Annotated in this window: 94 protein-coding genes, 2 tRNA genes and 1 pseudogene (2 of these 97 cut by a window edge); 55 read left to right on the plus strand and 42 right to left on the minus strand. The window is 67.8% G+C overall.

The features are described from left to right. The 5 genes in view from DN412_RS10360 to DN412_RS10380 are tightly spaced (at most 21 nt apart) and all read right to left on the minus strand, a layout consistent with a single transcriptional unit that may run on beyond the window. A protein-coding gene (locus DN412_RS10360; protein WP_115014642.1) for an N-carbamoylsarcosine amidohydrolase crosses the window boundary here: on the minus strand, window positions 1–120 show its start. The gene continues 507 nt to the left of window position 1, outside the view; 120 of the gene's 627 nt are visible here — the first part of the coding sequence; the start codon lies at window positions 118–120; its stop codon lies off the left edge, out of view. Window positions 121–122: 2 nt separating this feature from the next. Continuing rightward, entirely contained in the window at window positions 123–1,178 is a 1,056-nt protein-coding gene (locus DN412_RS10365) for a 2,5-dihydroxypyridine 5,6-dioxygenase NicX family protein (protein WP_115014645.1), read from the minus strand. 16 nt (window positions 1,179–1,194) lie between these two features. Next, on the minus strand, window positions 1,195–2,022 hold the full coding sequence (locus DN412_RS10370) for an alpha/beta fold hydrolase (protein WP_115014648.1): 828 nt from the start codon (window positions 2,020–2,022) through the stop codon (window positions 1,195–1,197). 9 nt (window positions 2,023–2,031) lie between these two features. Continuing rightward, on the minus strand, window positions 2,032–2,784 hold the full coding sequence (locus DN412_RS10375) for a maleate cis-trans isomerase family protein (RefSeq protein ID WP_115014651.1): 753 nt from the start codon (window positions 2,782–2,784) through the stop codon (window positions 2,032–2,034). Between the two features lie 21 nt (window positions 2,785–2,805). After that, on the minus strand, window positions 2,806–3,768 hold the full coding sequence (locus DN412_RS10380) for an amidohydrolase family protein (RefSeq protein WP_115014654.1): 963 nt from the start codon (window positions 3,766–3,768) through the stop codon (window positions 2,806–2,808). 428 nt (window positions 3,769–4,196) lie between these two features. Between DN412_RS10380 and DN412_RS10385 the strand changes: the two genes are divergently transcribed. The 10 genes from DN412_RS10385 (at window position 4,197) to DN412_RS10430 (ending at window position 14,219) form a co-directional block, all read left to right on the plus strand. Continuing rightward, complete coding sequence (locus DN412_RS10385) at window positions 4,197–5,801, plus strand: MFS transporter (protein WP_115014656.1); 1,605 nt, start codon at window positions 4,197–4,199, stop codon at window positions 5,799–5,801. Window positions 5,802–5,968: 167 nt separating this feature from the next. After that, window positions 5,969–7,186, plus strand: a complete 1,218-nt coding sequence (locus DN412_RS10390) for an ABC transporter substrate-binding protein (RefSeq protein ID WP_115014659.1) — start codon at window positions 5,969–5,971, stop codon at window positions 7,184–7,186. A gap of 7 nt (window positions 7,187–7,193) precedes the next feature. Then, the gene (locus tag DN412_RS10395) at window positions 7,194–7,991 is read left to right on the plus strand and encodes an ABC transporter ATP-binding protein (RefSeq protein ID WP_115014662.1); all 798 of its coding nucleotides are present in this window, start codon (window positions 7,194–7,196) and stop codon (window positions 7,989–7,991) included. Further along, on the plus strand, window positions 7,988–8,725 hold the full coding sequence (locus DN412_RS10400) for an ABC transporter ATP-binding protein (protein WP_115014665.1): 738 nt from the start codon (window positions 7,988–7,990) through the stop codon (window positions 8,723–8,725). The genes DN412_RS10395 and DN412_RS10400 overlap by 4 nt, the downstream gene beginning before the upstream one ends. 12 nt (window positions 8,726–8,737) lie before the next feature. Further along, a complete protein-coding gene (locus DN412_RS10405; protein WP_078200312.1) occupies window positions 8,738–9,622 on the plus strand; it encodes a branched-chain amino acid ABC transporter permease in 885 nt (294 codons plus the stop codon). Next, window positions 9,622–10,671, plus strand: coding sequence for a branched-chain amino acid ABC transporter permease (locus DN412_RS10410; protein WP_115014668.1), 1,050 nt, complete (start codon window positions 9,622–9,624; stop codon window positions 10,669–10,671). Before DN412_RS10405 ends, DN412_RS10410 begins: the two co-directional genes overlap by 1 nt. Window positions 10,672–10,753: 82 nt before the next feature. Beyond that, window positions 10,754–11,059, plus strand: a complete 306-nt coding sequence (locus tag DN412_RS10415; protein ID WP_115014670.1) for a non-heme iron oxygenase ferredoxin subunit — start codon at window positions 10,754–10,756, stop codon at window positions 11,057–11,059. Window positions 11,060–11,070: 11 nt separating this feature from the next. After that, window positions 11,071–12,351, plus strand: coding sequence for an NAD(P)/FAD-dependent oxidoreductase (locus DN412_RS10420; RefSeq protein WP_115014672.1), 1,281 nt, complete (start codon window positions 11,071–11,073; stop codon window positions 12,349–12,351). A gap of 12 nt (window positions 12,352–12,363) precedes the next feature. Next, a complete protein-coding gene (locus DN412_RS10425) occupies window positions 12,364–13,653 on the plus strand; it encodes an aromatic ring-hydroxylating dioxygenase subunit alpha (protein WP_115014674.1) in 1,290 nt (429 codons plus the stop codon). A 50-nt stretch (window positions 13,654–13,703) separates the two neighbouring features. After that, on the plus strand, window positions 13,704–14,219 hold the full coding sequence (locus DN412_RS10430) for an aromatic-ring-hydroxylating dioxygenase subunit beta (protein ID WP_208647591.1): 516 nt from the start codon (window positions 13,704–13,706) through the stop codon (window positions 14,217–14,219). Between the two features lie 46 nt (window positions 14,220–14,265). Here DN412_RS10430 and DN412_RS10435 read toward each other — a convergent pair whose 3' ends face one another. Next, entirely contained in the window at window positions 14,266–14,796 is a 531-nt protein-coding gene (locus tag DN412_RS10435) for a MarR family winged helix-turn-helix transcriptional regulator (protein WP_078201454.1), read from the minus strand. 197 nt (window positions 14,797–14,993) lie between these two features. Between DN412_RS10435 and DN412_RS10440 the strand changes: the two genes are divergently transcribed. Beyond that, on the plus strand, window positions 14,994–18,452 hold the full coding sequence (locus DN412_RS10440) for an adenylate/guanylate cyclase domain-containing protein (RefSeq protein ID WP_115014679.1): 3,459 nt from the start codon (window positions 14,994–14,996) through the stop codon (window positions 18,450–18,452). Further along, window positions 18,449–19,096, plus strand: a complete 648-nt coding sequence (locus DN412_RS10445; RefSeq protein WP_115014683.1) for an HD domain-containing protein — start codon at window positions 18,449–18,451, stop codon at window positions 19,094–19,096. Before DN412_RS10440 ends, DN412_RS10445 begins: the two co-directional genes overlap by 4 nt. Here the strand turns inward: DN412_RS10445 and DN412_RS10450 are convergent. After that, window positions 19,077–20,108 (minus strand): patatin-like phospholipase family protein, encoded by a 1,032-nt coding sequence (locus DN412_RS10450; protein WP_115014686.1) that lies wholly within the window; start codon window positions 20,106–20,108, stop codon window positions 19,077–19,079. The two genes, DN412_RS10445 and DN412_RS10450, sit on opposite strands and share 20 nt — an antisense overlap. Before the next feature lie 227 nt (window positions 20,109–20,335). Between DN412_RS10450 and DN412_RS10455 the strand changes: the two genes are divergently transcribed. Next, the gene (locus DN412_RS10455) at window positions 20,336–21,784 is read left to right on the plus strand and encodes a sensor domain-containing diguanylate cyclase (protein ID WP_244222617.1); all 1,449 of its coding nucleotides are present in this window, start codon (window positions 20,336–20,338) and stop codon (window positions 21,782–21,784) included. An 86-nt stretch (window positions 21,785–21,870) separates the two neighbouring features. On the opposite strand, the gene DN412_RS10460 is transcribed toward DN412_RS10455, so the two are convergent. Continuing rightward, entirely contained in the window at window positions 21,871–22,581 is a 711-nt protein-coding gene (locus tag DN412_RS10460) for a GntR family transcriptional regulator (RefSeq protein ID WP_115014691.1), read from the minus strand. Window positions 22,582–22,756: 175 nt separating this feature from the next. On the opposite strand from DN412_RS10460, the pseudogene DN412_RS10465 reads away from it, so the two are divergent. From DN412_RS10465 to gabD, 6 genes and pseudogenes are all read left to right on the plus strand, one after another. Further along, window positions 22,757–24,428 (plus strand): annotated as a pseudogene (locus DN412_RS10465) (GMC family oxidoreductase). A 49-nt stretch (window positions 24,429–24,477) separates the two neighbouring features. Beyond that, a complete protein-coding gene (locus DN412_RS10470; RefSeq protein ID WP_115014694.1) occupies window positions 24,478–25,389 on the plus strand; it encodes a TauD/TfdA dioxygenase family protein in 912 nt (303 codons plus the stop codon). A gap of 34 nt (window positions 25,390–25,423) precedes the next feature. Further along, on the plus strand, window positions 25,424–26,845 hold the full coding sequence (locus DN412_RS10475; RefSeq protein ID WP_115014698.1) for an aldehyde dehydrogenase family protein: 1,422 nt from the start codon (window positions 25,424–25,426) through the stop codon (window positions 26,843–26,845). A gap of 222 nt (window positions 26,846–27,067) precedes the next feature. Beyond that, on the plus strand, window positions 27,068–28,270 hold the full coding sequence (locus tag DN412_RS10480; RefSeq protein ID WP_115014701.1) for an AI-2E family transporter: 1,203 nt from the start codon (window positions 27,068–27,070) through the stop codon (window positions 28,268–28,270). Window positions 28,271–28,378: 108 nt separating this feature from the next. After that, window positions 28,379–28,594 carry a hypothetical protein gene (locus DN412_RS10485; RefSeq protein ID WP_115014867.1) on the plus strand — a complete coding sequence of 72 codons (216 nt, stop codon included), beginning with the start codon at window positions 28,379–28,381 and terminating at the stop codon, window positions 28,592–28,594. A gap of 91 nt (window positions 28,595–28,685) precedes the next feature. Further along, on the plus strand, window positions 28,686–30,134 hold the full coding sequence (gene gabD, locus DN412_RS10490; protein WP_115014869.1) for an NADP-dependent succinate-semialdehyde dehydrogenase: 1,449 nt from the start codon (window positions 28,686–28,688) through the stop codon (window positions 30,132–30,134). A 12-nt stretch (window positions 30,135–30,146) separates the two neighbouring features. On the opposite strand, the gene DN412_RS10495 is transcribed toward gabD, so the two are convergent. From DN412_RS10495 to DN412_RS10505, 3 genes are read right to left on the minus strand one after another with little or no spacing between them, the layout of a single operon-like run. Next, window positions 30,147–30,989: a hypothetical protein gene (locus DN412_RS10495; protein ID WP_115014703.1), complete on the minus strand. Its 843-nt coding sequence runs from the start codon at window positions 30,987–30,989 to the stop codon at window positions 30,147–30,149. Window positions 30,990–31,016: 27 nt separating this feature from the next. Next, on the minus strand, window positions 31,017–31,370 hold the full coding sequence (flhD, locus tag DN412_RS10500; RefSeq protein WP_115014706.1) for a flagellar transcriptional regulator FlhD: 354 nt from the start codon (window positions 31,368–31,370) through the stop codon (window positions 31,017–31,019). A 1-nt stretch (window position 31,371) separates the two neighbouring features. Further along, complete coding sequence (locus tag DN412_RS10505) at window positions 31,372–32,175, minus strand: helix-turn-helix domain-containing protein (RefSeq protein WP_244222618.1); 804 nt, start codon at window positions 32,173–32,175, stop codon at window positions 31,372–31,374. 250 nt (window positions 32,176–32,425) lie between these two features. Between DN412_RS10505 and DN412_RS10510 the strand changes: the two genes are divergently transcribed. Together DN412_RS10510 and DN412_RS10515 are read left to right on the plus strand one after the other, a co-directional pair. Further along, entirely contained in the window at window positions 32,426–34,399 is a 1,974-nt protein-coding gene (locus DN412_RS10510; RefSeq protein ID WP_115014709.1) for a PAS domain-containing hybrid sensor histidine kinase/response regulator, read from the plus strand. 109 nt (window positions 34,400–34,508) lie between these two features. Next, a complete protein-coding gene (locus DN412_RS10515; RefSeq protein WP_115014711.1) occupies window positions 34,509–35,489 on the plus strand; it encodes a Bug family tripartite tricarboxylate transporter substrate binding protein in 981 nt (326 codons plus the stop codon). Window positions 35,490–35,510: 21 nt separating this feature from the next. Here DN412_RS10515 and DN412_RS10520 read toward each other — a convergent pair whose 3' ends face one another. Next, on the minus strand, window positions 35,511–36,341 hold the full coding sequence (locus tag DN412_RS10520; protein ID WP_115014714.1) for an IclR family transcriptional regulator: 831 nt from the start codon (window positions 36,339–36,341) through the stop codon (window positions 35,511–35,513). Next, the gene (locus DN412_RS10525; protein ID WP_078200332.1) at window positions 36,338–37,165 is read right to left on the minus strand and encodes an IclR family transcriptional regulator; all 828 of its coding nucleotides are present in this window, start codon (window positions 37,163–37,165) and stop codon (window positions 36,338–36,340) included. The genes DN412_RS10520 and DN412_RS10525 overlap by 4 nt, the downstream gene beginning before the upstream one ends. Window positions 37,166–37,488: 323 nt before the next feature. Between DN412_RS10525 and DN412_RS10530 the strand changes: the two genes are divergently transcribed. The 4 genes from DN412_RS10530 to DN412_RS10545 all read left to right on the plus strand — a co-directional run bounded on the left by DN412_RS10530 (window position 37,489) and on the right by DN412_RS10545 (window position 42,009). Next, entirely contained in the window at window positions 37,489–38,448 is a 960-nt protein-coding gene (locus tag DN412_RS10530) for an MBL fold metallo-hydrolase (RefSeq protein WP_078200333.1), read from the plus strand. Between the two features lie 55 nt (window positions 38,449–38,503). Beyond that, on the plus strand, window positions 38,504–40,243 hold the full coding sequence (locus DN412_RS10535; RefSeq protein WP_115014716.1) for an FAD-dependent oxidoreductase: 1,740 nt from the start codon (window positions 38,504–38,506) through the stop codon (window positions 40,241–40,243). Window positions 40,244–40,284: 41 nt separating this feature from the next. Further along, window positions 40,285–40,509, plus strand: coding sequence for a DUF2783 domain-containing protein (locus DN412_RS10540; protein ID WP_115014719.1), 225 nt, complete (start codon window positions 40,285–40,287; stop codon window positions 40,507–40,509). Window positions 40,510–40,650: 141 nt separating this feature from the next. Continuing rightward, entirely contained in the window at window positions 40,651–42,009 is a 1,359-nt protein-coding gene (locus DN412_RS10545) for an MFS transporter (protein ID WP_115014722.1), read from the plus strand. Between the two features lie 55 nt (window positions 42,010–42,064). On the opposite strand, the gene DN412_RS10550 is transcribed toward DN412_RS10545, so the two are convergent. Further along, window positions 42,065–42,373 (minus strand): hypothetical protein, encoded by a 309-nt coding sequence (locus tag DN412_RS10550; RefSeq protein ID WP_018310912.1) that lies wholly within the window; start codon window positions 42,371–42,373, stop codon window positions 42,065–42,067. Window positions 42,374–42,548: 175 nt separating this feature from the next. Between DN412_RS10550 and DN412_RS10555 the strand changes: the two genes are divergently transcribed. From DN412_RS10555 to treY, 9 genes are all read left to right on the plus strand, one after another. After that, complete coding sequence (locus tag DN412_RS10555; protein WP_078200336.1) at window positions 42,549–42,770, plus strand: DUF2188 domain-containing protein; 222 nt, start codon at window positions 42,549–42,551, stop codon at window positions 42,768–42,770. Between the two features lie 344 nt (window positions 42,771–43,114). Then, window positions 43,115–46,516 (plus strand): alpha-1,4-glucan--maltose-1-phosphate maltosyltransferase, encoded by a 3,402-nt coding sequence (locus tag DN412_RS10560; protein WP_115014724.1) that lies wholly within the window; start codon window positions 43,115–43,117, stop codon window positions 46,514–46,516. Between the two features lie 21 nt (window positions 46,517–46,537). Continuing rightward, window positions 46,538–49,897: a maltose alpha-D-glucosyltransferase gene (gene treS, locus DN412_RS10565; protein WP_115014727.1), complete on the plus strand. Its 3,360-nt coding sequence runs from the start codon at window positions 46,538–46,540 to the stop codon at window positions 49,895–49,897. Beyond that, entirely contained in the window at window positions 49,894–52,176 is a 2,283-nt protein-coding gene (gene glgB / locus DN412_RS10570; protein ID WP_115014730.1) for a 1,4-alpha-glucan branching protein GlgB, read from the plus strand. Before treS ends, glgB begins: the two co-directional genes overlap by 4 nt. Next, window positions 52,173–54,434, plus strand: a complete 2,262-nt coding sequence (glgX, locus tag DN412_RS10575; RefSeq protein WP_115014732.1) for a glycogen debranching protein GlgX — start codon at window positions 52,173–52,175, stop codon at window positions 54,432–54,434. The genes glgB and glgX overlap by 4 nt, the downstream gene beginning before the upstream one ends. Further along, the gene (gene malQ / locus DN412_RS10580) at window positions 54,431–56,719 is read left to right on the plus strand and encodes a 4-alpha-glucanotransferase (protein ID WP_115014735.1); all 2,289 of its coding nucleotides are present in this window, start codon (window positions 54,431–54,433) and stop codon (window positions 56,717–56,719) included. Before glgX ends, malQ begins: the two co-directional genes overlap by 4 nt. A gap of 32 nt (window positions 56,720–56,751) precedes the next feature. Then, entirely contained in the window at window positions 56,752–59,295 is a 2,544-nt protein-coding gene (locus DN412_RS10585; RefSeq protein WP_115014738.1) for a glycogen/starch/alpha-glucan phosphorylase, read from the plus strand. A gap of 236 nt (window positions 59,296–59,531) precedes the next feature. Next, entirely contained in the window at window positions 59,532–61,511 is a 1,980-nt protein-coding gene (treZ, locus tag DN412_RS10590; protein WP_115014741.1) for a malto-oligosyltrehalose trehalohydrolase, read from the plus strand. Further along, complete coding sequence (gene treY, locus DN412_RS10595; RefSeq protein WP_115014873.1) at window positions 61,508–64,165, plus strand: malto-oligosyltrehalose synthase; 2,658 nt, start codon at window positions 61,508–61,510, stop codon at window positions 64,163–64,165. The genes treZ and treY overlap by 4 nt, the downstream gene beginning before the upstream one ends. Before the next feature lie 4 nt (window positions 64,166–64,169). Here treY and DN412_RS10600 read toward each other — a convergent pair whose 3' ends face one another. Continuing rightward, window positions 64,170–64,832, minus strand: coding sequence for a malto-oligosyltrehalose synthase (locus DN412_RS10600; RefSeq protein ID WP_115014744.1), 663 nt, complete (start codon window positions 64,830–64,832; stop codon window positions 64,170–64,172). Window positions 64,833–65,238: 406 nt separating this feature from the next. Here DN412_RS10600 and DN412_RS45840 point away from each other — a divergent pair, with 406 nt between their 5' ends. Genes DN412_RS45840 through DN412_RS10615 form a run of 3 tightly spaced genes read left to right on the plus strand, consistent with a single transcriptional unit; the run spans window position 65,239 to window position 66,075 of the window. Next, window positions 65,239–65,400, plus strand: a complete 162-nt coding sequence (locus DN412_RS45840) for a BON domain-containing protein (protein ID WP_244222619.1) — start codon at window positions 65,239–65,241, stop codon at window positions 65,398–65,400. 33 nt (window positions 65,401–65,433) lie between these two features. After that, on the plus strand, window positions 65,434–65,661 hold the full coding sequence (locus DN412_RS10610; RefSeq protein ID WP_115014747.1) for a hypothetical protein: 228 nt from the start codon (window positions 65,434–65,436) through the stop codon (window positions 65,659–65,661). Window positions 65,662–65,691: 30 nt separating this feature from the next. Continuing rightward, window positions 65,692–66,075, plus strand: coding sequence for a hypothetical protein (locus tag DN412_RS10615; protein ID WP_115014749.1), 384 nt, complete (start codon window positions 65,692–65,694; stop codon window positions 66,073–66,075). Here the strand turns inward: DN412_RS10615 and DN412_RS10620 are convergent. Next, complete coding sequence (locus DN412_RS10620; protein WP_115014751.1) at window positions 66,072–66,920, minus strand: endonuclease/exonuclease/phosphatase family protein; 849 nt, start codon at window positions 66,918–66,920, stop codon at window positions 66,072–66,074. The genes DN412_RS10615 and DN412_RS10620 overlap by 4 nt on opposite strands. A gap of 169 nt (window positions 66,921–67,089) precedes the next feature. After that, complete coding sequence (uvrA, locus tag DN412_RS10625; RefSeq protein WP_115014754.1) at window positions 67,090–72,951, minus strand: excinuclease ABC subunit UvrA; 5,862 nt, start codon at window positions 72,949–72,951, stop codon at window positions 67,090–67,092. 224 nt (window positions 72,952–73,175) lie between these two features. Between uvrA and DN412_RS10630 the strand changes: the two genes are divergently transcribed. Together DN412_RS10630 and DN412_RS10635 are read left to right on the plus strand one after the other, a co-directional pair. Beyond that, on the plus strand, window positions 73,176–73,454 hold the full coding sequence (locus DN412_RS10630) for a type II toxin-antitoxin system RelE/ParE family toxin (protein ID WP_115014756.1): 279 nt from the start codon (window positions 73,176–73,178) through the stop codon (window positions 73,452–73,454). An 11-nt stretch (window positions 73,455–73,465) separates the two neighbouring features. Beyond that, entirely contained in the window at window positions 73,466–73,807 is a 342-nt protein-coding gene (locus DN412_RS10635) for a HigA family addiction module antitoxin (RefSeq protein ID WP_115014759.1), read from the plus strand. Window positions 73,808–73,856: 49 nt separating this feature from the next. On the opposite strand, the gene DN412_RS10640 is transcribed toward DN412_RS10635, so the two are convergent. The 4 genes from DN412_RS10640 to DN412_RS10655 all read right to left on the minus strand — a co-directional run bounded on the left by DN412_RS10640 (window position 73,857) and on the right by DN412_RS10655 (window position 77,101). Next, the gene (locus DN412_RS10640; RefSeq protein ID WP_115014762.1) at window positions 73,857–75,227 is read right to left on the minus strand and encodes a serine hydrolase domain-containing protein; all 1,371 of its coding nucleotides are present in this window, start codon (window positions 75,225–75,227) and stop codon (window positions 73,857–73,859) included. Window positions 75,228–75,272: 45 nt separating this feature from the next. Continuing rightward, window positions 75,273–75,737, minus strand: coding sequence for a MarR family winged helix-turn-helix transcriptional regulator (locus tag DN412_RS10645; protein WP_115014765.1), 465 nt, complete (start codon window positions 75,735–75,737; stop codon window positions 75,273–75,275). A gap of 117 nt (window positions 75,738–75,854) precedes the next feature. Then, window positions 75,855–76,451, minus strand: a complete 597-nt coding sequence (ribA, locus tag DN412_RS10650) for a GTP cyclohydrolase II (RefSeq protein ID WP_115014767.1) — start codon at window positions 76,449–76,451, stop codon at window positions 75,855–75,857. Between the two features lie 179 nt (window positions 76,452–76,630). Next, a complete protein-coding gene (locus DN412_RS10655; RefSeq protein WP_115014770.1) occupies window positions 76,631–77,101 on the minus strand; it encodes an Lrp/AsnC family transcriptional regulator in 471 nt (156 codons plus the stop codon). 151 nt (window positions 77,102–77,252) lie between these two features. On the opposite strand from DN412_RS10655, the gene DN412_RS10660 reads away from it, so the two are divergent. Further along, on the plus strand, window positions 77,253–77,588 hold the full coding sequence (locus DN412_RS10660; RefSeq protein ID WP_115014772.1) for an AsnC family transcriptional regulator: 336 nt from the start codon (window positions 77,253–77,255) through the stop codon (window positions 77,586–77,588). Window positions 77,589–77,606: 18 nt separating this feature from the next. Here DN412_RS10660 and DN412_RS10665 read toward each other — a convergent pair whose 3' ends face one another. Beyond that, the gene (locus DN412_RS10665; RefSeq protein WP_115014775.1) at window positions 77,607–78,530 is read right to left on the minus strand and encodes a LysR family transcriptional regulator; all 924 of its coding nucleotides are present in this window, start codon (window positions 78,528–78,530) and stop codon (window positions 77,607–77,609) included. Window positions 78,531–78,672: 142 nt separating this feature from the next. Here DN412_RS10665 and metE point away from each other — a divergent pair, with 142 nt between their 5' ends. Continuing rightward, window positions 78,673–81,051, plus strand: coding sequence for a 5-methyltetrahydropteroyltriglutamate--homocysteine S-methyltransferase (metE, locus tag DN412_RS10670; RefSeq protein WP_115014777.1), 2,379 nt, complete (start codon window positions 78,673–78,675; stop codon window positions 81,049–81,051). Window positions 81,052–81,172: 121 nt separating this feature from the next. On the opposite strand, the gene DN412_RS10675 is transcribed toward metE, so the two are convergent. The 6 genes from DN412_RS10675 to DN412_RS10700 all read right to left on the minus strand — a co-directional run bounded on the left by DN412_RS10675 (window position 81,173) and on the right by DN412_RS10700 (window position 86,236). Further along, the gene (locus DN412_RS10675) at window positions 81,173–82,588 is read right to left on the minus strand and encodes a DUF1254 domain-containing protein (RefSeq protein WP_115014780.1); all 1,416 of its coding nucleotides are present in this window, start codon (window positions 82,586–82,588) and stop codon (window positions 81,173–81,175) included. A gap of 231 nt (window positions 82,589–82,819) precedes the next feature. Beyond that, on the minus strand, window positions 82,820–83,599 hold the full coding sequence (gene pcaD / locus DN412_RS10680) for a 3-oxoadipate enol-lactonase (protein WP_115014783.1): 780 nt from the start codon (window positions 83,597–83,599) through the stop codon (window positions 82,820–82,822). A 49-nt stretch (window positions 83,600–83,648) separates the two neighbouring features. Next, a complete protein-coding gene (gene catC, locus DN412_RS10685) occupies window positions 83,649–83,933 on the minus strand; it encodes a muconolactone Delta-isomerase (protein ID WP_078200360.1) in 285 nt (94 codons plus the stop codon). 52 nt (window positions 83,934–83,985) lie between these two features. Further along, window positions 83,986–84,282: a YciI family protein gene (locus DN412_RS10690; RefSeq protein WP_115014787.1), complete on the minus strand. Its 297-nt coding sequence runs from the start codon at window positions 84,280–84,282 to the stop codon at window positions 83,986–83,988. 38 nt (window positions 84,283–84,320) lie between these two features. Next, complete coding sequence (locus tag DN412_RS10695) at window positions 84,321–85,661, minus strand: short-chain fatty acid transporter (RefSeq protein ID WP_115014789.1); 1,341 nt, start codon at window positions 85,659–85,661, stop codon at window positions 84,321–84,323. 197 nt (window positions 85,662–85,858) lie between these two features. Continuing rightward, window positions 85,859–86,236, minus strand: coding sequence for a short-chain fatty acid transporter (locus DN412_RS10700; RefSeq protein WP_115014875.1), 378 nt, complete (start codon window positions 86,234–86,236; stop codon window positions 85,859–85,861). A gap of 231 nt (window positions 86,237–86,467) precedes the next feature. Between DN412_RS10700 and DN412_RS10705 the strand changes: the two genes are divergently transcribed. After that, entirely contained in the window at window positions 86,468–88,165 is a 1,698-nt protein-coding gene (locus tag DN412_RS10705) for an MBL fold metallo-hydrolase (RefSeq protein WP_115014877.1), read from the plus strand. Window positions 88,166–88,256: 91 nt separating this feature from the next. Beyond that, a tRNA-Arg gene (locus DN412_RS10710) sits at window positions 88,257–88,333 on the plus strand. A gap of 68 nt (window positions 88,334–88,401) precedes the next feature. Here DN412_RS10710 and DN412_RS10715 read toward each other — a convergent pair. Next, window positions 88,402–89,307, minus strand: a complete 906-nt coding sequence (locus DN412_RS10715; protein ID WP_115014793.1) for a hydrolase — start codon at window positions 89,305–89,307, stop codon at window positions 88,402–88,404. Window positions 89,308–89,557: 250 nt separating this feature from the next. Here DN412_RS10715 and DN412_RS10720 point away from each other — a divergent pair, with 250 nt between their 5' ends. Beyond that, window positions 89,558–91,387 (plus strand): GGDEF domain-containing protein, encoded by a 1,830-nt coding sequence (locus DN412_RS10720; protein ID WP_115014796.1) that lies wholly within the window; start codon window positions 89,558–89,560, stop codon window positions 91,385–91,387. A gap of 277 nt (window positions 91,388–91,664) precedes the next feature. Here DN412_RS10720 and DN412_RS10725 read toward each other — a convergent pair. The 7 genes from DN412_RS10725 to DN412_RS10755 all read right to left on the minus strand — a co-directional run bounded on the left by DN412_RS10725 (window position 91,665) and on the right by DN412_RS10755 (window position 98,526). Then, a tRNA-Leu gene (locus DN412_RS10725) sits at window positions 91,665–91,751 on the minus strand. 102 nt (window positions 91,752–91,853) lie between these two features. Next, window positions 91,854–93,143, minus strand: coding sequence for an amidohydrolase family protein (locus tag DN412_RS10730; RefSeq protein WP_115014799.1), 1,290 nt, complete (start codon window positions 93,141–93,143; stop codon window positions 91,854–91,856). Between the two features lie 34 nt (window positions 93,144–93,177). Beyond that, window positions 93,178–93,855 (minus strand): TetR/AcrR family transcriptional regulator, encoded by a 678-nt coding sequence (locus DN412_RS10735; RefSeq protein WP_115014801.1) that lies wholly within the window; start codon window positions 93,853–93,855, stop codon window positions 93,178–93,180. Next, complete coding sequence (gene upp / locus DN412_RS10740) at window positions 93,855–94,541, minus strand: uracil phosphoribosyltransferase (RefSeq protein ID WP_425267406.1); 687 nt, start codon at window positions 94,539–94,541, stop codon at window positions 93,855–93,857. The genes DN412_RS10735 and upp overlap by 1 nt, the downstream gene beginning before the upstream one ends. A 105-nt stretch (window positions 94,542–94,646) precedes the next feature. After that, window positions 94,647–95,945, minus strand: a complete 1,299-nt coding sequence (locus tag DN412_RS10745) for a URC4/urg3 family protein (protein ID WP_115014806.1) — start codon at window positions 95,943–95,945, stop codon at window positions 94,647–94,649. After that, window positions 95,942–97,180, minus strand: coding sequence for a GTP cyclohydrolase II (locus DN412_RS10750; protein ID WP_115014809.1), 1,239 nt, complete (start codon window positions 97,178–97,180; stop codon window positions 95,942–95,944). The genes DN412_RS10745 and DN412_RS10750 overlap by 4 nt, the downstream gene beginning before the upstream one ends. A gap of 221 nt (window positions 97,181–97,401) precedes the next feature. Continuing rightward, the gene (locus DN412_RS10755) at window positions 97,402–98,526 is read right to left on the minus strand and encodes an acyltransferase family protein (protein WP_115014812.1); all 1,125 of its coding nucleotides are present in this window, start codon (window positions 98,524–98,526) and stop codon (window positions 97,402–97,404) included. 248 nt (window positions 98,527–98,774) lie between these two features. Here DN412_RS10755 and DN412_RS10760 point away from each other — a divergent pair, with 248 nt between their 5' ends. Together DN412_RS10760 and DN412_RS10765 are read left to right on the plus strand one after the other, a co-directional pair. After that, on the plus strand, window positions 98,775–99,713 hold the full coding sequence (locus DN412_RS10760) for an amino acid ABC transporter substrate-binding protein (RefSeq protein WP_115014814.1): 939 nt from the start codon (window positions 98,775–98,777) through the stop codon (window positions 99,711–99,713). A 194-nt stretch (window positions 99,714–99,907) separates the two neighbouring features. Continuing rightward, on the plus strand, window positions 99,908–100,219 hold the full coding sequence (locus tag DN412_RS10765) for an amino acid ABC transporter permease (protein WP_115014817.1): 312 nt from the start codon (window positions 99,908–99,910) through the stop codon (window positions 100,217–100,219). A 79-nt stretch (window positions 100,220–100,298) separates the two neighbouring features. On the opposite strand, the gene DN412_RS10770 is transcribed toward DN412_RS10765, so the two are convergent. Then, a complete protein-coding gene (locus DN412_RS10770; protein WP_115014819.1) occupies window positions 100,299–101,189 on the minus strand; it encodes a hypothetical protein in 891 nt (296 codons plus the stop codon). A gap of 234 nt (window positions 101,190–101,423) precedes the next feature. Between DN412_RS10770 and DN412_RS10775 the strand changes: the two genes are divergently transcribed. From DN412_RS10775 to DN412_RS10810, 8 genes are all read left to right on the plus strand, one after another. After that, complete coding sequence (locus DN412_RS10775; RefSeq protein WP_244222620.1) at window positions 101,424–101,666, plus strand: DUF308 domain-containing protein; 243 nt, start codon at window positions 101,424–101,426, stop codon at window positions 101,664–101,666. Window positions 101,667–101,939: 273 nt separating this feature from the next. Beyond that, entirely contained in the window at window positions 101,940–103,676 is a 1,737-nt protein-coding gene (locus DN412_RS10780; RefSeq protein WP_115014822.1) for a glycosyltransferase family 39 protein, read from the plus strand. An 18-nt stretch (window positions 103,677–103,694) separates the two neighbouring features. Next, window positions 103,695–104,066 (plus strand): EamA family transporter, encoded by a 372-nt coding sequence (locus tag DN412_RS10785; RefSeq protein ID WP_115014825.1) that lies wholly within the window; start codon window positions 103,695–103,697, stop codon window positions 104,064–104,066. Between the two features lie 27 nt (window positions 104,067–104,093). Further along, on the plus strand, window positions 104,094–105,266 hold the full coding sequence (locus DN412_RS10790) for a DegT/DnrJ/EryC1/StrS family aminotransferase (RefSeq protein WP_115014827.1): 1,173 nt from the start codon (window positions 104,094–104,096) through the stop codon (window positions 105,264–105,266). Next, complete coding sequence (locus DN412_RS10795; RefSeq protein ID WP_115014830.1) at window positions 105,245–106,237, plus strand: glycosyltransferase; 993 nt, start codon at window positions 105,245–105,247, stop codon at window positions 106,235–106,237. The genes DN412_RS10790 and DN412_RS10795 overlap by 22 nt, the downstream gene beginning before the upstream one ends. Beyond that, window positions 106,237–107,178 (plus strand): formyltransferase, encoded by a 942-nt coding sequence (locus tag DN412_RS10800; RefSeq protein WP_115014879.1) that lies wholly within the window; start codon window positions 106,237–106,239, stop codon window positions 107,176–107,178. Before DN412_RS10795 ends, DN412_RS10800 begins: the two co-directional genes overlap by 1 nt. Continuing rightward, entirely contained in the window at window positions 107,175–108,227 is a 1,053-nt protein-coding gene (locus tag DN412_RS10805) for a bifunctional UDP-4-keto-pentose/UDP-xylose synthase (protein WP_115014833.1), read from the plus strand. The genes DN412_RS10800 and DN412_RS10805 overlap by 4 nt, the downstream gene beginning before the upstream one ends. An 11-nt stretch (window positions 108,228–108,238) precedes the next feature. After that, complete coding sequence (locus DN412_RS10810; RefSeq protein ID WP_115014836.1) at window positions 108,239–109,135, plus strand: polysaccharide deacetylase family protein; 897 nt, start codon at window positions 108,239–108,241, stop codon at window positions 109,133–109,135. Window positions 109,136–109,332: 197 nt separating this feature from the next. Here the strand turns inward: DN412_RS10810 and DN412_RS10815 are convergent, their stop codons facing one another. The 4 genes from DN412_RS10815 to DN412_RS10830 form a co-directional block, all read right to left on the minus strand. Continuing rightward, window positions 109,333–111,717, minus strand: coding sequence for a heavy metal translocating P-type ATPase (locus DN412_RS10815; RefSeq protein WP_115014839.1), 2,385 nt, complete (start codon window positions 111,715–111,717; stop codon window positions 109,333–109,335). Window positions 111,718–111,834: 117 nt separating this feature from the next. Then, on the minus strand, window positions 111,835–112,245 hold the full coding sequence (locus DN412_RS10820) for a VOC family protein (RefSeq protein WP_115014842.1): 411 nt from the start codon (window positions 112,243–112,245) through the stop codon (window positions 111,835–111,837). A gap of 130 nt (window positions 112,246–112,375) precedes the next feature. Then, window positions 112,376–113,827 carry a heavy metal sensor histidine kinase gene (locus tag DN412_RS10825; protein WP_115014845.1) on the minus strand — a complete coding sequence of 484 codons (1,452 nt, stop codon included), beginning with the start codon at window positions 113,825–113,827 and terminating at the stop codon, window positions 112,376–112,378. Continuing rightward, on the minus strand, window positions 113,824–114,513 hold the full coding sequence (locus DN412_RS10830; protein ID WP_115014847.1) for a heavy metal response regulator transcription factor: 690 nt from the start codon (window positions 114,511–114,513) through the stop codon (window positions 113,824–113,826). The genes DN412_RS10825 and DN412_RS10830 overlap by 4 nt, the downstream gene beginning before the upstream one ends. A gap of 199 nt (window positions 114,514–114,712) precedes the next feature. Here DN412_RS10830 and DN412_RS10835 point away from each other — a divergent pair, with 199 nt between their 5' ends. After that, window positions 114,713–115,153: a hypothetical protein gene (locus DN412_RS10835; RefSeq protein WP_115014850.1), complete on the plus strand. Its 441-nt coding sequence runs from the start codon at window positions 114,713–114,715 to the stop codon at window positions 115,151–115,153. Window positions 115,154–115,211: 58 nt separating this feature from the next. On the opposite strand, the gene DN412_RS10840 is transcribed toward DN412_RS10835, so the two are convergent. Continuing rightward, on the minus strand, window positions 115,212–115,343 hold the final stretch of the coding sequence (locus DN412_RS10840; protein WP_115014852.1) for an H-NS family nucleoid-associated regulatory protein. It continues 195 nt past the right edge of the window; 132 of the gene's 327 nt are visible here — the last part of the coding sequence; its start codon lies beyond the right edge, outside the window; the stop codon is at window positions 115,212–115,214.

Raw genomic sequence — 115,343 nt, forward strand, 5'->3', positions numbered from 1 at the left:
GAACACCTGCGGATCGGCAAAGCCGTTGACGAAATCCACGATCAGCAGCCCGAACGGCCCCGCCGGTTCCAGCGCGCCACCGAAGCCCTGGCGCTGGTACGCGCCGATTTCCTTGTGCATGTCTATTTTTCCTCCGGGTAGCGGAACCCGTCCGTGACCTTGCCGCCGGTGACCACGTCGACGCCATCCAGGCGTACGGTGCATCGGCGCACAGGGATGTCGATATGGCAGGCCGTGGTGCGCTGGCCACCGGCCTCGTTGTTGGGGCCCAGCGAGAACAGGAAGTTGCCTTCGAACGCGCGCGCATCCATGCCGATGGTGGCCTCGCGGTCATACAGCCCCAGCGTGGACCAGTGGGCGCGCGGTTGCAGGCCCCAGCCGATATGCGAGATGGCGTAGGCCTCGGGATCGTTGAACGACGCCATGTACTCGCTCAGCAGCTCGGCGTGCAGGCCGCCTTCGATGCGCGTGGCAAAGCCGGCTTCCACCGTCAGGCGGATTGGCTCGGTGACGTAGGTCTTCTGCGGCAGCAGGATGTCGCCGCGGTCCAGCACGATGGTGCCGCTGGCACCACCTTCGTTCGGCCAGGTCAGGGCGAAGCCGCTGGGCCAGTGGTCCCAGCGACCGGGCTCGTCAACAAAGCCGTACTCGCTGATCGCCGGGAATTCTCCCAGCGGGCAGCGCAGGTCGGTGCCCGCCGGCGACACCACATGCATTTCCCTGGCGCATGCCAGCCGCTCGGAGGCGGCCTTGACGCGCTCACGGTCCGCTTCGCACGGCACCATGCGCGCCAGCACTTCCGGCGGCTCCACGGCCAGCAGGATCTTGGTGCCGCCCTTCAGGATGTCGTGCTGCTCGGGCGAGAACAGCAGCGTCATCAGGTCCAGCACCAGGTCGCTCGCGCGCAGCGCCGCGATCGCGGCGCGGTTGCCCGTGAGCGGGGTGGTGCCCAGGTAGGCCAGCGCGTCGCGGCTCAGCGCCTTCTCGCCGTTGACGGGCGGCAGGTCGAGCCGGTTGACGATGGCGCCCAGCGACTGGGTCGCGACCAGCGCGGTGGACAGGGTCTGCGGGTGGGTGGCGGCGCTGGTCAGGATGGTGACGGTCTGTCCCGGCTCCAGCCGGGACAGACGCAGCACCTTGCGCCAGGCCTCGATCATCTGGTGGTCACTTACCGGCATGTCGGCTCCTTGCTCGTCATTGCGCCAGCGGCGCGCCGAGGAAATCCCCCAGCGCCGCGTAAAAGCCCGCCTCGTCGTCCCACGGGATCATGTGGCCGGCGTTGGCCACGTGGCTGACCAGCACGCCGGGCAGCAGCGTGCGGATCTCGGCGATGTCCTCGGGACGCACCACATCGCCGCGCCCCGCTGTCATCAGCAGCGTTGGCACCTTGACCCGGGGCATGTCCGCATGGATGTCGTCGCGATGGAAGTCCTCGAAGCTGCGCACGATAGCGTCTTCATTGCAGGTGTGCAGCCATTCCGCGCGCAAGCACAGTTGCTCGTCGGTCCAGGTCGGGCAGAAGCGGCGCATGCCCTCTGCGTCGGTGCCGTCCCGGGACAGCCGGATCGAATCCACATACCAGGGCAGCTGTGCGGGATACGAGCGGCGCCCAGGGCCAGAAACCGGAGGATCGACCATCACCAGCCGCGCGAGGCCATCCGGCTGCGCCGCGGCGGCGCGCACGCCGATGCGTCCGCCCATGGAATGGCCGACCACGCTGTAGCGGCGCAGGCCCAACGCTTGCGCAAAAGCCACCACGTCGCGGGCCTGCGCGTCGAGGCCATAGTCCAGCTCCGGCTCCGCCGACGACAGCCCGCGGCCGCGCACATCGAGAATGTAGGTATCGAAACGCGTGCCCAGGCGCTCGCCGACAAAGCCCCAGGTGATCGCCGGGCTGGTGATGCCCGGCACGATCACCACGGCATCGCGCGCGGCGCGCTCGCCCTCGTTGCCGCCGTAGCGCAGGTAGTGCTGGCGGATGCCGTTGGCGCGGACATGGCCCCCGTACAGGAAAGTACTCATGCGTGCTCCTCAGTAGGCGCCGGACAGCAGCGCGCCCGCGCCCGGCACGACTGGCTCAAGGTCCAGCGCCTTGAGCATGGCGTAGGTGGTGGCAATCGCGGCGGTGAGGACCGGCTTGCCGGTCATCGCCTCGACTTTCGCAACGGCGGGGAGCGACGGCATCTGCACGCAGGCGGACAGCACGATGACATCGACGTCCTTGGTGTCCATCTGCGCGACGATGCCGGGCAGGCGCGCCGGATCGTGGCGCCCGACCTCCAGGTTGTCCGGGATCTCCAGCGCACGGTAGTCCACCACCTCGTAGCCTTCGTTGCGGATGTAGTCCACCACCAGTTCCGTCAGCGGCTTCATGTAGGGCGCGACCACGGCAATGCGCCTGGCACCCATCACCTTGAGCGCATCCACCAACGCACCGGCACTGGTGATGACCGGGGCATCGCCGCCGTTCTCGGTGGTATGCGCCTTCAGGCGCTGCTCAGACTGACGGTGGTAGCCATGGCCCATTGCCATGATCGCGACCAGGCAGGCATAGCCGAGCACGTCGACGCGGGCATCGCTGAGTTCCACCGCGCAGCGGTCGGATTCTGCGTCCATCGCGGCCAGTTCTTCCTTGACCACCTTCTTCATTCGCATGCGGCTGGAGTGAAAGGTGAAGCGTTCCGGGCGAATCTGCTGGCGCGCCATCAGCATGGCGGGGATTTCGGTTTCCATCGTCGTGTTCGAGCTCGGGACGATCTGGCCGATGCGAAAGACTTTTTGCATGAGGATCCTTGGGTTATGCGGTTATAGCTTGAGCAGGCGTTGCGCATTGCCGTGGCAGACCAGCGCGCGCGTGGTGTCGTCGAGCGGGGCGTCTTCGATGAACTTTGCCGCGACCTCGGTGGATTCATAGGGGTAGTCCACCGAGAACATCACCGCCTCGGGACCCAGTTCGGCTATGGCGCCAGCCAGCGCGCCGTGCGAGCACACGCCCGACGTGGTGATGACGATATTGGTGCCGATGTATTCGGAGGGCGCGCGCTCCAGCCGGATCCCGTGCGAGTAAACCGCAAAGCGGCTGTCGAAGCGCCAGCGCTGGTACGGCAGGCCCTCGCCCATATGGCCGAGGATGATCTTCAGGCGCGGGAAGCGGTCGAACACGCCGCCGAACAGCAGCCGCAGTGCGTGCGATGCGGTTTCCACGCCCCACCCCCATGCCGCGCCGGTCAGTTCGGGATGGCCGGCCAACGCTTGCGGCTGCACATAGGCGTCGGTCGGATGCAGGTACATGGGCACGTCCAGCGCCTGCATGCGGTCCCAGAAGGCGTCGTACGCGGGATCGTCGTAGTAGCGGCCATGCGTATGGCCGTTCACCAGCGAACCCTTGAAGCCAAGCTCCAGCACGGCCCGCTCCAGCTCGCGCGCCGCCTGCTCCGGGTCGTGCATCGGCAGCGCGGCAAAGCCGGCGAAGCGCGTCGGGTGACGTGCGACCTGCGCCGCCAGGAAGTCATTGCTCTCGCGCGCCCGCGCCACCGCCAGGCCGGTATCGGCCTCGCCCTGCACGCCCGGCCCGGTTTGCGACAGCACCGTGATGTCGATGCCGAACCGGTCCATCTCCGCCAGCCGATCCTTGTCGAAGTCGGCAAGGCGACGGCCCAGCTCGGCGAACTCCGCCGGGTCGATATGCTGCGTAAACCCTTTGGAATAGGCCTGGAATCCGGGCGTCATGAAATGCTCTTCCAGGGCGATCTTCTTCACTGTGGTCATGCTGGTGGGGGCTCCTGATAAGGGGAATCGGCTCGCGCCATGGCGGTCATGCATGGCGTCGCCGCGGGGCACTGCGCAATTGCTCAGTACACTGATTAGTTTCGGATTCTAGTCATCGGATTTTCAAAAGTCCAGACGTCGCGCGAAGGGTTAACACCTATAACGATGGCCCTAGGCGCTCAGTACACTGATCGCAGATGCTCAGTATGCTGACAATATGAAATAACCACTTAAATCGCGCATTGCGGCCGCTATCGGGTGGCCCGCATTTTGCTCAGCATACTGCGTTTCTCATCAGCATACTGACTGATGCACCGGCAAGATGCAGCGCCGCACAGCACGGGGTCATCGCAGTCCCCCGGCAAGCGGCGCAGGCACCGCCGCAAAGCACACGACAAAGACAACTGCCTCACCAAAGGACCCCCGCCATGACGATCAGCCTGACCCGCGACGAGACGCGCGCCCCAGCCTCCGGCATGACTGCCGAAGAGCGCAAGGTCATCCTTGCCTCATCCTTCGGCGCGTTGATGGAGTGGTATGACTTTTACATCTATGCCGCGCTGGCCGTGTACTTCGGCGCACTGTTCTTCCCCCCCGGCAATGAGAGTGCCGCCTTCCTCGCCAGCCTAGCCACCTTCGGCGCCGGCTTCCTGATCCGCCCGGTGGGCGCGCTGCTGTTCGGCCGCCTGGGCGACCTGATCGGCCGCAAGTACACCTTCCTGGTCACCATCCTGCTGATGGGCGTGGCCACCGTGGGCGTGGGCGTGCTGCCGACGTACCAGCAGATCGGCATCACCGCCACGGTGCTGCTGGTGCTGCTGCGCCTGCTGCAGGGACTGGCCCTGGGCGGGGAGGTTGGCGGCGCGGTCACGTACGTGGCCGAGCATTCGCCGGTACACAAGCGCGGCCTGTACACCAGCTCGCTGCAGACCACCGCAACGCTGGGGCTGCTCTCCTCGCTGTTCGTGGTGTACCTGCTGAAGACCTTCCTGACCGAGACGGAATTCCGCGCCTGGGGATGGCGCATCCCGTTCATCGTGTCGCTGGTCATGCTGGTGATCTCGGTCTACATCCGCGGCAAGCTGCATGAGTCGCCGGTGTTCGCGCGCATGAAGGCCAGCAATGCCACCTCCAAGGCCCCGATCCGCGACAGCTTCACCAAATGGGAGAACCTGAAGTCGGTGCTGCTGCTGTTCGTGGTGGCGGCGGGGCTGGGAGCGATCTTCGGCACCGGGCACTTCTATTCGATGTTCTTCGTCAACAAGACGCTGCACGTGCCGATCGAAACCGTCCATATGCTGATCGCGATCGCGCTGGTGGTGGCCACGCCGTGCTATTTGTTCTTCGGCTGGCTGTCGGACCGCATCGGCCGCAAGTACATCATGATGGCCGCCTGCCTGCTGGCAGCGGTGTGCATCCAGCCGGTATTCAAGGGCCTGACCCACTACGCCAACCCGGCGCTGGAGCAGTTCCAGCAGCAAGGGGCGGTCCAGGTTACCGCTGGTGACTGTAAGGCGCGCCTGTTCGGCGAGCCGGTGTCCGCCTGCGACAAGATCCGCGGCTACCTGACCGACCTGGGCGTGGGCTACAGCTTCGTGCCCTCCGGCAATCCGGCCCAGGCGGAGCTCCGTATCGGCGACCACACGCTGCAAGGCTTTGACCGCAATGCGATCAAGGGCGCCCTGGTGGCAGCCGGCTGGCCGGAGCGCGCCGACCCTGCAAAGATGAACACACCGATGGTGTTCGTGCTGCTGCTGGTGCCGATCCTGTTCCTGGCCATGGTGTATGGGCCGATGGCCGCGTTCATGGTGGAGCTGTTCCCGGCCAGGGTCCGCTACACCTCCTTGTCGCTGCCCTTCCACCTTGGCGCCGGCTGGGTCGGCGGCATGCTGTCCTTCGTGGTCACGGCGATGAACGTGTCCAGCGGCGACGTCTACTTTGGCCTGTGGTATCCGGTGGTGATCGCGGGCCTGGCCTTCATCATCGGCATGGTGTTCGTGCCCGAGACGCGCGGCCGCGACCTGGCCACCTGAACCCGCCGCCCGGCGCACCTGCAGGGCGGAGACATCCGCCCTTTTCTCCGACACATACTCAGCATACTGATCTTCTACCGGATGCAGGCGCAGCGATGGCGCCCGCGTCCGGCGAATGCAGCCATCGCCATTTTCCATTTTCTTCGCGCAGACAACCTGGAGTCCCCATGTCCACCTCTCGCATTCTCCGCACCCTTGCCGCCTCGTCCGCCTTGCTGGGCCTGGCCTCGGCCACGCCTGCCCTGGCTGATGCCAGCGGCGTCAAGATCGGCGTCATCACCGATATGTCCGGCTCCTATGCCGACCTCTCCGGCAAAGGCTCGGTCGTGGCCGCGCAGATGGCGGTGGAGGAGTTCGGCGGCAAGGCGCTGGGCAAGCCGGTCACGGTGCTGTCCGCCGATCACCAGAACAAGGCGGATATCGCCTCGTCGCTGGCGCGCCGCTGGTTCGATACCGATGGCGTCGACATGGTGATCGACTTCCCCAACTCGTCGACCGCGCTGGCCGTGCAGGAAGTGGCGCGGCAGAAGCAGAAGATCGACATCGTTTCCACCGGCGGCGCCATGGCGCTGACCAACCAGAACTGTTCGCCGACCGGCTTCCATTGGTCCTGGGATACCTACTCGGTGTCCTATCCGCTGGTGCGGCGCATGATCGACCAGGGCCGCAACAGCTGGTACTACATCACCGTGGACTATGCCTTCGGCCAGTCGCTGGAAGCCGACTTCCGCAAGGCGGTCGATGCCAGCGGCGGCAAGAACGTGGGCAGCACCCGGCATCCGCTCAATGCCAGCGACTTCAGCAGCCCCGTGGTCGCTGCGTCGGCCTCCAAGGCCAAGGTGGTGGTGTTGGCCAACGCCGGCAACGACATGATCAACGGCGTCAAGGCAGCCGGCGAGTTCGGCCTGATCAAGGCCGGCCAGACCGTGATCACACCGTCCACCTTCATCACCGACATCAAGAGCCTGGGCCTGAACACCGCACAGGGCCTGACCTATGTGGATCCGTTCAGGCTCGACCTCGACGCGAAGTCGAAGGACTTCGTCGAGCGCTACTACAAGCGCCAGAAGACCTACCCCACGCATGGGCAGATCGGTGTCTATTCCGGCGTGCTGCACTACCTGAAGGCCGTGGAGGCTGCCAAGACGGTCGATGGCCCCGCCGTGGCGGAGAAGATGCGCGCGCTGCCGGTCAACGACGCCTTCGTGCACAACGGGAAGGTCCGCGCCGATGGCCGCATGGTGCATGACATGTACCTGGCGCAGGCCAAGACGCCGGCTGAATCCAAGGGGCCCTGGGACCTGGTCAAGTACATCGGCACCATTCCCGGCGACGAGGCGTTCCGCCCCCTGTCCGCCAGCGAGTGCCCGCTGGTCAGGAAGTGAGCGCGCCATGCCAGACCAAGACGTGATCCTGCGCACGCAAGGGCTGACCAAGGCGTTCAAGGGCTTTACCGCCGTCAGCGATGTCAGCCTGTCGGTGCGGCGAGGCTCCATCCATGCCCTGATCGGCCCGAACGGCGCCGGCAAGACTACCTGCTTCAACCTGCTGACCAAGTTCCACGCGCCGTCGTCCGGCTCGATCCACTTCAACGGCACCGATATCACCGCGCTGCGGCCGGCCGAGATTGCCCGCATGGGCGTGATCCGTTCGTTCCAGATCTCAGCGGTGTTCCCGCAACTGACGGTGCTGGAGAACGTGCGCATCGCGCTGCAGCGCAAGCTGGGGACGGCCTGGCATTTCTGGCGCGGCAAGCGCTCGCTGTCGCGGCTGGATGCGCGCGCGATGGAGCTGCTCGATGCCGTTGGCCTGGCCAGCTTCGCGCACCTGGGCACGGCTGAGCTGGCCTATGGCCGCAAGCGCGCGCTGGAGCTTGCCACCACGCTTGCGACCGACCCGGAACTGATGCTGCTGGACGAGCCCACGCAGGGCATGGGCCATGAGGACGTCGAAACCGTGACCGCGCTGATCAAGCGCGTGTCGGCGGGCCGGACCGTGCTGATGGTGGAACACAACATGGGCGTGGTGTCCTCGATCGTGGATCGCATTACCGTGCTGCAGCGCGGCGCGATCCTGGCCGAAGGCAGCTACGACGAGATATCGCGCAACCCGCAGGTGAAGGAAGCATATATGGGTACGACAGATGACGAACAAGCGCTGCCGGTGCAGGCGGCTACGGAGGCGGCATGACGGCAACCGCCATCCCTGCCCTGGCATTGCGCGGGCTGCATGCCTGGTACGGTGAATCGCACATCCTGCATGGCGTGGACCTGACGGTCCAACCCGGCGAAGTGGTGACCCTGCTGGGCCGCAATGGCGCGGGGCGCACCACCACGCTGCGTGCCATCATGGGCCTGGTCGGCGCGCGCAAGGGCTCGGTGCGCGTGCACGGGCAGGAGACCATCGGCATGAAGACGCACCGCATTGCGCCGCTGGGCCTGGGCTACTGCCCGGAAGAGCGCGCGATCTTTGCCAGCCTGTCATGCGAGGAGAACCTGATGCTGCCGCCGTCCTTCGCATCGGCGCCGGGCGCCACCGGACTGCGCGCGCCCATGTCCGTCGCCGAGATCTACGAGATGTTCCCCAACCTGCATGAGCGGCGCAAGAGCCAGGGCACGCGCATGTCGGGCGGCGAGCAGCAGATGCTGGCGGTGGCGCGCATCCTGCGCACCGGTGCCAGTGTGCTGTTGCTCGATGAAATCTCGGAGGGCCTGGCGCCGGTGATCGTGCAGAAGCTGGCAAAGATGATCGCCACGCTGCGCCGCCGCGGCTACACCATCGTCATGGTGGAACAGAACTTCCGCTTCGCCGCGCCGCTGGCCGACCGCTTCTTTGTCATGGAGCATGGCCGCATCGTGGAAGCGTTCGCCGCCGCGGAGCTGGAACGGAAGATGCCCACGCTCAATGCCTTGCTGGGCGTGTAAGGAGATATTGGTATGGAAATGTTTGGAGTGCCCCTGCCTGCGCTGCTGAGTCAGTTGCTGCTGGGGCTGGTCAACGGATCGTTCTACGCGATCCTGAGCCTGGGGCTGGCCGTGATCTTCGGCCTGCTCAACGTGATCAACTTCGCACATGGCGCGCTGTTCATGCTGGGCGCGGTACTGGCATGGATGGGACTGAACTACCTTGGGCTGAATTACTGGCTGATGCTGCTGCTGGCACCGCTGGTGGCAGGCGCGCTTGGCGTGGTGCTCGAGCGCACCATGCTGCGCCACCTGTATCGCTTCGACCACCTGTACGGGCTGCTGCTGACGCTGGGCCTCTGCCTGCTGATTGAGGGCGCGCTGCGTTCCTTCTATGGGGTCTCGGGCCTGCCCTACCCCACCCCGGAAGCCCTGACCGGTGTCAGCAACCTGGGCTTCATGGTGCTGCCCAACTACCGGGCCTGGGTCGTGGTGGCTTCGCTGACGGTGTGCTTCGCCACCTGGTTCGTGATCGAGAAGACCCGGCTTGGCGCTTACCTGCGCGCCGGCACCGAAAATCCACGCATCGTCGAAGCCTTCGGCGTGAATGTGCCACTGCTGGTGACGCTGACCTACGCCTTCGGCGTGGGGCTGGCAGCACTCGCAGGCGTGCTGGCCGCGCCGGTCATGCAGGTCTCGCCGCTGATGGGGCAGAACCTGATCATCACGGTGTTCGCGGTGGTCGTGATCGGCGGCATGGGATCGATTCTCGGCTCGATCTTCACCGGGCTGGGGCTGGGTGTCTTCGAGGGCATCACCAAAGTCTATTACCCCGAAGCCTCGGCAACCGTCGTCTTTGTCGCCATGGTGTGCGTGCTGCTGGTGCGCCCGGCTGGCCTGTTTGGAAAGGAGAAGTGATGGCAAATCCCAACCGCGCAACGCTCGCGTACGGGCTGCTGCTGGCAGTGCTGCTGCTCGCGCCCTGGCTGGGCGCCTACCCGGTGCTAGTGATGAAGCTGCTGTGCTTCGCGCTCTTTGCCTGCGCCTTCAACCTGCTGCTCGGCTACACCGGGTTGGTGTCGTTCGGTCACGCCGCGTTCTTTGGCGGCGCTGCCTATGCCTGCGGCTATGCGATCAAGTCGCTGCAGCTGACCCCGGAGCTTGGCCTGCTGGCCGGCACGGCGTTCGGTGCCCTGCTGGGACTGGTGTTCGGCGCCCTGGCGATCCGGCGCCAGGGCATCTACTTCGCCATGATCACGCTGGCGCTGGCACAGATGTTCTACTTCTTCTGCCTGCAGGCGCCGGTGACCGGCGGCGAAGACGGCATGCAGGCGGTGCCGCGCGGCAGCCTGTTCGGCGTGTTGCCGCTGGCGTCGGACCACACCATGTACTACGTCGTGCTGGCGATCACTGCCGCGGCATTCCTGGGGATCATGCGCATCGTCAATTCGCCGTTCGGGCAGATACTGCGCGCGATCAAGGAGAACGAACCCCGCGCGGTGTCGCTGGGCTATGACGCCGACCGCTTCAAGCTGCTGGCGTTCGTGCTGTCGTCGGCGCTGGCAGGACTTGCGGGCGCGCTCAAGACCCTGGTGCTGGGCTTCGCCACGCTGACCGATGTGCACTGGATGATGTCCGGCTCCGTGATCCTGATAACGCTGGTGGGCGGCATGGGCACGCTGTCGGGCCCGCTCGTGGGCGCGCTGGTCGTCGTCGCGCTGGAAAACAAGCTGGGGGACCTCGGCAGCGCGCTGGCGTCGATGACGGGCATCGGCTGGTTCGATGCGCTGGGCGAGTCGGTCAGCATGGTGACCGGGCTGATCTTCGTGGTCTGCGTGCTGACCTTTCGCCGCGGCATCATGGGCGAGATCCTGGCACGCTGGCAGGCGCGGCCGCACACGGCCCCCGCAGCGTCCCCGGCCACGGTGCCGGCCAGCCCCGGCACCCCTAGCACCGGTCAGGGTTAACCAGAATACTTCGCACCCAAAACATCAGTACACTGATCTTATATATTCAGCATACTGACAAATTAGATTCACGGAGATTGCCATGGCATGGATTGAAATCGATGCGGCGAACACACTGCAGAACGACGAAGTAATGCCGCTGACGCTGGGCGACCGCCAGCTCGCCGTCTATCGCAGCGAGGACGAGTACTTTGTCACCGACAACGTCTGCACGCACCAGTACGCCTTGCTGTCCGACGGCTACCTCGAAGACGGCTGCATCGAGTGCCCCTTGCACCAGGCGCGCTTCGACATCCGCTCCGGCAAGGCGATGTGCGCGCCCGCCACCAGCGACATCCGCACCTACCCGGTCAAGTTCGAAGACAGCCGGGTCTGGGTCGAGCTTTGATGGAACCGGTCATGTCACAGCACACGTCCATCCTGATCGTCGGCGCGGGCCAGGCCGGCGCCATGGCCGCCGCCGCGCTGCGCAAGCTGGGCCACGGCGGGCGCATCGTCATGGCCGGCGGCGAGCGGCATGCGCCGTATGAACGCCCCCCGCTGTCCAAGTCGGTGCTGGCGGACAGTGCGCAGGACGGCAGCATCGGCGTGCATCCCGCCAGCTTTTATGCGGAGCACGAGATCGAACTGCGGCTTGGCACCCCGGTCACCGCGCTGGACCCCGCGCAGCGCGTAGCCCATTGCGCCGACGGGGACGCCATCCGCTACGACGCCTGCCTGCTCGCCACCGGCGGAAATGCGCGTGCGCTTCCCGTGCTGCCGCCGGGCACGCAGCACGTGCACTACCTGCGCACGCTCGACGACGCCGCGCGCCTGCGCAGCGCCATGCAGATTGCGGGCGAGGTGGTGGTGATCGGCGGCGGCTTCCTCGGCCTGGAGACAGCTTCCACCGCGGCCGCACTGGGCCTGCGGGTCACGCTGATCGAAAGCGCGGACCGCCTGCTCGGCCGCGCCCTGCCCCCGGAACTCAGCGACTGGCTGGCACAGCGCGCCCGCGCACAGGGCGTAGCGCTGCGGCTGGGGTGCGGCATTGCCGCCTGCGAGGCGCAGGCCGGCGGCGTGCACCTGGGCCTGGCCGATGGCACGGCGCTACACGCACCGCTGGTGGTGGTCGCGATCGGCCTGGCGCCCGAAGTCACGCTTGGCGCCGCGGCCGGGCTGGCGCTGCACCCGGTCAACGGCGGCATCCGGGTCGATGAGCAGGGCCGAACCAGCGTACCCGGCATCTACGCGGCGGGCGATTGCTGCAGCCAGTACCAGCCGCTGTTCGGCGCCGAGGTACGGCTGGAATCGTGGCAATGCGCCAACGAGCAGGCGCGCATTGCCGCGGCGGCAATGCTGGGCCTGGCGACGGAGCCCGCGGCCACGCCGTGGTTCTGGACCGACCAGTTCGGCTGCAATGTGCAGATGCTGGGGACGGCCCAGGACGGCACCCGCTACGCCTGGCGCGGCATCGCCGCCAGCGATGCGCCCGCGCCCAGGTTCATGCTCCTCGGTACCCGGCAAGGCCGCCTGAGCCACGCCATTGCCGTCAACGCCGGCGGCGACCTGCGCCAGTTGCGCGCGCTGTTCGGGCAGGCCATCGAAAGCGTGCTGCCCCGCCTGTGCGACGACGCCCTGCCGCTGCGGCAACTCGTGCGCGATATCCAGGCCCAGGCAGCCAGCCCCATCACACTCTGAAAGGAATTTCACATGTACCAGACACAAGCGGTGATCCAGCACACGCTGGGCAAGAAGAACCCGGGACTGGACGACTGCCGCTGGCCCGAAGACGCCCTGCATTACATCCCGGACTGGGTCTACACCAGCCAGGCCGTCCATGACCTGGAACTGCAGAAGATCTTTCGCGGACGCTCGTGGAACTATGTCGCGCTCGAGGCGGAGATTCCGAACGCCGGGGACTACAAGCGCTCCTTTGTCGGCGCGACGCCCGTGGTCGTGTCACGTGCCGAGGACGGCTCGGTCAACGTCTTCGAGAACCGCTGCGCCCACCGCGGTGCTGAGTTCTGCCGCCACAGCCAGGGCAACGCCAAGGAGTTCGTCTGCCCGTACCACCAGTGGTCCTATGACCTCAAGGGCAACCTGCAGGGCGTTCCGTTCAAGCGCGGCGTCAACCGTGCCGGGGGCATGCCCAAGGACTTCCGCAATGAAGACCACGGGCTGGTCAAGCTGCATGTGGCAACGCGCAACGGTGTGATCTTCGCCTCGTACGCAGCGGACATGGAAAGCCTGGAAGACTACATGACGCCGGAGATCCTCAAGGACTTCGACGTGGTCTTCAACGGCAAGCCGCTCAAGGTGCTTGGCTATTACAAGAACGAGCTGCCGTGCAACTGGAAGATGTACCACGAGAACCTGAAGGACCCCTACCACGCCACGCTGCTGCACTCCTTCCTGGTGGTGTTCGGGCTGCTGGTGGCGGGCAACGAATCCGCGATGATCGCCGACCCCGTGCACGGCCGCCACGGCACCATGGCCTCGGCCAAGAAAGAAGACAAGTACGCGGCGGTGAGCGACGAGAACAAGAAGGAGATGCGCTCCTACCATGAAGGCATGCGCCTCGAAGATGAGCGCTTCCTGGAATACATCAAGGAGTTCGACTCGCCGTGGTCGGTGACAATGCAGACGATCTGGCCGAACCTGATCGTGCAGCGCGAGATGAACACGCTAGGCGTGCGCCAGATCGTGCCGAACGGCCCCGACAGCATGCTGATGCTGTGGACCATGTTTGGCTACGAGGACGATACCGAGGAGATGACCCAGCACCGCCTGCGCCAGGGCAACCTGATGGGCCCTGCGGGCTTCCTGGGGCTGGAGGACAACGAGGCGATGAAGTTCGTGCAGGAAGGCGTGCGCCGCTCCAGCAGCGACCTGAACGTGATCAAGCTGGACCCGACGCAGGTCGGCACCTCCAGTTCACTGATCTCCGAATCCGCCATCCGCGCGATGTACCAGTACTACCGCGGCGTGATGGGATTCTGAACGGCTGCCAAAGGGATGACAAGAATGGGAATGCCAAGAACATGAAACCGATGAACTATTCTCTCTATCGCCCGAGCACGCTCGGCACCGCGCGCGCCATCGAACTGCGCCTGGAGATCGACGCCTTCCATGCGGATTACTGCGCCGTGCTCGACGCCGGGCTGGTCGAGCAATGGCCCGGCTTCTTCACCGAGGATGCGCTCTATCGCATCACCGCGCGTGAAAACGCCGAGCTCAACCTGCCGGTGGGCCTGGTGTACGCCGTAGGCATCGGCATGATGCGCGACCGCGCCGCGGCGATCGCCAATACGCAGATGTTCGCGCCACGCTACAACCTGCACCTGGTCACCAACACACGCGTCAGCGACGAAACCGCCGACGGCGATATCGTGGCGCAAGCCAACTTCATGCTGCTGCAAACACTGGTGGAAGGGCCCACCACGATCCACCTGGCCGGCACCTACCACGACCGCTTCCGCCGCCAGGGCGGCAGGCTGCTGTTGCGCGAGCGGCAGGTGGTGTACGACACCACCATTATCGCCAACGACCTGGTCTACCCGGTCTGAGCCACGCCATCCGGGGCACGGCGGGCCTAGCGCCCGCCGTCGTCTTTCACACGCTGCGCAGGATGGTGCGGCTGTATTGGTTATTGGCCTCCACCAGCGTCGCCAGCAATTCCATGAACACTTCACGCTGCGCGGGCTTCAGTGGCGCCAGCATGCGCTCTTGCGCGCGTGCCATGTCGGCGCGCAGCGCCATGACCACGCTCTTGCCTTCCCGTGTCAGGTGGACATGGCGCGTACGCCGGTCGGCGGGGTTCTCCCTGCGCTCGACCAGGCCGCGGTCTTCCAGGCGGCGCACTACATCCATGGTCGTGGTCCGATCCAGCCCGACTTCCTGCCCCAGCGATGTCTGATCCAGGCCGGGCAGCACCGACAGCACCGTCAGGATGGCGTACTGCACCGGGGTGATGTTGGGCGACTGGCACTCCTCGAAGAACATCGCGACGTGGATCTGGTGAAGCCGCCGCACGAGAAACCCCGGGCGTGCCCACAGCAGCTCCTTTGCCGGGTCCGGATCCGACATCGCCGCCGTCACACCGTCACCGTCACTTGCCGCGTTACGCCTGGTTCTCGTTGCCATCGCCATCACCATTTTGTATGTATGCTGAAAGTATATACGACGCATGGTGACGCCTGAGTTATTGGCTTGTCCGCCCCGGCAATTGAGTCGCTGGTGCCGCGCTGGCGATGGGGTTCGGGTCACCGCCTTGCCATCCCCGCCGATCCCAACTCTAATAGTCTTGAGTGCCGTCCAGGCAATGGCGGCCAGGAGACAAAATGCGCTGCACCCGTTGCGGTTTCTCAAACCTTGCGGGAGCCAACTTCTGTGAAGAATGCGGGACGCGGCTAGCCCGCGTTTGCCCGCGGTGTGGAGAAGAAGCCACCGCGGCGGCGAAGTTCTGCCGCGCCTGCGGCTTTGCGCTGGTCGACGCACCTGCCAGCGTAGCTGCTGCGCCCGCCGCCCCGGCCCCGGTCCATTACACCCCGCCCCACCTGGTCGGACGCATCCTGGCCGAGCAGGCGGCGATGGAAGCCCGGGGCGAGACCGCGGGCGAGCGCAAGACCATTACCGCGCTGTTTGCCGACATGGCGGGTTCCACCGCGCTGACCCAGGACCTGGATCCGGAGGACGCACGCCGGCTGATCGACCCCGTGGTGGCGCTGATGATGGAGGCCGTCCACCACTACGAGGGCTATGTGGCCAAGTTCCTCGGCGACGGCATCCTGGCGCTGTTCGGCGCGCCGATTGCCCATGAGGACCACGCCTTGCGCGCGCTCTACGCGGCGCTGCGCATGCAGGATGCGATGCACCGGCACAGCGACCGCGTGCGCCTGGAGCAAGGCATTCCGCTGCAGATCCGCATCGGCGTCCATACCGGCGAGGTGGTGGTGCGCTCGATCCGCAAGGACGACCTGCACACCGACTACGACCCGGTCGGGCATACCATCCATATCGCCTCGCGCATGGAGGGCATTGCCACGCCGGCGTCGATCCTGGTGAGCGAATCGACCCACAAGCTGACCGAGGGCTATTTCGAATTCACAGCGCTGGGGACCACGCACGTCAAGGGCGTGCGCGATCCGCTCGCGGTATATGAAGTGGTTGGCCTGGGCGCCTTGCGCACGCGCCTGCAGGTGGCGGCGCACCGAGGCCTGGCCAGGTTTGTCGGGCGCCAGGACGAGCTGTCGCACCTGAACGCGGCGCTGGAGCAGGCCAAGGCGGGACACGGGTGCATCGTTGCGGTAGTTGGCGAGGCCGGGGTCGGCAAGTCCCGGCTGTTCCATGAATTCAAGGTCAGGTCGCAGCAAGGCTGCCTGGCGCTGGAGACCTTCTCGGTCTCGCACGGCAAAGCTTTTGCCTACCTGCCGCTGATCGAGATGCTGAAGAACTACTTCCAGATCACGGCGCAAGACAGTGACCGCAGTTGCCGCGAGAAAGTGACCGGCAGGCTGCTGACGCTGGACCGTTCGCTGGAAGAGCACCTGCCTTACCTGCTCTACCTGCTCGGCGCGGTCGAGCCCGACTCGCCGCTGCCGACCATGGACCCGGCCATCCGGCGCCAGCGCACCTTCGACGCCATTGCGCAGTTGCTGGTCCGGGAAAGCCTCAACCAGCCGCTGGAAGTCATCTTTGAAGACCTGCAATGGCTGGACGGCGAAACCGAGGCCTTTCTCAACATGCTGGTTGACCATGTGCCGGCCGCGCGCATCCTGCTGCTGGTGAACTACCGCCCGGAGTACAGCCATCGCTGGCATGCCGGCGGGCATTACTCCCAGTTGCAGCTGCAGCCGCTGGGGCAAGCCGAGGCCCAGGAACTGCTGACCGCGCTGCTCGGCGACGACCCCAGCCTGGTGCCGCTGAAACGGCTGGTCCTCGACAAGACCGAAGGCAACCCCTTCTTCATGGAGGAAGTGGTCCAGACCCTGGCCGAGGAAGGCACGCTGCTGGGCCAGCCCGGCCGCTACCGGATCGAGAAGGCGCCGGCGCTGCTGCATATCCCCACCACCGTGCAAGGCGTGCTGGCCGCACGTATCGACCGGCTGCCGCTGGCCCAGAAGGAGCTGTTGCAGACGCTGGCCGTGATTGGCAAGGAGTTTCCGCTGAGCCTGGTCCTGCGCGTCACCGGCCTGCCGCAAGACGAGCTGCGCCCGCTGCTGGCCGACCTGCAGGCGGCCGATTTCGTCTACGAGCGCCCGGCCTTCCCGGAAGTCGAGTACGCCTTCAAGCACGGGCTGACCCAGGAGGTGGCCGGCAGCTCAATGCTGACCGAGCGCCGCAGCGCCTTGCATGAAAGCTCCGCCCAGGCCATCGAGGCGCTCTTCCACGGCCGGCTCAAGGACTATTGCAGCGAACTGGCGCACCACTACAGCCTCAGCGGCAACATCGAGAAGGCGATCGAGTACCTGCACTGCGCCGGCCAGCAGGCGCTGCAGCGCTCCGCGCAGGAGGAAGCCATCCGGCACCTGAGTGCCGCCATCGAACTGCTCAAGCGGCAGCCCGACAGCACCGAACGCGCGCGCCTGGAATTAACGTTGCTGCTGACGCTCGGGCCCGCGCTGTTTGCCGCCCGGGGCCAGGCATCGCCCGAAGTGGAGGCCAATTACCGGCGCGCGATGGCCTTGTGCGAGCAAGGCCGGCAGACGCCCTATGTATTCTCGGCGCAGCTGGGGCTGTGGGCGTTCTATCAGCTGCGCGCGCAGTACCAGGTCTCGCTGCCGCTGGCCAAGCGCCTGCTTGCGCTGGCGATGGAATCGCAGAAGCCCAAGCAGCTGGCCGAGGGCCATCGCGCGGTGGGCGCCACGTTGTTCCGCCTTGGCGAGCTTGACGCCGCGCGCGAGCATATGGAGGCGGTGCTCGCCATGCCGCACCCCGAACCTTCGGCGTACGACTTCCTGACGGGCTACGGACGCGACCCGGCCGTCCATGCCACCGGTACGCTGGGGTGGATCATGTGGTACCTGGGCTTTTCCGACCAGGCACTCGCGCGCAGCCAGGAGGCGCTGGTGCTGGCCCGCGCGCGCCCGGATGCGTACAACCTGGCGCTGTGCCTGGTGTTTGCGGCGGAACAGCATCGGTGGCGACAAGACGCCCGGATGACAAGAGAGTATGCGGAGGCCGCCATTGCCATATCACGCGAACAGGGTTTCCCGATCTACCTGGCCTGGGGAACCGTCCTCCAGGGCTGGGCGCTGTCCGAACAGGGCAATCACCAGGAAGGCATTGGGCTGATGCGCCAGGGCGTGGCCGCCTACGAGGCAACCGGTGGGGAACTGGGCATGCCGAACCTGCTGATCATGCTGGCCGAGGGCTGCGGCAAGGCTGGCCAGCCCGCCGCCGCGCTGGACGTGCTCAGCCGGGCGCAAACCATGGTGGAAGAGACCGGAGAGCGGCTCGATGAAGCGGCCGTGTATCGCCTGCGCGGCGACATGCTGCTCCGCTTGTCGGCGCAAGGCGCCAGCTCTGCCGCCGACATCGATGAAGCCGAAGCTTGCTTCCAGCGGGCCCTCGCGGTCGCCCGCGCCCAGGGCGCAAAGCCACTGGAACTGCAAGCCGCCATCAGCCTGGCCCGGCTGTGGCAACAACAAGGCAAGAGCGAGGCGGCGCATGAAGCGCTGGCGCGCGTCCACGGCAGCTTCAGCGAGGGCACCGATACCGCCGACTGGCTGCAGGCACAGGCGCTGCTTGCGGAGCTGGCCAACCACGGTGCCTATGACCCGGGACCCGCGCGCGCATGACGGCAACCCCAGGCGCCCCTCTGCAGGACCGCTTTGTCGCACTCTGGACGATTGTGGGCGGCACGCGCGCAGCAGACGTTTATGCCGACCTGGCCCGCTGCTACGGCGAGCCGACGCGGCATTACCACACCCTGGACCACGTGCGCCGCTGCCTGCATGATCTGGACTGGGCCCGCAGTGCGATACCGGATGCCGCCGACGTGGAACTGGCGCTCTGGTGCCACGATGTCGTCTACGTGGCCGGCGCCACCGACAACGAGCAATGCAGCGCCGCGTGGCTGCGGCGCTGGTCGAATGGCACGATCGCCGCCGCCGAGCGCGTTGCCGGGCTGATCCTGGAAACCACGCACGCCGACGTGCCGGCAAGCCTGGCCGGGCGCTTCACCGCCGATATCGACCTCGCCGCACTGGGGTGCAGCCGCGCGCGCTTCCAGCAAAACGGCGTCCACCTGCGCGCTGAGCGCACCGACCTCGACGACGCCGCCTATGACGCCGCCGAACGCCTCTTCCTGGGCAGGCTGCTGGCCAGCCCCCGCATCTACTTCACCGACCTGTTCCAGTCGCGCTTCGAGGCGCAGGCGCGCGCCAACCTTGCCTGGCGGCTGGCACAACCGGGTCCGGACACTAGAGGAACTCGGCGCTGATATCGATGCTGGAGCGCTGGCCGACATTGTCGTAGTTCCGCGCCAGCCACGTGGCCGCCGCTTCCCGGCCCTTGTCGCGCAGCGAGCACAGGAATTCCCAGTCGGCGTTGTACTTGGTGGAGACCCCCAGCGCGGCCATGGTCTCGTCCGAACGGATCGAGTGGATCCACATCTCCTTCATCTCGTTGCCGTCGACCTTGCCCTGCTGGATCAGCGAGGTGACGAAGGCGATGGCGCGCATCTCCCGCATCAGCGACGAGTTGAAGCTGACCTCGTTGACCCGGTTCAGGATCTCCGCGGCCGTGGTCGGCACCCCGTGGCGTACGATCGGGTTGATGTGGACGATCACGACATCGCGCGTCTGGCAGTGATAGATCAGCGGATAGATCGCCGGGTTGCCGACATAGCCGCCGTCCCAGTAATGCTGGCCGTCGATGCAGACCGCCTGGAACAGCGTCGGCACGCAGGCCGAGGCCAGCACAGCGTCTATGCTCAGTTCTTCCGGCGGGAAAATGCGTATGCGGCTCGTCTCGATATTGGTCGCGCACAGGTACAGCTGGATCGGGCAATGCTCTCGCAGCGCGGCAAAGTCCACATGGCTGCCGAGCACGTCGCGCAGCGGGTTGAGGTTACTGGGATTGAACTGGTACGGCGACAAGAGCCGCAGCGTAATGTCGGCCATCGTGTACAGCGGGGAATGGTTCAGGCCCAGCGTATGGCTGCCCTTGAACCACGGCAGCCAGCGAAACGGGTTGAAGCGCTGCGCCGAGTGCGCAATCGCCAGCCAGAAGTCATGCAGGGCCTGGCGCGCGCCGTCGCTGCCGCCCTGCATGAGGCCATAGGCCAGCACGGTGCCGTTCATGGCGCCGGCGCTGGTGGCGCTGACACCCTCGATCACCAGACGGCCGTCTTCCAGCAACCGGTCGAGCACGCCCCAGGTAAAGGCGCCATGCATGCCGCCGCCCTGCAGGGCCAGCGCCACGGGCTTGGATTGTGCAGGCTCTGGCTGCATAGATTCTTCCCTTCAGCGGCGGTGACCCGCCATGCTCAAGTGTAGGGAAGAACCATGCATACAGCGTAGGGCCACGCGATCGGTGTGACACACACCGCCAGGCACTACAATGGCCGCATAAAAGCAGACCGGCTCCTTACGTGCGCCACATACATCACTTACCGGCTCGCCAAGCCGTCTACCGTCCGGCCTCACTGATCGTGGCCGCCAGCCTTGTCCTGGTCTTCATGATTGCAGCCCTTGGCGCATTCGCCCTGGTACAGATGCGCCGGGATGCCATGAACAATGCCGGCGAGGCAGCGGCCAACCTGGCGCTGACCCTGGAACGCAGCATCTCGCGCAACCTGCAGATCCATGAACTGGCGATTGGCGGCTTGGTGGAAGCCATGCACGACCCCGCACTGCTGGCGCAGCCGCCGGCACTGCGCCAGCGCTTGCTGTTCGACCGCTCGATCAACGCCGAAGACATGGGCTCGCTGCTGGTCACCGACGCCAACGGCACGCTGGTGTTCGACTCGCACCAGTGGCCGCCGCGTCCGGTCAATGTCTCCGACCGCGACTACTTCCAGGCCCACCTCGGCGCCGATCACGGCGGCGTGTTCCTGAGCCGGCCGTTCCAGCCGCGCCTGACCCCCGAGAACCAATCCATCGGCATCAGCCGGCGGCTCTCCGCACCGGACGGCAGTTTTGCCGGCGTCGTGGTCGGCACGCTGCGCCTGCAGTACTTCCGCAAGCTGTTCGATGGCGTCAGCCTCGGCGCGGGCGGCACGCTGACGCTGCTGCGCACCGACGGCACCATCATCATGCGCCGCCCCTATGAAGCCGAATCGATCGGGCGCGACATCTCCGCCAGCCCGTCATTTGCGCCGTTGCTGGAAAGCACGCAAGGCACGTTTATCAGCTTCGCGGCCGTTGACGGCGTACAGCGGCTCTACAGCTTCCGGCGCGTGCCGGGCTTCCCGCTGCTAGTCGTGGTAGGACGTGCCACCCACGACGTGCTGGCAACCTGGTACAAGCGCGCCTGGGTGTTCGGCACGCTGATCTTCGCCCTGGACGCCGCCATCATCGCGCTCTCGGTGCTGCTGTCGCGCCAGTGGCGGCGCCGGGTCGAGATGGAAGAGCACCTGCGCTGGATGGTCAACACCGATGGCCTGACCGGGCTCGGCAGCCGGCGCGCGCTGGACGACGCCGCCGACGTTGAGTGGCGGCGCGGGCGGCGGCACGGGCAGCCGTTGTCGCTGCTGATGCTCGACGTCGACCACTTCAAGGAATTCAATGACCGCTACGGCCACCAGGCCGGTGACGATGCGCTGGCCGCGGTGGGAGCCTGCATCCAGGGGCACATACGGCGTCCCGGCGATTACGCAGGACGCTATGGCGGCGAGGAGTTCGCCATCCTGCTGCCCCACACCAACGCAGCCGGCGCGGCCGCCAGGGCGGAGACCATCCGCGCCGCCGTCCAGGCCTTGCAGATTCCGAACTCGGCGGGCGCCGACGGGCTGCTGACGGTCAGCATCGGCGTGGTAACCGATGCCAACAGCGCTGGCAACGAGAAGGATTTCGCTGAGCTGCGCGCCTTTCTCCGTGCCGGCGACGAAGCGCTCTATCTGGCCAAGCGCTCCGGGCGCAATTGCGTGGCAACCTTCGGCACCACGGCGGCGGCGATGGCGTCCTGACCTGCAGCAGCTCCCACGCCGGTTCCTTTCCTTCCGGCTGTGGCAATGCTTGCGCCTCCGTCAGACTGAACAGATCAGCGCCCGCACTATCGCGTCAGCGTCCACTTGTAGGCGTAGCGGTCAGAACGGAACAGCAGTTCGCCGCAAAACAGCGGTGTGTTCTCGATGTCATACGGCGTGCTGCGCAGGCGGAACAGCGGTTCGCCCACGGCGATACCGAGCCGGCGTGCCACGTCCGCGGGCGCGGCAACGGCAGTGGCTTCCATCGCCACCTCCTTGAACCGGTATCCGAGGCGGCTTTCGAACAACGACATTGCGTCGTTGGTTTCCAGGTCTTCCTGCACCAGCCGGCGCATCAGCGGCTCGGGGCCCATCAGGTTGAAATGGGCCACGGGGGCGTCGTCCCAGTAGCGCACCGTGGCAACGCTCAGCACCTTCTCGCCAGGCTGCAACTGCAGCGCCGCCGCCACAAAGGCCGGCGCGCGCATCATCCGTACCGAGACCAGCTTGCCGTAGGCAAGCTGGCCACGGGCGCGGCCGGTTTCATAGAAGCCGGTCAGCGCGCCAAGGCTGGGCATGTCCGACGGACGCGTCACGAAACTGCCCTTGCCGTTGACCTTCTCGATCAGTCCGGCGTTGTGCAGCCCGGACAGGGCCTGGCGCACGGTGATCCGGCTGACCGCGAACTCCGTCATCAGCTCCGACTCGGAAGGCAGCTTGGCGCCGGGCGCCAATGCGTTGCTGGCGATCCGCTGGCGAATCTCGTTTTCGATCTCTTTGAACCTGGGCAGCGCCACGTCTGTTCCGCCTTGGGCGGCTCCGAATGCTGGATGGGGCGGATTATACCTATCATGACAGGTAGTCACGCAAACCTATTGACCTGTTATAACAGGTAATGGCAGTATCCATCGTCAGCGGCTGCCCGCGCCCGCGTAAAAACACCGGCGGATCGTCATTCAGGAGACTCAGAAATTGAATACCAAGGCATCACAAGGCGCCGCCAGCGCGGCGGCTGAATTCGACTACATCGTGATCGGCGCCGGGTCGGCTGGCTGCGCCGTGGCGGGGCGCCTGGCGGAAGACCCGAACGCAACGGTGGCACTGCTGGAGGCCGGGCCGCATGACCATCACTTTTCGATCTGGGCGCCAGTCGGGCTTGCAGCGGTGGTCCCCAAGGCCGGCCCGCGCAACTACGCCTACTACACCGAACCGCAACCGGGCCTGAACGGGCGCCGCTCCTACCAGCCGCGCGGGCGCGGCCTGGGCGGCAGTTCGTCGATCAATGGCATGGTCTATATCCGCGGCCACCGGCGCGACTACGACGACTGGGCTGCGCTGGGTTGCCGCGGCTGGGGCTTCGACGACGTCCTGCCCTATTTCCGCCGCAGCGAGCGCAATCCTCGCCTGGCTGGCCAGGAACATCCGCTGCATGGCAGCGACGGCCCGCTGCACGTAAGCGACCTGCGCTCGCCAAACCCGTTCGCGCAGCGCTTTGTCCAGGCCGCGATCCAGGCCGGCCTGCCGCCGAATGACGATTTCAATGGCCACAGCCAGGAAGGCGTGGGCCTGTTCCAGGTGACCCAGTACAACGGCGAGCGGTGGAACGCGGCACGGGCCTACCTGCATGGCGGCAATGCGGCGGACACGGCACTGAACGGCGGCCGCCACGGGCTGGCGGTGCTGACCGATACGCAGGCGCTGCGGATCCTGTTCGAGGGCAAGCGCGCAATCGGCGTGGAAGTCGTGCGCGGCGGCACCATGCAGGTGCTGCGCGCCCGGCGCGAGATCGTGGTCAGCGGGGGCGCCTTCAACTCGCCGCAGCTGCTGCTGGCCTCCGGCATCGGCTGCCGCGCAACTGCGCAGCCTCGGCATCGGCGTGGTCCATGACCTCCCGGGCGTGGGCGAGAACCTGCAGGACCATCTCGACATCATCGTCAACAAGCAGTTGCAGACGCCCGAACTGTTCGGCAAGACCGCCCGCGGCATGCTGCGGCTGGCGCGCGAGGTCATGCGCTACCGGCGCACGCGCACCGGCATGGTGTCGTCCAATGTCGCCGAGGCCGGCGCCTTCCTGTGCACCCGCCCCGAGCTGGAGATCTCCGACGTGCAGCTGCATTTTGCTGTCGCGCTGCTTGGCAACCGCAACCTGGGCAATCTCGGTCATGGCTACTCATGCCACGCCTGCGTGCTGCGCCCGAAGAGCCGCGGCCATGTCCGCCTGCGCAGCGCCGACATGCGCAAAACGCCGTTGATCGACCCGCGCTTCCTGTCGGCCGAAGAGGACATGGCGGGCATGGTCGAAGGCGTGCGCGCGATTCGCCGCATCTTCGCCCAGCCGGCGCTGGCGCAGTATGGCGGGCGCGAGGTCCTGACCGATGCTTTCGGCCCCGACAGCAGCAATGAAGCCGCCATCCGCGACTTCGTGCGTGACCATGCGGACACGGTCTACCACCCGGTCGGCACCTGCAAGATGGGCGTCGACGAGATGGCGGTAGTCGATCCGGAACTGCGCGGGCGTGGCGTGGAAGGCCTGCGCGTCGCTGACGCATCGATCATGCCGACGCTGATCGGCGGCAACACCAACGCCCCCGCCATCATGATCGGCGAAAAGGCCGCTGACCTGATCAAGGCCTCGCACCACTGAGCCGGACGCTCACCCTGCATTGGCAACCACAACACCGAGGAGACACCCCATGCAAGCCACTGCCGCAGTCACCATCAGCCCGCAAGCCTACCGCGCGCTGGACAATGAAGCCTTTCCCTTCGCCGTGCGCCGCTGCACGCCGACGATCGGCGCCGACGTCGAAGGCATCGATTTCCGCGAGCCGCTGGACGATGACACCTACCTGTCGCTGCGCCGCGCGCTGCTGAAGTACAAGGTGCTGTTCTTCCGCAAGCAAGCCATCACGCCGGCCCAGCATGTGGCCGTGGCGCGCCGCTTCGGCGAGCTGGAAGTCCACCCGATGTTCACCAACCATCCGGAGCACCCGGAACTGGTGGTGTTCGGCCGCGACGGCAAGACACGCGGTCGCGAGAACCTGTACCACTCCGATGTGTCCTGGCGTGAGATCCCGTCGATGGGATCGATGCTGCGCTGCGTGGAATGCCCGGAGGTTGGCGGCGACACCATCTGGATCAACATGGCCGCCGCCCACGAGAACCTGCCTAAAGACATGAAGGCCCGAATCGCCAACCTGAAGGCCGTGCATGACGCGATGCCGACCTTCGGCTCCGCGCTGAGCGACGAGAAGTACGCGGAGATGCGCGCCGCGTATCCGCCGATGGTGCATCCGGTGGTGCGCACCCACCCGGAAACCGGCGAGAAGATCCTGTTCATCAACGAAGCCTTCACCACGCATTTAGCCAACTTCGTCAAGGAACAGCCGTATCGCTTCGGTTCCGACTACCGGCCCGCGGAGCTGGACTTGCTGCAGTACCTGTATCGCCAGGCGGCCGCGCCGGAGTACCAGGTGCGCCTGCGCTGGCAACCGGACACGATCGCGCTCTGGGACAACCGCTCCACGCAGCACTATGCGGTGCAGGATTACTTCCCGGCCGTGCGCCACATGAACCGCGCCACCATTATCGGCTGCCGTCCGGTCTGAACTGGCACCCCAACCGAACACCGGGGATAACGACATGAACATCGTCGACAAGTTCTATATCAACGGCAAGTGGGTGCCGCCCGCAGCGGGCGCGACCCAGGCCGACATCATCGACCCCGTCACCGAACGGGTCGCAGGCAAGCTCGCCATGGGCACGGTAGCGGACGTGGACCAGGCCGTGGCCGCCGCGCGCGCGGCCTTCCCGGCCTGGTCGGTGTCCACGCGTGAAACGCGTATCGCGCTGCTCGAACGCATCATCGCCGCCTACCAGGCGCGCATGGGCGACCTGGCGCAGGCGGTGCGCCAGGAGATCGGCGCACCGATCACGCTGGCCACCAACCTGCAGGCCGCCATCGGCCTGGCGCAACTGCAGGCAACCCTGCAGGCGCTGCGCGACTTCGCGTTCGAAACCGCGCGCGGCAAGAGCTACATCCTGCGCGAGGCCATCGGCGTGGCGGTGCTGATCACGCCGTGGAACTGGCCGCTGAACCAGATCGCCGCCAAGGTGGCGCCGGCGCTGGCGGCGGGCTGCTCGGTGGTGCTCAAGCCGTCGGAGATCGCGCCGCTGGACGCGCAGATCTTCGCCGAAATCATGGATGCGGCCGACACGCCGCCGGGCGTCTTCAACATGATCTATGGCGAAGGCCGCGTGGTGGGCGCCGCGCTGTCTTCGCATCGCGACGTCGAAATGGTGTCGATCACCGGCTCGACCCGCGCCGGCGTGGAAGTGGCCATCAGCGCCGCGCCCACGGTCAAGCGCGTGGCGCAGGAACTGGGCGGGAAGTCGCCGATGATCATCCTGGACGATGCCGACTTGCAGGCGGCGGTGACCAGCGGCGTGGCGCAGTGCATGGTCAATTCCGGCCAGACCTGCATCGCGCCCACGCGCATCCTGGTGCCGCGCTCGCGCTACGAGCAGGCCGTGCAGATCGCGGCGGCCGTGGCCAATGCGGTAAAGGTCGGCGACCCGTCCGATCCTGAAACCAAGATGGGCCCGATCTCCAACCGCGGTCAGTACGACAAGGTGCAGCGCCTGATCGGCGTGGGCATCGAGGAAGGCGCGCGCGTGGCTGCCGGCGGCCCGGGCCGCCCCGACGGGCTCGAACGCGGCTTCTATGCGCGCCCGACCATCTTTGCCGACGTGCGCAACGACATGGCCATCGCGCGCGAGGAGATTTTCGGGCCGGTGCTGTGCCTGCTGCCGTACGACACCGAGGATGAAGCCGTGGCCATCGCCAACGACACCGAGTTCGGCCTGGCCGCCTACATCGCCTCGTCCAACCCGGAACGCACGCGCAAGCTGGCCGCGCGGCTGCGCGCCGGCAGCGTGCGCATCAACGGGGCGATGATGGACATCACGGCGCCGTTCGGTGGCTACAAGACCTCCGGCAACGGCCGCGAATACGGCCCGGAAGGCATTGCCGAGTTCATGGAAACCAAGACCGTAACGGGCTGAGACTGCACCCGCTCTGGCGCTTCGGCGCTCCGGCACCAGACCGCCCGGGCGTGCAGCGCAACGCTGCCGCCCCGGGCGGTGTCACCTTCCAGGCGCACACGATCCCCCGCGCAATGCCTGCCGTGCTTGTCTGACAACGGCACGCGGCGGTGTCCGACAGCCACCGCCTGCCGGCCGGCTATCTTCATAGCAGCGCCAGGCCTTTTGCCAGGGCGCCAGGCCATGTCGACCCTTCCCGAATCCGCTGTCTCGCCGATCCCCCCTGCTCCGGACGTGCCGCTGCCGGACGATGCCGGCGTTGAGTCCGAAGCCACGACCAGCGCGACTGAGGTCCCCGCAAGCGATGCCGTCACCACATCGCTGCGTCGCGCCAGCACGGCGCTGGTGGTGCTGGCCACGCTCTTTTCGCTGTACGCCATGCATATCGCACGCGACTTCCTGGTCCCGGTGGTGATTGCGATCGTGCTGGCCTATCTGCTGGACCCGCTGGTCTGCGCGCTGCAGCGGCTGGGCCTGCCGCGCGCGGTGGCCAGCACGGTAGTGCTTCTTGCCCTGCTGGGCGCCCTGCTCAGCGGCGCGTACCTGCTGCAGGGGCAGATCGAGTCCATTGTCAACAGCTTGCCCGAGATGGCCAGCAAGCTGTCACGCTCCCTGGGCGCGCTCATGAGCGGCGACGACTCCATGTGGCAGAAGATACGCCGCGCCGCCACCGTCCTCAGCGGCGCCGGCCAGCCGCCGCCGGCGCGCGGCACGCATGTGGTGGTGGACCAGGCGCCCGGCCAGATCAACAACCTGCTGCTGGCTGGCTCGGTCAGCATTTTCACCATGGCCGGCCAGGCGATGGTGGTGGTATTCCTGCTGTACTTCCTGATGCTCGCCGGCGATACCTTCAAGCGCAAGTTCATCAAGATGGCGGGCACCACCATCTCGGAAAAGAAGATCAGCGTGCATATGCTCGACGAGATCAACCTTTCCATCCGCCGCTATATGGGCATGCTGGTGGTGACCAATGCCGGCCTTGGCGCCTGTACCTGGCTGCTCCTGAAGTGGCTTGGCGTCGACAACGCGGGCAGCTGGGCAATCGCTGCCGCGGCGCTGCACCTGGTGCCGTATTTCGGTGCCATGGCGATCTCGGTCTGCCTAGGGATGGTGACATTCATGCAGTTCGGCACGCTTGGCTTGGCGGCAGCGGCAGCGGGCGGCTCGCTGCTGATCGCGACGCTGATCGGGGCGGTGATCACGACCTGGATGACCGGCCGCATGGCGCGGATGAACGCCGTCGCCGTCTTTGTTGCGCTGCTTCTGCTTACCTGGCTCTGGGGCGTGTGGGGCATGCTGCTCGCCATCCCCCTGATCACCATTGCCAAGGTCGTTGCCGATCACATTGAGGGGCTGGAAGTGATGGCAGAGTTCCTTGGCGACTAACTACTGCACCCATCCCACGGCCCTACCATTCCGCCGCTATACTGGTATCGAGAATGCTGCACCACAGCATTTTTTGCGTGCCGGGGATCGAGCGGAGGAAGAATAATGATGACGCTATGCGACCTGTGCGAGTCGCAGCTGGAGCGGCCTGGCCATGTGCCGCCGCACCCCAGACTCGTGATGTCGGCAACGCTGCGCACCGCCAGCGGCCACAATGCGTTCGTGTACCGTTGCGGTGACTGCGGCCAGACCCTGCTGTTGGCCTCGCATGACGGGGACACGCCCGACCGCTGGACCCGGCTGGACGCCGACGGATGGAACTGAGCCGCAAGGCTGGCCGGGCCAGGATTACAATCGTTGTCTCAGCCCACCAAGAATGACCCGTGCCACTAGCCGGCATCCACTGATGACAACCATGCTGAATCTCCAGGACTCCTCGCTGCTGCGGCAGCAGTGCTATATCGACGGCCGCTGGATCGATGGCGAACGCCGCATCGACGTGACCAACCCCGCCACCGGCGAGCGCGTGGGCCAGGTGCCGCAACTGGGCGCCGACGAAACCCGCCAGGCTATCGAAGCCGCCAACCGCGCGCTGCCGGCGTGGCGCGCCCGCACCGCCAAGGAGCGCTCGGCGCTGCTGCGCAAATGGTTCGAGCTGATCCTGGCCAGCCAGGAAGACCTGGCGCGCATCATGACCGCGGAGCAAGGCAAGCCGATCGCCGAGGCGCGCGGCGAGATTGCCTACGCGGCCTCGTTTATCGAATGGTTTGCCGAGGAAGGCAAGCGGGTCTATGGCGATACCATTCCCGCCCCGGTGAGCAACCAGCGCATCGTCGTGACCAAGGAGCCGGTGGGTGTCTGCGCGGCCATCACGCCGTGGAACTTCCCGGCGGCCATGATCACGCGCAAGGCGGGCCCGGCGCTGGCCGTGGGCTGCACCATGGTGCTCAAGCCTGCCTCGCAAACCCCGCTGACGGCGCTGGCGCTGGTGGCCCTGGCCGAGCGCGCCGGCATTCCGGCGGGCGTGCTGTCGGTGGTGACCGGCTCGGCCGGCGCGATTGGCGGCGAGATGAGCAGCAATCCGCTGGTGCGCAAGCTGACCTTCACCGGCTCGACCGAAGTCGGCCGCGTGCTGATGGCGCAGACCGCATCGACCATCAAGAAGGTCTCGATGGAGCTGGGCGGCAACGCGCCCTTCATCGTATTCGACGACGCCGACCTGGATGCGGCCGTGGAAGGCGCGATCGTGTCGAAGTACCGCAACGCCGGCCAGACCTGCGTCTGCGCCAACCGCATCTACGTGCAGTCGGGCGTGTACGACGCGTTTGCGCAGAAGCTGGTGGCGGCAGTGGCGGCCCTCAAGGTCGGCAACGGCATGGATGACGGCGTGCGCATCGGGCCGCTGATCGACGACAAGGCCGTGGCCAAGGTGGAAGAACATATCGCCGATGCGCTCGGCAAGGGCGCCCGCCTGCTGCAGGGCGGCCAGCGCCACGCGCTGGGGCATTCCTTTTTCCAGCCGACCGTGCTGGCCGACGTCGGCCCTGGCATGCTGGTCGCGCGCGAGGAGACCTTCGGCCCGCTGGCGCCGCTGTTCCGTTTCGAGACCGAGGATGACGTGGTCGCCATGGCCAACGACACCGAGTTCGGCCTGGCCAGCTACTTCTACGCCCGCGACCTGGGCCGGGTCTGGCGCGTCTCCGAGCGGCTGGAGTACGGCATGGTCGGCGTGAACACGGGCCTGATCTCCAACGAGGTGGCGCCGTTCGGTGGCGTCAAGCAATCCGGCGTAGGCCGCGAAGGCTCACACTACGGTATCGAGGATTACCTGGTCATCAAGTACACCTGCATGGCCGGCATCTGACGATGCCTGGCCTCAGTACGGCGCGTGCGCGCAGGCGGCGTACCGGGGCTCGGACCACGGCTCGCCCAGGCGGCAGGTGTCCCGAAAGCGCGCGATCCGGTCATGGACGCGTTGCATCTGCTCAAGCTGGTAGCTGGCCCGCTCGAAGCTGTAGCGGGTGCCAAACTCATACAGCGCGCCGTCAGCGGCGCGGGACAGCCCTTCCAGCGCCTGCGCCAGCGCCCGCCCCTCCAGGCTGCGGTGCCGGCGCAGGCGCCAGGACAGAGCCTCCTGGCCCTGGTCCAGCAGGCTTTGCTCAAGATAGCCAAGCCGCTCGGCGAGGCCCTGCGCTTCATGCAGCACCGACAGATAGGCACACACCACTGCAAGCCGCTGGTGCATCTCGCCGGCGCCGGCCAGCAGTTCGCGCGCGCAGGTGCGGAAGCTTTCGGCCTGGAACGGCTGGCCCGCAGCGGCGGACTCCCGCATGTAGACCTCCAGCGGCAGCACTGAAACCGCCAGGCCGGGTGGCAGCACGCTGGTGAAACGGCTGGCGATGGCCTGCTGCACGGCGCTGTCCAGTTCGCAGCAGGTCTGCATGTCGGCGTCAATATAGAAATCCAGCGCCGGCTGCCGGCCGTGCCCTACCGACACCGCGGCGCGCGCGGGCGGGTGTCCGGCCATGGCCAGCACTTCCAGGCCGGCTTCAATGCAGCGCTGCTCCCCGGCCTCGGCACCCAGCGCCAGGACGATATCCTGCATCTGCAGCGTGCCGACGATTTCCTTGCGGGTTGCCGTGGGCAGGAAGGCGCCCCGGCGGTCGGCGGCCATCGCCATCCGCTTCAGATCGACATGTGTCATCGCATTGCCAGTCATATACCCTCCGATTGCAGAAGTCGTGTTCTATTCCCGCCGTGAAGCCATGACGATGGCGGCATGCATGCTTTGCAGGACGTGTGGCGGCTCGGTCCCGGTCAGCGCGGCCAGCAGCATGCTGTCGTCCAGCCGGAAGCGGCACAGCACCAGGTTGGAGCGCGCCAGCGCCACCATCTGCGGCGGCGTCAGGGACGCCAGCACACGGCCGACCTCACGGCCGATGCCAAGCCGGAACAGGGCCTCGGCCTCGTTCTCGCGCATCAGCCGCTGCACCAGCAGCAGGTAGGACAGGTTCAGCTCCTTGATCTGCCGCAGGCTGTCGCTGTCGGGTTCCTGGCCAGGGTCCTTGCCGGCCGGTCCGGCTTGCCTTGCATATTCCATGTCAGCCTTGCGCCGGGAGAGGTTCGTCAATTGCCATGGGTAGTCCAGGCGCGGGCGCGTGGGCCAGGATCATCGGGCGCGCGGCGATGGCGCGCAGCGCGTGCTTGTCGCGCAGCGTGATGGTGCGGTGCCGCACCCCGATCAGTCCGACCTCCGCCAGGCGCGAGAACTGCCGGCTCACCGTTTCCAGCGTCAGTCCGATATAGCTGCCGATCTCTTCCCGGCTCATGCGCAACACAAATTCCGAGGAAGAAAAGCCACGCGCCGCAAAGCCATCGGCCAGCCACAGCAGGAAGGTCACCAGCCGCTCTTCGGCAGTCATCAGCGCCAGCATGGTCTGCAGCGCCCGCGCGTGCCGCAACTGGCCGTCCAGGGCCAGGAACAACCGGTTGGCGAGCGGCGGCAGGCTGGCCGCCGCATGGCGCAGCGCGTCCACCGGGAACAGGCACAGCTTGGTGTCTTCCAGCGCCGTGGCGTAAGACGCATAGTGCGGGCCTGCCAGGCTATCCAGTCCGACCATGTCGCCGGGAAAGTGGAAGCCGACCACCTGGGTGCGGCCGTCCTCGGTCGTGACATGGGTCTTGAGCGTACCGACACGGATGGCATACAGCGCAGTCACCGGATCGCCCAACAGGTACAGGAACTGGCCCTTGCGCAGTCGGACCGTGCGCTGACCCGGTCCGGCGCCGGCTGGCTGGCAGCCCTGGTGTCGCTGTCGGGCGTCCGGGCAGACGCTGGCCATCTGGCAACCCGTGCTGCACGGCATGGCGTCGCGCTGCGGGCGGCGTTGATCGGACTGTGTCATTGGCGCTGTGGATGGAATCGCTGAAAACCCTTGTGCGCCCATTCTAGGGAGCCAGCCTTGGCAGACAATCCGTACATTCTGATTTGCGGCATGGAAGCTTCTGAGCCTGCGGACGGTACTGGCAGGCTCTGGCCCGCTCCGCTGCACTTGCGGCCGGAGCACATGGCCTGTCAGCGGGCAGCAGGGGTATCCTTACGGCATCATCAGGATCGAATGCGCTGGCACACGCCTGCACGCCGCTTGAGCCCCCATGACAAAACGTCCCGACGATCCGCAACGACGTGCCGCAAGCGCACAGCGCCCTGACGCTGGCGGGCGGCACGACCGTCATTCTGCGGATACGCCTTATCGGACGCTGGTGGAAGCCATACAGGACTACGCCATCTTTACCCTCGACGTCGACGGCCATGTCTCCAGCTGGAACAAGGGTGCGGCGCGCATCAAGGGGTATAAGCGCGAAGAGATCCTGGGCAAGCACTTCTCGCAGTTCTACACGCCCGACGCGGTCGCGCGGCATTGGCCGGAAGCCGAGCTGAAAGCCGCCGCCGAGCAGGGCCGGTTCGAGGACGAGGGCTGGCGCGTGCGCAAGGACGGCAGCCGCTTCTGGGCCAACGTCGTCATCACCGCCTTGCGGGACGCCGACGGCCGGCTGATCGGCTTTGGCAAGGTCACGCGGGACCTGACCAACCAGCGCCGCGCCGCCGAGGCACTGCGCCAGAGCGAGGAAACGCTGCGCCTGCTGGTGGAGGGCGTCAAGGATTACGCGATCTTCATGCTCGATCCGGGCGGCCATATCGTCAGTTGGAATTCCGGCGCCTCGTATATCAAGGGCTACCGCCGCGACGAGATCATCGGCCGGCATTTTTCGGTGTTCTACCCGCGGGAAGACGTTGCCGCGGGCAAGCCGGGCCGGCAACTGGAGCTGGCGCGGCGCACCGGGCGCGTCGAGGATGAAGGCTGGCGCGTGCGCAAGGACGGCTCGCTGTTCTGGGCCAATGTCACGCTGACCGCGGTCTACGACGAATCGCGCGCGCTGCGCGGCTTTGCCAAGGTGACGCGCGACATGAGCGAACGCCGCCGCCGCGAGGAACTGGAGCGCTCCAGCCAGCGCCTGAACGAGTTCCTGGCGACGCTTTCGCATGAGTTGCGCAATCCGCTGGCGCCGGTGCGCAGCGCGGTGACAGCCATGCGGCTGGCACCGGAGGACGCGGCACTGGCAAACAAGAGCCTGGGCCTGATCGAGCGCCAGGTGGCTCACCTGATCCGGCTGGTGGACGACCTGCTCGATATCGGGCGCATCACCTCCGGCCGCATCGAGCTGCGCACCGAACCGGTCGAATTCAACGACATCCTTGCGCTCGCCATCGAAGGGGCCCGGCCCGCGCTGGATGCCAAGGCGCAGCGCGTGGACGTGCAGGCCCCGCCCGGCCCGATCCACATGGATGCCGACAAGACGCGGCTGGTGCAGGTCATGCAGAACCTGGTGCTCAATGCGTCGAAGTTCTCGCCGCCGGGAACGGGCGTGGTGATTGCCACCTCGGTGCAGAATCGTACGCTGGAGGTACGGGTCATCGACCGGGGCAGAGGCATCGCCCCGCACGCGCTCGAGGACATCTTCCACCTGTTCGTGCAGGAAAGCCGGCCGGGCACGGATGTGCATGGCGGGCTCGGCATCGGCCTGTCGCTGTGCCGCTCGCTGGTGGAGCTGCACGGCGGCACGATCGCCGCCGCCAGTGCCGGGCCGGGGCTGGGCAGCACGTTCACCCTGCGCCTGCCGCTGCCGGCCGCGCACAAGGCCGACGCGGCCCTGGGCCCCGCACAGCAGGGGTCTGGCCCGGACACGGCGGCGCTGCAGGCGCAGCGCATCCTGCTGGTCGACGACAACCGCGACGCGGCCGACAGCCTGGCCATGCTGCTGGAGATGTGCGGCCACGAGGTGACCATTGCCTACGACGGCGCGGAAGCCCTGCACGTGGCGCCGCGCTGCCGTCCGCATATCGCGCTGATCGACCTGGCCATGCCCGGCATGGACGGCTTCGAGGTGGTGCGCGCCATGCGCGGCGTGGCGGGCACCGAGCTGACGCGTTTCGTGGCGTTGACCGGCTTCGGCCAGCCCGCGGACCGGCAGCATACTGAGGCCGCCGGCTTCGACGCACACCTGGTCAAGCCCGTGGAGCTGGAAACGCTGTTCAGCACCATTGCGCGGCTGCGCCGGCCGGACTGACCGGCCGCGGCCCCGAACGCGACCTTCGCCAATCCCAAACACGCGCCCGCCGCCCCTGCGACACACTAGGGCCTGTTCCATCGCAACAGACCACAGAAAGGAGACAGCGATGCAGGGTTGGATCAGGCGCGCAGCCACAGGGCTGCTGTTTGCGTTGGCGGCCACCGCCGCCGGTACCGCGCTGGCGGACTATCCGGACAAGCCGTTACGGCTGGTGGTGCCCTTCCCGCCTGGCGGCGCCACCGACCTGCTGGCGCGCGAGATCGGCAATGCGCTGTCGGTGCGGCTGCACCAGCCGGTGGTGATCGACAACCGGCCCGGCGTCGGCGGCAACCTGGCGGCCATTGCCGTGGCGCGGGCGCCGGCCGACGGCTACACACTGCTGTTCGGCACCTTCGGCTCGCTGGCGGTGAACAAGAGCCTCTATGACAAGCCCGGCTACGACCCGCTGAAAGACTTCGCGCCGGTGGCTTCGGTTGCTTACCTGCCCAACGTGCTGGTGGTGCATCCCAGCGTGCCGGCGCGCAACGTGCAGGAACTGCTGGCGCTGGCGCGCAAGGAACCAGGCAAGCTGACCTACGGCTCGTTCGGCAACGGCTCGTCGTCGCATCTGGCGGGCGAGCTGTTCACGCACCTGGCCGGTGTCAATATCACGCACATTCCGTACAAGGGCAGCGCCGCGTCGATGACCGACCTGATCGGCGGGCGCATCACCATGATGTTCGACAGCGTCTCCACGGCGCTGCCGTATATCCGCGACAACCGCGTGCGCGCGCTGGCGGTGACCACGCAGAAGCCCTCGGACCAGCTCCCCGGCGTGCCGACGCTGGCCGCCGCCGGCGTGCCCGGCTACGAACTGACCGCGTGGTTCGGCGTGGTCGCGCCGGCCGGCACGCCCAAGGCGGTGATCGACCGCCTCAATGGCGAGATCGTGGCGGCGCTGAACCAGCCGGAAATGGTTGCCAGGCTCGCCAGCCAGGGCACCGTGCCCTTCCCCGCCACGCCGGCGCAGTTCGGCAGCTATATCCGCGCGCAGTACGAGAAGTGGGACAGCCTGATCAAATCGGCCAATATCAAGCTGGACAACTGATGGCTTGACCGATGGCCTGATTCAGGCCGCGTCCGGCGCGCCGAAGCGCCATGACAGCCGCCGCGCCGCCTGCCGCACCAGCGCGGCGGTGGCGCCTTCGGTGCGGCTGTCGAAGCTGCCGCTGGAGCCCATCACGGCGATCACCAGCGCCAGGCTGCCGGTGTGGTCGAACACCGGCGCGGCCAGAGTGTCGATGCCTGGCACGGGGTGGCTCAGTGCATTGTCGAGCCGGGCCGCGCGCACCTGATCCAGGCGCCGGGCGTAGGCCGGCGCCAGCTTGCCGCCGGGTGCGAGCACCTCCGCCGCGACGGCACCGGCCATGCGCAGTTCGTCTTTTTCCAGCAGGCCCGCCAGCACATTGGCTGGCAGATAGGCCGCAGCGGTGCGGCCGATGGCGGTGTGGACCAGCGACAATACCGTGCCCACGCGCAGGCTCACGTGCTGCGGCCGCGCCGATTCCTCCAGCCGGACCACCGTGGGCCCCAGCGGACCCAGCACCGCCATGGCCACGCTCAGGCCCGTGGCGCCGGCCAGCTCGATCACTTCAGGCTCTGCCTCGCGCGTCGGCGACAGCCGCTGCAGCGCAATCAGTCCCAGTTCCAGCGCCAGGGGTCCGCACAGGTAGTTGCCCGCGGCGTCGCGCGCCAGCAGGCCGGTCTTCTGCAGGCTGACCAGATGGGGGAATGCCTTGGCCGGCGGCATGCCCGCGGCCAGCGCCAGGTCGCGCAGCGCCAGCGGCCGGCCGGCAGCCACCAGCGCCCCCAGCAACTGGCCGGTGCTGTCGAGCGACTGGATGCCGCGCTGCGGCTTTCCGCCTTCCATGTCTTGTCGGGTTTCTGTCACGCTGCTCATGCCGGGCGCTCCTGTTCTTCGCGCAGCGCCGCGCCGATGTCCGCCGCCGCAGCCAGCAGGGCCTGCGCCGCCGCGCCGTGCCAGTCAACATCGATGGCACCGGTCGATCCCACCAGCGTCAGCACCAGCCGCAGCGCGCCCGCGTCGTCCAGCACCGGCACGCTGAGGCTGCTGACCGCCGGGCTGGGGGTGTCGATGCTGCGCTCGATGCCGCGCGCGCGGATCTCTGCCAGCCTGGCGCTGAAGGCGGCGAGCTCGGACTCGGTCGCGCCCGGTTGCTGCGCGTGCCACAACGGCTGCCACTGCGCCGGGGGCTGGAAGGCGCAGAACACGCGCCCGGTCGCGGTAGCGGCCAGCGCCATCACCGTCCCCACGTGCAGGTTGACGTGCAGCGGCGCACTGGCTGGCACATAGCGGACGATGGTCGGGCCCTGCGGCCCGGCAATGCTCGTCGCCACGCTGAAGCCCAGGGCCTGCGCCAGCGCGTCCACCCGCGGCAACGCGGCGCGCCAGGCGGGATCCTGCTCCAGGTGCAGCATGCCCAGCCGCAGCGACAGCGGGCCGGGCTCGTAGCGGCCGGACAGATGGTCGCGCTTGATCAGGCCCAGCCGTGTCAGGCTGACCAGGTAGGCATGCGCCTGGGCTGGCGCGAGCTGCGCGGCATCGGCCAGCGCGGCCAGCGGCATCGGCGCGCGTGCGGCGGCCAGCGCCGCCAGCAGGCGCCCGCCCACCTCCACGCTCTGGATGCCGCGCTGTGCCTTGTCGGCACGCGCTACGGGCTCGCTAGCCTGCGCTGTTGCTTCCCCAGCCTTGCGTCTGGCCATTGCCGTCCTGTGTGATCGGAAACCCCGGATATTAATCGAACGCCTCCCAAAGCCACGCGAGCAAGGGTTTACCCGCGCTTTTTGGCATATCTGGAATGCGCCTGCCATTCACCCAAATTATTTGTCATAGACGAACGCTTTCGCTATTGATTAATTTAAGAACGTTTCCTAAGATTGCACTACCCCGTCGCAACACGGCGCACCCCGTCGTGAGACATCCCAGCATCCATATGAACGGGGCGAGACAGCCCGCGCGGCCAGCGCAACGCAGCCATCGTGCCGTGCCGGTGCCATCTCGCCCCCCCACACAGAGGAAAGACGCCATGTCCAAGGCATTCGCATCGCAGGCCGACCTGGAAGCCAAGCAAGTCACCTTCACCCAGCTGTCCGAAAACGCCTGGGCCTACACTGCCGAAGGCGATCCCAATTCGGGCGTGGTCATCGGCGACGACGGCGTGCTGATCGTCGACACCACCGCCACGCCGGCCATGGCGCAGGACCTGATCGCGCGCATCCGCACCATCACCGACAAGCCCATCAAGTACGTGGTGCTGTCGCACTACCACGCGGTGCGCGTGCTGGGCGCGTCGGCCTACTTTGCCGAGGGCGCGCAGCAGGTCATCGCCAGCCGCGGCACCTACGAGATGATTGTCGAGCGCGGCGAGGCCGACATGAAGTCCGAGATCGAACGCTTCCCGCGCCTGTTCGCCGGCGTGGAGACCGTGCCCGGCCTGACCTGGCCGACGCTGGTGTTCGAGAAGGAAATCACCCTGTTCCTGGGCAAGCTGGAAGTACGCATCGCGCACCTGGGCTCGGGCCACACCAAGGGCGATACCGTGGTCTGGCTGCCGCAGCAGAAGGTGCTGTTCTCGGGCGACCTGGTCGAATACGACGCCGCCTGCTACTGCGGCGACGCGCAACTGGAGCAATGGCCGGCCACGCTGGACGCCCTGCAGGCGCTCAACCCCGAAAAGCTGGTGCCGGGCCGTGGCCCCGCGCTGACCACACCCGAAGAAGTGAAGCAAGGCATCGCCTACACCAAGGACTTCGTTTCCACCCTGTTCCAGGCCGGCAAGGAAGCCGTGGCCGAAAAGCTCGACCTGAAGGCCGCGATGGCGCACACGCGCCGCGCCATGGACCCCAAGTTCGGCCACGTCTTCATCTACGAGCATTGCCTGCCCTTCGATGTCTCGCGCGCCTACGACGAGGCCGCCGGCGTGCGCCATCCGCGCATCTGGACGGCCCAGCGCGACCAGGAAATGTGGGCAGCGCTGCAGGACTGACGCAAGCAGAACAGAACAGGTAACAAGGCATCAAGGCCTGGATGGAGACACAAGCATGAGCAGCATCGACTACCAGCGGCTGTCGTTCGCATACCAGCCCTGCGCGGAACAGCGCGCCGGGCAATCCGCTGAGGCAGCACCCGCCGCGGTGCATCCGGTGGTCGTGGTCGGGGCCGGCCCGGTCGGGCTGGCCACCGCCATCGACCTGGCGCAGCGCGGCGTGCGCGTGGTGCTGGTGGACGACGACTGCACGCTCTCCACCGGGTCGCGCGCGATCTGTTTTTCCAAGCGCACGCTGGATATCTTCGACCGGCTGGGCTGCGGCGAGCGCATGGTCGACAAGGGCGTGGGCTGGCACGTCGGCAGGGTGTTCCTGCGCGACGAACAGGTCTACAGCTTCGACCTGCTGCCCGAGAGCGGCCACCGCCGCCCCGCCTTCATCAACCTGCAGCAGTACTACGTCGAAGGCTTCCTGCTGGAACGCGCGCAGGCGCTGCCCAATATCGAGATCCGCTGGCACAACAAGGTGGTCGGGCTGGAGCAACGCGACACGGGCGATGCCGGCGTGGTGCTGACCATCGAAACACCTGACGGCTGCTATCCGCTGGCCGCGCGCTACGTGGTCGCCGCCGACGGTTCGCGCAGCCCGATGCGCAAGCTGCTGGGCCTGGACAGCAAGGGCCGCACCTTCCGCGACCGCTTCCTGATCGCGGACGTCAAGATGGAAGCGGACTTCCCGGCCGAGCGCTGGTTCTGGTTCGACCCGCCCTTCCACCCCAACCAGTCGGTGCTGCTGCATCGCCAGCCGGACAACGTCTGGCGCATCGACTTCCAGCTGGGCTGGGATGCCGACCCGGTGCTGGAGAAAACCCCGGAGCGCGTGATTCCGCGGGTGCAGGCACTGCTCGGCAAGGACGTGAAATTCGAGCTGGAATGGGTCAGCGTCTACACCTTTTCCTGCCTGCGCATGGACAGTTTTCGCCACGGCAATATCCTGTTTGCCGGCGATGCCGCGCACGGCGTGTCGCCATTCGGCGCGCGCGGCGCCAACAGTGGCATCCAGGACGCGGAGAACCTGGCCTGGAAGCTGGCCTACGTGCTGCAGGGCCAGGCCTGCGACAAGCTGCTGGACACCTACGCCAGCGAGCGCGAATATGCCGCCGACGAGAACATCCGCAACTCCACCCGCTCCACCGACTTCATCACGCCCAAGAGCGCGGTGAGCCGCGTGTTCCGCGATGCAGTGCTGACGCTGTCCAAGCGCCATGCGTTTGCGCGCACCCTGGTGAACAGCGGGCGGTTGTCGGTGCCCGCAGTGCTGCAGGACTCGCCGCTGAACACCGGTGACGACGCCCAGGGCTATGCTTGCAAGCTTGTGCCCGGAGCGGTCTGTTGCGATGCGCCGGTATCCGGCGCGCAGGGCGCGGGCTGGCTGCTGTCGCACCTGGGCGGGGACTTCACGGTGCTGCTGTTCGGCAACCCTGACGCCATCGATGCCGGCACGCTCGCCGACCTCGCCGCGCTGAAAGACAGTGGCGTGCCGCTGCGGCTGGTCTGCGTGACCGACGCCACGCAACCGGCGCTGACCTGCACCAGTGCCACCGTGCTGCGCGATGACGAGGGACTGGCCGCCACGCGCTACGGCGCCACGCCCGGCACCTGCTACCTGATCCGTCCGGACCAGCATGTCTGCGCCCGCTGGCACCGCCCCGACCCGGCCGCGATCCGCGCCGCGCTGGCGCGCGCCACCGGCGCCGACCTGCGCGCGCCGCAGCCCGGCCGCATGGCCGCCTGAGATCTGCCAGACCCGCCAGACCCTGCACCGCGGAGACTTCCATGCCCAATACGCTCAACACCCAGCTCAACCTGGCGCGACCCGACGACTTCTACGAAGCACTGATCGACATGCACCGCGACCTCGACGAAGCGCAGAGCCAGGCCGCCAACGCGCAACTGATCCTGCTGCTGGCCAACCATATCGGCGACCACGACGTGCTGCTGGCCGCCATGGCCGCCGCGCGCGAAGGCGTGACCGCAATGGCGGCCACGACGCCAGCCTGACCTGACGCCGGTGCGGCCCGGCCGCACCGGCGCCGCGTTTTTTCTCAGACCATCCCGGGCCAACGCGCGCCAGACGCGGCCCGCTGGCGGCACCCGCCGGCTGCCCGCCGCCGCAGCCACCACCGTACGGAGACAACGTTCATGAGCCATCCGGTCTCAGGGGATCTTTCGTCCCTATCCAGCCTGACGCCCCCCGCCCAGCCCCTTGCCGCACTGGCTGCGCCCGATGAAGACGCGCTCTACCGCAAGGTCTGGCTGCGCATCATCCCGTTCCTGTTCATCTGCTACGTGGTGTCGTTCCTGGACCGCATCAACATCGGCTTCGCCCAGCTGCAGATGAAGCAGGACCTCGGCTTCAGCGACGCCATGTACGGCCTGGGCGCCGCCGTCTTCTACGTCGGCTACGTGCTGTGCGAGGTGCCCAGCAACATGCTGCTGGCACGTTTCGGTGCGCGCCACACGTTCACGCGCATCATGGTGCTGTGGGGTGTGGCTTCGGTAGCGATGATGGCTGTTTCCACGCCCACCCAGTTCTATGCGCTGCGCTTCCTGCTGGGCGTGTTCGAGGCCGGCTTCTTCCCCGGCATCGTGCTCTACCTGACCTATTGGTTCCCGGCGCGCCGGCGTGCCGCGGTGATGGCGATCTTCTTTGCCGGCGTGGCGGTGGCGGGCGTGCTGGGCGGGCTGGTGTCCGGCTGGATCATGCGCGACATGGCCGGCGTGCTCGGCCTGCAGGGCTGGAAGTGGATGTTTGCGATCGAGGGGGCGCCCGCGGTGCTGCTGGGGCTGGTGGCCGCGCGCTTGCTGGTGGACGGCCCGCAGCAGGCCAGTTGGCTGACCGACGGCGAACGCGCCCACCTGGCGCGTGACACCGCCGCGCAGGCGCATGCCGGCGGCCATTCGCTGCAGGCGTTGCGCCAGGTGCTGCGCAACCCGCGCGTGTACTTGTTCGCCTTCATCTATTTTTCGCTCACCTGCGGCTCGCTGGCGCTGAGCTTCTGGATGCCGCTGATGATCCGCGACTTCGGCATCACCGACGTGGTGTCGGTCAGCCTGTATTCGGTGGTGCCCAATGCGGTGGGCGCGGTCGGCCTGATCCTGATCGCGCGCCATTCCGACCGCACCGGCGAGCGCCACCGCCACTTCCTGCTGTGCACGGCAGGCGGCGCGCTGGCCCTGGCGGCGCTGACGCTGCACCTGCCCAGCCTGGCGGTGATGCTGGCCATCCTGTCGGTGGCCGCGGTGCTGATCTTTGCCGCGCTGCCAGTGTTCTGGTCGCTGCCGCCCAGCTACCTGCCGGGCGCGGGCGCGGCCGCGGGCATCGCCTTCATCAGCAGCATCGGCATCACCAGCGGCATCGTCAGCCCGTGGGTGATCGGGCAGATCAAGACCCAGACCGGCAGCCTGGACAATGCGCTCTACCTGCTGGCGGCGCTGCTGCTGGCCAGCGGGCTGGCCATGTGGCTGGGCGTGCCAAAGCAGCCCGCGCGGCCGGCCTGAACCAAGCCGCAGGCGTCTTCAAAACCGGAATGTCCGCACCCGCGGGGTGCGGCGTTCAGTGGGATCGTCCGCAGGGGATGACGGAGGCGATTTCCTCGCGCATTACCTCGACCACGTCGTCGATCTCCAGGCCTTCGGCCGTGACCAGCACGTCCTGTCCGCGGCCGATCGCGTAGACCACGCCGCGCCAGTGGCCAGGCTCGACGGCCTCGCACAAGCGGATATTGAATTCGGTGTCCTGATCCTGGCTATATACCGTCACCAGGTCGCCCACCTGGGGAGTGCGCACCGCTTCTCCGTCGAACGCCCGGGCCACCACGGTCACCGGCGACTGCGTCAGCCCCCTGGCAAATCTTGCTCGCATGGTCCGCTCCTCTTTTTGCGATCCAAGTCCAGCTTACAAGAGGCCCGACAAATAACCAGGGATTTCCATCGAAAAGTGGAACCTAGTGCGCTTTGCGCGCCTGTCAGACACCGCCGGATAGACAGCGCGCGCAGATACGCCACAATGAATGCATCCCTATTCGAGGAGACACAACATGGGCAGCAACATACACGTCGTCCCGCACGACGAGGGCTGGGATGTCATCCACGAAGGCGCGCGCTACGCTGAATCGCACCATGCCACGCAGGAAGAAGCGGTGGCGGCCGGCACCACCAAGGCGCAGCGCGAACATGTCGAACTGCTGATCCACGGCCGCGACGGCCAGATCCGGGCGCGCAACAGCTTCGGCCACGATCCGCGCGCCATTCCGGGCTGACCTGCCGCACGCGCTGCGCAACGGCCAAAAGCGGCTTGCACGCGAAACCCTTCCCGGACGGTGCCGGGGCGACTGCCAGTGCGGTCCTGCGCAAGCCCGGCCTGCCGCCCCGCGCGTTCTTTCCATCGGCATGGCGCGAGCCGGTAGTTTTTACAAGCAGCTCCGCATCGCGCACATGAAGGGCGGCGGCGTTTTCCCTTGAAGCGCCTTGTCTCGGGGCATAACGGCGCCGGGCCGGGCGTGCTGGCACGCACTTCGCATGGCAGTGCCATCCCGCCGGCTGGCCGCGAGGCGCCGGCTCGGGATTTTGTTGCTCCACCGGAGCGAAACCCCGGGAGGACTTTGTGCGGATCTGCCAGATCGACCTGACCGGAATGCCCGATGCCGATCAGCACGCGCTGCAGCGCGTGGCGGCACTGGGCTTCGACCACGTACTGATCGGCGGCTGGCCGCACCTGCCCGGGGAAGACACGCTTGCGGCATGCGCCCGACATGGGCTGGCACCGCTGCTGGATATTTCACTGGACCGCTATATGGCCGACGGCGCCGCCGGGGCAGACGATCTGCCGGACGTCGCCTGGATCGACACCGCGTCTCCGGCCTACGCCCCTCACGAGACCGACAACCATATCCCCGGCACGCGCCTGCGCTGGCATGACCGGCAAATTGCCGAAGCGCTGGTGCAGTGGTGGGCGGCGCGGCTGCGCATGGCCCGGGCGGCGGGCGCCGCGGGCTTCTGCTGTCGTGCGCCGGCACGCGTACCCGGCAGGTGCTGGACCGCGCTGCTGGAAACCTTGCGCAGCGATGCCGTGCCGGACCAGGCGCCTGGCATCGCGCGCTTTCTTGCCTGGACGCCGGGCCTGACGCCGGCGCAGCTGGACGAGCTGGCGCCGGCCGGCTTCGACGGCGCCTTCTGCTCGCTGCCGTGGTGGGACTATCGAAGTGCCTGGCTGACCGAGGAAATGGCGCGCCTGCGCCGCTTTGGCCGGGTCCTGGCGGCACCGGCGCTGACCCCGTCCAGCCATGACGCGCTCAGCGCGCGCCGCGCGCTGTGGACCGCAGCCGCGATCGGCGACGGCATCCTGGTGCCGGCGGGCTTCGAGACCGGCGGCGCGCTCGCGCGCGACCCGCTGGCCCCTGACGGCGCTGCGCACGACGGCGCGCCCTACGACATCACCCATGAACTGCTGGAGGCCAACACCTGGCTCGCCGCGCGCAATCCGGCGCCGGCCCTCGGCGTGCGGCTGCTGAGCGGCCCCGATGCACCGCTGACGGTGCTGGCGCGTCTGCCCGCGCCAGACGGCAACTGCGCGTTACCCGATGCGAAGGTCCAACGCGATGACCCCGCCGTGCCTGACGGTGGCCCGGCGCTGGCCGTGGTGCTCAACCCCGACCCGATCGCACCGGGCAGCCTTGGCGCCGACCGCGTGCTGAGCGCATTGCCGCACGCCAGCGCCCGCCTTGAGCCCGCGGCAGGCGGCCCCGGCGGTACGATCGACGGCACCAGCCGCCTTGACGCGCTTGACCGCATCACGCTGGCGCCCGCGGATATCCGCCTGTATGAAGTGCCCCCGGTGCCGCTAAGCCGGCCAGGCATGCCGCGCCCCGGCGCGCGCGCGCCGCATGGCCATGAAACCCTGGCCGTGACCGGCCTGGGCAGCGTGGTGGCGGCGATGGAGGCCTCGCGCATCGCCATCGAGCGGGTCGAGCCATCCTGCGACGAAGGCCGCTTCGCGGTGCGGCGCGTGGTGGGCGAGCGCGTGACCGTCAGCGCCGACATCTGGATGGACGGCCACGACAAGCTCGCCGCCGCCGTGCTTTGGCGCGCGCCGGGCGAGACCGGCTGGCACGAAGCGCCAATGCAGCCGTTGATCAACGACCGCTGGGAAGGCAGCTTCCCGCTGGTGGCGCTGGGGCGGCATGAATTCACGGTCGAGGCCTGGCGCGACACCTTCGCCAGCTGGCTCGACGAGATCGGCAAGAAGCGCGCGGCCGGACTGAACGTGGCGCTTGAAACCGAAGAAGGCGCGCGGCTGGTCGCGGACGCACTGCTCCAGCCAGCCCGCAACGGCAAGAAGGACAACCAGAAGGCCTCCGAGGACAGCGAGCTGTCCGCCATCGTCGATGCACTGACTGCCGCGGCCGGCAATGACGAGCGCCGCCTCGAACTGCTGCTGTCCCAGCGCACCGCGACGGCGATGCACGCCGTGATGCAAACGCCGGCAGGACGCCCGTTCGCATCGCGCCATCCGGTGGCCATGCCCGTCGAGGCCGACCGCCTGGCCGCGCGCTATGCCAGCTGGTATGAGCTGTTCCCGCGCTCGCAAAGCAATGACACGCAGCGCCACGGCACCTTTGACGATGTGATTGCGCGGCTGCCCGCGATCCGCGCGATGGGCTTCGATGTGCTCTACTTCACGCCGATTCACCCGATCGGCCGCACCCATCGCAAGGGCCGCAACAACAGCTTGCGCAGCGAGCCCGGCGACCCGGGCAGCCCCTACGCCATCGGCGGCGACGAAGGCGGCCACGATGCCTTGCATCCCGAGCTGGGCACCTTCGAGGATTTCCGCCGCCTGATCGACGCTGCCGCCGCCAACGGCCTGGAGCTGGCGCTGGACTTCGCGATCCAGTGCTCGCCCGACCATCCGTGGCTGAAGGACCACCCGGAGTGGTTCGCGCACCGGCCCGACGGCTCACTGCGCTATGCCGAGAACCCGCCGAAGAAGTACGAGGACATCGTCAACGTCGATTTCTACGCGGCGCCGCCGGCTGGTGCGGCGTTGTGGCAGGCGCTGCGCGACGTGGTGATGTTCTGGGCCGACCACGGCGTGCGCATCTTCCGCGTGGACAACCCACATACCAAGCCGCTGCCGTTCTGGGAATGGATGATCGCCGACGTGCGCGCGCGCCACCCTGACACCATCTTCCTGGCCGAGGCCTTCACCCGGCCCAAGATGATGGCGCGGCTCGCCAAGCTGGGGTTCAGCCAGTCGTACACCTACTTCACCTGGCGCAACACCAAGTGGGAGCTGACGGAGTATATGACCGAGCTCACCCAGAGCCCGCTGCGCGACTTCTTCCGCCCGCACTTCTTCGTCAACACGCCCGATATCAACCCCTATTTCCTGCACCAGGGCGGCCGCGCCGCCTTCCTGATCCGCGCGGCGCTGGCGACGCTGCTGTCGGGGCTGTGGGGCATGTATAGCGGCTTCGAGCTGTGCGAGAGCGCGCCCTTCGTGCTGGACGGCAAGGTGCGCGAGGAATACCTGGACTCCGAGAAATACCAGCTGCGCGTGCGCGACTGGCGGCAGCCGGGCAATATCGTCGCCGAGATCTCCCGCCTGAACGAGATCCGCGCCGGGCACCCCGCACTGCAGAACCACCTCGGGCTGCGCTTCTACCACGCTGGCAGCGATGCGGTGCTGTGGTTCGCGCGCTTCGTGCCGGGTACCGACTACCTGTTCGGCGACGACGTGCTGCTGGCGGCGATCAACCTGGATCCGCGCACGGTGCACGACACCGATATCGAAATCCCGCTGTGGGAATGGGGCCTGCCCGACCAGGCCGGCCTGGCGGTGCAGGACCTGATGCGCGGCCAGCACTTCGAGCTGCGCGGCAAGCACCAGCGCATCCGGCTCGACCCGGCGCTGCTGCCCTTCACGGTCTGGCACGTGCGTCCGCTGGAACGTCCCGCTCCCCGCCCGCCCACAGCGCCGGTGCCAATAGACCCGCACGGCGCCTGACAGGCATACGTGGAGACACGGATGAGACGCCTTACCGAAACCGGCAATGCCGCCCTGCTCAATGCCGACCCGCTCTGGTACAAGGACGCGGTCATCTACCAGTTGCACATCAAGTCCTTCTACGACGCCAACGGCGACGGCGTGGGCGACTTCGCCGGGCTGCAGGCCAAGCTCGACTATCTGGTCAACCTGGGCGTGGACACCGTCTGGCTGCTGCCGTTCTATCCGTCGCCGCGCCGCGACGACGGCTACGACATTGCCGACTACCGCAACGTACACCCCGACTACGGCACGCTGGCCGAGGCGCGGCGCTTCGTCGCCGCAGCCCATGTACGCGGGCTGCGCGTCATCACCGAACTGGTCATCAACCACACCTCGGACCAGCACCCGTGGTTCCAGCGCGCGCGCAAGGCCAAGCCCGGCTCGGCGGCGCGCCGCTACTACGTGTGGTCCGACCACGACCAGTCCTACGCCGGCACCCGCATCATCTTCTGCGATACCGAGAAGTCCAACTGGAGCTGGGACCCGGTGGCGGGCGCCTATTTCTGGCACCGCTTCTACTCGCACCAGCCGGACCTGAACTTTGACAACCCGCAGGTGCTCAACGAAGTGCTGTCGGTGATGCGCTTCTGGCTCGACATGGGCATCGACGGACTGCGCCTGGACGCGGTGCCGTACCTGGTGGAGCGCGAAGGCACCAGCAACGAGAACCTGCCGGAGACCCACGCCGTCATCCGCCATATCCGCGCGCACCTGGACCAGCACTTCCGCGGCCGCATGCTGCTGGCCGAAGCCAATATGTGGCCGGAAGATGCCCAGCAGTACTTCGGCCTGACCGGGCCCGACCCGGAGGGCGACGAATGCCACATGGCCTTCCACTTCCCGCTGATGCCGCGCATGTACATGGCGATCGCGCGCGAAGACCGCTTCCCGATCACCGACATCATGCGCCAGACGCCGGAAGTGCCCCCCAACTGCCAGTGGGCCATCTTCCTGCGCAACCATGATGAACTGACGCTGGAGATGGTGACCAGCAGCGAGCGCGACTACCTGTGGGAGGTCTACGCCTCGGACCGGCGCGCGCGCATCAACCTGGGCATCCGCCGCCGGCTGGCGCCGCTGATGGAGCGCGACCGCCGCCGCATCGAGCTGATGAACAGCCTGCTGTTCTCGATGCCGGGCACGCCGGTAATCTACTACGGCGACGAGATCGGCATGGGCGACAACATCCACCTGGGCGACCGCGATGGCGTGCGCACGCCGATGCAGTGGTCACCCGACCGCAACGGCGGCTTCTCGCACGCCGATCCCGAGCGGCTGGTGCTGCCGCCGCTGCAGGGGCCGCTGTACGGCTACGAGGCAGTCAACGTGGAGGCGCAGGCGCGCGACCCGCATTCGCTCCTGAACTGGATGCGGCGCATGCTGGCACTGCGCCGCAAGCACCGTGCCTTTGGCCGCGGCACGCTGCGCTTCCTGTTTCCCGGCAACCGCAAGATCCTGGCTTACTTGCGCGAGTTCGAGGGCGAGCATATCCTGTGCGTGGCCAACCTGTCGCGCGCGCCGCAGGCGGTGGAACTGGACCTGTCCGCCTTCAACGGCCGCGTGCCGGTGGAGATGATGGGCGCCACGCCGTTCCCGGCCATCGGCACGCTGACCTACCTGCTGACGCTGCCGCCTTACGGCTTCTACTGGTTCGTGCTGAGCGACGAGGCCCAGCCGCCCTCATGGCACGTGGAGGCACCAGAGCAGATGCCAGACCAGATCACGCTTGTGATGCAGAACACAGGCAGGCCCGAACTGACCGACGCCTCGCGCCGCCTCATGGCCAGCGAAGTCCTGCCGCACTATATCGGCCGGCGCCGCTGGTTCGGCGCCAAGCACGAGCGCATCGAGCGCATCGCGCTGACCTACCTGCTGCCCTTTACGCGCGGCAGCAGCGGCGAGGATATCTACCTGGGCGAGGTCGAAGTGTCCCTGCCCGGGCGCACCGAACGCTACCAGTTGCCGCTGGGCATCCTGTGGGACCGCGAAAGCGCCGACGGCGTGTCGCAACTGGCGCAGGGTCTGTCGATGGCGCGCGTGCGCCAGGGCAGCCGCGTCGGGCTGGCCACCGATGGCTTCGTGATCGAGCCCTTTGCGCGCGAAGTAGTGCGCGCGCTGCGCAATGACGTGCAGATGCATGCCGGCAACGACATCATCCACTTCCGCGCCGAACCCGGCCTGGCCGCGCTGGAACTGGAGAACGACCCGATCGAGTACATGTCGGCCGAGCAGTCGAACAGCTCCCTGTCGTACAACAGCTCGGCCGTGCTCAAGCTGGTGCGCCGGCTCTCGGGCGGGATCCACCCCGAGGCCGAGATGACGCGCTACCTGACCGCGCAGGGCTATGCGCATGCGGCCCCGCTGCTGGGCGAAGTGGTGCGCACCGGGTCGGATGGCGTGCCGCATACGCTGATGCTGCTGCAGGGCTATATTCTGAACCAGGGCAATGGCTGGGACTGGACCCTGGACTACCTGGGCCGCACCATCGACGACGCCCTGCCCTCGCAGGAAGGCGAGGACGAATTCGGCGAGGCCATGAACGGCTACGCCGCGCTGGCCGGCACGCTCGGCCGCCGGCTGGCCGAACTGCATGCCGTGCTGGCGCGCCCCACCGGCGACGACGCCTTCGCGCCGTTGCCGGCCACTGATGGCGATGCGCGCGCGTGGGCCGGCCAAGCCATGGACGCGCTGCAGCGCGCGCTGAACCGGCTGCAGCCTCCGCCCGCCACCGTGCCCGGCCCGGTGCGCCAGGCCTTCGAGGCCGACGTGCAGACCCTGCTGGCCGCGCGCGACGCACTGCCCGCATTGGTCGAACAGCTTGCCGCCGCCGCGCCCGGCAGCCTGCAGACGCGCATTCACGGCGACTTCCACCTGGGCCAGGTACTGATCGCGCAGAACGACACCTACCTGGTCGACTTCGAAGGCGAGCCCGGCCTGCCGCTGGACTGGCGCCGCCGCAAGACCTCGCCGCTACGCGATGTGGCAGGACTGCTGCGCTCGCTCGACTATGCCGCGGCCACGGTAGGCACTGATCGCCAGGAACGCACCCACAGCGAACTGCCGCCGCAGCTGGCCGAACGCCGCGCGGTGCTGCTGGAGCAATTCCGCGCCACCGCCAACGAAGCCTTCCTGACCTGCTACCGCCAGCACATGGAGGCCTCGCCCGCGCCATGGGTGGCGCCCGACCAGCTGCAGCCCCTGCTCGACCTGTTCCTGCTGGAGCGTGCGGCCTATGAAGTCGAATACGAAGCCGCCAACCGCGTGGCGTGGATCGACCTGCCGGTCAGCGGCCTGGCCCGCCTGCTGCGCAAGCTGGCCATGCCGGGAGGCCAGCCATGAGCCCTGCGGCCAACACCACCGCCGGCACGCAAACCGGCATGCTCCCGGTCCATGAACTCGAGGCCCTGCTTGGCGCGCGCCACCATGACCCGTTTGCGGTGCTGGGCCCCCACCCTGATGGCGACAGCACGCTGGTGCGCGCCTGCCTGCCGGGCGCGGCATCGGTGCAGCTGGCCGATGCCAGCGGAACGCCGCTGGCGCAAATGGAGCGGCTGCATGGCGGCGGCATCTTCGCCGCGCGTCTGCCGCGCGCACACAAAGCCGATGCCGCCGGCTACCGGCTGCGCGTGCAATGGTCCGACGGCACCGAGCAATGCAGCGCCGATCCCTACGCTTTCGGACTGCTGCTGGGCGAGCTGGACCTGCACCTGATCGCCGAGGGCCGCCACTTCGAGCTGGGCGCCTGCCTGGGCGCGCAATGGCAACGCGTGGACGGCATCGACGGCGTGCGCTTTGCGGTCTGGGCACCCAACGCGCGGCGTGTCTCGGTGATCGCCGACTTCAACGGCTGGCACCCGGCGCGGCACCCGATGCGGCTGCGCCATCCCAGCGGCATCTGGGAGCTGTTCGTCCCTGCCGCGCTGGGCGCGCAGCCGGGCAGCCGCTACAAGTACGACCTGCTCGACCCGCAGGGCACCGAACTGCCCGACAAGGCCGACCCGCTGGCGCAGGCCACCGAGGCGCCGCCCGCCACCGCATCGGTTGTCGCCGGGCCGGGGCAAGGCGCGCCACCATTCACCTGGCACGACGCCGACTGGATGGCGCGCCGCGAAGTCGCCGACCCTTACAGCGCGCCGATGTCCGTCTACGAAGTCCATGTGCTGTCGTGGCTGCGCGCCGCCAACGACCCGCAACGCGGCTGGGAAATCCTGGCCGAGCGGCTGGTGCCCTACGTGCAGGAGCTTGGCTTCACCCATATCGAGCTGCTGCCCGTCACCGAGCACCCGTTCGGCGGCTCCTGGGGCTACCAGCCGCTGTCGCTGTATGCGCCCACCGCGCGCCTGGGCCCGCCGCAGGCCTTCGCCGCGTTTATCGACCGCTGCCACCAGGCTGGGATCGGCGTGATCCTGGACTGGGTGCCGGCGCACTTCCCCACCGATCCGCACGGACTGGCGCGCTTCGACGGCACCGCGCTGTATGAGCACAAGGACCCGCGCGAAGGCTTCCACCAGGACTGGAACACGCTGATCTACAACCTCGGCCGCAACGAGGTGCGCGGCTTCCTGCTGGCCGGCGCGCTGCACTGGCTGGAGCACTTCCACGCCGACGGCCTGCGCGTCGACGCGGTGGCGTCCATGCTCTACCGCGACTACAGCCGCGAGCCCGGCCAGTGGGTGCCAAACCGCTTCGGCGGCCGCGAAAACCTCGAAGCCGTGGACTTCCTGCGCGAACTCAACGCCGTGGTCCATGAGCGTTGCCCCGGCGCACTGACCATCGCCGAGGAGTCCACCGCATGGCCCGGCGTGACCGCCAGCGTGGCCAGCGGCGGGCTCGGCTTTGACTTCAAATGGAATATGGGGTGGATGCACGATACGCTGCACTACCTTGGCCATGAGCCCATCCACCGCGCCTGGCACCACCAGGACATGACCTTTGGCCTGGTCTACGCCTGGTCCGAAGCCTTCGTGCTGCCGCTGTCGCACGACGAGGTGGTGCACGGCAAGGGGTCGATGATCGGCAAGGTGCCCGGCGACGACTGGCAGCGCTTCGCCGGCCTGCGCGCCTACTACGGCTTCATGTGGACCCACCCGGGCAAGAAGCTGCTGTTCATGGGCGGCGAGCTGGCGCAGTGGCAGGAATGGAACCACGATGCCGAGCTGGACTGGCCGCTGCTGGACCAGCCCATGCACCGCGGCGTGCATACGCTGGTGCGCGACCTCAACCGCCTCTACCGCGAACTGCCCGCGCTGCATGCGCTGGACCACAGCCCCGAGGGCTTCCGCTGGGTGGTCGGCGACGACAACCACAACAGCGTGTTCGCATGGCTGCGCCGCGCCGGTCCCGACAGCCGCGAGGCGGTGCTGGTGGTGGCAAACATGACCCCGGTGCCGCGCTACAACTACCGGCTCGGGGTGCCGTACGCAGGCACCTGGCAGGAATGCCTGAATACCGATGCGGCCGTGTATGGCGGCAGCAATGTCGGCAACGGCGGCGCAGTGGCGGCGGTGGAGGTGCCGTCACACGGCCAGCCGGCTTCGCTCGCGCTGACGCTGCCGCCGCTGGCCACGCTGGTGCTGCGCTTCGATCACGGTGGCAGTAGCCGGGGCGCATCCACATGACCCGCCAGATTGCCGACCGGCTCCTGCCCGGCAAGCCATCTCCCCTGGGCGCCAACTGGGACGGCCTGGGGGTCAATTTCGCGGTGTTCTCCGCGCACGCCCCGCGCATCGACCTGTGCCTGTTTTCCGACAACGGCCGCAAGGAACTGGCGCGCCTGCCGCTGCCGGAATGCACCGACGAGATCTGGCACGGCTATCTGCCGAACGCCGCACTGGGCACGCTGTACGGCTACCGCGCGCACGGTCCCTACGATCCCGTGCACGGCCACCGCTTCAACCCGCACAAGCTGCTGCTGGACCCGTATGCGCGCCAGCTGAGCGGACCGGTGCGCTGGTCCGATGCGCTGTTCGGCTACCGCCTGCAAAGCGCGCGCGGCGACCTCACGCCGGATCGCCGCGACAGCGCCCCGACCATGCCCAAGGCGGTGGTGGTGGACGAAAGCTTCCATTGGGGCGACGACCGCCCGCCCGCGGTGCCGTGGCCCGCCACCGTCATCTACGAAGCCCACCTGCGCGGCCTGTCGATGCTGCGCGGCGACCTGCTGCCCCATTTGCGCGGCAGCTTCGCCGCGCTGTGCGATCCGCGCTTTATCGACCACCTGCTGCAGCTCGGGGTGACCACGGTCGAACTGCTGCCGGTGCACGCCATCCTGCAGGACCGCTTCCTGCTGGAGCGCGGCCTGCGCAACTACTGGGGCTACAACACCCTGGCGTACTTTGCGCCGGAGCCCGCCTATCTCGGCACCGGGCAACTGCAGGAGTGCAAGGTAGCGATGCGGCGCCTGCACGCCGCCGGTATCGAAGTGATCCTGGACGTGGTCTACAACCACACCTGCGAAGGCAACGAACTGGGGCCGACGGTGTCCTGGCGCGGGCTGGACAATGCCAGCTACTACCGGCTGATGCCGGGCGACGAGCGCCACTACATCAACGACACCGGCTGCGGCAACACCCTCAACCTGTCGCATCCGAGCGTGCTGCAGATGGTGATGGATTCGCTGCGCTACTGGGTGCAGTGCTACCACGTCGACGGCTTCCGCTTTGACCTGGGCAGCACGCTCGGGCGCGAGGGCAATGGCTTCGACCCAGGCTCGGGCTTCTTCGATGCGCTGATGCAGGACCCGGTGCTGAGCCGCGTCAAGCTGATCTCCGAGCCGTGGGACCTGGGCCCCGGCGGCTACCAGCTGGGCAACCACCCACCCGGCTTTGCCGAGTGGAACGACAAGTTCCGCGACGTGACCCGCCGCTTCTGGCGCGGCGACGCCGGCCACCGCGGCGAGCTGGCGGCGCGGCTGGCGGCCTCGGCCGACCTGTTCGACCGCCGCCACCGGCGCCCGTGGGCCAGCATCAACTTCATCACCGCGCACGATGGCTTCACCCTGGCCGACCTGGTCAGCTACAGCAGCAAGCACAACGAGGCCAACGGCGAAGACAACCGCGACGGCACCGACGATAACGCCAGCGCCAACTGGAGCCCGGACGGCAGCGTGGAGGGTCCTACCGACGACCCGGAGATCCTGATGCGGCGCCAGCGCGTGGCACAGGCGCTGATGGCCACGCTGCTGCTGTCGCAAGGCACGCCGATGCTGACCGCCGGCGACGAATGGGGCCGCGGCCAGCACGGCAACAACAACGCCTACTGCCAGGACAACGAGATCTCGTGGCTGGACTGGAAGCAGGCCCAGACGCCCGGCGCGCAGCCGCTGCAGCACATGGTGCGCCGCCTGCTGGCCCTGCGCCGGCGGCTGCATTCCCTGGCCGGCGACCGCTTTGCGCACGGACGCGAGGAACCGGCGCATGGCATTGCCGACATTGCCTGGTTCGATACCGACGGCAAGCCGCCCACCCCCGAGGAATGGGCCGATCCGGAGATCCGCACGCTCGCGCTGCGCCGCGCGGCCGCGCCGCCTCAACCGGAGCGCGCGCAGCTGGGCTCGCTGGCGCAAGAGGAAGAGAGCGATGCTGACACCGTGCAGGTAACCTTGCTGCTGCTCAACGCGGGCGATGCCGATGCATCTTTCCTGCTGCCCGCGCCCGCGCTGGCCTGGACGCTGCTGTTCGACAGCAGCCGGCCCGACGCCACCGAAGCCGAGCTCGCGGCCGAGGCGGTCGCCAACAACCAGGCGGTGGCGGGCCACTCGCTGGTGCTCCTGGCGGCGCAGGCCCGCAGCCGCCATAGCGCGCCCCAGGAAAGCCCGCCCCTGGGGGCACCCCAGGAAAGTCCGGATCCGGGCGCGCCGCAGGAGGCACAAGCGTGAGCCCGCGCGCCACCCGCCACCCCACCCACCGCGCCGCACCCACGCCGCTGCATGCGCTGGCGCTGCGCGCGGGCCTGCTGCCCCAGTGGACGGATGCCTGGAACCAGCCCCGGACGGTCTCCGACGCCGCGCTGCGGCGCGTGCTGGACGGGCTGGGCCTCCCTGGTGCCACCACTGGCCAGTGCGAGGCGTCGCGCGCGTGGCTTGCGTCCGACGACGCCGCGCACGCGCTGCCGCCGCTGGTCACCGCCGAGCGCGGCAAGCCCATGGCGGTGCCGTGGCCGCATACGCTGCCGCAGCGCGCCTACCGGCTGACGCTGGAGGACGGCGCCATCGTCACCGGCACCGCAGTGCGCGGCAACGATGACAGCGCGCGCGACAGCGACGGCGCCATGCTGCTGCCGGCCATCGACGTATGCGGCTACCACCGCCTGGAGCTGGGCGATGCGCACACCGTGCTGGCGGTTGCGCCGCCACGCTGCTACGGCGTTGCCGATGCCCTGCGCCACGCCGGTCGCGCGGGCGAACTGACCCGGCCCTGGGGCCTGGCGGTGCAGCTCTACAGCCTGCGGCGCGGCGCGCCCTGCGGCATGGGCGACCTGAGCGCGCTGGCGCAGTGCTGCATCAGCGCCGCCGGCGCCCGCGCCGACGCCGTGGCCATCAACCCGCTGCACGCCGGCTTTGCCGCGCTTCCCGAGCGCTATAGCCCGTACGCGCCGTCCAGCCGGCTGTTCCTGAACCCGCTTTATGCCGACCCCGCCGCGCAGTTCGGGCAGGCCGCGGTGGACGCGGCCATCGCCGCGCTGGGCGCGGGCGAAGCGCTGGCCGCGCTGGAAGCGCGCAGCGAGATCGACTGGATCGCGCTGGCGCCGCTGCGCTACGCCATCCTGCGGTGGCTATGGGAGCGCCGCGAGACGCTGCTGCCGCGCGCGACGCTCGATGACTGCGCCGCCTTTCGCGCGCGCGGCGGCACTACGCTGCATGCGCACGCCTGCTACGAGGCGATCCAGGCCCAGCGGCTGGCCGACAGCGCCAGCGGCACGAACCACAACGCCGCGCCCGACTGGCGCTGCTGGCCGGTCACGCTGCGCTCGCCCGGCGACGCCGCCGTGGCGGCCTTTGCACAGGCCCATGCCGATGCGGTTGGCTACCACGCCTTCCTGCAATGGATCGCCGCCGACGGCATGGCACGCGCGCAGCGGGGGGCACGCAATGCCGGCATGGCGGTCGGCATCGTCTCCGACCTGGCGGTAGGCGCCGACCCTGGCGGCAGCCAGGCCTGGACGCGGCAACAGGAAATCCTGGCGGGCTTCCATGCCGGCGCGCCCCCGGACCTGTACAACCCGCTCGGGCAGGACTGGGGCGTGGCGGTGTTCTCGCCGCGCGGACTGCGCCGCCACGGCTACGCCGCCTTCCTGGAAATGCTGCGCGCCAACCTGGCCCATGCCGGCGGCCTGCGCATCGACCATGTGCTGGGCCTGGCGCGCCTGTGGCTGGTGCCGGCCGGCGCCCCGGCGAGCGACGGCGCCTACCTGCGCTACCCACTGCAGGACATGCTGCGGCTGGTGGCGCTGGAGTCATGGCGGCACCGCGCCATCATCATCGGCGAGAACCTGGGCACGGTACCGCCGGAGCTGAATGCGGCGCTGTCGGCGCGTGGCGTGCTGGGCATCGACGTGCTGTGGTTCCAGCGCGAAGAAAGCGCGCCCGCCGATGCGGCGGAGGCAGCGCACCGCGTGCCCGACGCGGCGGTCGACACAGTGCCGGCCTTCCTGCCGCCCGCGGACTGGCAGCCCGATGCCGTCGGCACCACCTCGACGCACGACCTTCCCACGGTCACCGGCTGGTGGGCCGGCCGTGACCTGGCGTGGCGCGACCGGCTGCGCCTGCTGGCGCCCGGCGAAACCCTCGAAGACGTGCAAGCCGGCCGTGCGCGCGAGCGCAGTGCGCTATGGCAGGCGCTGTGCGATGCGGGGCTGTGCAGCGGCGCCGAGCCGGACCCCGCCCATGCCCCGCTCGATGCCGTACTGGCGTGGCTGGGCACGGCGCGCACCGCCATGCGGCTGGTGCCGCTGGAAGACCTGCTGGGAGAAGCCGAGCAGCCCAACCTGCCCGGCACCACCAGCATTCATCCCAACTGGCAGCGCCGGCTCGATGCCGATGTGCGTGCGCTGTTCGATACCCCGGCGGTGCGCGCGCGGGCCGATGCCGTGCGCGGCGCCAAAAGTGCCGCGCGCGAGACCAGCGCCGCGATCCGTCCACGCACGCATCGCACCATCCGCTAAGCTTGACCCACCCCCATGCGCAGGAGCCCGCCATGACGGAAGCCTTCCGCCCCGAGCATGCCGACGACACCCGTACCGCGCTGTCCGGCGCCAGCCTGCGCCGGGCCTTTCTTGACCACGTATTCCATACCCAGGGCAAGCTGCCCGGCCATGCCAGCCAGAACGACCTCTACCAGGCGGCCGCGCATACCGTGCGCGACCGCCTGGTGCAGCGCTGGATCAGCACCGCCGAGGCCTACCTGGGCCAGCCCTCGCGCACCGTCGCCTACCTGTCGGCCGAGTTCCTGATGGGCCCGCACCTGGGCAACAACCTGATCAACCTGGGCATCTTCAACGAGGTCCGCGAGGCCATGGCCGCGGCCGGGCTGGATCTCGACCGCATCCTCGACCAGGAGGTCGAGCCGGGGCTGGGCAACGGCGGCCTGGGCCGGCTGGCGGCCTGCTTCATGGATTCGCTGGCGACGCTGGAAATCCCCGCGCTCGGCTATGGCATCCGCTATGAATACGGCATCTTCCAGCAGACCATCATGGACGGCATGCAGGTGGAGAAGACCGATACCTGGCTGCGCAACGGCAACCCATGGGAGATCCAGCGCTCGGAATGGGCGGTGCAGGTGCGCCTGGGGGGCCACACCGAGCACTACACCGACGATCGCGGCCACTACCGCGTACGCTGGGTGCCGGCCAAGACCGTGGTGGGCGTGCCGTTCGACTCGCCGATCCTGGGCTACCGCGTCAATACCGTGAACACCCTGCGGCTGTGGCGCGCTGACGCCACCGAGGCCTTCGACTTCCATACCTTCAACCGCGGCGACTACCTGGGCGCGGTCAGCAAGAAGGTCACCTCGGAGAACCTGACCAAGGTCCTCTACCCCAACGACGAGACCAGCCAGGGCAAGGAGTTGCGGCTGGAGCAGCAGTACTTCTTCGTCGCCTGTTCGCTGCAGGACATGCTGCGGCTGCTGGCCGTCGACGGCATCCCGGTAACGCGCTTCCACGAGAAGTTCGCGGTGCAGCTCAATGACACCCACCCGGCGGTGGGCATTGCCGAACTGATGCGGCTGCTGGTCGACGACCATGACCTGCCGTGGAACGAGGCCTGGCAGATCACGCAGAAAGCCTTTGGCTACACCAACCACACGCTGCTGCCCGAGGCGCTGGAGCAGTGGCCGCTGCCGCTGTTTGGCCGGGTGCTGCCGCGCCACCTCGAGATCATCCTGGAGATCAACGCGCGCTTCCTGGACGAGGTGCGGATCCGCTTCTACGGCGACGAATCGCGGCTGGCGCGGCTGTCGCTGATCGGTGAGAACGGCGAACGGCATGTGCGCATGGCCAACCTGGCATGCGTGGGCAGCCACGCCATCAACGGCGTGGCCGAACTGCACTCGCGGCTGATGCGCGAGGACGTGCTCAAGGACTTCTACGAAATGTGGCCGGAGAAATTCACCAGCATCACCAACGGCGTGACGCCGCGGCGCTGGCTGGCGCTGTCCAACCCGCGGCTGACGCGGCTGGTGTCGGACGCGATCGGCGATGGCTGGATCTCGGACCTGGAGCAACTGCGCGCGCTGGAACCCCATGCTGACGACGCCGGCTTCCGCGAGCAATGGCAGGCCGCGCGGCTGGCCAACAAGACCGACCTGGCGCGACTGATCCGCGACACCACCGGCGTGGTGGTGGACCCTTCGTCCATGTTCGACGTGATGGTCAAGCGCATCCATGAATACAAGCGCCAGCACCTGGCCGTGCTGCATGTGATTGCACTGTATCACCGCATCAAGTCCGACCCCGGCGCGCAGATGCCGCCGCGCACCTTCCTGTTCGGCGGCAAGGCGGCGCCCGGCTACGCCTATGCCAAGCTCATGATCCGCTTCATCACCTCGGTGGCCGACGTGGTCAACCGCGACCCGCAGGTGCGGGACCGGCTCAAGGTGGTGTTCCTGCCCAACTTCAACGTCACCTACGGGCAGCGCATCTACCCGGCGGCGGACCTGGCCGAGCAGATTTCGCTGGCGGGCAAGGAGGCCTCCGGCACCGGCAACATGAAGTTCGCGATGAATGGCGCACTGAACATCGGCACCATGGACGGCGCCAATATCGAACTGCGCGAGGCCGTGGGCAACGACAACTTCTTCCCGTTCGGCCTGACCGCGCCCGAAGTCTATGCGCTGCGTGCCAACAATTATGACCCCGCGGCCTACTACCACAGCAACCCGCAACTGCGCGCGGTGATCGACCTGGTCCAGCAGGGCTTCTTCTCGCGCGGGGACCCGGCGCTGTTCCGTCCGTTGTTCAACCCGCAGCAGGGGCACGACCCTTATCTGCTGATGGCGGATTTTGCCTCTTACATTGAATGCCAGCAGCTGGTATCGGATGTGTTTACCGATCCGCAGCGCTGGCAGCGCATGTCAGTGCTGTCGTGCGCACGCTCGGGCAGGTTTTCCTCGGACCGGGCGATCCGCGAGTATTGCGAGCGCATCTGGAAAGTCGAGCCCGTGCCGGTGCGGCTGCTGCACCACGCCAGCGGCACAAGCTGGGATGTGGAGTCCGGCGCGCGCGGCCCGCGCGCCGCCTGAGGCACGCGGCGTTTGCTGAGGCTTGGCGCGGTTGGCGGAGCTGGATATTGCATGGTCGCGCTGCCCGGGTAGTTCCTACAATGGCCCATGTAACAAAGCCGGCCACGCACTTGTGCCCTGACCTGTTGCCTCGCCCCGCGAATGCACCGTTTTGCCGGCATGGCGTTCGCATGGCGTCAGGGCTGGCCGTTGCAGCCCGAAAGCCGTCCGAATACGCCCGAAGGCAGGAGCCGAATTTGACTGTCAACCCGTTTCTCGCCACCGGCGCCAGGTCCGCATCGCCCAGCCTGGCCCCGCGCGACTGCTTCGCAGCGCCTTCCGCCCCCGCCTTCTCCTCCGACGACGAACTATTGCAGGACTACCTGTTCGGGCCGGCCTGGCTACCCGACGGGCGCGTGCGTTTCCGGCTGTGGGCACCGGATGCGGCCGATCAAGGGCAGGCAGTGCGGCTGGAAATTGCCGGGCTGGGTCCGGTGCATATGGCCTGCGGCCCCAATGGCTGGTTCGAGGCCATCGTGCCGTGCTGCAAAGGCGCGCGCTACTGGTTCCGGCTTGACGACGGCACGATGGTGCCGGACCCGGCATCGCGCGGGCAGGCCGACGACGTGCACGGTCCCAGCATCGTGCCCGCCCCCGACGCCGCCGGCACGTTCGCATGGACCTGCCCCGACTGGCGCGGGCGCCCGTGGCACGAAGCCATCATCTATGAAATGCACGTGGGCCTGTGCGGTGGCTTTGCGGGCGCTGCACAGCAACTGCCGCGGCTGGCCGCGCTCGGCTTCACCGCAGTGGAGCTGATGCCGGTCGCCGAGTTTCCCGGCACGCGCAACTGGGGCTACGACGGCGTGCTCCCCTTTGCGCCAGAGTCCGGCTATGGCACGCCGGACGAACTGCGCGCCCTGGTGGACCGCGCACACCAGCTCGGCCTGATGGTGCTGCTCGACGTGGTCTACAACCATTTCGGGCCCGAGGGCAACTATCTGCACCACTACGCCAGCGCATTTTTCCGTGCCGACCGGCAGACCCCGTGGGGCCCGGCCATCGATTTCCGCCAGCCGCAGGTGCGGCGCTTCTTCACCGAGAATGCGCGCTACTGGCTGGAGCAGTTCCGCTTCGACGGCTTGCGGCTCGATGCCGTGCACGCCATCGATGACGAAGGCTGGCTGGCGGCGCTGCCGGGCGAACTGCGCGCCATGCTGGCCGCGGGCGACGGCGCCAACCGCCATCTCCACCTGGTGCTGGAAAACGACAACAACGATGCTGGCCTGCTGGCCGCGGGCTATGACGCGCAGTGGAACGACGATGTCCACCACGCGTTGCACGTGCTGCTGACCCGTGAGGAAGACGGCTATTACCGCGACTACACTTCGTGCCCGGATGTAGAGGGTGAAGCGCCTGCTGCGGCCGGGCGCGGCCAGCCTGCGCTGCGTCACCTGGCGCGTGTGCTGGGCGAAGGCTTTGCCTACCAGGGCGAGTTGTCATCCTTTCGCTCTGCCGCAGGGCACGAAGTGCGTCGCGGCCAGCCCAGTGCGCACCTGCCGCCCACGGCCTTTGTCTGCTTCCTGCAGAACCATGACCAGGCCGGCAACCGCGCACTGGGCGAACGGCTGGCCAGCCTGGCGGACCGCGACGCGCTGCGCGCGGCCGTGGCGCTGCAACTGCTGTGCCCGCAGGTGCCGCTGGTGTTCATGGGCGAAGAGACCGGCACCCAGCGGCCCTTCCTGTATTTCACCAGCCATCCGCCGGAACTGGCCCGCGCCGTGCGCGACGGGCGCCGCCGCGAGTTCGCCGCCACCGCCGCGTTCCGCGACGATGCGCGCGCGACGGCGATCCCCGATCCCAACGACCCGGCCACCTTCGAAGCCTCGCGCCCAGGCCTCGAAGACGATGGCGACTGGGCGCCCTACTACCGCGAGCTGCTGGCCGTGCGGCGCCGCGAACTGCTGCACCGGCTGGCCGGCTGCCAGAGCGCCGGGGTCGATATCCTGGGCCCGGCGGCACTGTGCGCGCGCTGGCGCCTGACGGACGGCATGGAGCTGAGCCTGTGGCTGAACCTGGGCAGCGAAGCCGTGCCGTGCACGCGCCCGTGCCGCGACATGAGCACGGCACTGCATGAGAGCGTCACCGGTGCGGCCGCGGAATTGTCGGCCGGCATGCTGCTGCCGCGCACCTGCGTCGCCACCGTGTGCGAGCCCGCCGGGGCGCGCGCAAGATGATGCCCGACGGCGCGCCGAAAGGCCTGCCGCGCGCCACCGCCCGGCTGCAGTTGCACCCGGGATTCACCTTTGCCGATGCCGCCGGCGTGGTCGGCTACTACGCCGCGCTCGGCGTCAGCCACCTGTACCTGTCGCCGGTCTGCTGCGCGCGGCCGGGCTCCACGCATGGCTATGACGTCACGGACTTCACCCGCGTGCGCGCCGAGCTGGGCGGAGAGTCCGGCCTGAAGGCGCTGGCCGCGCGCGCCCGCGACGCCGGCCTCGGCCTGATCCTCGATATCGTGCCCAACCACATGGCGGCCGACGCCACCCACAATGGCTGGTGGCGCGACGTACTGACGCACGGCCGCGCCAGCCGCTTTGCCGCGAGCTTCGACATCGACTGGACCCCGCGCAATCCGGTGCTGCACGGCAAAGTGCTGCTGCCGATCCTGGGCCAGTCGTACTGGGACACGATGGTCGCGGGCGAACTGCGCTGGGTGCCAGCGAGCGGCGATGCTCCCGCCCACCTGCGTTATTTCGACCACTCGCTGCCGCTTGCGCCAGGCAGCGTGGACGGCGAAGCCGAAACCAGCCGGCCCGCCTGGTACGACACCACGCAGGCCGAAGGCCGCAGCCGGCTCCATGCGCTGCTGGAGCGCCAGCACTACCGGCTTGCCTGGTGGCGCACCGCAGCCGCTGCGCTGAACTGGCGGCGCTTCTTCGAGATCAGCGACCTGGTAGGCGTGCGCGAGGAAGACCCGCAGGTGTTCGACGCCGTCCATGCCCTGGTTTTCCGCCTGCTGAGCGAAGGCTGGATCGACGGCGTGCGCGTGGACCATGTCGACGGCCTGGCCGATCCTGCAGGCTACTGCCGCAGGCTGCGCGCCGCACTGGACCGCCACGCCGCCGCGCGCCCGCCGCTGCTGCGGCTAGAGCACCCGTGGCTGGTGGTCGAAAAGATCCTGGGCCCGCGTGAGCGCCTAGCGCCGGACTGGCAGGTGCACGGCACCACCGGCTACGACTTCATGGACGACGTGGCCGCGGTGCTGCACGACGGCAACGGCGAGGCGCCGCTGGGCACGCTGTGGGCCTCCGTCAGTGGCGATGCGCGATCCTATGCCACGCATGTCGAGGCCGCGCGGCGCCAGGTGCTGGAGCGGCATCTGGTGACGGAATTCGAAGGCGTCGCCGCCAGCCTGCACGACTGCGCGGAGCAAGAGCCCGGCACTCGCGACCTGACCCGTGCAGCCCTGCGGCGCGCGCTGGCGGCACTGATGGCGGCGGTACCGCGCTATCGCAGCTACTTCGATGCGCAGCCCGCCGACCGCGATGCCGCCGTGGCCCATGCCGATGACGCCATGCTGGACCAGGCCATGCAGGCGGCACGCGCCGGCCTGGCTCCCGACGAGGCCGTCGCGCTGGCCTTTATCGGCGGCTGCCTGCGCACGGCCGCACCGCCCGACAGCGACACCGGGGAGCTGCGCCGCCGCCTGCAGCAGCTGATGCCGGCGCTGGCGGCCAAGGCTGGCGAAGACACCGCGTTCTACCGCTATGGCCGGCTGTTGTCGCGCAACGAGGTGGGCAGCGATCCGGGCCGCCTGGCGATGCCGCCGGCGCAATTCCACGCACGCATGGCGGCTCGGCGCCTGGCCTGCCCCAATGCCATGCTGGCCACCGCGACCCACGACCACAAGCGCGGTGAGGACGCGCGCATGCGCCTGGCCGTGCTGAGCGAGGTGCCGGGCGCCTGGGCCGACGCCGTGGCGGCATGGGAGCGCGAATGCGCGCCCCTGCTGTCCACGCTGCCGCGGGCGCCAGACCCGGGCGACCGGCTGATGCTGTACCAGACCCTGGTCGGCGCGTGGCCGATGGAAGACATCGGCCACCTGGCGGACACCAGCGCCATCGAGGCCTTGCTTGCGCGCGTGTCGGCGTGGCAGCTCAAGGCCATCCGCGAAGCCAAGCGCCACGGCAACTGGACCTGTCCCGATACGGAATACGAAGCCACCTGCGAAGCCTTCCTGCGTGGCATCGCTGCAGCCTGGCCACAGGGCGTGCTGGCGCAGATCGGCCAGTTTGCGCAACGCATTGCCGTGGCCGGCGCCGTCAACAGCCTGGCGCAGGTGCTGGTGCAACTGACCGCGCCGGGTATCCCTGACCGCTACCAGGGCTGCGAAGGCTGGGACCTGAGCCTGGTGGACCCGGACAACCGGCGCCAGCCGGACTATGCGCGGCTGCAGGCGCGCCTGGGTTGCAGCGCGGGCTGGGCACACTGGCTGGCGCACTGGCGCGACGGGCGCATCAAGCAGCAACTGGTGCGCCAGGTGCTGGCCGTGCGCCGCGCGCATCCGGCGCTCTTTGCCGACGGGCAATACGGCATGCTGGCCGCGCAGGGCACGCTGGTGCCCCAGGTGCTGGCCTTTGCGCGTACCACGGACGCGTGCCAGGCCATCACGGTGGTGACACGGCTGGCGGCCGCGCGGGTAGACCCGACCATGCCGCGCATTCCGCCCGCAAGCTGGGGCGACACCACGCTGAACGTGGGGGTGCCGCAGCACAGCCGCTGGACCGATGCGCTGACCAGCCATGCGCTCGATGCACCCACGGGCCGGCTGCGCCTGCGCGAGGTGCTGGGCGGCTTGCCGGTGGCACTGCTGCTGCGCGAGCCCTGATCGCTCAGGAATGCTGCGGCGGCGCCGGCTGCCCCACGGTCGGCGTCAACGGCCCATGCGGATGGAGCGGTACGCCGTGCGGTGCCGCATGTGGCGTCGCATGCGGCCCGAAATGGCCGTGCTGCGGCGGGTGCGCATCGTCAGGCGGCTCGCGCGCTGCCTGGCTTGGCGAGGCACTACGGTCCTGCGTCAGGTAGGGCCGGATCACGACTGCCACGTAATCGTCTTCCTTCGGCGTCACGACGATATACGCCAGCCCAGACATCACCAGGCCGACTTCACCCAGTTCCGTGGCGATACGCGCCACGATAAAGCGCTGCAACAGCAGCGGGTTGACGCTGTCGTCAATCGCAAGCGCGGCCGTGCAGATGGTCAGGAAGCAGCGCTCGACCTCGCGACACACGACCACCACCTCATCGATGACATAGCCAGCGCGGCTGGCCCGGACCAGCACCGAAACGCCCGAGCTGGGCGCCGCACGGTGCCAGCCGGGCTCGACCTTGAAGCTGGGCAGGGTGAGGCCGGAGCCGGTGTCCTGCGCGACGGTATTGAAGCGCTGGGCGAAGTCCGACGGCGTGATCGCAAGCAACTGACGCTCCACCGGCGCCGAAGACACCGAGACGGACGAGGCCAGGACCATGGTGGAGAGAATGCTGGCTAAGTTCATAGCTACCTCGCAACGGATGATCAGCTCCCCCCGGCTGCGCTGTCAGGCCCGGCGGCACGCGGCGCAAGACAGGTGCCGCCGCGGCAATGGGGCCGGCGCTGCGCACTGTGCTCGGCCGGCACATGTCGCACGCCAGTTCTTGCCAGCATTTCCTTCACTATAGACAGGACCGCACACAAGCACAGGAGGCTACGCAAGCGCGACGCCGCGCCATGGGGGCCATCCGTCCGCGCGCTGCGATCGGCTCGCCCCCGCTGGACGTCCAGTTTCTGCAGTGGCGGCAAGAGCACGGCGTTTGCGCCACAGCGTCCGTGTCCCTGACTGCGTCGCATGGGGCACAGGCAGCCAGGCGCATCGAAGGACTGCCCCGACCGGTGCCAGCGCCCTGGCACAGCAGGAACGGAGCTTGCAGAACCCGGCCAGGATCCGCGTATCCACCACCGTCGGCGTGGTCAAGCCGGAAGGCACCGTGCGCGACGAGAAACAGCGTACGATGGCAATGGAACTGGCGCGTTCGGTGCGCAGCGTGAGTACCGTGTCCGATGAACTGCGCGCCGGTACCGACTGACCGGCAGCGCCGTGCAATCTTCATGGAGACGCCATGAGCACCCATCGCCAGCCCGACCACGACACCATCCGCCGCCGCAGCGAGCCGCGCGACCCGCACAAGGGCGGCCCGGACACCGAGCATGAGCGCGGCAAGCCCGGGCGCGACCGGCGCCACGATGTCGAGCACGAGCATGACATCCCGGACGAGAACCGCGAGCCGCCTTCGGTCAGGCACCCCGGCAAGCCCGAGAAAAGCCAGCCGCCAGTGGAGAACGACTGAATCCGACCGACCAACCGGACAGGAGGCACCATGAGCAAGACCGTACGTACCCGCCGCACCGGCGCGCGCCACGGTGACCGCGTCGGCGGCGCAGCGCCTGCGCAGCGCGAAGGCGCGCAGGCCTCGGCCGGGCGCCGTTCGCGCGAGAACACCGCGTCCGGCGCCGCGCGCGCCGACGCCGGCTATATCCCCAGCACGCTCGACCCCGATCTCGAACTGGAAACCGACGATATCGAGGAAGAAATCGAGGAGCGCGAGAATGAGGCCCACACGGCGCAGGACGAGGAGAGCCCTGAGGAAGAGATCGCCGATGAAGTCATGCATGCTGCCGAAGACCTGCCGGCCGAAGTGCCGGCCGACAAGGCCGACCACACCGACCAACGCGAGGAACACCCGCCCCGTGCACCGCGTTAAGCTGCCCTGGGCAAGGCCGCTGCCGGCAACTCGAAACAGGCCAGCAGCGGCAGGTGGTCGGAGGCCACGCGTGCCAGCGGCGAGCGATGGCTCGCCACGGACACCAGGTGCGCGCGCGGCGAGACCCAGATGCGGTCAAGCGCAAACACCGGCAGCCGCGAGGGGAAAGTCGCCGTATGCGGCGTTTGCTCGAAATACGCGTGCAGCCAGCGCAGCGGCCGGCCCCACAGGAACCATTCATTGACGTCGCCCAGCAGGATGGTCGGCAATGGGTGGGCGGTGGCGACGTAGTTGAGCAACTGCTGCACCTGGTGGCGGCGTTCGCCGGGGCGCAGGCCCAGATGGGTGGCGATCACGCGCAGCGGACTCGCGCAGCCCGCGGCAGTGCAGGCCACCGTGGCATCGATGGCCCCGCGCGGCTCGCAACCTTTCACCGTGAGGTCGATCTGGTTCACCGCCTCGGGCGCGAAACGCGTCAGCAGCGCATTGCCGTAGTCGGCATTGCCGCGCACGCGCGTGAAGCCCGACACCACATGCATGCCGGTATGGCCGGCAAGATACTCCAGCGTGTGGTCGTTGCTGCTGCCCGATTCCACTTCCTGCAGCGCGACGATGTCGGCGTCGAGTTCTGCCAGCACGGCCGCGATGCGGTCCGGGCGATAGCGGCGGTCGGTACCGACGGCGCGATGGATGTTGTAGCTCACCACCGTCATGGGGGCCAGGCCGGCGGCGCGCACTGGCCCGCAACGCCGCGCAGCCGATGTATCGGCCATCGCGCCGGTGTCGCCCGGGTCACGCGCCTGGGCAGGATTTACAAGGGGCGGTAAGTCCGGTTGCATTCGCATGGCCGGTCTCGATGATGGGGGCTGGAGCCGCTCCGGCCAGGGCCACGGCAGGTAGAAACCGGCCGGTGCACAGGCTTCATGGCTACCTCCGTTTGGGCGCGATGTGCGCGCCAGTAACCATGGGCAAGCGAAAGGCGTGCCCGTACGCCCCTCGCTGCACCAGATCCTCCTAGGCGATGCCGACTTTGCCGGCCTCGGCGTTGCCCCGCGCCAGCACCGGCACCAGCGCCGCACCGGTGTGGCTGGCCCGGTTGCGCGACAGGGCCTCGGGGTTCGCCGCGCCGACAATGGTGCCGCCGCCCGCGCCGCCCTCGGGGCCGAGGTCGATGATCCAGTCGGCCTCGGCAATCACGTCGAGGTCATGCTCGATCACCACCACGCTGTGCCCGCCGTCCGTAAGCCGGTGCAGCACGCGGATCAGGCGCGCCACGTCGGCCATGTGCAGGCCCACGGTGGGCTCGTCCAGCACGTACAGCGTGTGCGGCGCCTTCTGGCCGCGGCGCGTGATGTCGTCGCGCACCTTGCTCAGCTCGGTGACCAGCTTGATGCGCTGCGCCTCGCCGCCCGACAGCGTTGGCGACGGCTGGCCCAGCGTCAGGTAGCCCAGGCCCACGTCCTTCATCAGCTGCAGCGGATGGGCGATGTTCGACATGGCGGAGAAGAACTCCACCGCCTCGTCGATCTCCATCGTCAGCACGTCGCCGATATTCTTGCCGCGCCAGGTCACCGCCAGGGTCTCGGGGTTGAAGCGCTGGCCGTGGCAGACATCGCACAGCACCTTCACGTCCGGCAGGAAGCTCATGCCGATGGTGCGCACACCCTGCCCTTCGCACGTCGGGCAGCGCCCGTCGCCGGTGTTGAACGAGAAGCGCGATGCGGTGTAGCCGCGCGCGCGCGCTTCCAGCGTATCGGCAAAGAGCCGGCGGATGGTGTCCCACACGCCGATATAGGTCGCCGGGCACGAGCGCGGCGTCTTGCCGATCGGGGTCTGGTCCACTTCGAGCACGCGGTCGATCGATTCCCAGCCGGTGATGGCTTCGCAGCCATGCCAGTTGTGTTCGACGTTGAGCGGCTTCCTTGCAGTCGACCTGGCTGCCTTTGCCTCGTCCTTAGCAGCGTTGCGGGCGCGCCGCGTGGCCGGCGACGACAACACAGAGCGGCCCACCGCATCGAGCAGGTTGGTCATCAGCACATCGCGCGCGAGCGTGGACTTGCCCGAACCGGACACGCCGGTAATGGCCACCAGCCGCGACAGCGGAATGCGCGCCGTCACGTTGCCCAGGTTATGCAGCGACGCGCCGTGCACGGTCAGCCATTCCGGCGGATCGGCCGGCTTGCCGGCAGCGCCGGGCTTCACCGTGCGCCTGGCCTGCAGCGGATGGATGATCGGGTGCGCCAGGAACTGGCCAGTGGTGGAGTCCGGCGCCGCGGACAGTTCGGCGACGCCGCCCTGCGCCACCAGCGTGCCGCCGCGCTTGCCCGCGCCGGGACCGATGTCGATGATATGGTCGGCGCGGCGGATGGTGTCTTCGTCATGCTCCACAACCACCAGCGTGTTGCCCTTGTCGCCCAGCTTGCGCAGCGCGTCCAGCAGGATCTGGTTGTCGCGCGGATGCAGCCCGATGGTAGGCTCGTCCAGCACGTAGCAGACGCCCTGCAGGTTGCTGCCCAGTTGCGCGGCCAGGCGGATGCGCTGGGCCTCGCCGCCAGACAGGCTCGGCGCGGCGCGGTCCAGGCTCAGGTAACCCAGCCCCACTTCCTCCAGGAATTGCAGGCGGCTGCCGATCTCGCTGATGACATCGCGCGCGATCTCGGCATCGCGCCCCGTGAGATGCAAGCCATCGACCCAGCGTCGGGTATCGGACACGGTCCACTGGGCCACGTCGACGATGGCGTTCTCGTCGAAGGTCACCGCGCGCGCGACCAGGTTCAGGCGCGTGCCATGGCAGTCCGGGCACGGCGTATCGACCACGCCCTCGGGTTCCTGCTCTTCCGACGGCAGGCTCTGCTCGCGGCCGCGGTTGTCTTCGACCAGCACGGTATCGTCGAATGCCGCGCGTTGTTCGCGCGTCAGCGCCAGCCCGGTGCCCACGCAGGTGGTGCACCAGCCGTGCTTGCTGTTGTACGAGAACATGCGGGGGTCCAGCTCAGGATAGCTGGTGCCGCACACCGGGCAGGCACGCTTGGTCGAGAACACCTTGACCTCGCCCACCTGGGCGCTGCCGCCGTTGTGCATGGCGTCGTGCAGGCCGTCCAGCGGCGCCAGCAGGTGCATCACGCCCTTGCCGGCCTCAAGCGCCTGCGCCAGCAGCGCGCGCAGCTCGGCCTCGTTGTCGGGCGAGACCACCAGGTCGCCCACCGGCAGCTCGATGGTGTGCTCGCGGAAGCGGTCCAGCCGCGGCCACGGATCGACCGGCAGGAATTCGCCGTCGACGCGCAGGTGCGTATTGCCGCGCGCCTTGGCCCACTTGGCCAGGTCGGTATACACGCCCTTGCGGTTGACCACCAGCGGCGCCAGCAGCCCCACGTGCTGGCCGCGATGGTCGCGCAGCAACTGCGCGGCGATCGATTCGGGGCGCTGCGACGTCACCGGCGCGCCGTCATGCACGCAATGCTGGATACCCAGCTTGACGTACAGCAGGCGCAGGAAGTGCCAGACCTCGGAAGTCGTCGCCACCGTGCTCTTGCGGCCGCCGCGCGACAGGCGCTGCTCGATCGCCACCGTGGGCGGGATGCCATAGACCGCGTCCACCTCGGGCCGGCCGGCCGGCTGCACGATGGAGCGTGCGTAGGCGTTGAGCGATTCCAGGTAGCGGCGCTGGCCTTCGTGGAACAGGATGTCGAAGGCCAGCGTCGACTTGCCCGATCCGGACACGCCTGTGACCACGTTGAACTTGCCGTGCGGGATATCGACGTTGAGCGCCTTCAGGTTGTGCTCATGCGCATTGACGATGCGCACCACGTCCTCGCCCTCTACCTCGCGGCGCGCGCGCCGTGCCTGCAGCGCGGCCTGCAGCGGCACGCCTTCGATCTCCGCGCGCTCGGCGGCCAGCGTGCCGGCCTGGCCCAGCGCCGCGTCATAGTGGATCAGCGCGTGGCCGGTATGCGATTCGGCGCAGCGCTTCACGTCCTCCGGGGTGCCGGTGCAGACCACGCGCCCGCCGGCATCGCCGCCCTCGGGGCCAAGGTCGATCAGCCAGTCCGCGGCGCGGATCACATCCAGGTTGTGCTCGATCACGACCAGCGAATGGCCGCCATCCAGCAGCTTGCCGAAGGCGCGCATCAGCTTGGCGATATCGTCGAAGTGCAAACCCGTGGTCGGCTCGTCGAACATGAACAGCCGGCGCGGAATGGCGCTGGGACGGGTTCTGGACGGCGTCGCCTGCGCGGCTTCGGCAAGGAAGCCGGCCAGCTTCAGGCGCTGCGCCTCGCCGCCCGACAGCGTCGGCACCGGCTGGCCCAGCTTCATGTACTCCAGGCCCACGTCGACAATGGGCTGCAGCACGCGCAGCACCGCGGGGTCGGCGGCAAAGCACGCGGCGGCTTCGCTGACGGTCAGCTCCAGCACGTCGGCAATGCTCAGCAAGCGCGGCGGCTGGCCCGGGGCGGCGCGCTCGATCTTCACCTCGAGCACTTCCGGGCGATAGCGGGTGCCGTCGCAGTCCGGGCAACGCAGGTAGACATCGCTCAGGAACTGCATCTCGACGTGCTCGAAGCCCGAGCCGCCGCAGGTCGGGCAACGCCCGTCGCCGGAGTTGAAGCTGAAGGTGCCTGCGGTATAGCTGCGCTGCAGCGCCAGCGGCGCCTTGGCGAAAATCTTGCGGATCTCGTCGAACGCGCCGACATAGCTGGCCGGGTTGGAGCGCGCGGTCTTGCCGATCGGTGACTGGTCGACAAAGACCACATCGTCGACCAGGTCCGCGCCGGTCAGCTTGCGATATGCGCCCGGCGACTCAGAGGCCTTGCCGAAGTGCCGCGCCATGGCCGGATGCAGCACGTCCTGCAGCAGCGTGGACTTGCCCGAACCCGACACGCCGGTCACGCATACCAGCCGTTGCGTCGGGATCTCGACCGTGACGTCCTGCAGGTTGTGCTCGGTGGCGCCTTCCAGCACGATGCGCGGTAGACTGGCATCCACCGGCCGGCGCTGCCAGTGCGAGGCATCGGCCACGCGGCGGCGCCCGCCCAGGTATTCGCCCGTCAGTGTGCCGGCATTGCGGATATCCGCCGGCGTGCCGTCGAAGACGATATTGCCGCCACGTTCGCCGGGTCCGGGGCCCATGTCGATCAGGCGGTCGGCCGCCAGCATCACGGACGGGTCGTGCTCAACCACCACCAGCGTGTTGCCCGCATCGCGCAGCCGGTGCATGGCCTCGACAATGCGGTTCAGGTCGCGGGGGTGCAGGCCGATGCTGGGCTCGTCCAGCACGAACAGCGTGTTGACCAGCGAGGTGCCCAGCGCCGTGGTCAGGTTGATGCGCTGCACCTCGCCGCCCGACAGCGTGCGGCTCTGGCGGTCCAGCGTCAGGTAGCCCAGACCCACGTCGCACAGGTATTTCAGGCGCGTGCGGACCTCGGCCAGCAGCAGCTTGAGGGCATCGTCCAGCATCGCGCTGGGCAGCGTCAGGTCGTCGAAGAAGCGGCGGATGCGCTCGATCGGCAGCAGCATCAGGTCATGCACGGTCAGGCCGGGCAGCGCCTCCAGTTGCGTGCGGTCCCAGTCCACCCCGCGCGGCAGAAAGCGGCGCTGGGGCGTCAGCACGGCATCGGCATTGTCCTTCGCGCCCAGGCGCCACAGCAGCGACTCGGTCTTCAGGCGCGCGCCCCCGCAGGTTTCGCACGGCGTGTAGCTGCGGTACTTCGACAGCAGCACGCGGATGTGCATCTTGTAGGCCTTCGACTCCAGGTAGTTGAAGAACCGCATCACGCCGTACCAGTGCTTGTTCCACTGGCCGGTCCAGTCCGGCGAGCCGTGGATGACCCAGTGGCGCTCGGGCTCGGTCAGCTCCGCCCACGGGGTGTCGCGCGGGATGCCGGCTTTGGCGGCGTAGCGCATCAGGTCGTCCTGGCATTCCTTCCAGGCCGGCGTCTGCATCGGCTTGATCGCGCCGCCGCGCAGGGTCTTGCGCGCGTCGGGGATCACCAGGCCAAGGTCGACGCCAATCACGCGGCCGAAGCCGCGGCAGGTCTCGCACGCGCCGTAGGCGGAGTTGAACGAGAACAGCGCCGGCTGCGGATCGGCATAGCGCAGGTCGCTGTCCGGGCTGTGCAGGCCGGTGGAGAAGCGCCATACCGGGCCGTCGTCGCCATCGGTCAGCACATAGATATTGACGCGCCCGCCGCCGCGCTTGAGCGAGGCCTCGATGGCCTCGACCACGCGCACCTTCTCGGCGTTGCCGATGCGCAAGCGATCCGCCACCACGTCGAGCATCTTGCGCGCGCCCGTGGGCGACTGCACCACGCGCTGCGCCTGCACACGGGTATAGCCGCTGACGGACAGCCACTGCTGGACTTCCTCGTCGGTCGCCGATTCCGGCAATTCCACCGGGAAGGTCACCACCAGGCGCGCGTCGTGATGCGGCTGGCCCTCGGCGGTGCGCGCCACCAGTTCGGCATAGATGGTTTCCGGCGAGTCATGGCGCACTGGCTGCGCGGTCTGCTTGTCGAACAGTTCCGCCGCGCGTGCATAGAGCAGCTTCAGGTGGTCATTCAGCTCCGTCATCGTGCCGACGGTCGAACGCGAGCTGCGCACCGGGTTGGTCTGGTCGATGGCAATGGCCGGCGGTACCCCGTCCACGCGCTCCACCTGGGGCCGGTCCATCCGGTCCAGGAACTGGCGGGCGTAGGCGCTGAAGGTCTCGACGTAGCGGCGCTGGCCTTCGGCATAGAGCGTGTCGAACACCAGGCTGGACTTGCCCGAGCCGGACGGCCCGGTCACCACGGTCATCTCGCCGGGACGCAGGTCGAGATCGACATTCTTGAGGTTGTGCTGGCGGGCGCCGCGAATGCGGATTAGCTGCTTGCTCGACACGATTTCTCTTTCGAATCAGGACGTTAAGGGAGAGACGGGTCGACGGCCCGACCACTGTACATCCATACAGTCTATCAGGTTGGAAAAGAATTGGTATCGATCGCGCCGCTTGGAATCAGACAAGTGACGGTGCGGCGTGAGAGGTGAGCGGCTTTGATGGATGCTCGCCCAGGCCAGTGCCTGGTTTTCGCTGCATTACTATTTATCGATTACCGGTATACGATATGATCCAGTCATTCAGATGTTCCGACACCTTTGCATTGTTCGCGGGCCGCTGTGTGCCGCGCTTAGCCAATATTCGCGCAGTGGCCTTCCGCAAACTGCTCATGCTCCATGAGGCGACAACGCTCGCAATGTTGCGTTCTCCTCTGGGCAACCGGCTGGAATTGCTGGGCGGCGACCGCAAAGGCCGATACAGCATCCGTATCAACAATCGGTGGCGGATTTGCTTCATCTGGACGCATGACGGCCCGGCGGCCGTCGAGATCATCGACTATCACTGAGGACAACGACCATGGCGTACTTCAAAGACGGCATGCCCCCCATCCACCCGGGCGAGATCCTGCGCGAGGAATACCTGGTGCCGCTGGACATGAGCGCCAACGCCCTGGCGGTGGCCTTGCGCGTGACGGCGGCACGCATCAATGAAATCGTGCGAGAAGAGCGCGGCATTACGCCGGACACGGCGCTGCGGCTGGCGCGCTATTTCGGCGGCGATGCGCGCTCGTGGCTGAACCTGCAGGTGAACTATGACCTGAAGGTCGCTGAGCGCGACCACGGCGAGCGAATCGAGACGGAAATCACGCCGCGCGATCCGGCCGCGGCGCAGGCAGGTCGATCGCCGGCAGCAAAGTAACCGGCGGGCATGGCCCGGGCGGCGCAGCCATGCCGTGCGGGCCATCACCCTATCGCATCAGCGTGTCCGCCAGCGCCCGGAAGGCGCGGAACGTGATCGGGTTGTTGGCCGCGTTGCCGGCCACGGGGTGCGAGGCGTACCGCACGATGGTCAATTCGGCCTTCGGGTCGATGTAGATGCGCTGGCCATGGATGCCGGCAGCCTGGAACATGCCGTGGCTGTCGTGCGCGACCCACCACATGTCGCGATAGCTCCAGCCCGGCAGCACTGGCGCGCTCGCGGACTTGGCAAACTGCTCACGGTCGCCGCCGCGGCGGATATCCGCCACCACCGATGCCGGAATGATCTGCTTGCCGTTGAAGCGCCCATTGCCGCGGATGGTCTCACCAAAACGCGCGAGGTCGCGCAGCGTGGTGTTCAGCCCGCCGCCGCCGGACTCGGTGCCGATGCTGTCCACGGTGAAATATGCATCCTGCTCCGCGCCCATCGGCTGCCAGATCCGCTCCGACAGCAACCTGGCCAGCGGCTGGCCCGAGGCGCGGCGCACGATCCAGGCCAGCACCTCGGCATTGACGGTCTTGTAGGCAAACACGGCATCGTGGCCGCCTTCCTTCTGCAGCGTCTTCAGGAAGTCATAGAAAGTCCCGGGGCCGTTGTAGCCGGCCGGGCGGGCCAGCATGCCGCCGGCGCGCGCATAGTCCCATACCTCTGCCTTGGGATCGGCATAGTCCTCGGAATAGCGCACACCGATGGTCATGTCCATGACCTGCCGTACGGTGGCGTCGCCATAGGCGGTGCCGGCCATCTCGGGCAGGTAGCGCGTCACCGGCGCAGCCGGATCCAGCTTGCCTTCGGCCGCCAGCATCGCGGCCAGCGTGCCGACAAACGACTTCGTCACCGACATGGCGATATGGGGCGTATGGCCATCGAGCGCGCCGAAGTAGCGCTCATAGATGACCTTGCCCTTGTGCATCACCAGGATGCCGTCGGTATAGGTCAGCGCCAGCATCTCGTCAAAGGTGCGGCGCGTGCCGTCGGCATCGGTGAACTGCACCGCGCCGAGATCCCGCTCCGCGCGCGGCAGTACGCTGGCCGGACCGGCGCCGCGCCAGACGGACGCGGTCGGGACCAGTTCACGGATATGCGAGAACAGCCAGCGGTTGCGCGGAAACCTGTCGGCGCCCGGCACATGCGTGATCTGCTTGTCTGGCGGCGGCGGAAACCCCTGCATCCAGCCCAGGCGGTTCGGATCGGTTTCCAGTGCGGCGGCAACCGTCGTCACCGCGGCGGCCGGCGCAGGCGTTGTCCCGGCGGCGCTCGCGGCATTCTGGCTCCAGGCAGGCAGGCTCGCCGCGCACAGCGCCAGGCATGCCGCGCGGCGCCATGGCCGCGCGGATTCCGGATGGGTCTTCAACGACATGCTGTCTCCTTGCTTTGTTTTGATTGAGGGATTGCCGCCCGCGGGCTATGGCCCCTGCTGGTGCGCGATCAAGGCTGCGGTCAGCTTGTCGATGCAGCGGTCCAGCGTCTGCACTTCCGCTTCCGTCAGCACCGAAAGGAACATCTTCTCCAGCACATCGCCGCGCTGGTATGTCTGCGCGACCAGTGCTTCCCCTGGCGGGGTCAGGTAGAGGTTCAGTTGCCTGGCATCGGCCTCGCCCACTTCACGGCGCAGCAGGCCCCGCTTTGCCAGCGCGGTGACCAGCTTGGAAGTCACGGTTTTCTCCAGCAGCACCAGCTCGATCAGCCGCGTCAGCGTCAGCCCGGGTTCCAGTCCGGCAAAGCGCAGCACGCGCAACTCCCGCAAGCCGATGCCGAACTCACGCTCGTAGATGCCGGAGCTGGAGTTCTTGGTCATTTCGCACAGCCGGTTCAGGCGGAACGACATGAATTCGAGGATCGAGTTGGTGGGGTTGGCAGCGTTGGACATGGACGGAGGTCGGACGGCGGTTAGATTCTATGAGCAATAGTTTCCGTCAGCAACTAATTGGCCATGAAAAAACCCGCTCCGGATTTCGGCAGCGGGCCTGTGCAGCATGCGCAGCGATCAGTCCAGCAGGTGCCCCATGCGCGTGCGCTTGGTAGCCAGGTACTTCTCGTTCTCGGCGTTGGACGGCACGATATGGCGCAGTTGCTCGGAGACGGTAATGCCAGCCTTTTCCAGTGCGGCAGCCTTGAGCGGATTGTTGCTCATCAGGCGCACCGACTTGACGCCCCACTGGTGCAGCAGGTCAGCGGCAAACGCATAGTTGCGCGCGTCGATGGCCTGGCCCAGGGCCAGGTTGGCGTCGACGGTGTCGAGCCCGCCGTCTTGCAGGCGGTAGGCGCGGATCTTCTCGGCCAGGCCGATGCCGCGGCCTTCATGCCCGCGCAGGTACAGCAAGATGCCGCGGCCTTCGGCGGCGATCTTTTCCATGGCGAGTTCGAGCTGCGGGCCGCAATCGCACCGGCAGGAACCGAAGACATCGCCGGTCAGGCATTCGGAGTGCATGCGGATCAGGACGTTGTCGCCCGACACATCGCCCACGCTGAGGGCCAGGTGTTCGATGCCTGAATCGGCGCCCTTGAAGGCGTGCGCCGTGAAGTCGCCAAACCGGGTCGGCAGGCGCGCCGAATCGATCAGCTCAATTTCTGTGTCATTCATACCGGAATTCTTGGTCAAAAAGCGGGGGCGCTGCCCGCCACCGCCGCCATTATGAGCGGAATCGGCAGTTCGCGCTTGGATTGCCCGCCCGGGCGGGTGAGCGCACCTGGCATCCAAAGCGCACGCGCATCACCCTGCGTGCTGCGCAATGCCCCGCGGAAGTGCTCAGGGTCCCTGAATCAGGGCTCGACCGACGTCTCGCGCTTGAGCGTGCGCAGCACAAAGGTCGAGCGGCTGTGGCGCAGGCCTGGCAGCTTGTAGAGCTTGTGCCGCAGGAATTCCTCATAGCCCAGGGTCCCCGCCACGGCGACCTTGATCAGGTAGTCATACTCGCCTGTCAGCAAGTGAGCCTCCATCACCTCAGGCAATTCCGCCAGGGCCTTGCCAAAGCGGTAGAGCATGTCGTCGTCATGCCGCTCCAGCGTGACCTCGATCAGCACCGTATCGGGCAAGCCCAGCGCCTTCTGGTTCAGCAGCGCGGCGTAGCCTTCGATCACCCCGCTTTCTTCCAGCGCGCGCACGCGGTTCCAGCACGGCGTGGCCGACAGGCCGACCTGTTCGGCCAGCCGCGCATTGGACAGGCGCCCATCGCGCCGCAGCTCGCGCAGGATGCGGCGGTCGGTGTCGTCGAGTTTGGGCGACTGCGCCATCAAACAGCCTCGTTAAAGAATAATCATCTTCCTATTTTGCCATAGATGGATGATTACTCTCTATTTTAGGTGCTATCGGAGAAATTTAAGAAGCCAATTTTGCAACCCGGCTGGTAAATTAACCTCATCGAACGACTGCCGGAAACGACACATGCCAGCCACCGCCCTCCCCACCCTGCGCCTCTCGCTGCGACTTGAAACCGCCGACCTGTTCGGCGCCATGGAATGGGTGCTGGCCAATGCGCGCCGCACCGGCCTGGCGCCGGCGCAACTCAGCTTCGACGCCGCGCAGCAGGCCGTGCTGCACGCCACCCTGACGGCGGAGGATGCCGGCCTGCTGTGGCTGTTCTTGCGCCGCCTCGACAATGGTTTCGACGTGGAGCTGCTGTTCGCCGACGTAGACGACCCGGACAGCGATATCGTGGCCGACCCGGCCCCGCGCGCCGCCACGCGCCGCACCCGCAGCGAGCTTGCGCTGACCGCCTGATACTGCGCCTTTGCCCGGCTACGCCGCCTGCGGCAGCAGCTCGATCCCGTCGAGCTGCGCCGCGCACGTATCGCGCACGATCGAGACAAAATCCGCCACATAGGGCCGGCGCGCCATCGCCGTCGGCACGGTCGCGAAAAGCTCGCTCCACAGCCCCCTGGCGCCGATGCGCTTGGCCAGCACGTAGTCGTGGTCGACGTAGTTCTTTACGCCCCAGTTGGGTAGTGCCGCCACACCCCGGCGGCTGGCCACCAGTTGCAGCACCGCCACCGTCAGCTCGGCCGTGCGCCGCTCCAGGTGGATGCCGGCGGGCACCAGCACCTCGCGGATCAGGTCGATGCGCTGCTCCGGCACCGGATAAGTGATCAGCGTTTCGCCGGCCAGGTCGGCGGCCTCGATGCGGCGCTTGTTGCGCAGCCGGTGTTCATTGGCGATCACCGCCAGGATCTCGAAACGGAACAGCGGCGCCACCTCCAGCCCGCGCCGCGCCGCCGGCTGCGAGCCGATCACCATATCGGCGCGACCGTCGCTGAGCAGCGCGATCGGGTCGGCGTGGAAGCCCGCCACCAGGTCCACTTCCACTTCCGGCCAGCGGCGGCGGAATTCGTCCATCACCGGCATCAGCCAGTCAAAGCAGGTATGGCATTCCAGCACCACGCGCAACTCGCCGCGGGTGTCGCCCTTGAGCCGCTCGATATCGCGGTCGGCCGCACTGACCGCGGCCAGCACCTCGCGCGCCAGCGCGAGCAATCGGTCGCCCGCCGGCGTGAAACGCAGGCCCTGGCGCGTGCGGTCGAACAGCGGCAGCCCATAGTGCGATTCGATCGCCTTGATCTGGTGCGACAGCGCTGACTGGCTGACATGCACGCGCTCCGCTGCTGTGGCCAGCTTGCCGGACTCGGCAATGGCCACCAGCGAGCGCAAATGGCGGACTTCGATCATGCCCTGCCCCCGACGGGCCGCCCGCCCACATGGACGCCAATACTAATATGAAACTGATTCATATGTTGTTTAAAACTTGTCGCTTGATTCATTTTACGGGCAAACCGACACTGTGCGCCAGACATCTTCCGGAGCAACATCCATGGCACGCACCCATATCCTCGGCTTTCCCCGCATCGGCGAACGCCGTGAACTGAAATTTGCGCAAGAAGCCTTCTGGCGCGGCGAACGCACCGAAGCCGAGCTGCGCGAAGTGGCCGCGCAACTGCGCCGCCGCCACTGGCAACAGCAGGCCGAGCGCGGCCTGGACACGGTCGCCACCGGCGACTTTGCCTACTACGACCAGATGCTGAGCCTGACCGCGCTGCTGGGCGCGCTGCCGCGCCGTTTTGGCTTCGACGCGGCGCAGCTCACGCTGACGCAGTACTTCGAACTGGCGCGTGGCAACCGCGAGCAGCCGGCGATGGAAATGACCAAGTGGTTCGACACCAATTACCACTACCTGGTCCCGGAACTGGATGCCGATACCACCTTCGACGGCGGCCCGGCATGGTTCTTCGAGGAAACCGACGAGGCGCTGGCGCTCGGCCTGCGCGCCCGCCCGGCGCTGATCGGACCGGTCACCTACCTGTGGCTGTCCAAGAGCCATGTGCCCGGCTTTGACCGCCTGGCGTTGCTGCCGCAACTGCTGCAGGCCTATCGCCGCATCCTGGGCCAGCTCAAGGCACGCGGCATCGAGTGGGTGCAGATCGACGAACCGGCGCTGTGCCTCGACCTGGAGCCGGCGTGGCTCGACGCTTTCGACACCGCCTACGCCACGCTGCGCGATGCGGGTCCGAAGCTGCTGCTGGCCACCTACTTCGATACCGCCGCCGACCATGCGCAGCGCGCCTCCGCCCTGCCGGTGGATGGCTTCCATATCGACCTGGTGCGCGCACCGGAACAACTGTCCGCATGGCAGGCCGTGCTGCCCGCGCACGCCGTGCTGTCGCTGGGCGTGATCGATGGCCGCAATATCTGGCGCACCGACCTGCGCCGCGTGCTGGACACGCTGCGCCCGGTGCATGCCGCGCTGGGCGAGCGCCTGTGGCTGGCACCGTCGTGCTCGCTGCTGCATGTACCGGTGTCGCTCGCGCATGAAGTGCGGCTCGACGCCGAGCTCAAGTCGTGGCTGGCCTTCGCCACGGAAAAGCTCGACGAGTTGTCCGTGCTGGCCCGCGCGCTGAACCAGGGCGACGGCGCCGTCGCCGACGCGCTGGCCGCATCGGATGCCGCGCAGGCCTCGCGCCGCAGCTCGCGCCGCGTGGTCAACCCGCGCGTGCAGCAGCGCCTGGCCGGCGTGAGCGGCGAGATGGCCAATCGCGCCAGCCCCTTCGCCGAGCGCATCGAACGCCAGCGCCAGGCGCTGCAGCTGCCGCTCTTGCCGACCACCACGATCGGCTCGTTCCCGCAGACCGCCGCCATCCGCCAGACCCGCGCCGCCTTCAAGCGCGGCGAGATCGGCGCGCTCGAATACCTGGAGCGCATCCGGGCCGAGATCGCCGTGGCCGTGCGCAAGCAGGAAGAACTGGGGCTGGACGTGCTGGTGCACGGCGAGGCCGAGCGCAACGACATGGTCGAGTACTTCGGCGAGCAGCTGTGCGGCTACGGCTTTACCGAGAACGGCTGGGTGCAGAGCTATGGCTCGCGCTGCGTCAAGCCGCCGGTGATCTACGGCGACGTGTACCGCCCGGAACCGATGACGGTCGATACCGCGCGCTATGCGCAATCGCTGACCGAGCGCCCGATGAAGGGCATGCTGACCGGCCCGATCACCATGCTGCAATGGTCCTTCGTGCGTGACGACCAGCCGCGCGCCACCACCGCGCGCCAGCTGGCACTGGCCATTCGCGACGAGGTGTGCGACCTCGAGCAGGCCGGCATCCGCGTGATCCAGATCGACGAACCGGCGCTGCGCGAAGGCCTGCCGCTGCGCCGCGCCGACTGGGACGCGTACCTGGACTGGGCCGTCACCGCCTTCCGCCTGTCGGCCAGCGGCGTGCAGGACCAGACCCAGATCCACACGCATATGTGCTATGCCGAGTTCAACGACATCCTGCCCGCCATCGCGGCGATGGACGCGGACGTGATCACCATCGAGACCTCGCGCTCGGCGATGGAGTTGCTGGAGGGCTTCGGCGATTTCGACTATCCGAACGAGATCGGGCCGGGCGTGTACGACATCCACTCGCCGCGCGTGCCGTCGGTGCAGGCCATGGAACGGCTGCTGGACCGCGCCTGCGAGGTGGTGCCGCCGCAGCGGCTGTGGGTCAACCCGGACTGCGGCCTGAAGACGCGCGGCTGGGAAGAAACCGAAGCGGCGCTGGCCAATATGGTCAGCGCGGCCCGTGCGCTGCGCCGGCGCCTGTCCGCGCCGGAGGTGGCGGCCTGGAAGCGCGTCACCAGGGCGGCAGCGGCCGGCACCCCGGCGGTGCCGCACGCTGCCGGGGCCTGCACCGCCTGCGCCACGCACGCGCACTGAGCTCGCACTGAGCCCACGCGGCGCTGTGTCGCATAGTGGCGCCGCCACCACGCCGGCCAGGAAAAGACAAAGGCCGCATGCCCTCGCAGGCATGCGGCCTTTCTTTTTGATGGCGTCGCAGTCAGTTCACGCGCATCACCGCCGGCGGCATCCAGGTGCCGTCCAGCAGCGCCTGCTCCGGCCAGTACGCGCGCAGCATCATGTTCAGGCCATCGGGCGGCGCCGGCAGCCAGTTCGCTGCCTTGGCGCCGGCCGGGCGCTCGTGCTGGATATAGATGTCGAGCGAGCCGTCGCGGTTGAAGCGCAGCCGGTCGCGGCTGCCGATGGCATAGCGCTGGATCGGGTTCGGGATAAAGGCCTGGCGGTCGTTGTACAGCGTCAGCGACCAGAACGCGCGTGCCGGCGGCAACTGGTTCTTGTCGAAATGCAGCACATAACGCGCCCCGCCCTGCAGCGGCTTGCCGTTGGCATCGGTACGGGCGGAGGCATAGATGGCATCCTCGGGCAGGTTGGCGCCGAGCCCCACCCACGCGGTCACCGCCCGGCGGCCATAGCTGGTGCCGTAGGTGCCCAGGTCGCGATGCATGACCCAGCCGTTGCCCGCGTCGGCGTTGCCCTTGCGCGCGCCCTGCACGATCGCCGCCAGCGCGGCAGTGGCGCCTTCCTGCACGGCACGCGCGGTGGAGGGCTCCATCACCGTGGTCTTGAACGGCACGCCGGGCTTGATGCCCATGCGGCGAATCTTTTCGACCACGGCACTGTCCGCGGGCGCCGGCGGGTTGGCCGGCAGCAGCGCGGCAAAGCGCGTGAAGAACGCCTGGGCGTCCATGGCGGCCACCTGCTCCACGGGCGAGCTTTCGGTATCGACGGCAGCGGGCCACGGCGCGGCCTTGTCCGGCACGCGCCGGCCGCCGCCCCAGGCCGACAGAGGCGTCAGGCGGTACTGGTCCTGCAGCCGGTGCACGGCCGCGAAGTCCTGCTTGCCATTGGCCTGGGTGCGGCCGATCAGCCAGACCATCGACGTGGGCGAGCGGATCTCCTGCACGCCCCTGGGCAGCGTGCCGCGCCAGTCAGGCCCGGTGATGGCGAAGTTGCCGCGGCGGGTGCCGGTGGTGCGCTTGCCGGGCGACGCGAACACATTGGTCCACGCATCCATCAGCGGCATCAGGTAGTAGCGCCCGCGCGTGTCGGGCACCGACAGGATGACGGGCTCCCTGGACAGGTCGAGCCATGCCGACGAGTACAGCGTATCGGCATTGGGGCTGACCACGTCGGTAAAGCTGGCGTCCGGGAAGGTGCGCTTGTGGCTGAAGGTATTGGCTGGCGTACGCAGCGTCATCAGCTCGCGCGTGACGTCCATCAGCACCATCGGATAGGCGAAGGTGAAGACTTCAGCGGACAAGGCCTTCATGGCCTGGTCGGAGGGCGGCTGCTCGGCGACTGCCGGGTCAGTCCCGTGATCCGGCGCGACCGCGCAGCCGGACAGCATGACGGCGAGCGTGACCGCGCTCGCCAGTTGACGAAAGGTAGGCTTCATGACCCCGATTTCCCTATGTTCTTGCGTCTTCTTCGGGCATTGCGGCTATGACTGCCGGCATGTCGTCCCGAAGGCGCATCTGTTCCGTCCGCATCTTGTCCGCACACTATCGACCTGTCAATTCCTCCGAAGTCGGAAAGAGAGGTCGGGCGCACCAAGCACAAGTCAAGACGGCAAAGGGTGCATGATAAGCCACGTTGCCAGGGCCGTGAAAGGCCCTTCCGGCAGGCTTCAGCGGGTCAGGAAGTCCAGCACCACCTTGCTGAAGGCCTCGGCCTGCTCCAGATTGGAGATATGCGCGGCCTCCAGTTCGACAAAGTGGGCGCCGGGAATGGTCTGCGCCAGGTACACGCCGTCGCGCGGCGGCGTGGGCAGGTCGCCCGAGCCAGCGATGACCAGTGTCGGCGCGGTGATCCTGCCGATGTCCTGGCGCAGGTCGGCATCGCGCACGGCCAGGCAGTTGGCAGCATAGCCCGCGGACGGGGTGGCGCCGAGCATCGCGCGCAGCGACGCCACCAGTTCCGGATGCGCGGCGGCGTACGGCGGGGTGATCCACTTGTCGACCACCGCGGCCGCGATCGAGGCCACGCCGTCGCGCTCGACCGCCGCGGCGCGGTTGGTCCAGTTCTCGGGCGGTCCGATATACGCGGCGGTATTGCACAGCACCAGCTTGTTCATGCGCGGGGCGTGGTTCAGTGCCAGCCACATGCCGGTGATGCCGCCCATCGACAGGCCGCAGAAGCTGGCCTGTTCTATTCCCAGGTGATCGAGCAGCGCAATCACATCGCCGCCCAGCTGCGCAATGCTGTACGGGCCCGACGGCACCGACGACTCGCCATGGCCGCGCGTGTCATAGCGCAGCACGCGGAAATGCTGGCTGAAGGCGGCCACCTGCGGCTCCCACATGCCGAAGTTGGTGCCCAGGGAATTGGACAGCACCAGCACCGGCAGGTGCTCGGCGCCATCGAGGCGGTAATGCAGACGGACGTCGGGAAGATCAGCGTATGGCATGGCGGTCAGGTCGGGATCAGGGGATGGGGTCGTGGGGGCGCTGTCCTGCTCAGTTCTGCGCGATGGCGGAACCGTGCTGCGCCAGCGGCGTGACCTTGATTTCCATATACGGATACAGCGGCAGCGCGGTCAGCAGCGTGTGCAGTTCATCGTTGTCGCTGACGTCGAAGATGCTCACATTGGCGTACTGCCCCACCACGCGCCACAGGTGGCGCCATTTGCCTTCGCGCTGCAGGCGCTGCGACATGGCCTTCTCATCGGCCTTGAGCTGCTCGACAAACTGCGGGTCCAGCGATGCGGGAATCTTGACGGTCATTTCGGCCATGAACAACATGGGGTCTCCTCTCTGGGGGTACGGGGGAATGGAGGCAGCGCGGGCTGCCTCGTCAAAGACGGCGCACGCCGTCGAGATAGGCCTTGCGCCAGCGCACGATGCGCACCTCGGCAAACAGGCCCGCGGCGGTGAACGGATCGGCGTCGATGAATCGCTGTGCGGCATCGCGGCTGTCGACATCGACGATATAGATGCCGCCGCCGGCGTCGGAGCCATCGTCGTTGAGCTTGGCGCCGCAGGCCAGCAGCAGCGCCTTGTTGGCTTCCAGGTAGTCCAGGTGGCTGGCGCGGGTAGCCTGGCGCACGTGCTGGTGGTTGGGCTTGTCGATGGTTTCGATCAGGTACGGCATGGCAGTCCTCCGGTCAGCCATCGGGCTGAGTGTCAATGTCAGGCAATCTGCGCGCCCCACAGCAGCAGCGCGGCAACGTAGATCAGGCCCACCCAGAACATCATGATCACGGTGTAGCCCATCACGTCCTTCAGGTTCAGCTTCGACAGCGCCAGCGCCGGCAGGATCCAGAACGGCTGCACCAGGTCGTTCCAGGCATTGCCGAGCATCACCGACATCGAGGTCTGGCTGATCGAGCTGTTGATGGCCTTGGCCGCATCGATCATGAACGGGCCCTGGATCACCCAGTGGCCGCCGCCGGACGGCGCGAAGAAGTTGATCACGAAGGAGCTGACCAGGCCCCAGAACGGCAGCGTCTGCGGCGTGGCGATATCGACGAACACACGCGAGATGGTATCCACCAGCCCCGAGCCGGCCATGATCGCCATGATGCCTGCATAGAACGGATACTGCAGGATGATGCCGGAAATGGTCTTGATGCCCTCGTTGAGCTTGGCCACGTAGTTGACCGGCGTACCCAGCAGCAGAATGCCCCCGAACAGGATCAGGAAGTTGATCAGGTTCAGGTCCAGCGAGCCGCCCTGGGTGAAGTAGATCACCGCGTAGGCCATGCCGCACAGGCCGATCGCCAGGCTCAGGAGGCGGCTGTGGTTCAGGCGCGCGGCCAGGGTGTTCTCGCCGCCCATGCTGTGGGCCGAGCCGGCCTCGGTCTTGACCGGTTCCTGGTCCTGGCGGATCTCGACCACTTCCGCCGGATTGCGCGGGTGCAGCCAGGCGTTGAGCAGCGGCAGCGTGACGATGACCGCCAGGCTGGTCAGCAGCATCGGCGTGGAGAAGATGGTTTCCGACAGCGGGATCACGCCCATCAGCTTTTCCATCGGGTGGCCCGGAGTCGAGATCAGCACCGGGATGCTGGCCGACAAGCCCAGCCCGTACATGGTGAAGCCGCTGTACGCCGCGGCAATGATCAGCGGATAGTGCACACCCCGGACCTTCAGCGCCAGCTTCCTGGCGATAATGCCGCCGATCACCAGCCCGAAACCCCAGTTCAGGTAGCTGCCGATGCCACCCACCAGCGTGGCGACGATCACCGCCGTGCGCGGCGTATGCACCAGGCCGACGATGCGGTCGAGCATGCGGTCCGTAAACGGCGCCGTGGCCAGCACATAGCCCATCGCCAGGATCACCGCCATCTGCGTGGTGAAGGCCAGCAGGTTCCAGAACCCCTTGCCCCAGCTGGCAATCACCGCCGGGACAGCCTGCCCCTGCACCAGCACGGCCAGCGCCATCGTCAGCAGCGTCAGGCCAATGGCAAATACAAAGGGATCCGGCAAATACCGGCGCATGAGTTCGGTGAAGAACCCGGCGATCTTGTTCATAGCTTCCTTGTCTCCAGTGTCAGCCAAAGTTACGCGATTAGAACTACAGTTCTATATGCGAACTTCGCGAATACGCGTGGGTATGCTAATGGCCGTTCAACCGGTAGGTCAAGGAAATGGAAAGGCGCGATTACCGCTGTTTATCGCAATAATTATGGGATACGTCGCCGTGTATTTTCGACGAAAGGCACGCCTGCTCAATACCGCATCTGGACATCGTCGACCTTGCCGGTGCGCGCGTTGTACAGGCAGGCGTAGTGGAAGCCGATCGACGAAGAACTATCATCCGGCTCGAACAAGCCTTCGCCATTGACCTGGGTCTGTGCATTGGGGCGCTGGTAGTACTGCTCGCGGTCGGCCATCAGCATGACGCTGCCGGGCTGCGGATAGCGGCGCTTGAGAGCATCGGCCACGGCGGGTTCGCAGGCGGCGGAAGCGGCCCTGGACATGGCATGGGGATCGACAGTGATGCGGGTGGTGGCCGGGGGCACCGGGCGCGGTGCCAGCTGTGGCGGCGTCTCACAGGCGGCCAGCAGGCAGGCCAGAGGCAGGCACAGGTAAGAAGCTCGGATCACGCGGACCTCCTCCATAGGAACGCCGGCAATGGCGCGCCAAAAAGTGAAGCAGAGCTATCAGGTTACTGCCTCTGGCCGGAAAAGCCAAAGCCGCCGCGCCACCACCACCGGACCCCGCCCCCCCGGCATGCCCCGGAATAGCGAATCGTTGAACCCGGCTAAACTATGGCTCGCGGCAATGCCCCGTCTTGCGGCCGGGCGCGCCGCCAGTACAACCACGATGCCGACACAATGACAACCACAGAGACAAGCGGCAACCGCCCTGCCAACCCCGCTCCCCTGCTGCGCCCCGCCGCCAGCCTGCTGGTCGTGCGCGACGCGCCCGCCGGCATGGAAGTGCTGCTGGTGCGCCGCGTGGAACGCGCCAACGACCGCAGCAGCGGCGCCTATGTCTTCCCCGGCGGCACGCTCGATGCACAGGACAGGACCCTGCACGCGCACGCCCACGGCCTGGACGACACCATCGCCAGCGAACGCCTGGGTCTGCCCGCCAGCGGCCTGGACTTCTACCTGGCCGCCGTGCGCGAATGCTTTGAAGAGGCCGGCCTGCTGTTTGCCTGCGACCGCGACGGGCGCCTGCGCTCGCCGCACGAACTCGACGCCGCCCAACAGGCGCTGCTGCGCGAGTCGGTGCAACGCGGCGGCCCTGGCCTGGCGCATGCCTGCGAGCAATTGGGCCTGCGCCTGGCGGCAGACCGGCTCGCTTACCACAGCTACTGGTTGACGCCGCCCGGCCTGCCCAAGCGTTTCGATACCCGCTTCTTTGTCGCCATCGCGCCCGAAGGCCAGCTGGCCGTGCCCGATGGCACCGAGATCGTCGAGCACCGCTGGGTCCGCCCGGCCGAGGCCGCCGCCCCTGACAGCGGCCTGCCGCAGTTGCATGTCACGCGCCGCACCCTGAGCTCGATCGCACAGTTCGAAAGCGCCACGGCTTGCTTTGCCTACTTCTCGCAACTGCGCGGCATTGCCTGCATCATGCCGCGGCTGGCCACCGGCGCCGCCGGCGTGCGTGCGGTGATGCCCAATGAGCCGTGCTACGCCGAGATCGGCCGCATCGATCCCGACGGCAAAGACCACGGCCGCTACGAACTGGCGCCCGGTGTGCCGGTGCAGCTGTCCGAGCGCGTCTGGCGCGTGACCGCCAACAACGGCAGCGTCATGACCGGCCCGGGCACCAACACTTACCTCGTGGGCGGCGGCGCACGCAATGAATGGGCAGTGATTGACCCGGGCCCGGACGATGGCGAGCACGTGCGCGCCATCCTTGACGCGGCGCCCGGCCCGATCCGCTGGATCCTCGCCACGCACACGCACGTGGACCATTCGCCCGCGGCCGCCGCGCTGCAGGCCGCCACCGGCGCCACCGTGCTCGGTCGTGCCGCGCCCGCCGGCCAGTGGCAGGACGCCACCTTCGAACCGCAACGCGAACTGGAGCACGGCGAGCGCATTGCCATTACCGAAGACTGCACCCTGCGCGTGTACCACACGCCCGGCCATGCGTCGAACCATCTGTGCTACCTGCTGGAGGAGGAAAAGACCCTCTTCACCGGCGACCACGTCATGCAGGGATCGACCGTCGTGATCGGCCCGCCCGATGGCGATATGCGCGCCTATCTCGATTCGCTCGCGGCGCTGCAGGATGAAGACCTGGACTGGCTCGCGCCGGGACATGGCTTCCTGATCGCACGCCCGCAGGGCGCCATCCGCGTGCTGGTCCGGCACCGGCTGCAGCGCGAGGCCAAGGTCGCCGGCGCGCTGCGCGAGCTGGGCCCGGCGCCGATCGGCGAGCTGGTCCTGCGCGTCTATGACGATGTGCCGCCGCGCATGCATCCGGTTGCGCAGCGATCGCTGCTGGCGCACCTGCTGAAGCTGCGCGACGAGGGCAAGGCGCAGGAGACTGACGGTATCTGGTCGGTAGCCGCAGGCTGACGCTTGCCCTGGCAGCGAGAGCAAGTGAAGTTTTTTTGGCGGGGGGGGCTTGCGCAATTCAATAATTGCTATACAATCTCGCTTCTCGTGTGCGGCTGTAGCTCAGTTGGATAGAGTACTTGGCTACGAACCAAGGGGTCGTGGGTTCGAATCCTGCCAGCCGCGCCACCTATGCAGAAGGGAAAAGGGCTTCCGGAAACGGAAGCCCTTTTTTCATTCCTGCGTCCCTTTACCGGTTACCACCGGTAGCGCGCCCCGACCGTCCCGCTCGGGCTGTGTCCCGCCCTCACCTTGAACCACAGCTTCACGCCCGTCGCAGTGTTGCCGTGCGCGCCGACATTGAACGAGAACAACCCGCGCAACAGGTCGGCATCGATCTTGGTGCCGTTGAAATTGATGACCTGCTTGCGGCTGTCCTGCCACCAGTCGGCTTCCACGAACGGATAGATACCGGCCAGCCGGGTGGGCTGCGCCCCGTACAGGCGTACGCCGATGCCGGTGGCGCTGGCATCGCCAGGCATGATTTGCGACTGCGTTGGCGAGACGGGGTTCGTGCCGGGCTGGTAGGCCAGCTCCAGCCGCGGCTGGATGGTCAGACCGCCCGCGCGCGGCACCACGGCATCAACAGCCAGCGCCATGGTGCGTATGCGATTGTCGGCAAAGCCGCCCGCGGTGGTAACGTCGTCCAGGTGCAGCGACAGCCGGCGTGGGCGCTCTGGCAAGGCAGCGGTCTCGCTGTCCACGGCGGCGAGGCCCGGGGCATCGTCATCGGGCCCGGGGCCCATGGCAAGCGGCGATGAGGATGGGGATGGTGACGGCGGCGGCGAGGCCGCGTACTCGACGACGATGGGCTCGGCGGGCTGGACCGCCCAGCCAGGTGCTTCGGCCCTGGCGGCCAGTTGGTCTGGCGCCCCGGCCATCGCCGGCGGTGCCAGGTTGGCCTGCAGCGGCTGATCCCAGCCTGAGAGGCTCTGGCTATCCGGAACTGCCTCATCTGCGTGGGCCAGCGCACACATCAGCATGGCCAGGACGCTGCAGTAATGCAGGTGATGCAGGGCGATGCCGGGGTGCGCGGCACAGGCGTGCCACCCGAGGCTCATCCCTGCCTCTCTCTCTCTCGATGACGACAAGACCACACTCATGGCAACCACCTTCGGACGTTATAAAAGCTTGCCCGATGAGTTTGAGCATAGGTCAATTGCCATGCCATCGTTAGCCGCGAAATGTTCGCTCGCGCGCGCCCGAAGGCGGCCCGGCTCTTGACGCGGATGGCGGCTGGTTGTCGCAAATCTCTGGGGATTTGGACAGGACGCGGGGCCTTTTCGTCAATAATGTCGGGAATGACAAAACTTCCAGGCATTGCCCGGCATCCAGCCGCCGGGTGGAGACAGTATGGTGCTGTGGCAACGTGCACGCCGGCGTAAGCCAGCGACCGGCGACCCCACGAACGCCGGCGCCCCGCCGCCGGCCGGGCGCGGCCGCAGCCTGCAGCGCAAGCTGGCGGTTGCCACCGCCGTTGGCGGGCTCTGCACGGTGGTGCTGGCCGCGCTGGTGATCGCCGGATCGTACGGGGATTTCGCCGCGGCCCGGCAGAACCTGTACGACATCTCAGCGTACCGCGAGGTGCTGGACGCCGCCAATGCGCTGTCCGCGGAGCGCGGCCCGGCAAACAGCGTGCTGGGCGAGCCGCCCTCGCCCCGCAGCACCGCCCGCGAGCGCCTGCAGGTCTTCCGCGCGCGCAGCGATGCCGCGCTGGCGCGCCTGTCCGCACCCCCGCCGGTCCCCTTCGGCCTGCACAGCCACCAGCTGCCGCCGCTGATGATCGAGCGCGTGCGTGAACGGCTGGCGCGGGCGCGCACCGAGATCGACGAGCTTGCCGGGCGCCCGCGCCAGCAGCGCGACATGGACGAGATCCGCCATGCGATTGAAAGCATGTTCGAGGTGGTGGACGCGCTGCAGCCTGCCATTGCCTGGCAGGTGCGCAAGCTTTCCGCCTGTGACGACGGCCTGGCCGCGCCGGCGCTGACCGGCAAGATGCTGGGCGACCTGCGCGAGTATGGCGGGCGCATGGCCTCTCAGATCATGGCGCCGGTGGCGGCGCGCCAGCCGATGCCGGTACAGAGCCTGGTCGACGCGACGCGCTCGCGCGGACGGCTGCTGGAGCTGTGGCAGCTCGCCGGGCCCGCATACAACATGTTCGGCGCCGCGCCTGCGCTGGAGCAGGCCTACGCCGATGCCGGCCACCAGTTCTTCGGCCAGGGCGTGGCCATGATCGACAGCCTGGTCGCGCAGGGCCGCGTATCGGGCAACTACTCGATGACGCCCACCGAGCTGACCAACCGCTACGTGCGGACGCTGGAGCCGCTGGAGCGGCTGCGCAGGGTGTTCCTGGACGAGGTGGTGGCGCATTTCACCGCAACGCGCGCACAGGCGCTGCGCGAGCTGGCGGCGGCGTGCGGCACGTCCGCGCTGATCCTGGCGGTGCTGGGCTACATGCTGGTGTTCGCGCAGCGCTCGGTATTCCTGCCGCTGCTGCGCGCGCGTGCCGAAGTGATCGGCCTGGCCGAAGCCCGCGGCCACCCCCACTATCCCGCGCCGACCTCGCCTGCCAAACCCGCCACGCAAGCGGCCGAAATGCGGCGCCTGTTCGATGCTATCGACATCCTGCGGCGCAAGCTGCGCGAGCGCGCCACGCTGACCGAGCAGCTTGAGCACCAGGCCCACACCGACAGCCTGACCGGCTTGCTGAACCGGCGCGCACTGGAACTGGTGGCGGCCCAGTACGCGGCACACGAAAGTGCCAGCCTGGTGCTGATCGACGTGGATTGCTTCAAGCAGATCAACGACCGCCACGGCCATGCCGCCGGCGACCAGGTGCTGCGCGGCATCGCCGCGATGATGCGGGCGCTGGTGCCGCCTGAAGGTGTGCTGGCGCGATTCGGCGGCGAGGAATTCGCGCTGCTGCTGCCGCACGGCCGGCCCGGTGCAGCCGCGGCGCTGGCGGAAACGCTGCGCGCGGCGGTCGCCTCGCGGCCGGTCTACCTGTCCGGCTCCACGCAACTTGGCGTGACCGCCAGTTTCGGCGTGGCGATCGGGCATGGCGGCCCGCACCACTGGCAGCGCCTGTTCGGCGCGGCCGACGCGGCCATGTACCGCGCCAAGGCCGAAGGGCGCAATTGCGTGCGCGAGGCACAGAACCAGGAAGGTATGGCGGCCAGTTGAAAGGCCGGTTGGAGCGACGGACGAAAAAAACCCGCATGGCTGCGGGTTCTTTCAATAATCAGAGGCGTTGCCCATTCTCACGGGCTGAAGCGAAAAAAGCTCGCTTGCGCGAGCCTTTCCGAATATTGGTGCCCAGAAGAGGACTCGGTCACCCATGCGCGACCCCGGGCAACGCTTGCAAGCGTTGCCTTTTCTCGTCCTCGCGGGAAGTCCTCAAGGACTTCCCTTTCTGGGCTGAAACGAAGAAAGGCTCGCTTGCGCGAGCCTTTCCAAATATTGGTGCCCAGAAGAGGACTCGAACCTCCACAGTGTTGCCACCGCTAGGACCTGAACCTAGTGCGTCTACCAATTCCGCCATCTGGGCTTCGTTTCGCTGCATTGCTGCTGCGATGCGAAGACTGAGATTATGCCGAGCGTGACGGGTACTGTCAACACCCTTTCTCAAAAACTTTGTGCTTTCTATTGCTCATTGCCGCTCACTGCCATATCGCAGGAAATCCACCTGCGCCGGGCGGCCTGCCAGGGCCAGCGTGGCCGTTGCCGGCGGCATGCTGGAGACTGTCTTGCCGGCGCGCAGGACCCGCAGCCGCGTGGCGCGCAGCCGGATCGCCTCCACCGGGTCGCGCGCCTGCAGCAGCACCAGGTCGGCGCGACAGCCGGGGACCAGGCCGTAGCCATCCAGCCCGAGGATCCGCGCCGGCGCGGCGGTCACGGCTTCGAAGCAGGCGCGCATCGCCTCCTGCCCGGTCATCTGCGCCACGTGCAACCCCATGTGCGCCACTTCCAGCATGTCGCCGGAGCCCAGGCTGTACCAGGGATCCATCACGCAGTCGTGGCCGAACGCCACCGGCACGCCGGCCGCCATCAGCTCCGGCACGCGGGTCATGCCGCGGCGCCTGGGGTAAGTATCGTGCCGCCCTTGCAGCGTGATGTTGATCAGCGGATTGGCGATTGCCGCCACGCCGGCCTCGCGCATCAGCGGGATCAGCTTGGACACGTAGTAGTTGTCCATCGAATGCATCGAGGTCAGGTGCGAGCCGGCCACCCTGCCCTGCAGGCCAAGCCGCACGGTCTCGCTGGCCAGGGTCTCGATATGGCGCGACAGCGGATCGTCGCTCTCGTCGCAATGCATGTCGACACGCAGGCCGCGGTCGGCCGCCAGCTCGCACAGCAGCCGCACCGACTCCGCGCCCTGCGCCATGGTGCGCTCGAAATGCGGGATGCCGCCGACCACGTCGACGCCCATGTCCAGCGCGCGCCTCAGGTTGTCCAGCGCGCCGGGCGCGCGCAACACCCCGTCCTGCGGGAACGCCACCAGTTGCAGGTCGAGGTAGGGCCGCACGCGTTTGCGCACGTGCAGCAGCGCCTCCACCGCCAGCAGGCGCGGATCGCACACGTCCACATGCGAGCGGATCGCCAGCAGCCCGCGCGCCACGGCCCAGTCGCAATAGGCCAGGGCGCGCTCGACGATCGCCTCCTGCGTCAGCATCGGCTTGAGCTCACCCCACAGCGCGATGCCCTCGAGCAGCGTGCCGGACTGGTTCACGCGCGGCAGCCCGTACGACAGCGTGGAGTCCATATGGAAGTGCGCATCGACGAACGGCGGCGTCACCAGCAGGCCCGCCGCGTCGATCTCCTCGCCCGCGCGCGCGGCCAGTGCCGGCTCCACCGCGGCGATGCGGCCGCCGGCGATGCCGATATCGATGCCGGTGCGCCCGTCGGGCAGGTTGCAGCGCCGCAGGATCAGGTCGAGCATGTGTTGTCGAAGTCTCTGGTAGAAATTGTGCGGCTCAGGCAAGCGGCTCAGGCGCCAGGCCGCAGCCGCGCAGCAGCATCACCACCACGTGCTCGGTGGCGTGCGCATAGTCCTGCTGCCCCAGCCGGTTGACGCCGAGCACGGCGCATACCTGCGATTCAAAATCCGCGTAGGTCTGCGTGGCGGCCCAGATGGTGAAGAACAGGTGCTGCGGGTCTACCGGCGCCATCTGTCCGCGGTCGATCCACTGCTGCACCACCGCGGCCTTGCGCGACACCAGTTCGCGCAGGGCATGGCGCAGGATCTCCCCGATTTCGGGCGCGCCGTGCAGCAACTCGTTGGCAAACACCCGCGACGCATCCGGATGGCTGGCCGAGAGCCGCATCTTGGCGCGGATGTACTGCTCCAGCGCCACCTGCGGCGGCAGCTCTTCGCGGATGATGTCGGCTTCCGACAGCCATAGCTGCAGCGTGTGCCCCAGCACCGCGCGATACAGCGCCTGCTTGGTGCGGAAGTAATAATGCAGGTTGGACTTGGGCACGCCCGCGCGCATCGCGATATCGGCCATGGTGGCGCCGGCAAAGCCCGCGCGCGCAAACACGTGCTCGGCCGCGTGCAGGATCATGGCCTGGTTCTCCTGCCGGATGCGCCCGGCCGAGGCATCGCGCGCGGGCAGCGGCCGCAGCGCCGCGGCGCCGGCATGCGTGTCCATCAGCGCGTACCGTATAGGCGGTCGCCGGCATCGCCCAGGCCGGGCACGATGTAGCCGTGCTCGTTAAGCGTGTCGTCGATGGCCGCGGTGACGATGCCCACCTCGGGATGCGCCGCGCGCAGCGCGCGCAGCCCCGGGCGCGAGGCAATCAGGCACACGTACTTCATGGTGGTGACACCGGCCTCCTTCAGCCGGTTCAGCGCGGCGATTGCCGAATTGCCGGTGGCCAGCATCGGGTCCACCACGATCACCATGCGTTCCTGGATGTCTTCCGGCATCTTGAAGTAGTACTCGATCGGCTCCAGCGTCTCGGGGTCGCGGTACAGGCCGATATGCCCGACGCGCGCCGCCGGCAGCAGTTCCAGCATGCCGTCGATAAAGCCGTTGCCCGCGCGCAGGATCGACACCAGGCACAGCTTCTTGCCGGAGAGCACCCGCGACTGCATCGGCGCGATCGGCGTGCGGATGGCAATGGTCTCCATCGCCAGGTCGCGCGTGGCTTCGTAGGTCAGCAACTGGCTGATCTCGCGCACCAGCCGGCGGAAATTGTCGGTGGTGGTTTCCTCGCTGCGCACCAGCGTGACCTTGTGCTGCACCAGCGGGTGGTCGACCACCATCACGCCGGGCAGGCCCGCGGGCTCTGCCGCACCGGAATCAAGGGGCTCAACTGCGGAAACAGCGGACATGTCGTTCATGGTGACGCTCCTGATCCCACGTTTCACATGCAATGCCTGCCAAAGGCTGCCAATAAACGGCTGCCAACCTCTGCCGCCGCCGTGCGGCCGGCGCGCTCAGAACACCGTGCCGTCGCTGACAATGGCGAACGGCGGCGCACCACCCGGGCGCCGCTTGGCCGCGATGCGGCGCCCCGCCGCCCAGGTACCGCCTTCCAGCACCCGTGCCAGCGGGAAATCCGCCTCCGCCAGGCCAAGGGCCTGGCGCACGCCGTCGGCCACCAGGTCCAGACCCGTCACCGTCAGCGCGCGCCATTCGACGATTACGGGCTCATCCACCGCATGCGGCTCGGCGGTGAAGCCAGGGTCGCGCGGCACCATCAGCTCGAAGTCGTACAGCAGGCCGCCATTGCGGTATTCGGGCAGGCCGGTCAGTGCGTCCAGGCCGGTCACGGTCAGGCCGGCGTCTTCCAGCGGCTCGAGCAGCGAATAGGTCAGCCACTGAGTCAGCTTGTGGAACGGCACCAGCCCGCCCGGCGCGGCCGGATGGCGCCAGCAGTCGCCCAGCGACACGCCTTCGACGATGATCCGCCCCGGCCACACCGGTCCCAGCCCGACCAGCAGGGTGCGCAGCAGGAAGCTGGCATCGAGCTGGCCGCCGACCGCATGCGCCTTCAGGTAGTCATAGAGGTTGCCCAGGCGGGCCGGCCGGCCGAACAGCGCCGGCGTCGCCTCCATCACCTCGCCGAGCCGGCGCAGCAGCCCGGCGCGGCCTTCCAGCCCCACCAGCGGGTTGTGCTGCGCGACCTGGAAGGCGTGGGCGATGCTGTCCGCGTCGATGCGCTGCAGCCGTTCGGCATCCGCGCGCAGCGGATCGCCCGGCGCCGCGGAGAAGCCGCCGCGCGCGAACAGGTCGAAGCTGGCCACGCCAAGCCCTTCCGAGCGCGTCAGCACCAGGTCGCTGGCCGGATCGCGGTAGCGCCAGTCGGGGCCGGCGCCCGCGTCCAGCAGTACGCTCGGGATCACCAGGTCGATGCCGATGCGGGCGCGCTCCTCGCGGTGTTCGGGGCCGCTCAGCGCGGCGCGCTCGCACAGCACCTGCCAGCGGTCCGCGCGCTGGTCTACGCCGCCGCTTTCAAAATGGCGCCAGCGGCTGTGGTACGGCACCTGCAGGTCCGGGTAGCGCTGGCGAATGGTGCTGGCGACGTAATCGGCAATCGCATGCACGCGGTCGGGATGCCAGGTGAAGAGTTCGGACGCGCCGCTGGCCACGTGTTCGGTGACCGCCGCGCAATGGGTGCGCACCGCCTCGGCGCACAGCAGCGCGGAAGCGGGATGCCCTTCCGGCACCGGGCTAAGCCAGCCAGTGCTTTGGCGGTCCTTGCCGGCACTGCCGTCCTCGGGATACATCGTCATTCCTTCAACCCCCTGCCCTTTGCCAGGGCCAGTTCGTTCGCATCCGGCGGCGTGTAGTGCGTAAAGTAGCCGGCGGCCACCTTGGCGTCGATCTCGACACGGGCATCGGCGGGGATCAGGGCCTCGGGGATCGCCACCTGCTCGACCACCTCGATGTCCTGCGCCACCAGCGCGCCATGCTTCATATTGCTCATCGACGCCCAGCGGTCGATGCGGCGGATGCCCAGCCAATGGAACACATCCGGCATCAGCTCCTGGAAACGCATGTCCTGCACGCCTGCCACGCATTCGGTGCGGGCAAAATAAGTCTCGGCACGGTCGCCGCCCACCTGCCGCTTGCGGGCGTTGTAGACCAGGAACTTGGTCACTTCGCCCAGCGCGCGGCCCTCCTTGCGGTTATAGACCACCAGCCCGACCCCGCCCTGCTGCGCCATCTCGATGCACACCTCGATGCCATGTGCCAGATACGGCCGGCAGGTACAGATGTCTGACCCGAACACATCCGATCCGTTGCATTCATCGTGCACGCGGCAGGCCACGCGGGTCTCGGGCTTGCCCAACTGATTGACGTCGCCGAAGAAGTACAGCGTCATGCCGCCGATGGGGGGCAGAAACACCTTCAGGTCCGGCCGCGTCACCAGTTCCGGGAACATGCCGCCGGTCTGCTCGAACAGGCTGCGGCGCAGCACGCTTTCCTTGATGCCGAAGCGGGCCGCCAGCCCGGGCAGGTACCACACCGGGTCGACTGCCGCCTTGGTCACGCGGACGTCGCCATTGGCATGAAGGATGTCGCCGTCGGGCTTGAGCCGGCCGGCCGCGATGGCCGACACCAGCTCCGGCATGTTGATATGCGCACGGGTGACGGCGATGGTCGGGCGGATATCCACGCCGGCCGCGATGCGGTCGGCAAAGACAGTGGAAACCAGGTGGCCCCACGGATCGAGCGAGACAATCTTGTCCGGGTCGCCCCACTGCGGATGCGGGCCGATGGCTTCGGCGGGCGCCGTATCGGTCAGGTCGGGACGATGGTCGCGCTGCAGCGCGCCCGAGGCCACCGCCAGTGCCCGGTAGATGGCATAGGCCCCGGCGTGGGTGCCGATTACATTGCGCTGCGCCGGATTCGCCAGGCTGGCGATGACCGGACCACGCTCTGCCGCCGTGGGCGCGCCCCAGTGGATCGGCTCGGCCGGGCGGTCGCGGCGTGCGTGCGAAGTGAGGACGATATGGTCGGACATGGCACCCTCGGTTCCCGATGGAATCCTGACCAAATGGTCAGGTTTACGATTCCATACTAGGCAACCTTTGTGCCATCGCCCAATGCCCGTTTACGTGAGTGTTGCGCCTGTGTGTATGGCGCCGAACGCAAGTCCGCGGAACGCCATGCACACCTGGCGTGCCGGCGGCAGGACACCGGCGGTGCACAAGCACCAACAAGAAGCGGCGATGCTTGCAAGCGTTACACGGTCGGGCGGCTGGCCGAATCGCGGCCCGGGTCCCGTACCGAGTCCCGGCCGCTACCGAACAGGGCGCGCAGCGCCGCAAGCGGCTGCGCGCTTTCCACGAACCGGTAGAACAGCGCCCCGGCCACGTTGCTGAGGGCCCACGCGGCCACCATGCCGAGCACGTTCAGCACCGGCTGGCCCGGCGCGAGGCTCGACACCAGCGCATTCATCACCAGGCATACCGGGAAGTGGACCAGGAACACGGAATAGGAAATGCGCCCGAAGTAGCCCACCACGTGCGCCCGCGGCCAGCGTTCCAGCCAGCCGCCGCGGCGCGCCAGCGCCAGCAGCAGCGCGGTAGCCAGCGCCACGGCAATGCGCAGGCGGAAGTCCAGCATCAGCGCGGCCAGCGCCACCGCGCCGATCAGCAGCAGGGGCAGCAGCGGCCGGCCGGGGCTCGATGCCCAGTACGCCAGCGTGCCCAAGCCATAGGCGCCAAAGAAATACACGGCCCAGATGTCCCACGCGGCATCGCGATTGAACCAGAACAGCGACGCCACTGCCACCAGCGCCACCATGCCGATGCTGGCCGCCACGCCCGCCGGGGCTTTCCCGCGCGCCACGGCGCGCGCGGCCCACAAGGTGCCCAGCAGCAGCGCGAACAACTGCAGGTCGATGGCCACGTACCAGACCCCGGCCGACAAAGCGTCCACATCCAGGATGTTATGCAGCAGCGTCACGTGCGCCAGGAACTGGGGCAGCGTGGGCGGCGCGGGGATCGAATCATGCGCCATCCAATGGCGCGCCAGCGCGGCGCCGGCAATGCTGAGCAGGATCGCCGCGGCATAGGGCACCACCAGCTTCTGGTAGCGGCGCCACAGCATCAGCAACGGGTGCTGGCTGGTTTCCAGCCGCCCGTTCGGCGCCAGGCTGCGCGCGGCCAGGAATCCGCTGATCACCAGGAAGACCTGGACCGCGATGCGGGCGTAGTCATACAGCCAGTCCACCAGGCCCGGGGCCAGGTGATAGGCGGTATCCGACATCGGGCCATAGAAGGCCAGATGGTGGAGCACGATCAGCTGCGAGCTGACGGCCTTCAGGGCGTCGATGCACGGCAGGCGCGACGGACGGGGGCTCATTGTTATAGGAATGTTGCAAATGGCACGGAAGCGCGATTCTACCCGCTTGAGTGCATTTCAATGTGGCGCAATCGCCACTACGTGTAGATTCGTTACACACTGCCCCGGCTTGTTGCGAGTTCGGCGCCTGGTTCCATGTCTTGGCCAGCAGGCATTTGCTTATGACAACAATGTTCTTCGCCCCACCCAGACTGGGGTATACCCTTGCGACTTTGCCGCATTGCCGGCCGCTTTCCGGTCCCCCCCGCATGACTCTCTTCGCCCTGCCTGCCCTGTCCGCCCGACTTCTGCGCGCCCGCCGTTCTTTGGCGGCTGTCGCCTTCGCCGCCTTCTCCGCTGCCGCGCTCGCGCCAGCGGCGGCCCACGCCCAAAGCCCGGTCCTCGACAAGATCCGCGAGTCCGGCACCATCGTGCTGGGCTACCGCGAATCTGCGCTGCCGTTCTCGTTTGCCGATGACAAGGGCCAGCCGGCCGGCTATGCGGTCGACCTGTGCCTGCGCGCGGCCGAGGCGGCGCGCCAGCAGCTGGGCCTGAAAGACCTGAAGGTGCGCTGGATGCCGCTCACGCCGCAGAACCGCATCCCCGCGGTGGTCAACGGCCTGGTGGACCTGGACTGCGCGCCCAATACCAATTCGCTCGAGCGCCAGAAGCAGGTTGCTTTCAGCGTCTCGCACTATGTGTCGACGGTGCGCATGCTGGTGCGCGCCGACTCGGGCATCCGCTCGTTCGGCGATCTGCGCGGCAAGACCGTGGTCACCAGCGCCGGATCGACCGGCGACCGCCATGTGCGCCGCTTCAGGGGCCAGTACGGTTATCACGACATCTACGCCAAGGACCACGGCGAATCGTTCCTGCTGCTGGAATCGGGCCGCGCCCAGGCCTTCGTGATGGATGACGTGCTGCTGGCCGGCCTGCGCGCCCGCGCCAAGGATCCCTCGCAGTATGTGATCGTGGGCCCGGCGCTGTCGGTGGAGCAAAACGCACTGATGCTGTCCAAGGCCGATCCGGAATGGAAGCGACTGGTCGACCAGACCCTGGCCACGACCTTTGCCGGCCCCGAGGTCATCGCGCTGCAGAAGCGCTGGTTCCAGCAGCCCATCGGCAACCGCGGCATCAACCTCGCGCTGGCGCCCTCGGGCGAGGTGCGCGCGGCCTGGAAGCATCCGTCGGACGCAGTCACGGAATAAGCGAATCAGGCATCCTGGCGGCTCTAGGCGCAATCGCGCCAGGGCCGCAATTCAGGGTTTCCATGAGATCGTGGTACCGGGCAAGCCCCAAGTTGACAGTCATGAATGATGTTGGCGACACTGGCCCGAGCCGTCCCTGCGAAGGGCAGGCCATATACACGACCGCCCAACGGCGGCATTTTTCAGGAGAAACCATGAACAAGTTCGTCGCGACCGCGATCGCACTCTGCCTCGGCGCCGCTTCGCTGGCCGTTCAGGCGCAAACCGGCGGCAAGAAGCAGTTCGATCCCTATACCCAGGGCGCCAAGTCGGGCGAGAAGTTCGACCCGTACACCCAGGGGGCCAAGTCCGGCGACAAGTTCGACCCGTACACCCAGGGCGCGAACAAGAGCACCCGCAGTGAACTGACCGACGCTTCCGCGCCGGCCGCGGAGAAGAAGCCGGCCAAGAAGTCCACCAAGAAGAAGAGCAAGAAGAACGCCGCCTCGGCGCCGGCTGCCAGCTGAACGGCACGGGCCTGATGCAAAAAAACCCGCCTCGGCGGGTTTTTTTGCGCCCGGCGGGTCACCGGGGGGGCGGGGCAGCTTACGGCGCCTGCGTGTCGCGCTCCAGCGCGGTGACATCGATGCGCTGTACGTTGTCGCCCTGGCGTACCTCGGTGCGCAGCACAAAGGCCTCGGCCGGGCAGTACCAGTCGGTCACTTGCATCACAGTGGGCTCCACCTGCACCACCTCTGCACCGACCAGCAGCGGTCCCAGCGAGGTGCGCTTCTCATAGGTGACCGGCAGGCATTCCTTGCGCCCCATCACGGTATCGATCATCTGGCGCTTGCCGACATGGCGCGACCCGATATTGATCGACGCATGCTGCGCGCGCATGGTGCTGACCGCCTCGTCGGATCCCAGCGGGTAGACCTTCAGCGAGACGCTGGATTCGAAGGTCTCGCCGTCAATCGCGGTGCCTTCGCGCAGATCCAGGCCGGCATAGTTGAAGACGCCCATGCCGCGGAACGCCGCCTCGCCATACATGCGCGCATAGCGGGCACGGGCGTTGATGATGGCATGCTGGCTTTCGATGCTGGTTTGCGCGTCGGGCGCACGGCGGTCGATCACCACCTCATGGACCTGGTTGGTGATCACCGGTGGCCCCATCAAGGCCGACAATGCCGTCTTGGAATTGATCTCCAGCTGGGCGCGGCACCCGGTCGGGCTACGCACCACGCCGCGCAGGGTCATGGTGATCGACATCGGCATCACGCCGTCGCCCTCCATCTGCACGTGCGAGCCGGAACGGAACCAGGGCGCATTGCACAGCACCGCCGCCGCCGCGGCCTGTGCCTGGCCGGCCGCCGCCTGCGCGACCCCAGCGGAGCCCGGCAGCGCGCCCATGCCCTGCGCACCGGCCGGCTGCGCCGACGCCAGCGCCGCGCCCGCCACCAGACCTGCCAGCCAGATTTGCTGCGCCTTTGTCTTCACATGGATCCCCGTCTAGAATGTCCAGGCGCCCCCGATTAGCGCCCGGCCCGCCAGGCCACGGCCTGGACACCGAAATTATCGCGTTTTTGTTGCGCGTGTAACTGGGCTTTTTCCCACCGCGTGACGCACTTTGCCTGGATCCGGCAGGACCAGGCCCGCAGTTTTGGTGTCGCCGGGTTTTCTCGATGCCGGCCCGTGCCGGGCCCCAGTGGGAGATTCCCATGCTTCACCGGCGTGCTGCAAATTGTCGCGGCGATCAGGCTGCGCAAGGAAATCCCAAACGAGTGGTGGCTGATCCTGGCAGGCCTGGTCAGCATCGCCTTCGCGTTCCTGGTGCTTTGGCAACCGGTGGCTGGCGCGCTGGCGGTGTTGTGGCTGATCGGCTCGTGGGCCATTGTGTGCGGCATCCTGCTCATTGGCGTCGGCCTGCGGCTGCGCCGCGCCCGTCCGGATGCGGCCCGCGTGCAGCCAGCCTGAGCCACGCCGCGCCCGCGCGCGGCTGCCGTCCCTGGACACGCTCCCCCGCCAGCCGGCGGCGTCCCGTGGCCGCCGTGCTAACATTGCCCGCCTCGCATATTCCGGCGGTCGTTGGCGTCCCAGGCGCCGCCCTGCCACCGGGCGGCCGGCGGGTTGCCTGGCCCGGTGTTCTCCCTGGTGTCCACCGTTATGCACCACCCTGCGTTGTGATGTCTTTCCCGTCACTGCGCGCCACGCAGGGCCATTGATTTGTCGCGCTGTTCCAGGAGATCTATGCGTAGTTCATCGACCTCGCGGGTTACCGCGCTGTCCGTCGGAGCCACCACCAGTACTGTTGTGCTGGTCACCCTGCTTATCCTGCTGGTCTGGTTTGGTACCCTCGACATGCGCCACCTGCTGCGCTCCGATGAAGGCCGCTACGCCGAGATTGCCCGCGAGATGTTCGCCACCGGCGATTGGGTGACGATCCGCTACCACGAACTCAAGTATTTCGAAAAACCGCCCTTCCACCTGTGGATGACGGCGCTGGCCTATACGCTGTTCGGCGTTGGCGACTGGCAGGCGCGGCTGTGCGTGGCGTTGTCCGGCATGCTGGGCGTGGGTGTGTCGATGCTGGCCGCGGCACGCTGGTACGGCCGGCGCGTGGTGATGCTGACCGGCCTGGTGCTGGTCTCTGCGCCGATGTGGAACGTTGCCGGGCACTTCAATTCGCTGGACATGACGCTTTCCGGCGCCATGGCGTGCGTGCTGGCTTTCATGCTGCTGGCACAGCACCCGGAGGCCACGCGCGCGGAACGCCGCAACTGGATGCTGGCCTGCTGGGCAGCCATGGGCGTGGCGGTGCTGGTCAAGGGCCTGGTCGGACTGGCATTGCCGGGGCTGGTGCTGGTGGTCTATACCCTGGTGACACGCGATTTTGGCTTATGGCGCCGGCTCCACCTGCTGGGCGGCATCGTCGTCATGCTGCTGGTGACGGTACCGTGGTTCTGGCTGATGTCCGAGCGCAACCCGGAATTCCTGCGCTTCTTCTTTATCCACGAGCACTGGCAGCGCTACACCTCCAACGTGCATCATCGCGAAGGCTCGGTCTGGTACTTCGTGCCGTTGCTGTTGGCCGGCTTCCTGCCATGGCTGGGCCTGGCCCCGCAAATGTGGCAGGCGGTGCGCGAGCGCGCCGGCGTGGCGCGCGCCACCTCGCCGCGCCCGTTCCAGCCGGCCCTGCTGGCGGCGCTGTGGGCCGCGGCGATCTTCGCATTCTTCAGCCTGTCGGGTTCCAAGCTGCCCGGCTATATCGTGCCGATCTTCCCGGCGCTGGCGCTGCTGGCCGGCGTGGCACTGGACACCGCCACGGAACGCGCCTGGCGCTGGCAGGTCAACGCCATGATCGCGCTGGGGGTGATCGGGCTGCTGGCGTGCCCCTTCGTCGGCATGATGGACAAGCCGAGCACGCCCAATGCGGTCTATCGGGAATTTGCCCTGTGGCTCGGCATCGCCTTCGCGGTGATGCTGGCCGGCGCGCTGCTGGCCCGCCACCTGCTGCGCACGCGGGGTGTGTTCCCCAGCGTGGTGGCCTATGCGCTGGCTATGTTTCTCTGCTGTACGATGGCCCTGCGCGCCCATGAGGCCATGGGCCGGCCCAGCTCCGGCGCGGACCTGGTGCCCGCCATCAACGCCGTGCTGACGCCTGACATGCCGTTGTACAGTGTGCGCCTGCTGGACCACACGCTGCCGTTCTACCTGCGCCGGACCACCATACTGGTGGAGCATCCCGACGAACTGGAATTCGGCGTAGGCCAGGAGCCGCAGAAGTGGATTCCGACCGTCGATGGATTTATCGCCCGCTGGCAGGACGGCCAGCGCGCGGTGGCGATCATGGCGCCGGAAACCTACGCGGCGCTGACCGCGCGCGGCGTGCCGATGCACAAGATTGCCGGTGACCGGCGCCGCGTGGCCGTCGCCAATTTCACGCTGCCGGGCCAGGCCCCGCAAGCTCAACCCCAAGGACAGTAATCCGCAACCCACAGCGCCATGACGCTTTCCACCTTTGCTTTCATCCTGACCGGCGTGCTGCTCAATGCGGCCGCGCAACTGCTGCTCAAGGCCGGCGTCAACACCATCGGCGCGATCACGCTGGACCGCGGCACGCTGCTGCTCACGGCGTTGCGCGTGCTGACGCAATGGCCGGTCCTGGCCGGGCTGACGCTGTACGTGGTCAGCGTGGGCGTGTGGATCGTGGGGCTGTCGCGCGTGGACGTGTCGATCGCCTACCCGATGCTGTCGCTCGGCTACGTGGTCAACGCACTGGCCGCCTGGTGGCTGTTTGGTGAGATGATCGGCCCCTTGCGCGTGGCCGGCATCCTGCTGATACTGGCTGGCGTCTTCCTGATCGCCCGCTCCTGACATCCACTGCCTCCCCATCGCCTTGCCATGACCGCATCCGCTCCAGAGTTCCTGCCATTCGTCCGGCCCGATATCGACGCCGCCGCCATTGCCGAAGTCGGCAAGGTGCTGGCCTCGGGCTGGATCACGTCCGGCCCGAAGATGCAGGCCTTCGAAGCCGCGCTGTCGGATCTGTTCGGCGGCCGCCCGGTGCGCACCTTCGCCAACGGCTCGGCGACCATGGAGATCGCGCTGCGCATCGCGGATATCGGTCCCGGGGACGAAGTCATTACCACCCCGATCACCTGGGTCGCCACCGCCAACGTGGTGCTGGGAGTGGGTGCGCGGCCGGTGTTCGTCGATATCGATCCGCGCACACGCAACCTCGACCTCGATGCCGTCGAGGCCGCGATCACGCCGCGCACGCGCGCCATCATGCCGGTGTACCTGTCCGGCCTGCCGGTCGACATGGACCGGCTCTACGCCATCGCTGCCAGGCACGGCCTGCGCGTGATCGAAGACGCCGCCCAGGCCATCGACTCGCGCTGGCGCGGCCGGCGCATCGGCGCCTTCGGCGACCTGGTCAGCTTCAGCTTCCAGGCCAACAAGAACATCACCACCATCGAAGGCGGCTGCCTGGTGATGAACACGCCCGAGGAAGCCGTGCGCGCCGAGCGCCTGCGGCTGCAGGGCGTGATCCGCACCGGCATGGACGGCATGGATGTCGAAGAGCCCGGCGGCAAGTTCAACCTGACCGATGTCAACGCCGCGGTCGGGCTGATGCAACTGGGCAAACTCGACGCCATCACCGCGCGCCGCGCCGAACTGGCTGAAACCTACTTCCGTTGCGTCGCAGACAGCGGCCTGGAAGCACTGGGCATCGAACTGCCACAAGCGCTGGATGCGCATGCCGCCACCACCAACTGGCACATGTTCCAGGTGGTGCTGCCGACCGAACGCCTGCAAGGCGGCCCGGCCCAGGCGCGCCGGCTGGTCATGGAAGCCATGCGCGAGCGCGGCATCGGCACCGGTGTTCACTACCCGCCTGTCCATCTTTTCACTTACTACCGCTCGCTCGGCTGGCGAGAAGGCATGCTGCCGCACGCCGAACGCATCGGGCGCGGCATCGTCACGCTGCCGCTGTTCCCGGCGATGCAAGCCTCCGATGTGGAGCGGGTCTGCACAATCCTCAGCGAAACATGCAAACGTCTCTCCAAATGAGCCCGGTCGAAGTCTCGGTCGTCATTCCGGTCTACAACGAAGAAGACGGGCTGCAAGCCCTGTTCGACCGTCTCTATCCGGCGCTGGATGCCCTGGGTGACTCGTACGAAATCATCTTCATCAACGACGGCAGCGTCGACCGCTCCGCGCAGATGCTGGCGGCGCAGTTCCACAAGCGCCCGGACGTGACCCGGGTGGTCCTGTTCAATGGCAACTTCGGCCAGCACATGGCGATTCTGGCGGGCTTCGAGCATACCCGCGGCAAGATCGTGATCACGCTGGACGCCGACCTGCAGAACCCGCCGGAGGAAATCCCGCGCCTGGTCGAGACCATGCGCGCGGGCCATGACTATGTGGGCACCATCCGCCGCCAGCGCAACGACACCGCGTTCCGCCGCGTTGCCTCGCGCGCGATGAACCGGCTGCGCGAGCGCATTACCAAGATCCGCATGACGGACCAGGGCTGCATGCTGCGCGCCTATGACCGCAATGTGATCGACACGATCAATGCCTGCCGCGAGGTCAACACCTTCATTCCCGCGCTGGCGTACACCTTTGCTTCCAATCCGGTCGAGATCGAAGTCGGCCACGAACAACGCCACGCAGGCGAATCCAAGTATTCGCTGTACCAGCTGATTCGCCTGAACTTCGACCTGGTGACCGGCTTCTCGATCGTGCCGCTGCAGTGGTTCTCGGCCATCGGCACATTGCTGTCGCTGTTCTCGGGCGTGCTGTTCGTGGTGCTGCTGGTGCGGCGCTTCGTGCTCGGCTCGGAAGTCCAGGGGGTGTTCACGCTGTTCGCCATGAACTTCTTCCTGATCGGCATCCTGCTGTTCGGCCTTGGGCTGCTCGGCGAATATGTCGGCCGCATCTACCAGGAAGTGCGCGACCGGCCGCGGTACCGCATCAAGGCAGTGCTGGAAGCCGACCCGCAGCGCGCCACGCCGGCCGCGGCACACATGGGGCAATGATGCGCGCCGTCGTCTTTGGCTATCACAATGTCGGCGACCGCTGCCTGCGCGTGCTGCATGCGCGCGGCGTGGAGGTAGCGCTGGTGATCACGCACCGCGACCGGCCCGACGAGAACATCTGGTTTCGCCGCGTGGCGGACACCGCCGCCGAGCTGGGCATTCCCTTCGTCTACGGCGAGGACCCGACCGATCCCGCAATCGCCCAGGCTGTGCGCGACGCGCGCCCGGACGTCATCTTTTCGTTCTACTACCGCGCCATGATCCCGGCGAGCGTGCTGGCCCTGGCCCCGGGCGGCGCCTTCAATATGCATGGCTCGCTGCTGCCGAAGTACCGCGGCCGCGTGCCGGTGAACTGGGCGGTGCTGCACGGCGAGACCGAGACCGGCGCAACGCTGCACGCAATGGAAGCCAAGCCTGACGCGGGCTATATCGTCGACCAGACCGCCGTGCCGATCCTGCCCGACGATACCGCCGGCGAAGTGTTCGAGAAGGTCACCGTGGCGGCCGAGCAGACGCTTTGGCGCGCCCTGCCCGCCATGATCGCGGGACAGACGCCGCAACACCCCAACCGCCTTGCCGAAGGCAGCTACTTCTCCGGGCGCAAGCCCGAGGACGGCCGCGTCGACTGGAGCCGCCCGGCCGCCGAGGTCTACAACCTGATCCGGGCGGTCGCGCCGCCCTATCCCGGCGCGTTCACCGATCTCGCCGCACACCGCTTCATCGTGGCGCAGGCGCGCCGGCCGCTGCCGGATGCCGCGCTGGCGCTGCCCGCCGGCACGGCGCCCGGCCTGCATGTGCGCGACGGGCAGATCGTCGGCCTGTGCGGCGACGGCGGCCTGGTCATGATCACCCGATTACAGGCGCAGGACGGTTCGGCACTCACGCCGGACGCCTTCGCCCAACTTGTCCACACCGAACAATCCAACGAGGAAAACCGATGAAAAAGGTCCTGATTCTTGGCGTCAACGGCTTCATCGGCCACCACCTGACGCGCCGCATCCTGGAAACCACGCCGTGGGAAGTCTACGGCATGGACATGTCGTCGGACCGCCTGGGCGACCTGGTCGACCACCCGCGCATGCACTTCTTCGAAGGTGACATCACCATCAACAAGGAGTGGATCGAGTACAACATCCGCAAGTGCGACGTGGTGCTGCCGCTGGTGGCCATCGCCACCCCGGCCACCTACGTGCGCCAGCCGCTGCGCGTGTTCGAGCTGGACTTCGAGGCCAACCTGCCGATCGTGCGCGCCGCGGTCAAGTACGGCAAGCACCTGGTGTTCCCGTCGACCTCCGAGGTCTACGGCATGTGCAGCGACGAAGAATTCGACCCCGAGGCTTCGCCGCTGGTCTACGGCCCGATCAACAAGCCGCGCTGGATCTATGCCTGCTCCAAGCAGCTGATGGACCGCGTGATCCACGCCTACGGCATGGAGCAAGGCCTGAACTACACGCTGTTCCGCCCGTTCAACTGGATCGGCGCCGGGCTGGACTCGATCTTCGAATCGAAGGAAGGCTCGTCGCGCGTGGTGACGCAGTTCCTCGGCCATATCGTGCGCGGCGAGCCGATCAAGCTGGTCGACGGCGGCGCCCAGCAGCGGGCCTTCGCCGATGTCGCCGACGGCATCAGCGCGCTGATGCGCATCATCGAGAACCCCAACGGCGTAGCCAGCGGCAAGATCTACAACATCGGCAACCCGGGCAATATCCACTCGGTGCGCGAGCTGGCCGAGATGATGCTGAAGATGGCGGCGGACTATCCCGAGTACGCTGACGAAGCGCGCAAGACGCAGATCGTCGAGACCTCGTCGGGCGACTTCTACGGCAAGGGCTACCAGGACGTGCAGCACCGCGTGCCGAAGATCGACAACACCATCGAGGAACTGGGCTGGAAGCCCGAGATCAGCATGGAAGCGGCGCTGCGCCGCATCTTCGAGGCGTATCGCGGCCACGTGAGCGATGCCCGCACGCTGGTCGATTCGGCCAACTGAGCGCACCGCAGATGGCACGCATTGCCCTGAAGGTCGACGTCGACACGCTGCGCGGCACGCGCGAAGGCGTGCCCAAGCTGCTGTCGATGCTGGCGGCCGTGCAGGCACAGGCCACCTTCCTGTTCAGCCTGGGGCCCGACCATACCGGCTGGGCGCTGCGGCGCGTGTTCCGGCCTGGCTTCCTGAAGAAGGTGTCGCGCACCTCGGTGGTGTCCAACTACGGCTTGCGCACGCTGATGTATGGCGTGCTGCTGCCGGGGCCGGATATCGGCCGCAAGGGCGCCGCCGAGATGCGCGCGGCGCGCGCGGCCGGCCATGAGTGCGGCATCCACACCTGGGACCATGTCTACTGGCAAGACAACGTGCGCGAGCGCGATGCCGCCTGGACCCGCCGCCAGATGCAGCAGGCCTTCACGCGCTACCGCGAGATCTTCGGCGAAGCGCCCGCCACGCATGGCGCGGCCGGCTGGCAGATGAACGAAGCGGCCTTCCGCCAGATCGACGACTGGGGCATGGCTTACGCCTCCGACGGACGCGGCACCGCGCCTTATATCCCCACCATCGACGGCGTGCCCTGCCGGCACGTGCAGATGCCGACCACGCTGCCGACGCTGGACGAACTGATCGGCACCGACGACCTGACCGAGGACAACGTCCACACCGCGCTGCTGAAGCTCACCGAGGGCACGCGCGACCATGTGTTCACGCTGCACACCGAGCTGGAAGGCGGCAAGCTGGCGCCCGTGTTTGAACGGCTGCTGGCGGGCTGGCGTGCGCAAGGGCACGAGCTGGTGTCGATGGCGACGTGGTATCGCGGGCTGGACCGGCACGGACTGCCGGAATTGCCGGTGACATGGGGAGAGATCCCGGGGCGCAGTGGCGAGTTGATTGTGCAGCCGCAGGGCTGACGGGTAAATCCGACTGCTGAGTTTCCAAATTGCCGATAGGGGCGCTCCCTCTCCCGCTGCGGGAGAGGGCTGGGGAGAGGGCCGGAGTATCGACGAAGTGAGGCGTGTCGGTATGCCAGTGCCTGCCCTCTCCCCCGGCCCCTCTCCCGCAAGCGGGAGAGGGGAGCAAACCGAGCGGGATATCAGCGCGCGGTGGCCTAAGCCCCGCGCCGCGCCGCTCCCACCCGCAGCCCGTTGAACACCACCAGCAGGCTCGCGCCCATATCGGCGAACACCGCCATCCACATCGTCCCCATCCCCAGCACCGTCAGCACCAGGAACACGGCCTTGATGCCGAGCGCCAGCGCGATATTCTGCTTGAGGATGCTGGAGGTGCGGCGCGACAGGCGCACAAAAGCCGGGATCTTGCGCAGGTCGTCGTCCATCAGCGCCACGTCGGCGGTTTCGATGGCGGTATCGGTGCCGGCAGCGCCCATGGCGAAGCCGACATCGGCACGCGCCAGTGCCGGCGCGTCGTTGATGCCGTCACCCACCATGCCGATGCGGCCGCCACGCGCATGGGCGGCGCCGGACAGTGCCGCGATCGCGTCGGCCTTGTCTTGCGGCAGCTGGTTGCCGCGGGCTTCGTCGATGCCGACCTGCGCGGCGATGGCCTGCACCGTGTGCGGGTTATCGCCCGACAGCATCAGCGTCCTGACGCCAAGTTCATGCAGCTCGGCAATGGCCAGCCGGCTGGTTTCGCGCACGGTGTCGGCCACGGCAAACAGCGCCAGCGCCGTGGCTGCACCCTTGCTGTCCATACGGGCCAGCAGCACCACGGTCTTGCCCTCGCGCTCGAGCGCTTCGAGGCGCGCCTCCAGTGCCGGCGAGCAGGCGCCCATCTCGTGCACCAGGCGGTGGTTGCCCAGCCGGTATTCCACACCCTGCACCGTGCCGCGCGTGCCGCGCCCCGCCAGGGCCTCGAACGCATCCACCGGCAGCGTGCCGATGCCGTCGGCGACGGCCGCCGTGGCCACCGCGCGCGAGACCGGATGGTCCGAGCGCGCCGCCAGGCTGGCCGCAATGGCGCGCGCCTGCGGCTCATCGTCGGCAAGCAGGGCATGGTCGGTCTGCGCCGGCTTGCCATGGGTGATGGTGCCGGTCTTGTCCAGCGCCACCCAGGCCAGTTGCCGGCCCTGCTCCAGGTACACCCCGCCCTTGACCAGGATGCCGCGCCGGGCAGCCGCGGCCAGGCCGCTGACGATGGTCACCGGCGTGGAGATCACCAGCGCGCACGGGCAGGCGATCACCAGCAGCACCAGCGCCTTGTAGATCCAGTCAACCCAGCCGCCGCCGGTCACCAGCGGCGGCACCACCGCGACCACCAGGGCAATCGCAAACACCGTGGGCGTATAGATGCGCGCGAACTGGTCGACAAAGCGCTGCGTCGGCGCGCGGCTGCCTTGCGCGGCCTCCACGGCGTGGATGATGCGCGCCAGCGTCGAATCGCTGGCGGGCGCGGTCACGGTGTACTCAAGCTCGCCGGACTGGTTGATCGAGCCCGCATAGAGCGCGTCGCCTTCGGCCTTGTCGACCGGCACGCTTTCGCCGGTGATCGGCGCCTGGTCCAGCGCGGACTGGCCGCGCACGACCTTGCCGTCGAGCGCCACGCGCTCGCCCGGCCGCAGCCGCACCAGCGTGCCCACGGCAACGCCAGCGGCAGGCACGGTCTCCCAGGTGCCATCGGCACGCCGCACCGTGGCCTGTTCCGGCGCCATCGCCATCAGGCCACGGATCGCATTGCGCGCCCGGTCCAGCGACGCCGCCTCGATGCGCTCGGCCAGTGCGAACAGCACCATCACCATCGCCGCTTCGGGCCACTCGCGCAGCAGCAGCGCGCCGGTCACGGCGATGCTCATCAGCGCGTTGATATTCAGGTTGCCATTGCGCAGCGCGATCCAGCCCTTGCGATAGGTGGTCAGCCCGCCCAGCGCCACCGCCGCCAGCGCCAGCGCGGCGGGCAGCCACGGCAGCCCGAAGCCCAGCCATTCGGTCGCTTCGGCCGCCGCCGCGACCACGCCGGCCAGCGCAAGCGGCCACCAGGGCTTGCGCGCGGTGGTTTCCGGCACGACTTGCTGCGCGGCTTCGGCGCTCAGCGGCACCGGTTGCATGCCCAGGCTTTGAATCGCCCTGGCCACCGGCTCCGGCGACGGCAGCGTGTGGTGCACCGTCAGCACCCGCTGGATCAGATTGAATTCCAGCGCGGCCACGCCCGCCATGCCGCCAAGCTTGTTGCGGATCAGCGTTTCCTCGGTCGGGCAGTCCATCGCGTCGATGCGCCACATCGCGGTGCTGGCCCCGGCAGGGATGTCGACGGGTGCCGCAGGCGCCAGCGCAATGGTGGACGAGCAACCGCCGCCGCAACAGGCGTCAGCCGCCGGTGCGTGGGGTGCGCCGGCATGGTCATGGTCATGGTCATGGTCATGGTCATGACCGTGATGGTGATGTTCGTGATCGTGGCCGCCATGCCGGTGGACGGCGCCATCGTGCGCCTGCGCGGCGTGATCGGGAGGAAGAGCGTCTTCAGGTGATGTGCGAGCCATATCTTGTTGTTCCCGCTGGTTTGACCTGATGACATTGAAGACCCTGTAGCGACTACAGAGTCAAGCGGCATGGCAGACCATCACGTCTGCGATGGTCTGCCATGCCACACTGGCCGGTCAGTGCTCGCAGTTGACCATCCAGGACATGCCGAAGCGGTCCACCAGCATGCCGAAGCCTTCGGCCCAGAAAGTCTTCTGGTATGGCACCACGACCTGGCCGCCTTCGCTCAGGCCGTCGAAGATGCGCTGGCCTTCGTCCTTGCTGACCGCGCCCACCGACAGGCTGAAGCCGCTGAATGCCGGGCGCTCGCCGGGCCGGCCGTCGGACGCCATCACCTGGTTCTCGCCGAGCTGGATATTGGCGTGCATCACCTTGTCCTTCCAGTCATCGGGAACCTCCATCCCCTGGCCCTGCGGCGCGTCCTTGTAGCGCATGGCAAACGTGACCTGCGCGCCCAGCACCTTGCCGTAGAAGGCAATGGCTTCATCGAAACGGCCGCCGAAATCCAGATAGGGTTGCACTTGCATGTCGCTCTCCTTGTGGGTTGTCCATCGGGTTGCATTGCATGGCACCTGGCCGGGTGCTCCGGTACAGAGCGCCGCCGGCACGCGCGCCATTATCCGCGCATGCGGGGCGTATGCAAGTGACTGGACGGGCTCAGGAAACGCTGGCGGCGAATGGCACCGCTGGCGCCGCGATCGCCTCGGACGGGAACTGCAGCATAAACACGGTGACACCATCGGCGCTGCGCACCGTCACGCTGCCGCCGTGCAGCCGCATGATGGTGTCGACGATAGCCAGCCCCAGCCCCGTCGACGCCGCCGAATTGCGCCGCGACGGATCGGCCCGGTAGAAGCGCCCGAAGATATGCGGCAGCGTCTCCGGCGGAATCACCGGCCCGGCGTTGGTCACGCGGATGCTGGTACTGGCGCCGCCCGCTGCCGGCACGCGTCCGACGTCGACCTGCACCATGCTGCCCGCCGGGGCATGGCGCAGCGCGTTGTCCAGCAGGTTGGTGACCGCGCGCCGCAGCAGCGTCTGGTCGGCCTGCACCGGGGCCGAGCCGATGACCGACAGCGTGACTTCGCGGTCCGCCGCCACGGCCTCGAAGTATTCGGCCATCTTGTCCAGCTCCTCGCGCGCGTCCAGCGTGCGCACATCCAGCGCCACCTGCGCATGGTCGGCGCGCGCCAGGAACAGCATGTTTTCGATCATGCGCGCGAGACGCTCGTACTCCTCCAGGTTGGATTCAAGTAGCGCCTCATACTCGGCCGTCGCACGGCTTTGCGCCAGCGTGACCTGGGTCTGGCCGATCAGGTTGCTGATCGGCGTGCGGAAGTCGTGGGCCAGGTCGGCCGAGAATTGCGAGAGCCGCGAAAAGCTGTCCTGCAGCCGCGCCAGCATGTCGTTGAGGGCCCCCGCCAGCTCGCGCAGTTCGGCCGGCGCGCGACCCACGTCGAGCCGCGTGGCGAGGCGGCTGGTGGTGACCGCGGCAGCATCGGCAGCCATGCGCCGCAGCGGCCGCAGTGCGCGCCGCGCCAGCACCAAGCCCAGCCCGGCCGCCACCGCCGCGCCGCACAGCGTGGCCCACAGCACCTGGTGGCGGTACTCGCGGACCAGCGCCACGCGATAGCCCGCATCGCGCAGCACCACGATCTCCACCGCCTTGTCCGAGTCGCCCAGCTGGCCCAGCGCGGCGATGCCGCGCGAAGGCACGCCGTTCTTCGGACGCCAGGTCTGCAGCATGCGCTTCTCTGGCTGGGTGGTGGCGGGCAAGACCCGCAGCGGCGGCACGGTCTCGTTGCGCGGATTGAGCGTGACCAGCGGCTCGCCCTGGCGCGTGCGCACCACCAGGATCAGGCCCTCGTGGCCCATCGCGATATCGGCAAAGCGGTGCGTATCGGCACGGATCTCGGCCTCGCTGCGCACTTCGCGCAGCAGGTGGCGCACCAGCAGCACCTCGCCGACCAGCTCGCTTTCGTCGCGTCCTTCAAGCTGGGTCGACAGCGCGCTCGACAGGTAGGCGGCCACGCTGACCAGGATCGCCGCCGTGGCCAGCCCGTACGCCAGCGCCAGCCGCGTGGTGAGCGACGACGGCAGCCGCATCATGCCTCGTGCACCCTGTCCTCGCCATCGTCCAGCACATAGCCCATGCCGCGGCGCGTATGGATCAGCTTGCGCGGGAACGGGTCGTCGACCTTGGCGCGCAGGCGCCGGATCGACACATCGACCACATTGGTGTTGCTGTCGAAATTGACATCCCACACCTGCGAGGCGATCAGCGAGCGCGACAGCACCTCGCCGCGCCGGCGCGCCAGCAGGTACAGCAGCGCAAACTCTTTGGAAGTGAGGTCGATCTTCTGGCCGGCGCGCACCACGCGGCGGCGGATGGCATCGATCTGCAGGTCGGCCACTTCAATGAACTCGCTCTCGCGCAGCGGGCCGCGCCGCAAGATGGTGCGGATGCGCAGCACCAGCTCGGCAAAGGCGAAGGGCTTGACCATGTAGTCGTCGGCGCCGAGCTCCAGGCCCTTGAGGCGGTCCGACAACTCGTCGCGCGCGGTCAGGAACAGCACCGGCGTGTCGCGCTCGCGGCGCAGCTCCCGCAGCACCTGCCAGCCGTCCAGGCCCGGCAGCATCACGTCCAGCACGATCAGGTCATAGAGATGCTCGCGCGCATGGGCCAGGCCGTCCGCGCCGTCGCGCGCCAGGTCCACCACGAAGCCGGATTCGGTCAGGCCCTTTTGCAGGTAATCGCCCGCCTTGGGTTCGTCCTCGACAATCAGGATACGCATGATTCAGTCACTTTCCAGCGGCACCAGCACCGCCATGGCGTAACGCTAGCCGAGGATGACGGCAAATGGGCAAAGATTGCAGAAATGTCATCGCCATGCCGGGTCATGACAGGGGGAAACCCCGGTAAAATGCGCGCTCTCCCCGGGCGCCGCCGCTGGTGCGCGCCCGCATTGCCCCCATTCTGCCTGTTCCCCTTCGATGAAACGCCTGCCGAACTGCCTGTTGCTGTCTCTTGCCATGCTTGCGCTGCCCGCCGCCGGTAGCGCGGCGGCAGTGACCGCGGCGTGCAGCGTCGTGCAGGCGGCCGGCCTGTCGCTGCCGGAGCGGCATGTGGCGGCCAAGCTGGAAGCGGAAGCGGCGCTCGATGGCGCCGGCCAGGGTAGCTGCCGCGGCAGCGCGGTCCAAGTGATGACCGCCCCCGGTGGCAGCGGCGAACCGCTGCAACTGCACGACGCCAATGCGCCACAGGCCACAGACGAGGGCGCCACGCCGCAGGAGACGCAGCCCGCCGTGCTGCGGGAACTGCCGGCCGAGGTGTTCGTGCACTGGGCGCATGCGGCGCCCATGGCGACGCCGGCGGCGTTCACTGGCATCCTGCCGCTGCTGCCCGTCGTACGGCTGCTGCCCGCGCGCTGCTGAGCGTGCCTTCAGCCCGATCGAGTCAAGCGCTGTTTCAAGGCGCCATTTCTAAGCGCGATTAGTTGACGCGGAAGAATTCGATCGACTGCCCGGCGTTGACGGCGCGTTGCAGCCAGTCGGGATACTCGCCCTGCCCGTCCCAGCTCTGGCCAAGGGCATTGCGATAAAGCGGGCGGGCGCCCGCAGCGGC

Source organism: Cupriavidus lacunae, from assembly GCF_003353055.1.
Lineage (GTDB): Bacteria > Pseudomonadota > Gammaproteobacteria > Burkholderiales > Burkholderiaceae > Cupriavidus > Cupriavidus lacunae.

What these genes read in the sequence shown, in the direction of transcription:
- metE (WP_115014777.1), top strand. Translation starts at nt 78,673, where the DNA reads ATGGCACGCACCCATATCCTCGGCTTTCCCCGCATCGGCGAACGCCGT.
- DN412_RS10655 (WP_115014770.1), bottom strand. Translation starts at nt 77,101, where the DNA reads ATGGCGCAGTCGCCCAAACTCGACGACACCGACCGCCGCATCCTGCGC.
- pcaD (WP_115014783.1), bottom strand. Translation starts at nt 83,599, where the DNA reads ATGCCATACGCTGATCTTCCCGACGTCCGTCTGCATTACCGCCTCGAT.
- DN412_RS10810 (WP_115014836.1), top strand. Translation starts at nt 108,239, where the DNA reads ATGGCACGCATTGCCCTGAAGGTCGACGTCGACACGCTGCGCGGCACG.
- DN412_RS10370 (WP_115014648.1), bottom strand. Translation starts at nt 2,022, where the DNA reads ATGAGTACTTTCCTGTACGGGGGCCATGTCCGCGCCAACGGCATCCGC.
- DN412_RS10430 (WP_208647591.1), top strand. Translation starts at nt 13,704, where the DNA reads ATGAACTATTCTCTCTATCGCCCGAGCACGCTCGGCACCGCGCGCGCC.
- DN412_RS10485 (WP_115014867.1), top strand. Translation starts at nt 28,379, where the DNA reads ATGACGCTATGCGACCTGTGCGAGTCGCAGCTGGAGCGGCCTGGCCAT.
- DN412_RS10830 (WP_115014847.1), bottom strand. Translation starts at nt 114,513, where the DNA reads ATGCGTATCCTGATTGTCGAGGACGAACCCAAGGCGGGCGATTACCTG.
- DN412_RS10495 (WP_115014703.1), bottom strand. Translation starts at nt 30,989, where the DNA reads ATGACTGGCAATGCGATGACACATGTCGATCTGAAGCGGATGGCGATG.
- DN412_RS10505 (WP_244222618.1), bottom strand. Translation starts at nt 32,175, where the DNA reads ATGACACAGTCCGATCAACGCCGCCCGCAGCGCGACGCCATGCCGTGC.
- DN412_RS10470 (WP_115014694.1), top strand. Translation starts at nt 24,478, where the DNA reads ATGCAAGCCACTGCCGCAGTCACCATCAGCCCGCAAGCCTACCGCGCG.
- DN412_RS10835 (WP_115014850.1), top strand. Translation starts at nt 114,713, where the DNA reads ATGAAACGCCTGCCGAACTGCCTGTTGCTGTCTCTTGCCATGCTTGCG.
- DN412_RS10795 (WP_115014830.1), top strand. Translation starts at nt 105,245, where the DNA reads ATGCAAACGTCTCTCCAAATGAGCCCGGTCGAAGTCTCGGTCGTCATT.
- DN412_RS10540 (WP_115014719.1), top strand. Translation starts at nt 40,285, where the DNA reads ATGCCCAATACGCTCAACACCCAGCTCAACCTGGCGCGACCCGACGAC.
- DN412_RS10385 (WP_115014656.1), top strand. Translation starts at nt 4,197, where the DNA reads ATGACGATCAGCCTGACCCGCGACGAGACGCGCGCCCCAGCCTCCGGC.
- DN412_RS10480 (WP_115014701.1), top strand. Translation starts at nt 27,068, where the DNA reads ATGTCGACCCTTCCCGAATCCGCTGTCTCGCCGATCCCCCCTGCTCCG.
- DN412_RS10675 (WP_115014780.1), bottom strand. Translation starts at nt 82,588, where the DNA reads ATGAAGCCTACCTTTCGTCAACTGGCGAGCGCGGTCACGCTCGCCGTC.
- DN412_RS10550 (WP_018310912.1), bottom strand. Translation starts at nt 42,373, where the DNA reads ATGCGAGCAAGATTTGCCAGGGGGCTGACGCAGTCGCCGGTGACCGTG.
- DN412_RS10405 (WP_078200312.1), top strand. Translation starts at nt 8,738, where the DNA reads ATGGAAATGTTTGGAGTGCCCCTGCCTGCGCTGCTGAGTCAGTTGCTG.
- DN412_RS10825 (WP_115014845.1), bottom strand. Translation starts at nt 113,827, where the DNA reads ATGATGCGGCTGCCGTCGTCGCTCACCACGCGGCTGGCGCTGGCGTAC.
- DN412_RS10720 (WP_115014796.1), top strand. Translation starts at nt 89,558, where the DNA reads ATGGTGCTGTGGCAACGTGCACGCCGGCGTAAGCCAGCGACCGGCGAC.
- DN412_RS10435 (WP_078201454.1), bottom strand. Translation starts at nt 14,796, where the DNA reads ATGGCAACGAGAACCAGGCGTAACGCGGCAAGTGACGGTGACGGTGTG.
- DN412_RS10530 (WP_078200333.1), top strand. Translation starts at nt 37,489, where the DNA reads ATGTCCAAGGCATTCGCATCGCAGGCCGACCTGGAAGCCAAGCAAGTC.
- DN412_RS10390 (WP_115014659.1), top strand. Translation starts at nt 5,969, where the DNA reads ATGTCCACCTCTCGCATTCTCCGCACCCTTGCCGCCTCGTCCGCCTTG.
- treY (WP_115014873.1), top strand. Translation starts at nt 61,508, where the DNA reads ATGATGCCCGACGGCGCGCCGAAAGGCCTGCCGCGCGCCACCGCCCGG.
- DN412_RS10375 (WP_115014651.1), bottom strand. Translation starts at nt 2,784, where the DNA reads ATGCAAAAAGTCTTTCGCATCGGCCAGATCGTCCCGAGCTCGAACACG.
- DN412_RS10425 (WP_115014674.1), top strand. Translation starts at nt 12,364, where the DNA reads ATGTACCAGACACAAGCGGTGATCCAGCACACGCTGGGCAAGAAGAAC.
- DN412_RS10790 (WP_115014827.1), top strand. Translation starts at nt 104,094, where the DNA reads ATGACCGCATCCGCTCCAGAGTTCCTGCCATTCGTCCGGCCCGATATC.
- DN412_RS10780 (WP_115014822.1), top strand. Translation starts at nt 101,940, where the DNA reads ATGCGTAGTTCATCGACCTCGCGGGTTACCGCGCTGTCCGTCGGAGCC.
- DN412_RS10645 (WP_115014765.1), bottom strand. Translation starts at nt 75,737, where the DNA reads ATGTCCAACGCTGCCAACCCCACCAACTCGATCCTCGAATTCATGTCG.
- DN412_RS10610 (WP_115014747.1), top strand. Translation starts at nt 65,434, where the DNA reads ATGAGCACCCATCGCCAGCCCGACCACGACACCATCCGCCGCCGCAGC.
- DN412_RS10760 (WP_115014814.1), top strand. Translation starts at nt 98,775, where the DNA reads ATGACTCTCTTCGCCCTGCCTGCCCTGTCCGCCCGACTTCTGCGCGCC.
- DN412_RS10420 (WP_115014672.1), top strand. Translation starts at nt 11,071, where the DNA reads ATGTCACAGCACACGTCCATCCTGATCGTCGGCGCGGGCCAGGCCGGC.
- DN412_RS10695 (WP_115014789.1), bottom strand. Translation starts at nt 85,661, where the DNA reads ATGAACAAGATCGCCGGGTTCTTCACCGAACTCATGCGCCGGTATTTG.
- DN412_RS10440 (WP_115014679.1), top strand. Translation starts at nt 14,994, where the DNA reads ATGCGCTGCACCCGTTGCGGTTTCTCAAACCTTGCGGGAGCCAACTTC.
- DN412_RS10535 (WP_115014716.1), top strand. Translation starts at nt 38,504, where the DNA reads ATGAGCAGCATCGACTACCAGCGGCTGTCGTTCGCATACCAGCCCTGC.
- DN412_RS10525 (WP_078200332.1), bottom strand. Translation starts at nt 37,165, where the DNA reads ATGGCCAGACGCAAGGCTGGGGAAGCAACAGCGCAGGCTAGCGAGCCC.
- DN412_RS10585 (WP_115014738.1), top strand. Translation starts at nt 56,752, where the DNA reads ATGACGGAAGCCTTCCGCCCCGAGCATGCCGACGACACCCGTACCGCG.
- DN412_RS10800 (WP_115014879.1), top strand. Translation starts at nt 106,237, where the DNA reads ATGCGCGCCGTCGTCTTTGGCTATCACAATGTCGGCGACCGCTGCCTG.
- DN412_RS10745 (WP_115014806.1), bottom strand. Translation starts at nt 95,945, where the DNA reads ATGACGATGTATCCCGAGGACGGCAGTGCCGGCAAGGACCGCCAAAGC.
- gabD (WP_115014869.1), top strand. Translation starts at nt 28,686, where the DNA reads ATGCTGAATCTCCAGGACTCCTCGCTGCTGCGGCAGCAGTGCTATATC.
- DN412_RS10750 (WP_115014809.1), bottom strand. Translation starts at nt 97,180, where the DNA reads ATGTCCGACCATATCGTCCTCACTTCGCACGCACGCCGCGACCGCCCG.
- DN412_RS10705 (WP_115014877.1), top strand. Translation starts at nt 86,468, where the DNA reads ATGACAACCACAGAGACAAGCGGCAACCGCCCTGCCAACCCCGCTCCC.
- catC (WP_078200360.1), bottom strand. Translation starts at nt 83,933, where the DNA reads ATGTTGTTCATGGCCGAAATGACCGTCAAGATTCCCGCATCGCTGGAC.
- DN412_RS10450 (WP_115014686.1), bottom strand. Translation starts at nt 20,108, where the DNA reads ATGCAGCCAGAGCCTGCACAATCCAAGCCCGTGGCGCTGGCCCTGCAG.
- DN412_RS10365 (WP_115014645.1), bottom strand. Translation starts at nt 1,178, where the DNA reads ATGCCGGTAAGTGACCACCAGATGATCGAGGCCTGGCGCAAGGTGCTG.
- DN412_RS10415 (WP_115014670.1), top strand. Translation starts at nt 10,754, where the DNA reads ATGGCATGGATTGAAATCGATGCGGCGAACACACTGCAGAACGACGAA.
- DN412_RS10815 (WP_115014839.1), bottom strand. Translation starts at nt 111,717, where the DNA reads ATGGCTCGCACATCACCTGAAGACGCTCTTCCTCCCGATCACGCCGCG.
- DN412_RS10635 (WP_115014759.1), top strand. Translation starts at nt 73,466, where the DNA reads ATGGCGTACTTCAAAGACGGCATGCCCCCCATCCACCCGGGCGAGATC.
- DN412_RS10400 (WP_115014665.1), top strand. Translation starts at nt 7,988, where the DNA reads ATGACGGCAACCGCCATCCCTGCCCTGGCATTGCGCGGGCTGCATGCC.
- DN412_RS10755 (WP_115014812.1), bottom strand. Translation starts at nt 98,526, where the DNA reads ATGAGCCCCCGTCCGTCGCGCCTGCCGTGCATCGACGCCCTGAAGGCC.
- DN412_RS10785 (WP_115014825.1), top strand. Translation starts at nt 103,695, where the DNA reads ATGACGCTTTCCACCTTTGCTTTCATCCTGACCGGCGTGCTGCTCAAT.
- DN412_RS10555 (WP_078200336.1), top strand. Translation starts at nt 42,549, where the DNA reads ATGGGCAGCAACATACACGTCGTCCCGCACGACGAGGGCTGGGATGTC.
- DN412_RS10615 (WP_115014749.1), top strand. Translation starts at nt 65,692, where the DNA reads ATGAGCAAGACCGTACGTACCCGCCGCACCGGCGCGCGCCACGGTGAC.
- DN412_RS10445 (WP_115014683.1), top strand. Translation starts at nt 18,449, where the DNA reads ATGACGGCAACCCCAGGCGCCCCTCTGCAGGACCGCTTTGTCGCACTC.
- DN412_RS10660 (WP_115014772.1), top strand. Translation starts at nt 77,253, where the DNA reads ATGCCAGCCACCGCCCTCCCCACCCTGCGCCTCTCGCTGCGACTTGAA.
- DN412_RS10515 (WP_115014711.1), top strand. Translation starts at nt 34,509, where the DNA reads ATGCAGGGTTGGATCAGGCGCGCAGCCACAGGGCTGCTGTTTGCGTTG.
- DN412_RS10395 (WP_115014662.1), top strand. Translation starts at nt 7,194, where the DNA reads ATGCCAGACCAAGACGTGATCCTGCGCACGCAAGGGCTGACCAAGGCG.
- DN412_RS10765 (WP_115014817.1), top strand. Translation starts at nt 99,908, where the DNA reads ATGAACAAGTTCGTCGCGACCGCGATCGCACTCTGCCTCGGCGCCGCT.
- DN412_RS10730 (WP_115014799.1), bottom strand. Translation starts at nt 93,143, where the DNA reads ATGCTCGACCTGATCCTGCGGCGCTGCAACCTGCCCGACGGGCGCACC.
- DN412_RS10520 (WP_115014714.1), bottom strand. Translation starts at nt 36,341, where the DNA reads ATGAGCAGCGTGACAGAAACCCGACAAGACATGGAAGGCGGAAAGCCG.
- glgB (WP_115014730.1), top strand. Translation starts at nt 49,894, where the DNA reads ATGAGCCCTGCGGCCAACACCACCGCCGGCACGCAAACCGGCATGCTC.
- DN412_RS10510 (WP_115014709.1), top strand. Translation starts at nt 32,426, where the DNA reads ATGACAAAACGTCCCGACGATCCGCAACGACGTGCCGCAAGCGCACAG.
- DN412_RS10715 (WP_115014793.1), bottom strand. Translation starts at nt 89,307, where the DNA reads ATGAGTGTGGTCTTGTCGTCATCGAGAGAGAGAGAGGCAGGGATGAGC.
- DN412_RS10410 (WP_115014668.1), top strand. Translation starts at nt 9,622, where the DNA reads ATGGCAAATCCCAACCGCGCAACGCTCGCGTACGGGCTGCTGCTGGCA.
- ribA (WP_115014767.1), bottom strand. Translation starts at nt 76,451, where the DNA reads ATGAATGACACAGAAATTGAGCTGATCGATTCGGCGCGCCTGCCGACC.
- flhD (WP_115014706.1), bottom strand. Translation starts at nt 31,370, where the DNA reads ATGGAATATGCAAGGCAAGCCGGACCGGCCGGCAAGGACCCTGGCCAG.
- DN412_RS10545 (WP_115014722.1), top strand. Translation starts at nt 40,651, where the DNA reads ATGAGCCATCCGGTCTCAGGGGATCTTTCGTCCCTATCCAGCCTGACG.
- DN412_RS10455 (WP_244222617.1), top strand. Translation starts at nt 20,336, where the DNA reads ATGATTGCAGCCCTTGGCGCATTCGCCCTGGTACAGATGCGCCGGGAT.
- treS (WP_115014727.1), top strand. Translation starts at nt 46,538, where the DNA reads ATGAGACGCCTTACCGAAACCGGCAATGCCGCCCTGCTCAATGCCGAC.
- DN412_RS10805 (WP_115014833.1), top strand. Translation starts at nt 107,175, where the DNA reads ATGAAAAAGGTCCTGATTCTTGGCGTCAACGGCTTCATCGGCCACCAC.
- upp (WP_425267406.1), bottom strand. Translation starts at nt 94,541, where the DNA reads ATGTCCGCTGTTTCCGCAGTTGAGCCCCTTGATTCCGGTGCGGCAGAG.
- DN412_RS10630 (WP_115014756.1), top strand. Translation starts at nt 73,176, where the DNA reads ATGATCCAGTCATTCAGATGTTCCGACACCTTTGCATTGTTCGCGGGC.
- DN412_RS10600 (WP_115014744.1), bottom strand. Translation starts at nt 64,832, where the DNA reads ATGAACTTAGCCAGCATTCTCTCCACCATGGTCCTGGCCTCGTCCGTC.
- DN412_RS10380 (WP_115014654.1), bottom strand. Translation starts at nt 3,768, where the DNA reads ATGACCACAGTGAAGAAGATCGCCCTGGAAGAGCATTTCATGACGCCC.
- glgX (WP_115014732.1), top strand. Translation starts at nt 52,173, where the DNA reads ATGACCCGCCAGATTGCCGACCGGCTCCTGCCCGGCAAGCCATCTCCC.
- DN412_RS10820 (WP_115014842.1), bottom strand. Translation starts at nt 112,245, where the DNA reads ATGCAAGTGCAACCCTATCTGGATTTCGGCGGCCGTTTCGATGAAGCC.
- DN412_RS10475 (WP_115014698.1), top strand. Translation starts at nt 25,424, where the DNA reads ATGAACATCGTCGACAAGTTCTATATCAACGGCAAGTGGGTGCCGCCC.
- DN412_RS10640 (WP_115014762.1), bottom strand. Translation starts at nt 75,227, where the DNA reads ATGTCGTTGAAGACCCATCCGGAATCCGCGCGGCCATGGCGCCGCGCG.
- DN412_RS10690 (WP_115014787.1), bottom strand. Translation starts at nt 84,282, where the DNA reads ATGCCGTACCTGATCGAAACCATCGACAAGCCCAACCACCAGCACGTG.
- DN412_RS10735 (WP_115014801.1), bottom strand. Translation starts at nt 93,855, where the DNA reads ATGGACACGCATGCCGGCGCCGCGGCGCTGCGGCCGCTGCCCGCGCGC.
- DN412_RS10620 (WP_115014751.1), bottom strand. Translation starts at nt 66,920, where the DNA reads ATGCGAATGCAACCGGACTTACCGCCCCTTGTAAATCCTGCCCAGGCG.
- DN412_RS10665 (WP_115014775.1), bottom strand. Translation starts at nt 78,530, where the DNA reads ATGATCGAAGTCCGCCATTTGCGCTCGCTGGTGGCCATTGCCGAGTCC.